This window comes from Pseudomonas laurentiana, assembly GCF_014648275.1.
GTDB lineage: Bacteria > Pseudomonadota > Gammaproteobacteria > Pseudomonadales > Pseudomonadaceae > Aquipseudomonas > Aquipseudomonas laurentiana.
The window spans coordinates 169741-283840 of the sequence record NZ_BMQU01000001.1 but is presented as its reverse complement, the minus strand read 5'-3'; the positions used below and the strand labels follow the sequence as shown (position 1 = coordinate 283840).

The following is a 114100-nucleotide window of genomic DNA, read 5'->3' as shown; positions in this document are numbered from 1 at the left end:
CCCACCGCATCGATCACGCATTCCAGGGTCGCCGCATCAGTGATGCGCATGCCACGGTGGTAATGCGGGGTAAGGCCACGTGCGGCCAGGCGGCTTTCGATCTGTGGGCGCGAACCGTGCACCAGCACCAGGCGCACGCCCAGGCTGTGCAACAGCACCAGGTCGTGGACGATGTTGCCAAAATTAGGGTGTTCAACCCCATCACCGGGAAGCATGACAACAAACGTGCAGTCGCGGTGAGCGTTGATGTAAGGCGAAGCGTGACGCAGCCAGTTGACGTAATCGTGCATAACCAGAGCCTGTATAAAAATTGAACAAATACGAAACAGCACACAGCGCTCGAAGGGTTATCGTCGGAACAGGCTTGGCGTCACGCGCGCTCTCCTTGAAAAATACGGTCAGGCTCAGTGGGCAACAGCCGGGCTGAGGCAATAATGTTCGATCAACTCACGCAATAGACGCACGGTAGGCTGCAAGCGTGACATTTCGAGGTACTCGCCCGGCTGATGCGCACAGGCGATGTCGCCGGGGCCGAGCACCAGGGTCTCGCACCCCAGGCGCTGAAGATAAGGCGCTTCGGTGCCAAAGGCTACTGCTTCAGCGGTATGACCGGTAAGACGTTCGGCCAGACGCACCAGTTCGGCGTCAGCTGCCTGCTCAAACGGCGGCACCTCAGGGAACAACGGCGCATAGTCGATACGCACCTGATGACGCTCGGCCAACGGCTGAAGCTTGCCGCGAATGGCGGCACGCAGCGCTTCCGGGTCCATGCCAGGCAACGGCCGCAGGTCGAACTCCAGCGCACATTGGCCGCAAATACGGTTGGGGTTATCACCACCGTGAATACAGCCAAAGTTCAGGGTTGGCTGAGGAACACTGAACTGCGCGTTGTTGAACTCACGCTGCCATTGCCGACGCAAGCCCATCAATTCACCCATCACTTCGTGCATGGCTTCCAGGGCGCTATGGCCCAGGCGCGGATCCGATGAATGACCACTGCGCCCGAGAATATCGATGCGCTCCATCATCACACCCTTGTGCAGGCGAATGGGTCGCAGCCCGGTGGGCTCACCAATCACCGCCGCACGCCCCAAAGGCCGACCCGCCGCCGCCAACGCCCGAGCCCCGGACATCGAGCTTTCCTCGTCGCAGGTCGCAAGAATCAGCAGGGGTTGCTTGAAGGGTTGGTCTAGCAGGGTGCGCACCGCTTCAATGATCAATGCAAAGAAGCCCTTCATGTCACAGCTGCCCAACCCCACCCAGCGCCCGTCGACCTCGGTCAGCTTCAGCGGGTCGGTCTGCCACAGTTGCGGGTCGAACGGCACGGTGTCGCTGTGCCCGGCCAGCACCAGCCCGCCCGGGCCGCTGCCGTAGCTGGCCAGCAGGTTGAATTTACCGGGGTTGACCTGCTGGATCTCACAGGTAAAACCAAGGTCGCCCAGCCAGCCGGCGAGCAGGTCAATCACCGCACGGTTGGACTGATCCAGCGCGACTTGAGTGCAACTGACCGAGGGTGCGGCAATCAGCGCGGCAAACTGGTCTTTGAGCGGCGGCAACGGCATGCGGATTCTCCTCGGGTCGGACCTCATCATAGGGCCATCGGGCATCTGGAATAAACCGTCTGCGGCTGACTCCTGTACACTGCACGGCCAAGACGCCCCCTGTCATCCGACGCCGGATTGCCCAGCAATGCATAAAGAAACCGAAATCAAACTGCGGGTCAGCCGCGATACACTCGCTGCCCTGCGCGAACACCCATTGCTGAAGAAGCGCAACAAGTCCGGCTGGCAGCAGCGCGAGCTGCTCAACCAGTACTTCGACACGCCTGAGCGCGACCTGGCTGCGGCCAAGGTGGCCCTGCGCTTGCGCCGCGATGGCGAGGTCATCATCCAGACCCTCAAGACCCGTGGTCAAAGCGTTGCCGGTTTGTCCGAGCGCCATGAATACGAATGGCACCTGGAAAAAACCAAGCTGGACCTGAAAAAACTCGACGCGCAGTGCTGGCCAGAGCAACTGGCCGAGGTCGACAAGAAAACCATCAAGCCGCTGTTCAGCACCGACTTCACCCGTGAATACGCGGAAATTGCCTGGGGCCGTGGCAAGACCAAGGTCGTCATCGAAGCAGCCCTGGACCTGGGCAAGGTCATCGTTGGCAAGCAGCACGAAGAGATCTGCGAACTGGAGCTGGAACTGCGTGAAGGCCCAGCCGAAGCCCTGCTGGAACTGGCAGCCGAACTCGCCGCCAGCCTGCCGATGATGCCCTGTGATATCAGCAAGGCCGAGCGCGGCTATCGCCTGCTCGACCCGGCCAGCTATGACCTGAGCCTGCCCGCGGCGGAATTGAACGCCGAAATGCCCCTGGACGACGCCTTCGCCGCGCTGGGCTGGCAGTTGCTGGGCAGCAGCCAGCGACTGGCCGAGCAGTACCGCTTCAATGGCCACTGGCGCCTGCTGCAGGATTGGGTCGAGAACCTGACCGAGCTGCGCGCCCTGGCCAGCAGCCTGGGCCAGGCTGCGCCACGCGCCAGCACCCGCGAGTTGCGCAACAGCCTCGACGCCCTGCTGGAAGACTGGAAGCCACTGGTGCAGGCCGGCATGGAAGACGAAGACGTACGTCGTGCCGCGCCGGAACAGTTCGCTGAAGAGCTGCTGGAAACCCGCTGGGGCCAGTTCTCACTGGACACCTCGCGCTGGCTGCTGGCCCGTGCCTGGACGGTCGAACGCAACAACCGTGGCAACCGTCAGGGCGCCGCGCAACTGGGTAACTGGCTGACCCACCTGCTGGCCGAGGAAGCCCAGGCCCTGCAACTGCCGCGCTACCAGCAGCAGCCTGAAGACCTGGCTGAGCAACTGCCGCGCATCGAGCGCCTGCTGGCCTGGCTACACCATGCCCGCAACGTACTCGAAGTACCAGAAGTCGACCGTCTGTACGGCGAGCTGAACAAGCTGCAACACCTGGCCCATCAGCCCATCAATGACGAAGCACTGGACGCCCGGGTACAACAGGCCATTGCCGTGTTCCAAAGCCGCGCCTGGAAGTACCTGCTGCGCAAGTAAGCCTCAGAGCACCGGCAGACTCGTCGTGGACTTGATTTCAGACAAGGCCACGATCGAGTTGACCTCCTGGATCCCCGGGACCATCGACAGCTTTTCGAAGAAGAACCGTTCGTAGGCTTCGATGTCCGGGGTGACAATGCGCAAGAGAAAATCCACGGCGCCCATCAGCACGTAACACTCCAGCACTTCAGGGAAACCGCGAATCTGCTCGGTAAACTCCGTGAAGTTCGAACGCCCGTGGGCGTTGAGTTTGACCTCGGCAAAAATCTGAGTGTTCAGGCCGATTTTCTTGCGGTCCAGCAGGGTCACCTGCCCGCGAATGATCCCCTCCTCCTTCAGCCGCTGTATGCGTCGCCAGCACGGCGACTGCGACAGCCCCACACGCTCGGCAATCTGTGCACTGGATAGCGAAGCATCCTCCTGCAGCAGGGCCAGGATGCGCCGGTCATAGGCATCCAACTCGCTTTGCATACTATTTTCTCCAAATGCCTAAACAGCGAATAATTCAATTCGATTAGCCGTGATAAACGCAGATCATAGAGAAAAAATACCCGGCCTATCATGCAAAAATCTTCTCCATCAATTCTGGAGAACGCCATGAGTGCACTCGAACGGCTGGACCACCCCGTCACTCCGCTGCGGACCGACGCCTGGGCCGCCAATGCCCCGCACACCCGGGTTCAGTACCGATTGCAGGCAGAAGCCGAGCCGGACAGCCTGTGCCGTATCCTCAATCTGTTCGCATTGCAGTTCCTGGTGCCTCAGCAGGTACACGTGCAGCACGCGGATGAACTGATGCACATCGAGGTACAGATCGGCGGCTTGAGCTGGCATCGCGCTGAACTCATTGGGCAAAAAATGCGCAACCTGATCAGTGTGGTCGAGGTACAGCTCGAACCTTGCCTGCCAACGGCCAGCACCTTTGAACCACGGCTCGCCCGCTAAGCCGCGACATACCTGGAAAACCTTGCGCCACCCCATCGCGCCCGGCCCCGACTAGCCTTGGCAGGCATTAACCAACCTGCAAGGAGGCACCGTGCCAACGCTCACCGAGGATCGCCCGCTCGACCTTGTCACCCTGCTGGATGCACTGATTGCACAAAAAGTGATCAACCCCGACGACGCCAGCCGTGTTGTGCCTGCAGCCGGCGACCCGGCACATCCGCTGGAGGTCATCGCCTGCCGCAAGCTGCCGGACGCGCGAAACCCTGGCCAGGTACTGGAGCTGGAAGGGCTATGCCAATGGCTGGCTGCCGATGCGGGCCAACCCTACCTGTGCCTTGATCCGATGCGCATCGACGTGGCCCATGTCACCGCCCTGATGTCCGCCGCGTTTGCCCAGCGCCACGGCATACTCGCCGTCGCGGTAGATGCCGACAGCGTGACGGTGGCCAGCGCGCAACCCTTTGTACGCGGCTGGGAAAGCGATCTGGCCCAGGTCCTCAAACGGCAGATCAAGCGGGTCGTCGCCAGCCCTGAACGCATTCGTAACCTGAGCCGGGAGTTCTTCAACGTGGCCCGCTCGGTCACCAACGCCTGCCAACTGGAAATCGCCCGGCCTGCCGCCACCAGCATCGAACACCTGCTCGACCTTGGCAGCCTCGATCAGGAGGCCGACGCCAACGACACGCACATTGTGAGCATTGTCGATTGGCTGCTGCAGTACGCCTTCGAGCAACGCGCCAGCGATATCCATATCGAACCTCGCCGCGAGCAGGGTTGCGTGCGCTTTCGTATCGATGGCGTGCTGCACGAGGCCTACCGGTTTCCACCTTGGGTGACCCTGGCGGCTGTAAGCCGGCTGAAAAGCCTGGGACGCATGAATGTCGCAGAAAAACGCCGCCCGCAGGACGGCCGGCTGAAAACCCGTACACCTGCCGGTAGCGAGGTGGAAATACGCCTGTCCACCCTGCCGACCACCTTCGGTGAAAAGCTGGTGCTGCGAATTTTCGATCCTGAGCTGCTGCAACGGGATTTTCAGCAGTTGGGTCTGGTCGGCGATGACCTGGCGTGCTGGCAACGCATGCTGGGACATAACCACGGAATAGTCCTGGTCACCGGGCCAACCGGCTCCGGCAAGACGAGCACCTTGTATGCCAGCCTGAAGCAACTGGCGACACCGGAGGTCAACCTCTGCACCCTCGAAGACCCGATCGAAATGGTCGAGCCAGCGTTCAATCAGATGCAGGTCGACCCGGCCATTGACCTGTGTTTCGCCAATGGCGTGCGCGCATTACTGCGCCAGGACCCGGACATCATCATGATCGGGGAGATACGTGATCTTGAGACCGCACAAATGGCCATCCAGGCGGCCCTGACCGGTCACCTGGTGCTGTCCACCCTGCACACCAACGATGCGTGTGCTGCGATTGGTCGTTTGCTCGAGTTGGGCATTGCGCACTACCTGATCCGCGCAACGCTGATCGGGGTGATGGCCCAACGCTTGATCCGTACGCTCTGCCCCGCATGCAAAGTACCGACAGCCTTGCCGGAACAGGACTGGCACGCCCTGATCCAGCCCCAGCAGTGGCCGTTACCCACTGAGGCCAAGCAGCCAATGGGGTGCCCGGCTTGCCGACACACCGGTTATCGGGGGCGTACCGGCATCCATGAACTGCTGCCATTGAGCGAATCGCTCAAACCCTTGATCTGTGCCGACAGCGACGCCCTGACATTACGTCGTCAGGCACTCAGCGAAGGGATGCGCAGCCTGCGGCTGAACGGGGCGCAAAAGGTCGCCGCCGGTCTTACCACAATGGGGGAAGTGGCCAGGGTCGCACCCTGAGCGCGCGACGTTCATCGGCCCGTTGAAGACCAGGGAACTTGCCGGGGGGTGACAAGATCAAATTGTTAGATCACCCCCAATGTTGGAGTCACCCACCATGCGCTTCAAGCGTGCTGTAGCAACACTTGCATTACTGTCTCTACCCTTCGGCGCAGCCATGGCCGACACCTTCTGGCGCGACGTTATTTCCTCGGGTGCAACCACCGCCTCTACCTACCTGACGTTCAGGGATCATAAGCTGATCGTTGCCGCTCAAGACGACGCGGGCAGCTTCGTCGCCAGCGAAGGCAGCATCCGCGGCCCTTACCTCGAAGCGGCCATTCAGAAAGTGCGGGCCGACAACCCTGGGCTGGACGCCAGCGACATGGACCTGGCCAACGCCATCCTGGCGAAAAACGCCGGCGCTAGCGAGTAACCCGCAGAAAAACCTCGCAGGCAAGCCCGGCTCCCACAAGATGAACAGCAGCCCAGTGGGAGCGGGCTTGCCCGCGATACAAACACCGCGACCTCACTGGCGCCCCAACCTGCCCTTCAGCGGTAATCCTCTACCGGTACGCACGCGCAGAACAGGTTGCGGTCGCCATACACGTTGTCGACCCGGTTCACCGCCGGCCAGTACTTGTGCATACGGGCATGCGCGCTGGGCGTCACCGCTTGAGCGATGCTGTATGGCCGCTCCCATATGCCGATAACATCCGCCAGGGTGTGCGGCGCACCTTTAAGCGGGTTGTCTTCAGCCGGCCAGTTGCCATTCTGTACTTCGGCAATTTCCGCGCGAATGCTCAACATCGCCTCGACAAACCGATCCAGCTCCGCCTTTGACTCACTCTCCGTCGGCTCGACCATCAACGTGCCGGGCACCGGAAAGGACATGGTCGGGGCATGGAAACCGTAATCCATCAGCCGTTTGGCGACATCCTCCTCGGTAATGCCGGTCAACGCCTTCAAGGGCCGCAGGTCAAGAATACACTCGTGCGCCACCCGCTCGTTGCGACCGCGATAGAGCACGGGGAATGCCCCACCCAATTGCTGAGCCAGGTAGTTCGCACAAAGAATCGCCACCTCGCTGGCGTCCGCCAATTGCGGCCCCATCATTGCGATATACATCCAACTGATTGGCAGGATACTGGCGCTCCCCCAGGGCGCGGCGCTGACTGCCGTGTTCTTCGGATCCGGCCCTGGCACCGGTACCACCGGGTGACTGGCGACAAAGGGCGCCAAGTGCGCCCGGACACCAATCGGCCCCATCCCCGGGCCTCCGCCGCCATGGGGTATGCAGAACGTCTTGTGCAGGTTCATGTGCGAAACATCGGCACCGATATCCGCAGGCCGGGCCAGGCCAACCTGGGCATTGAGGTTGGCGCCATCCATGTACACCTGACCACCATGGCTGTGGATAACTTCGCAGATCTCGACGATGCCCTCTTCATACACGCCGTGGGTCGAGGGATACGTTGCCATCAGGCAGGACAGCCGATGACCTGCCGCTTTGGCTTTGGCCTTGAGGTCGGCCAGGTCGACGTTGCCATCCTTGTCACACTCAACGATGACGACCTGCATACCGGCCATTTGTGCCGACGCAGGGTTGGTGCCATGGGCCGAGGCCGGAATCAGACAGATATCACGCTGGCCCTGCTGACGACTGCGGTGGTACTTGGCAATCGCCATCAACCCGGCATATTCACCCTGGGCACCGGAGTTGGGCTGCATGCAGACCGCGTCGAAGCCGGTAATCGCGCAGAGCCAGCCCTCAAGCTCATCGATCATGGCCTTGTAGCCCTGCGCCTGTGCTGCCGGCGCAAAGGGGTGCAGCTGTGCAAAACCCGGCCAGGTAATGGGGATCATCTCGCTGCTGGCATTGAGTTTCATGGTGCAAGAGCCCAGTGGAATCATCGACTGGTTCAGCGCCAGGTCCTTGTTCTCCAGCTGTTTGAGGTAGCGCAACATCTCGGTTTCGCTGTGGTGCAGGTTAAACACCGGGTGCGTCAGGTAGGCTGAGCGACGCACCAGCGCTGCAGGTATCCCCTCGGGCAAGGCATGCGTATCAAGGGTCGCGATGTCCAGGCCATGGTCGGCCCCCAGGAAGATATCGAACAGCCGCAACACTGTGGCTTCGCTGCAGGTTTCATCAAGGCTGACGCCAAGCTGACCGCGCCCCAGAATCCGCAGGTTGATCTGCGCCGCCTCGGCGCTCTGAATGATTGCCGTCTGGCTGCCCCCCACTTCCAGGGTCAGGGTGTCGAAAAAATGCTCATTGAGCCGTTTGATGCCCTTGCTCTCCAGCCCGGCAGCCAGGATAAAGGTCAAACGATGCACCCGCTGGGCAATCCGCTTCAGGCCTTCCGGCCCGTGATAGACCGCATAGAAACCGGCAATATTGGCCAGCAGCACCTGCGCCGTGCAAATGTTCGAGTTAGCCTTCTCCCGGCGAATGTGTTGCTCGCGGGTCTGCAGCGCCATGCGCAGCGCGAGGTTGCCGCGAGCGTCCTTGGACACGCCGATTATTCGCCCCGGCATTGCCCGCTTGAACTCGTCACGGCAAGCGAAATAGGCCGCATGCGGCCCGCCATACCCCATCGGCACGCCAAAGCGCTGGGTAGAGCCCAACACCACATCAGCCCCCAACTCACCCGGCGGCGCCAACAGCACCAGGCTCAGCAGGTCGGCGGCGACACACGCCAGTGCCTGCTGCGCATGCAACTGTTCGATGAACGGCCTCAGGTCGCGCACTTCGCCATGGGTATCGGGGTACTGCAACAAGGCACCGAACACCGAGTACTTGGCGAGGTTATCCACAGCGTCGATGACCAGTTCAAAGCCAAAACCATCGGCGCGGGTCTGCAACACCGAGAGGGTTTGTGGATGGCAGTGTTCATCGGCAAAAAACACATTGCTCTTCGACTTGGCAACGCGTCGGGCCAGGGCCATTGCTTCAGCCGCGGCGGTGGCTTCATCAAGGAGCGAGGCGTTGGCCAGATCCAATCCGCTCAGGTCGATGATCATCTGCTGGAAATTCAGCAACGCCTCGAGTCGTCCCTGGGCGATTTCGGGCTGATACGGCGTATAGGCCGTGTACCAACCAGGATTTTCCAGGACGTTACGCAGGATCACCGTTGGCGTGAGGGTACCGTGGTAGCCCATGCCGATAAGGCTGGTCCAGACCTGGTTCTGCTCAGCGTAGCCACGCAACTTCGCCAGCGCGGCCTCTTCATCGAGGGCGGGCGGCAAGTCGAGGGCACGGTTCAGGCGAATGCCGGGGGGGACCGTCTGTTCGATCAGCTCGATACGGCTGCCCAGGCCAAGGGCTTGGAGCATGGCCTGCTGCTCGCTGAGGTCAGGCCCCAGGTGGCGACGCAGGAATGGATTGGCGTCGTACAGTTGGCTCAGGGACGGCGACTGGGACATAGCGGCTCTCTCTTCCTAGACCAAACCTCGACCAGCCGAGGCATATTGAGTCTAGGAAGAGATTGCCGCTTGTGTCGGAAAACTATTCGCCGATGGCTGCTTTATAGCCCGCCGCGTCGAGCAACTTGTCCAGTTCAGCCGGGTTGCTTGGCTTCAGCTTGAAGATCCAGGCGCCATACGGGTCGCTGTTCAGCGACTCTGGGCTGTCGCTCAGGTCTTCGTTGACCGCGATGACTTCGCCGCTGATCGGGGCGTAGATATCCGAAGCGGCCTTGACCGACTCGACCACACCAGCGGTGTCGCCAGCGGCAAACACCATGCCCACTTCCGTCAACTCAACAAAGACTACATCGCCCAAGGCTTCCTGAGCGTGGTCACTGATGCCGACAGTGACACTACCGTCAGCTTCCAGACGTGCCCACTCATGGCTTTCGGCAAAACGCAGTTCGGCAGGGATATCGCTCATATTGTTGTCCTCGATAAGGTCAGCGGTCGGCCCGCCAGAATAAGTTCAGATCAGAATCTTGCCATGCCGCACAAACGTTGGCTTGACCACCCGTACCGGGTACCAGCGACCACGGATTTCTACTTCAGCACGATCGGCAGTGGCCATGGGCACACGTGCCAGAGCAATCGATTTGCTCAGCGTAGGGGAGAAACTACCACTGGTGATCTCCCCTTCGCCAACTTCGCTGATACGCACGACCTGATGGGCGCGTAATACCCCGCGCTCCTCCAGCACCAACCCGACCAACTTGAGCTGAGGCCCGGCATCACGTTCGGCCTCAAGGGCCGCACGACCGATGAAGTCACGCGTTGCCGGTTCCCAGGCAACGCTCCAGGCAAGGTTCGAGGTCAGCGGAGAATGCGCTTCGTCGATATCCTGGCCATAGAGGTTCATACCGGCTTCAAGACGCAAGGTATCCCGCGCACCCAGCCCGCTCGGGGCAATACCGGCACCGACCAGGTCGTTGAAGAACCCCGGCGCCTGAACGGCAGGGAGCATGATTTCCAGGCCATCCTCACCGGTATAACCGGTACGGGCGATGAACCAGTCGCCGTCGACAAAGCCCTCGAATGGCTTGAGCTCGCGAATCAATGCCGCACGTGACGCAGTCACCAGGTCAGCAACCCTTTCGCGGGCGTGAGGCCCCTGGACCGCCAGGATCGCCAACTCCGGGTGCTCCTGGATACTCACGTCGAAGCCAACCCGGCGCGCTTGCAGCCAGGCCAGGTCCTTGTCGCGGGTCGCGGCGTTGACCACCAGACGATAGCCGTCATCACAGCGGTAGACGATCATGTCGTCGATCACCCCACCCTGCTCGTTGAGCAGCGTGCTGTACAGGGCTTTGCCCGGAGCGCTCAGGCGCTCGATATCGTTGGCCAGCAGATACTGCAGCCACGCCGCTGCCTGAGCGCCGCCGATATCAATCACGGTCATGTGAGATACATCGAACACCCCGCAGTCGCGGCGCACTTGATGGTGCTCCTCGACTTGCGAGCCATAATGCAGGGGCATGTCCCAACCGCCAAAATCGACCATCTTGGCGCCGAGCGCCAAATGCAGGTCATAAAGAGGCGTACGCTGTCCCATGGGTTTCTCCTTCCGCGCGTGGCGAGGCTACGACCGGCAGCCATGCAGCTACCGACGCAACGAATGCCGCGCATTGTAGCTGCAAGGCAGGATGCTTACACCCTCAGTGCGCTTGACCAGGGTGCCGAGCCGACCGGCGAATCAGGGCGATGACCGGCAACAGCCCGACCAGCACCAGGCTCAGTGCCGGCAGTGAAGCGCGTGCCCACTCGCCCTCACTGGTCATTTCAAAGACTCGCACGGCCAGCGTGTCCCAGCCGAAAGGGCGTAGCAGCAGGGTGGCAGGCATTTCCTTGAGCACATCGACAAACACCAACAACGCCGCACTCAACGCACCGGGCACCAGCAAGGGCAGATAGACCTTGAAGAACAGACGCGGGCCCGCCACGCCAAGGCTGCGCGAAGCCTCCGGCAGCGACGGCCGAACCCGGGCAAGACTGCTTTCCAGCGGGCCATAGGCTACCGCGATAAACCGCACCAGATACGCCAGTATCAACGCACTGAGGCTGCCCAGCAGTAACGGCTTGCCAGCACCACCCAGCCAACTGGAGAGTGGGATGACCAGTTGCTTGTCCAGGTAACTGAACGCCAACATGATCGACACAGCCAGTACCGAACCAGGCAAGGCATAACCGAGGTTGGCCAGGCTGACGCCGACCCGGATGCCGCGAGTAGGTGCCTGCCGTCGGGCAAATGCCAGTACCAGCGCCACACAGACGGTGATCAACGCCGCCATCGCGCCCAGGTAAAGGGTATGCATGATCAACCCGGCATAACGTTCGTCGAGGTCGAAGCGACCACGCTGCCAGAACCACACCAGTAACTGCAGTACCGGAATCACAAAGGCACAGGCGAAGACCAACAGGCACCACCCCATCGCCGCAAACGCTTTCACCCCGCGCAGGTGATACAAGGCCTTGCCCCTCGGCCGTTCACTGCCACTGCGTGTTGCACCGCGTGCCCGGCGCTCGCCGTACAGCACCAGCATGACCGCCAGCAACAGCAGGCTGGCCAGTTGCGCTGCACTGGAAAGGCTGAAGAAGCCGTACCAGGTCTTGTAGATGGCGGTGGTGAAGGTATCGAAGTTGAACACCGAGACCGCGCCGAAGTCCGCCAGGGTTTCCATCAATGCCAACGCCACGCCCGCACCGATAGCGGGACGGGCCATGGGCAGGGCAACCCGCCAGAACGCCTGCAACGGCGAATGCCCTAACACCCGCGCCGCCTCCATCAAACCTTTGCCCTGAGCAATGAACGCCGTTCGGGCCAGCAGGTAGACGTAGGGGTAGAACACCAGCACCAGCACCGTGATCACGCCACCGGTTGAGCGCACCCGGGGCAGGCGCATCGGCCCGAACCACTCGCGCAGCAACGTTTGCACCGGCCCGGAAAAATCCAGCAACCCGACAAAGACAAACGCCAGTACATAGGCCGGGATGGCGAAGGGCAACATCAAGGCCCAATCAAGCCAGCGCCGCCCGGGAAACTCACAAAGGCTGGTCAGCCAGGCCAGGCTGACACCCAACAGGGTGACGCCAACGCCAACACCTGCGACCAGCGTAGCGGTATTGCCCAACAGGCGGGGCATTTGGGTTTCGAGCAGGTGCGACCAGATCTGCCGGTCGATCGACTCCCAGGACAGGAGCAAAACACTGATCGGCAACAGCACCAGGGTGACAACGGCGAAAACCAGGGGATACCAGCGGCGTTGGGCAGGGTGGGCCAAAGGGCGATGCTCTAGGTTTTAATGACTGTCGCCGGTAACACCTGCCCCTTGGGCGTTGGCGTTACCGGCGATGAGACCATAAAGGGGCGAACAAGAGTAAAGCCTGAGGCTTAGTTCCAGCCAGCCCGGTCCATCAAGCGAATCGCTTCCGCCTGACGCTTGCCTGCAACTTCCACTGGAAGGGCATCAGCCTTGAAGGTTCCCCAGGCAGCAACTTCCTCGGACGGTGCAACCTTCGGGTTGGCCGGGAATTCCTGGTTGATCGCAGCGAACATCTTCTGCGCATCCGCACCGGTCATCCACTCCACCAGGGCCTTGGCGGCCTCTGGGTGCGGCGCATACTTGGTCAGGCCGATACCCGAAAGGTTGACGTGAACACCGCGATCAGCCTGGTTGGGCCAGAACAGTTTGACCGGCAGTTGCGGGTCCTGCTGGTGCAAACGCCCGTAGTAATAGGTGTTGACGATACCGACATCGCACTGACCGGCCTTGATCGCCAGCAGCAGGGCCGTATCGTCGGAGAAGACATCCGTGGACAGGTTGTTCACCCAGCCCTTGATGATCTGTTCGGTTTTCTCGGCGCCATGAGTCTCGATCAGGGTGGCGGTCAGCGACTGGTTGTAGACCTTTTTCGCAGTGCGCAGGCACAGACGGCCTTCCCATTGCTTGTCGGCCAGCGCCTCGTAGGTGCTCAGCTCTTCCGGCTTGACCCGCTCGGTGGAGTAGACAATGGTTCGCGCGCGCAGGCTCAGGCCCGTCCAGTCGTGGGACGAGGCGCGGTACTGGGACGGGATGTTGGCGTCGATGACGGACGACTTGATCGGCTGCAGGATGCCCATTTGTTCAGCCTGCCAGAGGTTGCCGGCATCGACGGTGAGCAGCAGGTCGGCAGTGGCGTTCTCGCCCTCGGCCTTGATGCGCTGCATCAGCGGAGCTTCCTTGTCGGTGATGAACTTGATCTTCACCCCGGTCTTGGCCGTGTAGGCATCGAACACCGGCTTGATCAGTTCATCGATACGCGAGGAATACACCACCACTTCATCCGCCGCCTGGGCGGTGCCACCAAACAGGGTCAATGCCAGGGCGGCCAGTAAATGCTTGCGTGACAACATGGTAGCGGTCCTCGGAAGGCAAGAAAGGCGAAAATGGTAGTGAATCCCATTTGCCATCTCAACCTAACTCGCAACCGAGCAGTTACCAGATGTTGCAGACGCCTCAGGGCCGCGCCAACTCCGGCAGATCTCCGCTCAAGCCGAGGGCCTGACGCACAAACAGTGCCTTGGCTTCTGGCAATTGCTCGACCCACTTCAGGCCCGTATTGCGCAGCCAGCGCAGCGGCAACGGGTCGGCCTGGAACAACCGCTCAAAACCTTCCATTGCGGCCATCAAGGCCAGGTTGTGCGGCATCCGTCGCCGCTCGAAGCGACTCAGCACCCGCACATCGGCCAGCCGCTCGCCACGGTCCAGAGCGTTTAGCAGCTCCTCGGCCAGCACGGCCGCATCGAGAAAGCCCAGGTTGACGCCCTGCCCGGCCAACGGGTGAATGGTATGCGCGGCATCGCCTATCAACGCCAGGCCCTCGGCCACATAACGCTTGGCATGACGCTGGCGCAGCGGTACACACAGCCGCGGGTCGGCGCTCAGCACCTGGCCCAGACGGCCTTCAAAGGCACGCTCAAGCTCGGCGCAGAACGCTTCATCGGTCAGCGTCATCAAGCGCTCGGCCTGCTCCGGTGTGGTCGACCAGACAATCGAGCACCAGCCCTGCTCGCCGTCGCGCTGCAACGGTAGAAATGCCAGGGGGCCGTCGTCGGTGAAGCGCTGCCAGGCTGTGGCCTGATGGGCTTGGCTGCAGCGCACACTGGTCACAATGGCGTGGTGCAAATAATCCCACTCGCGGGTTTCACACCCCGTCAGGCGGCGCGCGGCCGAGTTCGCCCCGTCAGCCGCGATCACCAATGGAGCACGCAGCGTACGGCCATCGGCCAAGGTCAGCAGCCAGTCGTCACCGGAACGGCGCATCTGCTCCAGGCGCGCATTGGCCAGCAGGCCGATCTCGCTGTCATGCAGGCACTCAAGCAACGCATCCTGAACCACACGGTTCTCGACGATATGCCCCAACACCTCGGCATGCACGCTGGCTGCGGAGAAGTGGATACGACCTGTGCCGCTGCCATCCCAGACCTCCATCTGCCCGTACGGACAGACACGCCGGGCGCAGATGCCGTCCCAGGCGCCGAGCCGCTCAAGGATCCGCTGGCTGGCTACCGACAGGGCGCTGACCCGAGGCTCGAACGCCGCCTCGGCATCAAAGGGCTTGACCGACAGCGGGCTGCCATCGGCCAGCAGAATATTCAGGCCGCTGTGCTGCAGCGCCAACGCCAGGGCGCTGCCGACCATACCGGCACCGACAATCAACAGATCCGCGCGCATGTCCATGCCTTAAGCCTGTTTTGCTTGCGGCCGGAGCCGCAGATAAAGGGAAAGTGGTGTGTGAACCTTGAGCATGCTCAACCCTGCAGGTCCGACCGGGTGCCCAACCCCATTGCTTGTCGGGCAAACCAGCGTTTGGCCGGCGGCAGCAGGTCGAGCCCAAGCAAGCCCAGGTTGCGCCCGGCAGTCACCAGCGGCTGGTTGTTGCCAAACAGCCGGGTGACCCGGTCGGAAAAGCCGATGGTCAAGGTCTGGTCGAGGCGTTGACGCTCACAGTAAGCCTGTAACGTCGCCAGGTCACCGGGGGCTTGCGGCCCGGCGAGCAACGCTTCAGACAAGGCCTGGACGTCGCGCAACGACAGGTTGAAGCCCTGCCCGGCAATCGGGTGCAGGCTGTGCGCCGCATTGCCCAGCACCACCAGGTGTGGCCGCACCTGTTCCTGCGCTTCGACCAATGACAACGGATACAGGTGGCGAGCACCGACTTGGCACAATGCACCCAGCCGGTAGCCAAACACACCCTGCAATTCGTCGAGGAAGCGGCGCTCATCCAGCTCGGCCAAGCGCTTGGCGTCCATCCCCTTCCGGGTCCAGACCAGCGCGCAGCGGTTTTCCGGCAATGGCAGCAGCGCCATTGGCCCCTCATCGGTAAAGCGCTCAAAGGCTTGCCCGCAATGCGCTTCACTTGGCGTGATGTTGGCGATCAGTGCACTCTGGTTGTAAGGCCGAGTCGTGACATGAATCCCCAATTGCTCGCGCAGGCTGGAGCGGCCACCGTCGGCCAGTACCGCCAGGTCGCAGTCAATGCTCGTGTCATCGTTGAGCGACAGACGATAACCGTCTTCCAGCGCCTGCATGGCCGTCACTTCGGCAGGGCAGCGCCAGCTGACGACCTCTGGGTCCAACCCCTTCCACAGGCACTGCCCCAACCAGGCATTTTCCACCACATAACCCAGTGCCGGTACACCCTCTTCCATTGCGCTCAGACGGGCCGCGCCGAAACGCCCCCGATCGGACACCTGGATCTGCAGGATCGGCTCGGCACGGTGACTGATCGCCTGCCACAACCCCAGCCGTTCATAGATCTGTCGGGTACCGAAGGACAACGCCGATGAGCGCGCATCGTAACTGGGCTGATAACTGTCGCCGGGCGCGAACGGCTCGATCAGCAGGATCTTCCAGCCCCGCGCCTTGGCTCCGGCCTGCAGCGCCAGGGCAAGACTGGCCCCCACCAGGCCACCGCCAATGATTGCCAGATTGACCCGGTTCATGCGGCCTGGCTTCGCGCAGCAGCCATCAAGGCTTCGATTTCGGCGACTGTTTTCGGCACACCCGCCGTCAGAACGTCACACCCATGCTTGGTTACCACTACGTCGTCCTCGATGCGTATGCCGATACCGCGCCATTTTTTCGCGACATGCATATTGTCCGCAGAGATGTAGATCCCTGGCTCAACCGTCAGGGTCATGCCCGGCTCAAGTACGCGCCACTGACCACCGACCTTGTAGTCACCGACATCGTGTACGTCCATCCCCAGCCAGTGCCCGGCGCGGTGCATGTAAAAAGCCTTGTACGCCTCGCACTCGATCAATTCTTCTACCTCGCCCGCGAGTAGACCCAACGCCACCAGCCCTTCGGTAATCACCTGCACTGTCGCTTCGTGCGCGTGGTTCCAGTGTTTACCCGGCGCAATTTCCTCGAAAGCCGCCATCTGCGCCTTGAGCACCAACTCGTAGATGGCTTTCTGCTCTGGCGAAAAGGTGCCACTGACCGGAAACGTCCGGGTGATATCGCTGGCGTAGCAATCGATCTCACAACCGGCGTCGATCAACACCAGGTCGCCGTTCTTCAACGGTGCATCGTTTTCCTGATAGTGCAGAATGCAGCTGTTACGCCCAGCCGCGACGATCGAGCCATAAGCCGGCATCTTCGCCCCGCCCTTGCGAAACTCGTAATCCAGTTCGGCTTCAAGGCTGTATTCGTGCAAGCCCGCCCGGCAGGCTTGCATCGCCCGCACATGGGCACGCGCCGAAATGGCCGCGGCTTCGCGCATCACCTTCACTTCCGCTGCCGATTTATACAGACGCATGTCATGCAGCAGATGATCCAGGGCAACGAATTCGTTGGGCGGCTGCGCGCCGAGGCGCGCCTTGGAGCGAATCACGTTGATCCACTCCATCAAATGGCGGTCGAACTCGGCATTGCTGCCCATCGCCGAATAGACCCGGTCGCGGCCCTCGATCAACCCCGGAAGGATCTCGTCGATGTCGGCGATCGGGAAGGCGTCATCGGCGCCGAAATCACGAATGGCGCCCTCCTGCCCGGCCCGCAGGCCATCCCATAGCTCACGCTCGGGATTGCGCTCACGACAAAACAGCACATATTCACCGTGCTCACGCCCAGGAATCAGCGCAATCACGGCCTCCGGCTCAGGAAAGCCGCTCAGGTACTGGAAGTCGCTGTCCTGACGATACACGTGCTCGACATCGCGGTTGCGTATGGCGACCGCAGCCGCGGGCAGAATGGCGATGCTGTTGGGCTCCATCTGCGCCATCAGCGCCTTTCGCCGGCGGGCGTATTCCGACTTGGGGATGTGGGTCATGGGCAGATGGCGTCCTGGCAAAAATCAGTGCAGGGAAGGTTTCGCAGCGGCCGGGGCAGGCTTGGCCAGCTCCGTGTAAAGCAGCAACGGCGCGACGCGCAGGTATTCCATGACTTCCATGTAGTCGCTCTCGCCGTCCTCAGACTCTTCCAGTGCATCCTGGACCTGGGAAATGGCGGCCAGGTCCTGCAGCACTTCCTTGGCTTCAGTGCTCAACGTCAGGCCGCCCGAGTTCAAGCCGAACCCGTCAAGGAAGCCACGGCACCATTGGCCCAGCGCAACGGCACGCTCGGTCAGCGGCGCGTCGTCGCCCGGCAGCAGCAAGACGATGGTGATGTCTTCACCTGTGAGTTCGGCCTTGACCATTTCCTGCAAGCCAATCAGGGCATTGCGAACATTGTCGGCAGGCTCGGCTTCAAGCAGGTGGGCTGCATCGGCCAACCAGCTGTCGGCATCGAAGCCGGCACCTGTGCAGCTACGCCCGAGCAACAGCCCGTGCAGTTCGGCAGGAGAAACTGGATGACCGCCGCTGCTCAGCAGGGCGGCGAATGCGGTGTACGGCGAGTTGGTATTGGGCATGGGCAACTAGGCGCCAGACGGCGCAATGACTAGAATGAAGACCTTGTATCCTAGCACCGGCAGGCGCGCCAAGACCATCGACGCGGCCAACTCGGGGCTGGCAGGGCATAATCGCCGGGAACTCAGGCACACCCAATCGAGTGGCATTTCATGCAAGAGACCGAGCTGCAAGCGCTGATGGGCCGACTCGAACTGTTGATTGAACGGGTCGAGCAACTAAAACGGCAAAACGCACTCTTATTAGCTCAGGAAAAATCCTGGCGTGAGGAACGCGCCCACCTCATCGAAAAAAATGAAATCGCCCGGCGTAAGGTCGAATCGATGATTTTGCGGCTCAAGGCCCTGGAGCAAGACTCATGAGTTCAAGCAATAGCGTCACCGTTCAGATCCTCGACAAAGAGTACTCGATCATCTGTCCACCGGAAGAGCGCAGTAACCTGATCAGTGCCGCACGCTATCTGGATGGCAAAATGCGCGAAATCCGCAGCAGCGGCAAGGTGATCGGCGCCGATCGCATCGCGGTCATGGCAGCCCTCAACATCACCCACGATTTGCTGCACCGGCAGGAGCGCCCTGCCCCTCAAGTCGGTGGAGCCACCCGCGAACAGGTGCGCGACCTGCTGGAACGCGTCGATCAGGCCCTCGCCAACGATGCCGATACACCATCCAATTGAGTTTCAGGTATACTCCCGATCACTCCCTGGAGTGCTTGCCAGTCGGTCATGTCCCTGAGCCGATACGCACAACCACGGGGGTTGCACGCTGGGGCCGGTGTGCATGTCCGCCTGACGGAAAGCCTTAACGCCCCCTGCAATCTCCACCTTGAACTTTCGGGTTCAAGGGCTACACCGACAGCGGTTCGTCGGGGAGCCTGATTATTCCTGCGCCTGCCTGCCTTGGCACGCGCATACGCGCTGCCGCACACAACTGGCAGTTGCCCAAGAGACCGCCCGTGCCATGACCGACACCGCGCTGCTCACCCGCCCCCAGCTACGCCGCCTGCTTCGCGATGCCCGTCGCGCATTGACGCTTGCCGAACAACGCCGGGCGGCCCAAGACCTGTATCGCCAACTGGCACAGCATCCGCTGTTCCGTCGCGCCCGGCATATTGCCCTGTACCTGCCCAACGACAGCGAAATCGACCCGCGCCTGCTACTGCGCGAGGCCCAGCGCCGTGGCAAGCACACCTACCTGCCAGTACTGCACGCCTGGCCGAAGACCAAGATGGCCTTTCAGCGCGTTGAAGCCGGCGAGAAGCTACGCCCCAACCGCTTCCGCATTCCTGAACCCGTGATTAGCCAGGCACGACAACGCCCGGTATGGGCACTGGACCTGGTCCTGCTACCGCTGGTGGGGTTCGATGAAATTGGCGGGCGCCTGGGCATGGGGGGTGGCTTCTACGACCGAAGCCTGGCCTATCTGGCACATCGCAAGACCTGGAAGAAACCACTGCTACTGGGGCTGGCGCATGAGTGTCAGAAGGTTGAGCGACTGGCTCAAGCCAGTTGGGATGTTCCGCTTCAAGGAACCGTCTCGGACAAGGGCTGGTACCTGGCGCACTAAGCGCAGGCACGCCATCGATCAACGCTGTTGCGGGATGACCGACACTTCGTAGTTGGTATCGAGCTTGCGTTCCCAGAGGCTTTCCGCATAACCGGTAGTGACCACACCCAAACCGAACAGAAAAACGAGTACCCAGATCATATCCGGTTTGCGATTCATCGATTGCCCCCCTCAGGCAAACTGATCACGATGGCAGCAACGGTTAGCGAGGTAGGCCGTGCAGCAGCGTCTAGCTTAAAACCCGCGCATTCTCCGACAACCTGAAGCGACACGCAAACGTTGACGTCAACCGGCTGTCGGTTTCGCGCTAGAGGTTGTTTCCAATTTTTTCAGGAGCACTGTCCATGGCCTATTGGCTGATGAAATCCGAGCCCGACGAGCTCTCGATCCAAGACCTGGCCGCACTCGGCGAAACCCGCTGGGACGGTGTGCGCAACTATCAGGCCCGTAATTTCATCCGCTCGATGGCTGTTGGCGATGCGTTCTTTTTCTACCATTCCAGTTGCCCGGAACCGGGTATCGCCGGTATTGCCCGGATCACCTCGACCGCTTACCCGGACCCCACGGCACTCGACCCCGAGAGCCACTACTTCGACGCCAAGGCCAATGCCGAGAAGAACCCGTGGAGCGCAATAGATGTGATTCATGTCGAGACATTCACAAAGGTGCTTGGCCTGGGTTACCTGAAACAACAACTGGCCCTCGCCGAGCTGCCACTGGTACAGAAAGGCAGCCGCCTGTCGGTCATGCCGGTGACCGCTGAACAGTGGAGCGCTGTACTCGCCTTGCGCTGAACAGGTTAGGATTCCTACTCAATTGACGGATATCAACCCGGCTAAATGGGAAACCGTCACACTGACGTCATTGCCGCAGGATGCTTGAACAATGTCGCTTAGCCAACACACACCCAGACTTTTCGCCGGCGCCCTGATTGCGCTGCTCATGGCAGCAGGGGGCCTGGGTTACTGGAAATCACTGCATGATCGCCTGCCCGAAGGCCTGAGCCAGGGCAACGGTCGGCTTGAGGCCACCGAAGTGCAGATCGCCAGCAAGGTTCCCGGACGCCTGGCCGACGTGCTGGTAGATGAAGGCGACACCGTGAAGCAAGGGCAGTTGCTGGCCCGTATCGACACCCGCACCCTTGAGGCACAACGCAGCCAGGCCGAAGCGGAAGTGCTGCGCGCCAAGCAAAACTACGCTGCGGCCCAGGCCAACGTGCAGTTGCGCCAGAGCGAACTGCTGCTTGCCAGCCAGGAACTGCGGCGCAGCCGCGAACTGTTCCAGCGCAAGTACGCCAGCCAGCAACTGCTCGATCAGCAGCAGGCTCGCTTCGACACCAGCAGCTCGGCAGTGGTCGCCGCCCGCGCACAACTGGCGGCCATCAATGCAGCGATTGGTGCAGCACAGGCCCAGGTCGAACAGTTGACCAGCGAGATTGACGACAGCAGCCTGCGCGCGCCCATCGACGGGGTGATCCAGTTACGCCTGGCCGAGCCCGGCGAGGTACTTGCAGCAGGCGGGCGCGTATTGCTGCTGATCGATCCCAACGATCAGTACATGAACCTCTACCTGCCGGCCTCGACCGCAGGCAAGCTGACGATGGGCGATCAGGCGCGGATCGTACTCGATGCCCTTCCCGACAAAGCCCTACCCGCCAAGATCACCTTCGTCGCCGCCAAGGCCCAGTTCACCCCTAAACAAGTGGAAACCCGTGACGAACGCCAGAAACTGGTGTTCCGGGTCAAGCTGCGCCTGACCGACCCGAGCGCACAGCCTCAAGCCAAGCCCGGCATGCCGGGAGCGGGCTATGTGCGCACAGCTCCCGTGGACTGGCCGGCCAACCTGCAATGAGTGCGCTGGCACTGCAGGCCACAGGTATCAACCATCGCTACGGCACCGTAGTGGCTCTGCAGGACATCAGCTTCGAGCTGCCGGCCGGCACCCGTTGCGGGCTGATCGGCCCCGACGGTGCGGGCAAGTCCAGCCTGCTGGGGCTGATTGCCGGAGTAAAGAAGCTGCAGACTGGCGAATTGCAGGTGCTCGACGGTTCGATCGGTGAACGTCGCCATCGCCGCAGCCTGTATTCGCGCATCGCCTTCATGCCGCAAGGACTGGGCAACAACCTCTACCCTGACCTGTCGATACGCGAGAACATCAGCTTCTTCGCCACCCTGTTCGGCCTGCCCCGCGCAGAATGTGAGCGGCGCATGCACGAGTTGCTGCTGGCCACTGACCTGGTGCGTTTCGCTGATCGCCCCGCCGGAAAGCTCTCGGGCGGCATGAAACAGAAGCTCGGGCTGTGTTGCGCGCTGATCCACGATCCCGACTTGCTGATCCTCGACGAACCGACCACCGGCGTAGACCCGTTGTCACGGCGACGCTTCTGGGAGCTGGTGGAGCAGGTGCGCCGCGAGCGCCCTCAACTGACCCTGCTGGTCGCCACCGCCTACATGGAAGAAGCCGAGCAGTTCGAGCATTGCCTGATGCTCGACCGTGGGCGCCTGATCGCCGCCGGGCCCAGCCGGGCACTGGCCGCCGTCACCCCCAGCGACAAACTCGACGACGCCTTCACCCATTTTCAGGGCGACAGCAAACGCAGCGGGCAACCCTTGCACATACCACCAAGGGCCGACGGCAACGCCGAGATCGCCATCGAAGCCCATGAACTGACCCTGCGTTTTGGCGACTTCACCGCAGTCGACAAGGTCAGCTTCGCTATTGGTCGCGGCGAGATCTTCGGTTTTCTTGGCTCCAACGGGTGCGGCAAGACCACCACCATGAAGGTCCTGACCGGCCTGATGCCCGCCAGCGAAGGCAGCGCCAGCCTGCTCGGACGGCCAGTGGATGCCAGCGACCTGGCCACCCGCAAACGGGTCGGCTTCATGTCCCAGAGCTTTTCCCTGTACGGTGAACTGAGTGTGCGGCAAAACCTTGAGCTGCACGCACGCCTGTTCGACCTGCCCAGTGCCGAGAGCCGCCCACGCATCGCCGAACTGATCCAGCGTTTCGATTTGAACAGCGTGGCCGACCAACAGTCCGGCGCACTCCCCCTGGGGATTCGCCAACGGCTTTCGCTTGCCGTGGCAGTGCTGCACCGGCCGGAAGTGCTGATCCTCGACGAACCGACCTCCGGAGTCGATCCAGCCGCCCGCGACGACTTCTGGCGCCTGCTGATCGAGCTGTCACGGGAACAGGGCGTCACCATCTTCCTCTCCACCCACTTCATGAACGAAGCACAACGCTGCGACCGTATCTCGTTGATGCACGCAGGCCAGGTACTGGCCTGTGACACACCGGCCGCGCTGCAGAAACAGTTCGCCGGTGACACCCTGGAAGATGCCTTCGTGCGCTGTCTGGAGCAGGCCCAGGGCCCGGTGGAGACGCCTGTCAGTGACACGCCGCTGAACGCGGTGTCCGCGCCGACATTGCTGCGCCAGCGCCGAGGCTTCAGCCTCAAGCGCCTGTTCGCCCTGGCAAATCGAGAGGGCAAGGAGCTACTGCGGGACAAAGTACGCCTGGCCTTTGCCTTGCTCGGCGCACTGTTCATGATGGTGATCTTTGGTTTCGGGATCTCGCTGGACGTCGAGAACCTCGCCTTTGCGGTGTATGACCAGGACCAAAGCCCGCAAAGTCGCGCCTACCTGGAGGCGTTTCGTGGTTCACGCTATTTCGATGAGCAGGCACCGATAACCGATCTGGACCAAATGCACCGGCGGTTGCAACGTTCCGAAATCAAGCTGGCACTAGAGATACCGCCTGGCTTTGGTCGTGACCTATACGCTGGCCGTCAGCCAACCGTAGCGGCATGGCTCGACGGCGGCATGCCGTTCCGCGCCGAGACCAGCCGAAACTATGTCGAAGCCGTGCATCAGGGCAACCTGGAATTGCTGGCGTCCTTGAGCAGTGCAGCGAGGCCGGCGCAGCCACTGGTCAATCTGGAAACGCGCTTTCGCTACAACCAGGATGTGGTCAGCGTAAACGCCATCGGCCCTGGGGTCATGGCGCTGATTCTGGCCTTCATTCCGGCCATGCTGACCGCACTGGGCATTGTCCGGGAAAAGGAACTGGGCTCGATTACCAACTTCTATGCCACACCGCTGACACGCCTGGAGTTTCTGCTGGGCAAGCAGGTGCCTTACTTGATCGTCAGTCTGATCAACCTGGCGCTGCTGGTGGCGATGAACCGCTGGCTGTTCGGCGTGCCGTTCAAGGGCAGCGCCTTCGCACTGGCGTGCGGTGGCGTGCTCTATCTGTTGGCGACCACCAGCATGGGAATGCTGATCTCGGCCTTCACCCGCACCCAGATTGCCGCAATCCTCGGCACCATGATCATCACCAGCCTGCCGACCATTCAGTTCTCCGGGCTGATCGTGCCACGCTCGTCACTCGATGGCACCGCAGCGCTGATGGGGCAACTGTTCCCTGCCGGTTACTTCCTCGACATCGCCGTCGGCACCTTCACCAAGGCCCTGAGCCTGCGTGAGCTGTGGCCACAATGCCTGGCGCTGCTAGGGTTCTTTCTTGCCTTCACGGGATTGAGCCTGGCCATGTTGAAAAAGCAGGAGGCCTGATGCATCGCCTTGCCCATATTCTGCGTCTGGGGCTGAAAGAGCTGACCAGCCTGCGCCATGACAGCGTACTGCTGCTGTTCCTGTTCTATGCCTTCAGTGTGGCCATCTACATGCCGGCAGCAGGCTCCGTGATAGGCGTGCACAACGCCAGCGTCGCAGTGGTCGATGAAGACCACAGCCTGATTTCACGCAAGCTTACCCAAGCCTTGCAACCTCCCGAGTTCCAGACGGCAACCGCCCTGCCCTATGACCAGATCGACCAGGCGCTGGACAAGGGTCGATACACGTTCGTGATCAACATACCGGCGAGCTTCCAGACTGACCTGCTGGCAGGGCGCTCGCCCGAGCTGCAGATCAATGTGGACGCTACCGCCATGAGCCAGGCGTTCATGGGGGCTGGTTACATCGGGCGGATTTTTGAACGTGAGCTGCTCGACTATGCCAACCCGGGCTCGACCGTTGAGCGGGCGCCGGCCTTGTTGACCAATCGGGCGTTGTTCAACACCAACCTGGAGGGTGGCTGGTTCCTGGCGGTGATCCAGATCGTCAACAACATCACCATTCTGGCGATCATCCTGACCGGCACAGCGCTGCTTCGTGAACGCGAGCACGGCACCCTCGACCACCTGCTGGTACTGCCATTGACCGCGCTGGAAATCATGCTGGCGAAGATTGGCAGCAACGCCCTGGTGGTGGTGCTGTGCACCTGGGTATCGCTGGAGGTGGTGGTCAAAGGTGCGCTGGGCGTACCGCTGGCAGGGTCGCTCGGGCTGTTCCTGGCGGTGACCGCACTCTATCTGTTCGCCAGTACGGCCTTGGGGATCTTCCTCGCCACACTGGCGCGCTCAACCCCGCAGTTCGGCCTGTTGGCGATTCCGGTGATTATCCCGATGCTGTTGCTCTCGGGTGGCAGTACGCCGGTGGACAGCATGCCGCAGTGGCTGCAGTGGGTCATGCAGGGCTCGCCGTCGACCCACTTCGTCAGCCTCGCCGCCGCCATCCTGTTCCGCGATGCCGGCGTCGACGTGGTCTGGCCAGACCTGCTCGCGCTAGGCGCGATCGGCCTGTTGTTCTTCAGCATCGCATTGGCGCGCTTCAGACGAACCCTGACCTCCTGATTACTGCACGATCAGGTTGTTGAACAGCAAGTCTTCGACGATCGGCTTGCCCTCTTCGTCATTGAGCACCTGCTGGACCTGCTTCAGCGCTTCCTGACGCAGTTTTTCCTTGGACTCGACATTGCTCATGCTCTCCAGGTTCTGCTGGGTAAACAGTGCGACGAGCTGGTTGCGAATCAGTGGCTCATGGTGCTTGACCGCTGCGGCGGCGGCCTCACCGGTCACCCGCAGGGCAACATCAGCCTTGTACACGTGCAGCTTCGGCCCACCGTCGAGGGCATAGTTGCCAACAAAGGGCGGCGTCAGGGAGATGTAGGCCACTTTCGGTGCATCTTCCTTGGACTCCTCGGCCATAGCAGCCGCAGGCAGCATCAGCGCCACCAGCATCACGATCCACGCTTTCACGAATTCACTCCTCAAACAGTTGGCGCCAGCATACCCAGCGCTTTTGGCAAACCCAAGCCCGGGCTTATGCCAGCCTATCAAGCCGGGCCATGCTCGTTGACCCCAAACCCGCCCTTCTACACTTATCGGCCAGCACACGCAAAGGAATAGCCCCGATGAAAGCCGCAGTGCCTCCCCCAGACCACTGACCGAACAAATCCTCGCCAACCTCGGGATCTTTCCTTGAAACGCGCCCTCCAATCGCCTGACCCGCGTGTCCTAACTGACAAGGAAGACGACCATGACTCGCCCAAACCCATTGCCTGCCCTTGACCCCAACGACCTGCTCAAACTGCTCATCGCACTGCACAGGGCCATTACTGCCGACGGCTGACGCGCATAAAAAAACGCCGACGCAGTCATCTGCATCGGCGTTTCAGGTTGCTGACGACCCCCGTTTTTAGTGGGAGGTCGTTCCGCCACTCCGTCGGAGCGCTGGGCGTATCAGAACGCTGGCAGCACCGCACCTTGGTATTTCTTCTCGATGAACGCTTTCACTTCAGGGCTGGTCAGGGCTTTGGCCAGCTTCTGGATAGCAGCGCTGTCCTTGTTGTCTGGACGGGCGACCAGGAAGTTCACGTAAGGCGAATCGCTGCCTTCGATGACCAGCGCGTCTTTGGCCGGGTTCAGACCGGCTTCCAGCGCATAGTTGGTGTTGATCATGTCCAGATCGACCTGATCCAGCACGCGCGGCAGCATGGCCGACTCAAGTTCGCGGAACTTGAGTTTCTTCGGGTTCTCGGCAATGTCTTTCGGCGTAGCCAACGCATTCTTCGGATCTTTCAGGGTGATCAAACCCGCCTTCTGCAACAGCAGCAGGGCACGACCGCTGTTGCTACCCTCGTTCGGGATCGCAACGGTGGCACCGTCTTTCAGCTCGGAGAGGCTCTTGACCTTCTTCGAGTAGCCACCGAACGGTTCGACGTGAACGCCGACGACCGTTTCCAGATGAGTCCCTTTACCTTCGTTGAAGTTCTTCAGGTATGGCAGGGTCTGGAAATAGTTGGCATCCAGGCGCTTCTGATCGACCTGGACGTTAGGCTGCACATAGTCGGTGAACACCTTGATCTGCAAGTCCACCCCTTCCTTGGCCAGTGTTGGCTTGATCAGCTCCAGGATCTCGGCGTGGGGTACCGGAGTAGCCGCGACGACCAGTTTTTCGGCGGCTTGGGCAAAGCCGGCTACCGACAGCGCGGTCGCCAGAGCAGTGAACAGCAGAACCTTTTTCATGCACAGTCCTTATTAGAATCATGGCCATCAGGCGACGGCGATAAGAAGGTACCCGTCATTCAAGGCGGGCGTGGGGTGGACAATACCGAGATTTTTTATTCCAGAACAATATCTTTTATTTAGGGGCTTATTCCATTCAGCGTTTTCACCGTTTAACCCCCTGCCTGAGCATCCGCTACAACGAAGGCTGGCAAACTCAGGTGTTCGGGAAGGATTTCGTCACCCGTACTGACCAGCAAGGCAAAGTGGATGACGTTTTCCAGCTCACGGATATTGCCCGGCCAGCAGTGCGCTTCCAAGACACGCTGTGCCGCCTCACTGATCAGCGGAACCGGTACATTCAGACGCAGGCTGTAGATACCGACGAAGTATTCGGCCAAGGGCAGGATATCCCCCACCCGCTCGCGCAAGGCTGGCAGGGTCAAGTGCCCCTCATGCAGGTAGTGGTAGAGCCGCTCATGAAATTTCCCCGCACGCACCGCCAATGCCAGGTCGATGCTTGAGGCGGCGACCAGACGCACATCCACCGGGTTCGGTTGCGGCGCACCAACCCGGGTAACTTCACGCGTTTCAAGTGCGGCCAGCAACTTGACCTGAATCGGCAACGGCAAGTCGGCGATTTCATCCAGGTACAAGGTGCCGCCATTGGCCGAACCGAACCAACCGGCGCGGCTACTGGCGGTACCGCTGTGAGCACCCGCACTGTAGCCAAACAATTCAGCATCGGCGTAGGTTGGGCTGATGGCCGCGCAGTTTACCGACACGAACAACCCGCTGCGGTCACTGGCACGGTGAATCTGCCGCGCCAGCAACTCCTTGCCGGTACCGGTTTCGCCGCGAATCAATACGGGCAGGCCCAACGGCGCAAGCCGCTCCAGCTCCTCACGCAGTTGGCGTGAGCGTGGGTCAACGAACACCAGCGCCTTGGCGCGAATACTCAGCGGGCTCTTGTCCAGCTCAGGAAAGGTCAGCAGTGGCTGGCCATGAGTGTCATGGTGAGGCATGGCGAACTCCCGCCCGGCCACCAGGCGACCGGGCGTTTCAAATAGAAATGAATAACGCTGGAGCGTCAGGCGCGGCGCAAGGCGTCTTGTTCCAGGCGGCTCTGCAGGCGGTACAGGTATGCAAAGCCCTGTTCCCAACGGCGATGCCCGGACTTCACGTTGATGTGACCGGCGCCAGAAAGAATCCCCGCCTCGGCTCCCCAGGCACGGGCCAGTTGCATCACCCGTGGAGCACTGGCCGCCGGATCATTGTCGGAACCGACCACCTGACAAGGGAATGGCAACGCCTGTTGGGCAATGGGCGCAAAATTACGCAAGGCCGGTGCACAGGTAGGGCGCTCGACATCGGCCGGCGCGACCAGCAACGCACCCCGCACGCGGCGCAGCAGATTGGCACTGGCATGCGCCGCCCAATGGGCGACAGTGATGCAGCCCAGGCTGTGGGCAATCAGAATGACCGGCGATGCATCGGCCGCGATGGCCTGCTCCAGTGCCGCCACCCAATCTTCACGCCGTGGCGTCAGCCAATCGGCCTGTTCGACCCGGGCGCTGTTGGGCAGGCTTTGTTGCCAGTAGCTCTGCCAGTGGTCCTCTGGCGACCCCTGCCAACCCGGCACTATCAGGTAACGAATCGACGTGTTGGACATGGGACGCCTCCTGCAGGCTTGCGTGCTTGAGGACCAGTATAGGGCGATGGTTATATTCGTAAAGGAATAAGAAGCTATTTGGTAATAACCAAAGTTAATATTTCGCACCCCCATCCAGACAATACGATGAGCGCTGGACCGAAATAAAAAAGGGGCCGCACCCTGCCAAGGAACGGCCCCTGAAACGCTCGCGTACGGTTAGATGTTCGCGACTTTCTGCCAGACCTTCGGCTTGAAGAACAAGGTCTCGCCACGCACCAGCCCGGTCAGGCTGTCGTGGTCCTTGACCACTTCGGCTTCAATCAACTCGCTTTGCCCCTCGACCTTCAGGGTGACCCGGGTGGTCGCGCCTAACGGACGGATGTCCCGTACCTCAGCGACGTGGTGGCCTTCCATCTCATGGCGCGACAACGACACTTCGTGTGGCCGGAACAGCACGTGATGACCCTCGCTCAGGTGCAGCCGGTTGGAGTCACCGAGGAAGTGGTAAACGAAGTCACTGGCCGGATGCTCGTAGACATCCCCCGGCGAGCCGATCTGCTCGATCACGCCCTTGTTCATCACCACGATACGGTCCGCGACTTCCATGGCCTCTTCCTGGTCATGGGTCACGAACACCGAGGTCAGGTTGATGTCTTCATGCAACCGCGCCAGCCAGCGACGCAGCTCCTTGCGCACCTTGGCATCGAGGGCACCGAAGGGCTCGTCGAGCAGCAACACCTTGGGCTCTACCGCCAAGGCACGGGCCAAGGCAATGCGTTGGCGCTGGCCACCAGAAAGCTGCTCCGGGTAGCGGTCTGCGAGCCAGTCGAGTTGAACCATGTTCAACAGTTCGTGAACTTTTTCGGCGATCTTGCTCTCGCTCGGGCGCTCGGCCTTGGGCTTCATGCGCAGGCCGAAGGCGACGTTGTCGAACACGCTCATGTGGCGGAACAGCGCATAGTGCTGGAACACGAAGCCAACGTTACGGTCGCGCACGTCGTGGCCGGAGACATCCTCGCCATGGAACACGATGCTGCCCTGATCCGGGGTTTCCAGCCCGGCAATAATGCGCAGCAGGGTGGTCTTGCCGCAGCCGGAGGGGCCAAGCAATGCCACCAGCTCGCCGCTGTGGATATCCAGGTTGATGCTGTCCAGAGCCTGGAAAGCGTTGAAGCGCTTGCTGACGTTACGAACTTCGATCGACATGAATTATTCCTCCGCTGCGTTGTGGCGCAGACGGTTAATGCGGGACTCGCTCCACTGCTTGAGCAGCAGGATGAAGAGCGCCAGGATCAGCAACAGGCTGGCCACGCTGAAGGCCGCGACATGGTTGTACTCGTTGTAGAGGATCTCGACATGCAACGGCAGGGTGTTGGTCACCCCGCGAATGTGCCCCGAGACCACCGACACCGCACCGAACTCGCCCATGGCTCGCGCAGTACACAGCACCACACCGTAAATCAGACCCCACTTGATGTTCGGCAAGGTCACGTGCCAGAACATCTGCCAGCCATTGGCGCCCAACAGGCGCGCCGCTTCCTCTTCCTGGGTGCCCTGTTCCTGCATCAGCGGGATCAGCTCACGGGCCACGAAGGGGACGGTGACGAAAATGGTCGCCAGGACAATCCCCGGCAACGCAAAGACGATCTGAATATCGTGCTCCTGCAGCCACGGTCCGAACAGGCCCTGGGCACCGAACATCAACACGTAGACCAGACCAGCGATGACCGGCGACACCGAGAACGGCAGGTCGATCAGCGTCACCAGGATACTTTTGCCACGGAAGGTGTACTTACTGACGCACCAGGCCGCACTGACACCAAACACCAGGTTCAGCGGCACCGAGATGGCCACGGCGATCAGGGTCAGTTTCAACGCCGAGAGGGCATCCGGCTCGAAGATCGCACTGAAGAACGTACCCAGGCCCATTTTCAGGCCTTGAGACACCACGATGAACAACGGCAACAGCAGGAACACGGCGAAGATCAACCAGCCGAAACCGATCAGTACTCGCCGTGAAACCGCACTGCCACGGCGGGCGGCATTGGCCGAAGCGGCCGCACCAAGAGAAGACGTAGACATGGGCAAGGCCTCCTTCACGGGGTTTCGATGCGCCGCTGCAACAAGTTGATCAGCAGCAGCAGAATGAAGGAAACCACCAGCATCAACACGCCGATAGCGGTTGCACCGGTGTAGTCGTACTGGTCCAGTTTGACCATGATCAGCAACGGCAGGATCTCGGTTTTCATCGGCATGTTGCCGGCGATGAAAATCACCGAGCCGTATTCACCGACACCCCGGGCAAAGGCCAGGGCAAAGCCGGTCAACCAGGCAGGCAGCAACGCAGGTGCCAGTACATAACGGAACACCTGCAAAGGCTTGGCACCAAGGCAGGCCGCGGCCTCTTCGACTTCCCGCGGGATGTCGGCCAGCACCGGCTGCACCGTACGCACCACGAACGGCAGGGTCACGAAGGTCAGTGCCAGGGTAATGCCCAACGGCGTGTAGGCAATCTTGAAGCCCAGGTCAGTGGCGAACTGACCGACCAGCCCGGTCGGCGCATACAGCGCGGTCAAGGCAATACCGGCAACGGCGGTCGGCAAGGCAAACGGCAAGTCGATCATTGCGTCAATGATCTTGCGCCCAGGAAAGGTGTAGCGCACCAGTACCCAGGCCAGCAGCGTACCGATCAGACCGTTGATTACGGCCGCGTACAACGCCGTGCCAAAACTGAGTTTGAGCGCTGCAAGCACGCGCGGGGCGCTGACGATGGCCCAGAACTGCTCCCACGTAAGCTGGGAGGCATGAACGAACATCGCCCCCAGCGGTATGAGCACAATCAGGCTGAGGTACACCAAGGTGTAGCCCAGCGTCAGCCCGAAGCCGGGTATGACGGGGGAGATACGACGTGACATAAAGGTCCTTGGTTGAACGCAGTAAGCCCGGAACGAGTCCCGGGCCCATGCTGGCTACTGAACGGCTTTCATCCTGGCGGTGACAACTCACTGCGCCGTGTAGATCTGGTCGAACACCCCGCCGTCGTTAAAGAACTTGGGTTGCGCAGTTTTCCAGCCACCGAAATCTTTGTCGATAGTTACCAGGTCCAGTTTCGGGAACTGCTTGGCATACTCGGCAGCCACTTTCACATCACGCGGACGATAGAAATTCTCCGCAGCGACCTTCTGCCCGGCCGGGCTGTACAGGTACTTGAGATACTCCTGGGCGATGGCCTCGTTGCCTTTTTTCTCGGCATTCTTGTCGACCACGGCCACTGGCGGCTCAGCCAGGATCGACAGGGACGGCACGACGATCTCGAACTTGTCGCTGCCGCCGTCTTCCTTCAGCGCCAGGAACGCCTCGTTCTCCCACGCCAGCAGCACGTCGCCCTGGCCATTGTTGACGAAGGTAATGGTCGAGCCACGAGCACCGGTGTCCAGCACCGGCACGTGCTTGAACAGCTCCTTCACGTATTCCTGTGCCTTGGCTTCGCTACCACCGGCCTTCAGGCCATAGGCCCAGGCGGCAAGAAAGTTCCAACGCGCGCCACCGGAGGTTTTCGGGTTCGGGGTAATCACCGACACGTCTTTCTTGATCAGGTCGCCCCAATCCTTGATGCCTTTGGGGTTGCCCTTGCGCACCAGGAAAACGATGGTCGAGGTGTAAGGGGTGCTGGCGTCAGGCAAGCGGGTCTGCCAATTCTCCGGCAGCCCTTTACCGAGCTTGGCGACTTCATCGATATCGCCAGCCAAGGCCAGGGTGACCACGTCAGCCCGCAGGCCATCGATCACCGCACGCGCCTGCTTGCCGGAACCGCCGTGGGACTGCTGGATCTTCACCTTGTCGTCTGGATGAGCCTGCTGCCAGTGCTTGATGAACTCGGCGTTGTACTGCTGGTACAGCTCACGGGTCGGATCATAGGACACGTTCAGCAGCTCGTAGTCCTTGGCGATGGCGGAACCGGCAAAAACGGCACTGGCGAGAGCGGCCAGAGCATAACGGCGAATGGACATGGTGAAGCTCCTGACGTTGGCTTTTCTTCTAATGTATTGGCAGGTTGCAGCGCGGCTTCAGCTCGGCTTGTTGCTGGCGTTCTGCAACCGGAATTTTTCCTTGCGTTCGATCTGCACAACTTGGGCATTGTGAACAGTGATCTCTACGGCGCCGAATCGCAGGTCGCGTAGTGCGCTCTGGATTTCCCGCAGAATGGTGGCTTCGTCCTGTCCATCAACGCTACGCAACGATGCGCTCATAACCCGTACTCCTGTGGCTAAAGGGTGCCGTGCAGTAGCAGGGGTAGAAGCGACTGCGCTGGCTTGAGGGCAATCTTAGAGAGGGCTGAATATTCTTAAAAATACTATTTAAGAATTTTTATATAACCTTTAGTGCTTATTGCGGGCGCAACTGGCTCCTACGGGTGCTGCAACACGCGCAGGAGCCGGCCTTGCCGGCGATGTATAGGGTTTACCAACGCATTTGCTGCGCCGGAACCGGTCGGCCGTACCAATAGCCCTGCCCCAGGTCGCACTGCTGCTCCAGCAGGCATTGCGCCTGCTCGGCGTGCTCGATACCTTCGGCCTGGATCTCCATACCCATGCTTCGGGCCAGCGCGATGATGACCCGGACAATCGCCATGTCGTCTTCATCGCCCGGCAAACCGGCCACAAAGCCCTGGTCGATCTTCAGCTTCTGCACCGGCAGGCGCTTGAGGCGCAGCAACGAGGAATAGCCCGTACCAAAGTCATCGATGGCCAGGCGCAAGCCCAGCTCACGCAGGCGATGCAGTTGCTCAAGTGCCACCTCCGGTTCTTCCATGACCGCGCTTTCGGTCACTTCAAGCTCCAGAAACGCGGGGGCTAGCTGGGTTTCGTGCAGCACCTGAGCGACATACTGGTAGAGGTCACGGTGCACAAACAAACGACTGGAAACGTTCACTGCAATGAAATCCAGGGTCTTGCCTTCACGCTGCCATTGCACCATCTGCTGGCAGGCCTGACGCATGACCCAGGTGTCGATATCGGAGATCAAACCGGTACGCTCGGCAATCGGAATGAACTCCCCTGGCGGCACCAGACCGCGTTGCGGATGCTGCCAACGCACCAGCGCCTCGACACCCGTCATTCGCCCGCTGCTCAGGTCATGCACCGGCTGGTAGTACACCCGCAGCTCTTCCTGCTCCAGCGCACGACGCAATTCGGCGGCAGTTTCCACCCGCTGCTGGGCATGAGCGGTCAGCTCTTCGGTGTACAGCGCATAACCTGCACGACCATTGCCCTTGGCCTTGAACAAGGCCGAGTCGGCATTGCGCAGCAGTTGCTCGGCGCTCAGGGCATCACTGGGGAACAGGCTGATACCGATACTGACACTGATGAACAGGCGATGGCTATCCAGCTCGAAAGGGTCTTTCATGCCGTCGATGATGCTCTGCGCCGTCACCGCAGCCTGGCCAAGCTGCGAACAGTTCTCCAGCAACACCGCGAACTCATCGCCGCCCAGGCGTGCCAGCGTCACCCCCTCGCCGATCACGCCCTTGAGACGTTCGCCAACGGATTTGAGCAACTGGTCACCAATGTTGTGCCCCAGGCTGTCGTTGATACTCTGGAAATGATCAAGGTCGAGCAACAACAGGGCGCACCCGCGCTTGTTGGCTTGCGCCGCTGCCAACGCCTGGGCGGTACGATCATTGAACAGCAGGCGATTAGGCAGACTGGTCAGCGGGTCGTGATGGGCCAGGTAGGCCAGTTCGCGCTCGGTATGCTTGATTGCACTAATATCGCTGAAAACCGCAACATAGTGGCTTACAAAGCCGCCATCGTCGAGAATCGCACAAATGGTTTGCCACTGCGGGTAAACCTCGCCGCTTTTACGTCGGTTCCAGATTTCGCCGCTCCACTCGCCTTTCTGCGCGAGGGCTGCGAACATCTCCTGATAGAACTGAGAACCGTGTCGACCCGACTTGAACTTGTTCGGCCGATGACCAATCACTTCCTCTTTCTGGTAGCCCGTGATCCGCATGAACGCGCGGTTTACATGCACGATCAGGCCCTGGCGGTTGGTCACCAGCACCCCCTCAAGGGTGCTGTCGAAGACTGCGGCAGCCATTCGCAGGCGCTCTCGGTCTTCGCGGCGCAAACGGGCGCCGACGCCGATGAACTTCAGCAGGCGCACACGCGAATAGAAGATCAGCAGGGTGGTGCAGAACACCCACACGAAAGCATTGACCATCTGCCAGCGCAACAGCAGGGCAGGATCATCGAAAAGACTGCTTAATATTTGGTCAGACAGCCCGAGCCACAGGACTGATAACACCAGGTAGAGCGCAGCCGTGCGCAGGGCATCTCGTGCAGAAACAGACATAGCGTGCCAAGTAAACCCACACAATTTGGAAAGGCATTATAGTGGCAGAAATTTCCAATGAACTCCTATCAAAAAGCACAACTGGTTTTATTTAACTCGCCAGGGATAATGATCCTAGCTTTTTTGCTCTACGAGGGTGCACCCGCCTATGTGGTACAACGGTTTTCTCGATCTGTCCGCCTGGCAACTGCTGGCAGTCACGCTGCTGATGACCCATGTGACCATTGTCAGCGTCACGGTTTATCTGCATCGCTATTCCGCTCACCGCGCGCTGGAACTCAACGCCGGGCTCAAGCACTTCTTCCGTTTCTGGCTTTGGCTGACCACCGCACAGAACACCCGTGAATGGACCGCTGTCCACCGCAAGCACCACGCCAAGTGCGAAACCGTCGACGACCCGCACAGCCCGGTCATAAAGGGCCTGTCCACGGTGATGCGCAAAGGGGCCGAACTCTACCGGGAAGAGGCACGCAATCCGGACACCCTGCGCATCTATGGCAAGAATTGCCCCGAGGACTGGATCGAGCGCAACCTCTACTCGCGCTACAAGCTGGGCGGCATCGCCCTGATGGCCGTCATCGACCTGCTGCTGTTCGGCACTATCGGCATCACCATCTGGGCCGTGCAGATGATGTGGATTCCGTTCTGGGCCGCCGGCGTGGTCAACGGCCTTGGCCATGCCGTCGGCTACCGCAACTTCGAGTGCCGCGACGCTGCAACCAACCTGGTGCCGTGGGGCATCATCATTGGTGGCGAAGAACTGCACAACAACCACCACACCTATCCGAACTCAGCCAAGCTCTCGGTCAAACGCTGGGAGTTCGACATGGGTTGGGCCTGGATCAAGCTGTTCAGCCTGCTGGGGCTGGCCAAGGTGCAACGCGTCGCGCCCATCGCCCACCGGGTTGCGGGCAAGGGCCAGCTGGACATGGACACCGCCATGGCCATCCTCAACAACCGATTCCAGATCATGGCGCAATACCGCAAGCTGGTAATCGGCCCGCTGGTCAAACAGGAACTGGCCCGGGTCGATGGCTCCGTGCGTCATCAGTTCCGCCGTGCCAAGCGCTTGCTGTCACGCGAAACCAGCCTGCTGGACGACCGCCATCACCTGCACATCCAGACCATGCTCGAGCACAGCCAGACGCTGCGCACCATCTACGAAAAGCGCCTGGCACTGCAACAGATCTGGGCGCGCACCAGCGCCAACGGCCACGATATGCTGGCCGCAATCAAGGACTGGGTACATGAAGCCGAAGCCAGCGGCATCCAGTCGCTACGCGATTTCGCTGCCCAGCTGAAAACCTACTCGCTACGCCCCGCCCTGGCCTGACGCCGTTGATCGGCGCGTCCCTCCCAAGGGCGCGCCGACCGGAACTTCAGCACATTTCCTGGCTCTTACAGGCATATCGTCCGCGTGGCGGGCCGGGTCGTGGCCGCACGCCCTTGCCTTTTGAGAAGCTGCGCGCCAATGGTCAAGCATACGCCCTCCTCCATGTCCCAACACCCACCACCAGAGGCTGCGCAGACCCTGCTGGCGCTGATGCATGCCCAAGGTGAAGTCGCGCGCCTGAGCGAACGCGAGCAGTTGTTCAGCGCCCTGCTCGACAGCGTCAATGCCGTGCTTTGGGCCTTCGATTGGGAAAGCCGCAAGGTGCTCTACGTCAGCCCCGCATACGAGCGTATTTTCGGTCGCCCGGCCAGTTTGCTGCTGGCTGACTACAACGAGTGGCGAAGCAGCGTCTACCCGGATGACCTGGAGTACGCCGAACGCAGCCTTGCCGAAGTACTGGTCAAAGGTGCCGTGGAAGACCGCGAGTACCGCATCATGACGGCCGACGGCCAGCTCCGTTGGCTCAGCGACAAATGCTACATCAACCAGCAAACCGACGGCGACCAGGGCGTAATCGTGGTCGGTATCGCCGAAGACATCACGGAGAACAAGCAACTTCAAGGTGAACTGCAACGCCTGGCGACCACTGACGTGCTCACCCAGAGCAGCAATCGTCGGCACTTTTTCGACTGTGCCCGCGGTGCATTTGAAAAGGCCCGACAGGATGGCACCGCCCTGGCCTTCCTGCTCCTGGACATCGATGACTTCAAACAGATAAACGACACCTATGGCCACCCGACCGGCGACCATGTGCTACTGCGCATCGCCGACAGCGGCAAAACCGTGCTGCGCCGCGGTGATTTGTTCGGACGAATTGGTGGCGAAGAGTTCGCGGCGATGTTTCCCGACTGCACACCGGAGATGGCACAACACGTTGCCGAGCGCTTGCAACGCGAAATCCAGCGCCTGAGCTTCAGCCATGACGATCAAACCTTCGGGGTGACCGTCAGCCAAGGGCTGACCGGCATTGTCGATAGCGATGAAACCCTCGACAGCCTGTTCGCCCGCGCCGATGCCGCGATGTACCAGGCCAAGCGCCAAGGCAAGAACCAGATTGTGCTGGGCTGAGCGCTGGCTGGCCAGCGCAACAGATCGCAAGTCGGCGCTTAAGCCTTGTGCAAACGCTTCAACTCACTGGAGCCAACCTTGAGCAGGCGTGCAGCCTTGCTCTCGACTACTGCGTCCAGCGGCGCCTCGGCGGGCAAGTGCACCAGCTGCCCCACCAGGTTCATGACCAAGGCTTCCCGCGAGTAGACGCCACCGCCAAGGTGGTACACCGCTGCAATCAACTCACGCAGCTCCAGTGGCAAGCGCCAGCGTGTGCGCAGTGCCGAGCCATAGGCCGCCGCTGACTGCTCCAGGGCCACCTCGATACTGGTTTCATCCAGCTCACCGCCAGCCTGGCGCCACTCCTGCATGCAACGCAATACCGCCAACTCACCCAGGCAATGGAGCAAACCTGCGCAGTAACAACGTTCTTCATCCAGCTCGAGAACACGCGCCAGGGTACGGGCATACTCAGCCGTATGCAGCGACAGTGCCCAATAACGCTCGGCATAACCAGACAAAAGCGGATCATTGAGCTTGGCACTGCGCTTGAGCGCAAGGCCGAGAATCAGGTTCATGCTTTGGGTGGAACCCAATTTGTTCAGGGCCTGCAGCAGTGACTGTACCTGTCCGTCATGGTGCAGCGCAGCGCTGTTGGCCGCAGCAATCAACACAGCCGTAATCTGAGGGTCGGTACGAACCTCTTCTTCCAACACCTTCAGGTTCAAACCCTGAGCCTTGAGGCTGCGCTTCACCGCCTTTTGAACATCAGCCAACAGCGGGCCACCGTCAGCCGTGGCACGACGGTCTTCAAGAAAACGCGTCAATGTCATGCTGGCTGGCAGCGGCGGCACAGAACAGGCCACGGGCGCACCCGCTGAAAGCAACAACTGCTCCAGGCGCTGACGCAGCGAATCCATGTTCAAGGGTTTGCTCATGTACGCGGTAGGCGCCAACGGCAAGGCCTCACGCACACTGGCACTGTCGCTACGGCTACTCAACAGAATGAACGGCAATGGCGGTTGACGGCGCTTGGCGCGCACTGAACGCAGCAGGTCAAGACCGTCCAGCCCAGGTAGTTCACGGGAAGCGATGATCAGGTCCGGCTGGCTTGCCAGCGCAGACAGCGCCTCATGGCCGTCAGCGCAGACCTGCAGGGAGGCATCACAGCGCACACTCAGCAACACCTGAGTCAGCATGTCTCGCACCCACGGATCGCCCTCGGCGATCAATACACGGGGTTCGCTGGGTGAGTCGGCAACAGTCATACAGTTCTCCTGAAAACCTCTGCATGCAATCCAGTGCACCCTCCAAGATGTCCATTGCTGACTACCTTAGTACGCCGCCCATTCCTTTGGCACAAAAAAAACCCGCCGAAGCGGGTTTTTCTCTAGCGCATCACAGTTTACGCGAGTTCGGCGAAGCACTCTTCAATGATTGCCAAGCCTTTGTCCAGCTGTGCGTCTGGCGCGGTCAGCGGAACCAGGATACGCAGAACGTTGCCGTAGGTGCCGCAGGACAGCAGGATCAGACCCTTGTCGCGTGCCTTGGCTACAACCTGAGCAACGGCAGCAGGGTTTGGCGCGTGGGAGTCCTTACCTTCGAAGACCTCAACAGCGATCATCGAACCCAGGGCACGCACGTCACCAATCACTGGGTACTTGTCCTGAATCTTGCGCAGGCCAGCAACCAGGCGCTCGCCAACAGCGTTGCTGCGCTCCAGCAGTTTCTCTTCTTCGAACACTTCCATCACGGCCAGAGCAGCGGCACACGCGATCGGGCTACCGGCATAGGTGCCGCCCAGGCCGCCTGGAGCGATAGCGTCCATGTATTCAGCCTTGCCGCAAACACCGGCCAGAGGGAAACCACCGGCGATGGACTTGGCGAACGTGGTCAGGTCAGGCGCAACACCCATCTGCTCCATTGCGAAGAAGGTGCCAGTACGGCCAGCGCCGGTCTGTACTTCGTCAGCAATCATCAGAATGCCGTGCTTGTCGCACAGTTCGCGCAGGCGCTTCATGAACGCTTTAGGCGCAACGTAGAAACCACCTTCGCCCTGAACTGGCTCGATGATGATCGCGGCGATGTCTTTTGGCTCAGCGTCATTCTTGAAGATACGCTCGATGCTGGCGATCGAATCATCGATGCTCACACCGTGCAGCTCGCAAGGGTACAGCGCGCGGAAGATGCCGCCTGGCATCAGGCCCATGCCGGCCGAGTAAGGTACAACCTTACCGGTCAGGCCCAAGGTCATCATGGTACGACCGTGGTAAGCGCCGGTGAACGCGATCACGCCAGCACGGCCAGTGGCAGCACGGGCGATCTTCACGGCGTTCTCAACCGCTTCGGAACCGGTGGTGACCAGCAGGGTTTTCTTGGCGAAGTCGCCTGGAACCTTGGCGTTGATCTTCTCGCACACTTCAACGTACGGCTCGTAGGCCAGTACCTGGAAGCAGGTGTGAGTCAGCTTGTGCAGTTGTTTTTCAACAGCAGCGATTACTTTCGGGTGTACGTGACCGGTGTTCAGTACTGCGATACCGCCAGCGAAGTCGATGAACTCACGACCTTCAACGTCGGTAACGGTGGCGTTCTTCGCGCTGTCAGCGAAGATTGGGTGGATCTGGCCAACACCGCGCGGAACGGCGGCTACACGGCGTTGCATCAAGGATTCGTTGGTCTTGTTGCTCATGAACATGTCCTCATTCGCCACTCAGTGGCGTAGTTTCAAGGCTTGGGCGACCGGGGTTCGACTGCCGCAGCATGCGCTGATCGACTGCTACAGGATCCGGGGCGCCAGGTATCGGCTTGTGTCTAAAAAAGCCAGCGAGGCGTCACTCTCGCACCTCGCTGGCAGAGGTAAAGCGTTAACCGGCGATCAAACGCTGATGCACAGGTATTTGATTTCCAGGTAGTCCTCAATGCCGTACTTGGAACCTTCGCGGCCCAGGCCCGAGGCCTTGATGCCGCCGAACGGTGCGACTTCGTTGGAGATCAAACCGGTGTTGATACCGACCATGCCGTACTCCAGCGCCTCAGCGACACGGAACACACGGCTCATGTCACGGGCATAGAAGTACGATGCCAGGCCGAACTCGGTATCGTTGGACATGGCGATGACTTCGGCCTCGTCCTTGAAACGGAACAGTGGCGCCAGCGGGCCAAAGGTCTCTTCCTTGGCGACAGCAGCGGTCTTCGGTACGTCGACCAGTACGGTCGGCTCGAAGAAGTTGCCCTCGATCAGGTTGCCACCGGTCAGTACCTTGGCGCCTTTGCTGACGGCGTCAGCAATGTGCTCTTGAACCTTGGCGACCGCTTTGTGGTCGATCAGCGGGCCAGTGGTGGTGCCTTCTTCCAGACCGTTACCGATCTTCAGTTTGGCGACCGCTGCACGCAGCTTCTCGGCGAAGGCATCATAGACGCCGTCCTGCACATAGATACGGTTGGCGCAGACGCAGGTCTGACCGTTGTTGCGGTACTTGGAAATGATCGCGCCTTCAACGGCCTTATCCAGGTCCGCGTCGTCAAACACGATGAACGGTGCGTTACCGCCCAGTTCCAGGGAAACCTTCTTGATGTCCTTGGCGCACTCGGCCATCAGCTGGCGACCAATTTCGGTCGAGCCGGTGAACGACAGCTTGCGCACGATCGGGTTGCCGGTCAGCTCGCTGCCGATATCGCCAGCGCTGCCAGTTACCACGCTCAGCACGCCTTGCGGGATGCCAGCACGGTGAGCCAGCTCAACCAGGGCCAGAGCCGAGTAAGGGGTTTGCGAAGCAGGCTTGAGCACCATGGTGCAGCCAGCGGCCAGGGCCGGGCCGGCTTTACGGGTGATCATCGCAGCCGGGAAGTTCCACGGGGTGATCGCCGCAGTCACACCGATTGGCTGCTTGATAACGATCAGGCGCTTGTCTGGCTGGTGACCCGGGATGGTGTCGCCGTAAACACGCTTGGCTTCTTCAGCGAACCACTCGATAAAGGAAGCGGCATAGGCGATTTCGCCCTTGGCTTCGGCCAGAGGCTTGCCCTGCTCGGTGGTCATCAGGCGTGCCAGGTCGTCCTGGTGCTCGATCATCAATTCGAACCAACGACGCAGCTTGCCAGCGCGCTCTTTGGCGGTCAGTGCACGCCAGGCTGGCAGCGCCTTGTCGGCGGCCTCAATGGCACGGCGGGTCTCGGCGGCGCCCATCTTCGGCACGGTGCCGATGATTTCGCCCGTCGCCGGGTTGTTCACCTTGATCGTCTGACCGTTGTCCGCATCCAGCCAGGTACCATCGATATAGGCCTGCTGGCGGAACAACTGGGCGTCTTTAAGCTGCATGTCGGCTTCCTTAACAGCACCGTGCATACACGGAGCGAATTGTTGATTGTAAAAAAGGAGCCCTCAGGGGGCTGCCGTCAGGAATTCACACACCTGGCCGGGCCACGAAACCACGGTCGCAGGATCAGGCACCACACAAGAGCGTTTGAAATCTCAAACGAATCCTAGGATTAAAGGGGTTAAAGGACAATAGGTTGTTCGAAAAAAAGAACAAAAAGCCGCCCAACGCGACTTTTTTCAGATCAACGTCACTTATAGACCCTTCAGTGTGCGAAATCGACTACAGATTCTGGCGATGGACGCCGACAGGCGAGATGGGTATCATGGCGCCCGCGTTGCACTCGTAGCTCAGCTGGATAGAGTACTGCCCTCCGAAGGCAGGGGTCGTGGGTTCGAATCCCGCCGAGTGCGCCATATAGATGAAAGGCTCAGGTGAAAACCTGGGCCTTTTTTATTGCCGGTCAAATGTTAGATTTTGATTCGAAACGGCAAAATGGCCGGCTGATCTTAGATCCCAGGAAAAACCCTACGCAGTCTGTCTATGCGTGATGACTTGTCCCTGGCAACCCGGCCCTCTAGGCTGGCTCCGTCGCTGAACGCACAGCGCTCGGGGGTGGTAACCCGAGCGGTCGTAGACATCCACAGACCCTGCTTTATGGCAGCTGTGCGCGGGAGGCCTCAGGGTCTGCCGGATGTTCCTGTGCCCCGGTTTACCACCCCGCGTACAGCTGCCACCCGCTCGGGTGGTAACGAGTGAACGCAGCTTCATCCTCACAGAAGCACTCGTCATGAAAAGGCCCAGGTGAAAACCTGGGCCTTTTTTATTGCCAGTCAAATGTTAGATTTTGATTCGAAACGGCAAAATGGCTAGCCGATCTTAGGTCCTAGGAAATGCCCTACGCAGTCTGTCTATGCGTGATGACTTGTCCCTGGAAACCCGGCCCTCTAGGCTGGCTCCGTCGCTGAACATACAGCGGACCCTGCTTTATGGCAGCTGTGCGCGGGAGGCCTCAGGGCCTGCCGGATGTCCCTACGTCCACCGGTTTACCACCCCGCGTACAGCTGCCACCCTCTTCGGCAGCTGCCGCTGGCCAAAGGTCTGGTGGGCGCGCTGCGCTGCAGGCGCTTCACCGACACCCTCGCCGGCAAGCCTGCCCCCCGGAGGCCAGCGCCTACACCGTAGCTTTCTGGGGAGCAGCGCCTTGCGTCAGGTAGGACAGCAGTTCATCGATCGGGAGCGGACGACTGATCAGGTAGCCCTGTGCTTGATCGCAGTCGAAGCTGCGCAGCAACGCCATCTGCTCCTCGGTCTCCACCCCTTCGGCCACCACTTCCAGCTTCAGGTTGTGGGCCAGGTTGATCATGGCGTGGACCAATTGGCGGTTCTCTTCGCGCTGCTCCATGCCGCCGACAAAGCTGCGGTCCACCTTGAGCAAGGTAATCGGCAGGCTGTTGAGGTGCACGAACGATGAGAAGCCGGTACCGAAGTCATCCAGCGAGAATCGCACGCCCAACCGCCCGAGCGCATCCATGGTCTGCTTGACCAGGTCGCTACGGCGCATCACGGCAGTCTCTGTCAGCTCAAACTCCAGCCAACGGGCATCGACGCCATGCTGGATGATCAGCCGGCTCAAGGTCGCCAGCAGTTGGCTGTCCTGGAACTGCCGGAACGACAGGTTCACCGCCATATGCAAGGGGGCAACCCCCTGCTCACGCAGTACCTGCATGTCGCGCAGGGCACGGGAAATCACCCAATACCCCAGCGGCACGATCAGCCCGCTCTGCTCGGCGAGTGGGACGAACTCACTCGGTGGCAGCAGGCCTCGCTCGGCATGCCGCCAGCGCACCAGCGCTTCAAGCCCGACAATCTGGCCACTCTTAAGGTCAAACCGAGGCTGGTAGTGCAGCTCCAGTTCGTCACGGCGCAAGGCCCGGCGCAGCTCGCTTTCCAGGTCGGCCAGGCTGCGCGCATGGCGGTTGATGCGCTCGTTGAACACATGGAAGGTGCACCCTTGGGTGCCCTTGGCCTGCTGCATGGCAATATGTGCATGCCACATCAGTGGATCGGCGCCGCCCTCGGCACGGGCATGGGCCACGCCCAGGCTGCAGCCGAGCAGAAGGCTTTCACCATCGATCCAGTACGGTTCGGCCAGCGCTTCGACGATACGCTCAGCCATCCATTCGGCACGCTGCGGCTCGCGGCGGGTGTCGATCAACAGGGCAAATTCATCACTGCCCAGGCGCGCCACCTGATCACCGGCTTCCAGCTGGCTTTTGAGACGGCCGACCACTTGCAGGATCAGGCGGTCGCCAGCCTGATGGCCAAGGGCATCGTTGGCGTGTCGAAAGTTGTCCAGGTCAAGGTGGCCAAGGGCGACACCGCGCCCCTCGTTCTCCGCCAGCCGTGCGGTGAGCAAGGTCTGGAAACCCTGGCGATTGGCAATGCCGGTCAGGGGGTCCTGCTCGGCCAAGCGTTGCAAGGTGGCCTCCAGGACGCCGCGTTCGCGCACATGGCGCAGGCAACGCCGCAGGGTATCGGTGCTCAGCGTTGCACGCACCAACCAGTCGCTGATGCCCAGCGGGGCGTGCGCAGGTTCTTCTTCCAGCAACAGCAGCATGGGCAGGTCGCAACGCCCCGGTGCCGGTTGCAGCGACGGCGTCGCCAGTACCAGCGCATTGCGGTCACTGACGAACAGGCTGTCGACCGACTCCCAGTTCGGTGCGCTGATCAGCACGGCACTGCCGGCCAGAGGCTGCAAACAGTGTTGCAACGCCGTAGCCCAGCTCGGCTCATCGGCCAGCAGGAGCAAACGCAAAGGTTCGACAGGCGTAGACAAGCAGGCTCCTTAGCACGTTGACGCAGTCTAAATGACGATGAGTAGCTGGGATGCCCTATCCTAAATCATTGGTGGTAATGATTTTCACTTAAACACATGCCATTCCTTTGCCGACATCCACATACTTCGCAGCGCATCCTGCGGGAAAGTAACAGAACCAGCAAATTTAGATCGCGTGCTACGTCACACTGTCAGACGGTCGCGGCACAATCGCTTCGCGCCTGCTAAAATGCCCGGCTATTTTTCAAGCGACCCAGGTTCCCCATGTCCCGACTCAACCCCCGGCAACAGGAAGCCGTGAGCTACGTCGGCGGCCCTCTTTTGGTGCTCGCCGGTGCCGGCTCCGGCAAGACCAGCGTGATCACCCGCAAGATTGCCCACCTGATCCAGAACTGCGGCATCCGCGCCCAGTACATCGTGGCCATGACCTTTACCAACAAGGCCGCTCGGGAGATGAAGGAGCGGGTCGGCACCCTGCTGCGCGGGGGCGAAGGACGCGGCCTGACCGTTTCGACCTTCCACAACCTGGGCCTGAACATTATCCGCAAGGAGCATCAGCGGCTGGGGTACAAGCCGGGCTTCTCGATCTTCGATGAAGCTGACGTCAAGGCATTGATGACCGACATCATGCAGAAGGAGTACTCGGGGGACGACGGCGTCGACGAGATCAAGAACATGATCGGCGCCTGGAAGAACGACCTGGTTCTGCCTCCGGAAGCCCTGGAAAAAGCACGCAACCCCAAGGAGCAGACAGCCGCCGTCGTCTATGCCCATTACCAGCGTACGCTCAAGGCGTTCAACGCAGTGGACTTCGACGACCTGATCCTGCTGCCGGTGAAGCTGTTCCAGGAACACGCTGACATCCTGGAAAAATGGCAGAACCGTGTGCGCTACCTGCTGGTGGACGAATACCAGGACACCAACGCCAGCCAGTACTTGCTGGTGAAGATGCTGATCGGTACGCGCAACCAGTTCACCGTGGTCGGCGACGATGACCAGTCGATCTACGCCTGGCGCGGTGCCCGTCCGGAAAACCTGATGCTGCTCAAGGACGACTACCCTTCGCTGAAGGTGGTCATGCTTGAACAGAACTACCGTTCTACCAGCCGCATCCTGCGCTGCGCCAACGTGCTGATCTCGAACAACCCGCACGCCTTCGAGAAACAACTGTGGAGCGAGATGGGCCATGGCGATGAGATCCGGGTGATCCGCTGCCGCAACGAGGAAGCCGAGGCTGAGCGCGTGGCCATGGAAATCCTCAGCCTGCACCTGCGTACCGACCGCCCTTACAGCGACTTCGCAATCCTGTACCGGGGCAACTACCAGGCCAAGCTCATTGAGCTGAAACTGCAGCACCACCAGATTCCTTACCGGCTTTCGGGCGGCAACAGCTTCTTTGGCCGGCAGGAGGTCAAGGACCTGATGGCCTACTTCCGCCTGCTGGTGAACCCGGACGACGACAACGCCTACCTGCGGGTGATCAACGTACCGCGCCGGGAAATCGGTTCGACCACCCTGGAAAAGCTGGGCAACTACGCCACCGAGCGAAAGGTCTCCATGTACGCCGCCAGTGAAGAACTCGGCCTTGGCGAACACCTGGACAGCCGCTTCACCGACCGCCTCCAGCGCTTCAAACGCTGGATGGACGGCGTACGCCAGCAGGTCGCGCAGAATGATCCGATCGCGGCCCTGCGCAGCATGGTCATGGACATCGACTACGAAAACTGGATTCGCCAGAACAGTTCAAGCGACAAGGCTGCGGACTTTCGCATGGGCAACGTCTGGTTCCTGATCGAGGCCTTGAAGAACACCCTCGAGAAGGACGAAGACGGTGGCATGACCATCGAGGAAGCCATCGGCAAGCTGGTGTTGCGCGACATGCTCGAACGCCAGCAGGAAGAGGAAGACGGTGCCGAAGGTGTGCAGATGATGACCCTGCATGCCTCCAAGGGGCTGGAATTTCCCTACGTGTTCATCATGGGCATGGAGGAAGAGATTCTGCCGCACCGCTCCAGCATCGAAGCCGACACCATCGAGGAAGAGCGCCGCCTGGCCTATGTCGGGATCACCCGGGCCCGCCAGACCCTGGCGTTCACCTTCGCCGCCAAGCGCAAGCAATACGGCGAGATCATTGACTGCGCACCAAGCCGTTTTCTCGACGAGCTACCCGACGACGACCTCGTCTGGGAAGGCCTCGACGATGCCCCTACCGAGGTCAAGGCTGCGCGAGGCAATAACGCATTGGCGGATATCCGCGCCATGCTCAAACGTTAGATAATCCACCTTTGCCCTGGCGCGCTGCCGGGGCCTTTTTGTTACATCGAGGAATTTACCGCCGTGGAAGCACTGCACCAGAAGATTCGCGAAGAAGGCATCGTGCTTTCCGATCAGGTCCTGAAAGTCGATGCGTTTCTCAACCATCAGATCGACCCTGCGCTGATGCAACTGATCGGTGACGAGTTCGCCCGTCTGTTCGCCGACTCGGGCGTAACCAAGATCGTCACCATCGAAGCCTCCGGCATTGCTCCAGCGGTCATGACCGGCCTGAAGCTTGGCGTTCCGGTGATCTTCGCCCGCAAGCACCAGTCGCTCACCCTGACTGAGAACCTGCTGACGGCTTCGGTGTACTCCTTCACCAAACAGACCGAAAACACCGTCGCGATCAGCCCGCGTCACCTGAACAGCAGCGACCGCGTGCTGGTGATCGACGACTTCCTGGCCAACGGCAAAGCTTCCCAGGCCCTGATCTCGATCGTCAAACAGGCCGGCGCCAGCGTGGCAGGCCTGGGTATCGTCATCGAGAAGTCGTTCCAGGGCGGTCGCGCCGAACTGGACAGCCAAGGCTACCGCGTCGAGTCGCTGGCACGGGTCAAGTCGCTGGAAGGCGGCGTCGTTACCTTCCTGTAAAACCCTCCCTGCGGGCACCTGCAGGGAAAGCAGTACCTCGCAAAAACGACAAAGCCCGCACGCGGCGGGCTTTGTCGGGGGAAGCGTGTGGCTTAAAGGCCAGACATCTTCTTGATGGCGCCTTTCAGGTCGTCATCCGAGCAGTCGGCACAGGTGCCTTTGGGTGGCATCGAGTTGATACCGGTGATGGCCTTGGCCAGGATACCGTCCAAACCGCCCTGATGGTCGGCACGGTCTTTCCAGGCCGCGGTATCACCGATTTTCGGCGCGCCCAGCAGGCCGGTGCCATGACAGGCATTACAGTGCTTGGCGATAATCTCGTCAGGCGTCTTGGAACCGCCGCCGCCAGCAGAGGCAGCCACTTCCATACCTTTACATTCCTGGCCTTGGACGCAGACCTGACCAACAGGCTCCAGTCGCTTGGCAATATCGTCATTGGTCGCAGCTTGAGCGCTGACTGCCCAAAGGGCCAATACGGCAGCTGGTACGGCCAGCATTTTCTTGATTAGATTCACACGTACACCCTCATGGTGGCTAGTCACGCCCGCGGCCACGGTTTCGCAGGCGGTCGCAAGTATAACGAGAACCCTGCCGCACTGAAACAACCCTAAAGACCCAAGGGGATTAGACGCGACAATAAGCCGCGCCTGGCTGATCAGAAGTTGGCGGGGGTCGCAGCACTGATCAACCGCGCCGGCTCATCGAATGGATTGCGGAAACGGTGCGGCTTGGTGCTTTCAAAATAGTAGCTGTCGCCGGCCTCAAGGATGAATGTTTCCAAACCCACGACCAGTTCAAGACGACCTTCCAGAAGAATGCCGGTCTCTTCGCCATCGTGCGTGAGCATCTCTTCCCCGGTGTCTGCACCCGGCGGATAGACCTCATTGAGGAAGGCAATGGCACGGCTCGGGTGCGACTTGCCGACCAGCTTCATGGTCACCGCGCCATCGGAGATGTCGATGAGCTCGTTGGCCTTGTAAACGATCTGAGTGGGGTTTTCTGGCTGTAGCTCTTCGGAGAAGAACTCGACCATGGACATGGGGATGCCCCCCAGCACCTTGCGCAGCGAGCTGATTGAAGGGCTCACGCTGTTTTTCTCGATCATCGAGATCGTGCTGTTGGTGACACCCGCACGTTTCGCGAGTTCACGCTGAGACAGGCCCTTGAGCTTGCGTATGGCCTGCAGTCGTTCACCGACATCCAAGGCTTAAGCCCTCCTAAACGAACAAATGGGGTCGAAATTGAACGTCATCATCGCAACAGCGTTCAGTATTTACAACACTTCGACCCACTGCCAGTCCGTCCAGTTGCCTCAATCGCCGGAGTAGACCAACGGTACGCGGCGCAGGTTGCAGAAGATCTGGTAGGGAATGGTCCCGGCCTGAATCGCCACATCGCTGGCCAGAACGTTCTTGCCCCACAGCTCGACCGGGCTGCCAAGGCCGGCTTCCGGCACATCGGTCAGGTCAATGCACAGCATGTCCATGGACACACGGCCAATCAATTGGCTGCGCTTTCCAGCGACCATCACCGGGGTGCCGGTCGGGGCAAGACGCGGGTAGCCGTCGGCGTAGCCCATCGCGACCACGCCCACGCGGGTCGGCCGCTGGCTGATGAATCGGGCGCCATAGCCCACCGGTTCACCGGCAGGCAGTTCACGCACGCTGATCACTTTCGATTCCAGCGTCATGACCGGCTGAAGGCGCTGAGCCTCGGCTTGCGGCACTTCAAACGGCGTCGAACCGTAGAGCATGATGCCTGGGCGCACCCAGTCGCTGGGGATCTGTGGCCAGCCAAGTACCGCCGGCGAGTTACGCAGGCTGATCTCGGCGCTCAGGCCTTGGCGCGCAGCCTGGAATACCGCGACCTGATCATTGCTGGCGTTGCTGTCGAGTTCATCGGCACGGGCGAAGTGGCTCATCAGGACAATGCGGGCCACCTTGCCGGTTGCCTGCAGACGCTGATAAGCAGACGGGTAATCCTTTGGGTGCAAGCCAACGCGGTGCATGCCCGAGTCGAGCTTGAGCCAGACGGTGATCTGTTTGCTCAGGCTGGCCTTTTCAATGGCGTCCAATTGCCACAGCGAATGCACCACGCACCAGAGGTCGTGCTGGACGATCAACGCCAGTTCGCTGGCCTCGAAGAAACCTTCAAGCAGCAGGATCGGCGCGCGAATACCCGCTTCGCGCAACGCCAGAGCCTCTTCGATACAGGCCACGGCAAAACCATCGGCTTCGGCCTGCAGTGCCTGGGCGCAGCGCACTGCACCATGGCCATAGGCATCGGCCTTGATCACTGCCAGGGCCTTGGCCCCGGAGAGTTCACGGGCGAGTTGATAGTTGTGACGCAGCGCTTGAAGATCGATCAGGGCACGGGCGGGACGCATGGCGGCAGCCTTCTGGGCAGTCTGGTTAGAAGTAAAAAACCCGGTGCACGCACATGGCTATGACCACAAGGGCACCGGGTGAGGGATGGGTTACGGCAGTGCGGCCACTACCGATAGCTCAACAAGAATTTCAGGCTCGCACAGCTTGGCTTCGACCGTGGCACGGGCCGGGGCAACGCCTTTTGGCAGCCACTTGTCCCAGACCTGATTCATCCCCTGAAAGTCAGCATCGATGTCTTTCAGGTAGATGGTCACCGACAGCAGACGCGTCTTGTCGGTGCCCGCCAGGTCCAGCAGACGCTCGATGTTGGCCAGGGTTTCGCGGGTTTGTTGCTCGATACCCGCGCTCATGTCGTCACCCACCTGACCCGCCAGGTAGACGGTGCCGTTGTGGGTAACGATCTGGCTCATGCGCTCATTGGTGAGCTGGCGCTGGATTGCCATGTTTTGCAATCTCCTGGTTGTTGCCATAACGGGAAATATCGAGGCCTTCCGCGCTGATTTGCGGTTTTTTGCGGGCCATCAGGTCTGCAAGCAGGCGACCGGAACCGCACGCCATGGTCCAACCGAGGGTACCGTGGCCTGTGTTGAGGAACAGGTTGCGGAACGGTGTAGCACCGACGATCGGCGTACCGTCCGGCGTGGTCGGACGCAAGCCGGTCCAGAAGCTGGCCTGGCTCAGATCACCGCCACGAGGATAAAGATCGTTGACGATCATCTCCAGTGTTTCGCGTCGACGCGGGTTGAGCGACAGGTCAAAACCGGCGATTTCAGCCATGCCACCCACACGAATGCGGTTGTCGAAACGGGTAATCGCAACCTTGTAGGTCTCGTCGAGAATGGTCGAAGTCGGGGCCATGGCCGGGTCGGTGATCGGTACGGTCAGCGAGTAGCCTTTGAGCGGGTAGACCGGGGCCTTGATGCCCAGCGGCTTGAGCAGTTGCGGCGAGTAGCTGCCCAGCGCCAGCACGTAGCGGTCGGCGGTTTCCAGCTTGCCGTCGATCCATACGCCGTTAACGCGGTCACCGGCATAGTCCAGACGCTCGATGTTCTGCCCGAAACGGAACTCGACACCCAGGTTGACCGCCATTTCCGCCAGGCGGGTGGTGAACAGTTGGCAGTCACCGGTCTGGTCATTAGGCAGACGCAGGGCGCCAGCGAGGATATTGGTGACGCCGGCCAGGGCTGGCTCGACGCGGGCAATGCCCTCGCGGTCAAGCAGCTCGTAAGGCACACCGGACTGTTCGAGCACCGCGATGTCCTTGGCGGCGTTGTCCAGTTGCGCCTGGGTCCGGAACAGCTGGGTGGTGCCCAGGGTACGGCCTTCATAGGCAATGCCGGTTTCGGCGCGCAGCTCGTCGAGGCAGTCACGGCTGTACTCGGACAGACGGACCATGCGCTCCTTGTTCACGGCATAGCGGCTGGCCGTGCAGTTGCGCAGCATCTGGGCCATCCACAGGTATTGATCAATGTCTGCGGTGGCCTTGATCGCCAGCGGCGCATGGCGCTCCAGCAACCATTTGATAGCCTTGAGAGGAACACCCGGTGCAGCCCACGGCGAGGCGTAACCTGGCGAGACCTGCCCGGCGTTGGCAAAACTGGTTTCCATGGCCACCGCCGGCTGACGATCGACCACGACCACTTCGAAACCTTGCCGGGCCAGATAGTAGGCACTGGCGGTTCCGATTACACCGCTACCAAGTACCAGAACTCGCATGTTTGTATCCCTCGACGCGGCGCACCGCAGACATTTGTTGTTAATGGCGTAGATGGGCGCAGTATAGGAAGGTATGGGCAGTGCTTTTCACTATATAAAAGCCTATATTTGGCGAGAATTCTCGGCAGAGTCAGCTTTTACGGAGGGGCATCCCCTATGAGAACCCAGCATCAAAGTAAACGTGAACTGGACAAGATCGACCGCAATATCCTGCGCATCCTGCAAACAGACGGGCGCATTTCCTTCACTGAGCTGGGCGAGAAGGTCGGCCTGTCGACCACGCCGTGCACCGAGCGGGTTCGCCGCCTGGAGCGTGAAGGGATCATCATGGGTTACAACGCCCGGCTGAACCCACAACACCTGAAGGGCAGCCTGTTGGTGTTCGTTGAAATCAGCCTGGACTACAAGTCTGGCGATACCTTTGAGGAATTTCGACGTGCGGTGCTTAAACTGCCCCACGTATTGGAATGCCACCTGGTGTCAGGTGATTTCGACTACCTGGTGAAAGCGCGGATTTCGGAGATGGCTTCCTACCGCAAGCTGCTCGGCGACATCCTGCTCAAGCTGCCACATGTGCGTGAGTCGAAGAGCTACATCGTCATGGAAGAAGTGAAGGAAAGCCTGAACCTGCCGATTCCGGACTGAGGCTCAGACCAACACCTGGCGGGTGGTGGCGATGTACTGGTGGATCAGTTGCTCGGCTCCGGGGTCAATCGACTCCTCGGGGCCGCGGCCACGTGGGCACGGCAAGCGTGGCGTAGTGCCGAACAAGCGGCAGATCAACGGCCGCTCTTCATACACCGTGCAACCGTTCGGCCCCAAGTGTACGCAGTTGAGTTCGGCCAGCGCGGCGTCCTGCTCCGCCTCGGTCTTGCGCGGCAGCCGGGCCATTTCTTCCGTCGACGTGGTGACCGGCCCGCAACAGTCATGGCAACCCGGCACGCACTCAAACGACGGGATCTGCTCACGCAGGAAGCGGATCTTGTGGCTGTTGCAACTCATGGCGGCCTGCGCAATATCAGTGTGAGCGTCGATTTTGCCTGACGGTTGCCTCTGCGTGAAAGCGCGGCTTATGCTCCGTCAAGTTTTTCAAACACAATAATCAGGATAACGCACATGAACGTCCGCGTTCAGCAGCCCGCTTCCAGCGCCCTGCATACCGCCTCCTACTACGCTGCCAGCAGTGCCGCACAGCCTGACTATCCGGCACTGCAGGGCGAATCGAGCTGCGATGTCTGCGTGGTCGGCGGTGGCTTTTCGGGCCTCAATACAGCCATCGAGCTGGCTGAGCGCGGCATACGCGTTGTCCTGTTGGAAGCACACAAGATCGGCTGGGGTGCCAGTGGGCGTAACGGCGGGCAATTGATTCGCGGTGTCGGTCATGGCCTGGATCAGTTCACGCCGGTGATCGGCAGCGACGGTGTACGCCAGCTCAAGCTGATGGGCCTGGAGGCTGTGGATATCGTCCGCCAACGCATTGAGCAGCATGCCATCGACTGCGACCTGACCTGGGGCTACTGCGACCTGGCCAACAAGCCCCGCGATCTGGAGGGCTTCGCCGCCGATGCCGAGGAACTGCGCGGGCTCGGTTACCGCCATGAGCTGCGCCTGCTGCAACCCCACGAGATGCATAGCGTCGTCGGTTCCGACCGTTATGTCGGCGGCTTGATCGACAGGGGCTCCGGCCACCTGCACCCGCTGAATCTGGCACTGGGCGAAGCCCGCGTTGCCGAAAGCCTGGGCGTACGCCTGTTCGAGCAATCAACCGTGACCCGTATCGACTATGGCAGTCAGGTGCGCGTGCACACCGCACAAGGCTCGGTCCGTGCCAGCACCTTGGTGCTGGGCTGCAATGCCTACCTCAATGGCCTGAACACTGAACTCAGCGGCAAGGTGCTGCCCGCGGGCAGCTACATCATCGCCACCGAACCATTGAGCGAGGCCATGGCCCGGCAGTTGCTGCCGCAGAACATGGCGGTCTGCGATCAGCGTGTCGCGCTGGACTACTACCGTCTGTCCGCCGACCGCCGCCTGCTGTTCGGCGGTGCCTGCCACTATTCCGGGCGCGACCCCAAGGACATCGCCGCCTACATGAGGCCCAAGATGCTCAAGGTTTTCCCGCAGCTGGCCGACGTGCGCATCGACTACCACTGGGGCGGCATGATCGGCATCGGTGCCAACCGTCTACCGCAGATCGGTCGCCTGCACGATCAGCCCAACGTGTATTACGCACAGGCCTATTCCGGTCACGGCCTCAACGCCACACACTTGGCCGGCAAGCTCCTTGCCGAGGCCATCAGCGGCCAGCACAGCGGCCGCTTCGACCTGTTTGCCCAGGTGCCACACATCACCTTCCCCGGCGGTAAACACCTGCGCTCGCCACTGCTGGCCCTGGGCATGCTCTGGCACCGCCTCAAAGAGCTGATCTAAGGACGCCAGAAGGGTTTCAGCCCCTCATGCAGGGCCTGCTCGCGGGTCAGTCCGACGTCGCGCAACTGCTCAGCGTCCAGTGTCAGCAGGTCACGACGTGAGCGCCAGCGGTGCACCATCAGCGCCCAACGGCCCATGCCACACCCTACGCCAGATACGTCGGGGGCTTGCTGCGCCTGCAACTCACCGCTGTAGACCTTCAGCCGCACATCGCTTAAGCCGTTCATCACGCCTGCCTCCTGAGTAGTTCCGACTGTGGAGCCATGATGCAGGCCGGATAGAAAGCATTACAGATTCAAAACCAACCTATTAACGCCATACAGCATTGGCAAATCTGCCGCTGAATGCTGTATTTTCGTTGCATCTGTATGGGTCAATCGCCGAGTCTTTCTCAAGGAGAGCGCCATGACGCTTTACGTCAATCTCGCCGAACTGCTCGGCGCACGTATTGAGCAGGGGTTCTACCGGCCTGGCGATCGCCTGCCCTCGGTACGCGCCTTGAGTGTCGAGCACGGTGTCAGCCTCAGTACGGTCCAGCAGGCCTACCGGGTGCTGGAAGACAATGGCCTGGCGGCACCGCGCCCCAAATCGGGCTACTTCGTGCCCAGCACCCGTTCCCTCCCCGCCCTGCCCGCGGTCAGTCGCCCGGCACAGCGCCCGGTGGACATCTCCCAGTGGGACCAGGTCGTCGAACTGATGCGCAGCGTGCCGCGCAAGGACGTGGTGCAACTGGGCCGGGGTATGCCCGATGTCGATAGCCCAACCCTCAAGCCCTTGCTGCGCAGCCTCGCCCAACTCAGCCGGCGTCAGGACATGCCCGGTCTGTATTACGACACCATCTACGGCACTCAAGCGCTGCGTGAGCAGATCGCCCGGTTGATGCTCGACTCCGGCTGCCACCTCAGTGCGGCGGACCTGGTCGTTACCACGGGTTGCCATGAGGCGTTGTCCGCCAGCATTCGGGCGGTCTGCGAACCGGGCGACATTGTCGCCGTCGACTCGCCCAGCTTTCACGGCGCCATGCAGACGCTCAAGGGCCTGGGCATGAAAGCCCTGGAAATCCCTACCGACCCGCTCACCGGCATCAGCCTCGAAGCACTGGAACTGGCACTGGAGCAATGGCCGATCAAGCTGATTCAGCTCACGCCGAGCTGCAACAACCCGCTGGGCTACAGCATGCCCGAAGCCCGCAAGCGGGCCTTGTTGACCTTGGCGCAGCGCTTCGACGTGGCGATACTCGAAGACGATGTGTACGGCGACCTGGCCTACACCTACCCTCGCCCACGCACCATCAAGTCCTTCGACGATGACGGTCGCGTGCTGCTGTGCAGTTCGTTCTCGAAGACGCTCGCCCCAGGCCTGCGAATCGGCTGGGTCGCACCCGGGCGTTATCTGGAGCGGGTGCTGCACATGAAGTACATCAGCACCGGCTGCACAGCCACACAACCGCAACTGGCGATTGCCGACTTCATAGAGGGCGGCTACTACCAACCGCACCTGCGACGGATGCGCAGCCAGTACCAGCGCAGCCGTGACCTGATGATCGACTGGGTCACCCGCTACTTCCCGGCAGGCACCCGGGCCAGCCGACCGCAGGGCGGCTTCATGCTCTGGGTCGAATTACCGGAAAGTTTCGATACGCTGCGGCTGAATCGGGCTTTACTGGAGCAGGGCGTACAAATTGCCGTGGGCTGTATTTTTTCGGCCTCAGGCAAGTACCGCAATTGCCTGCGCATGAACTTCGCAGCCCGTCCCAGTGCCGAGATCGAAGCCGCAGTACGCAAAGTGGGGGAAACCGCCATTCGTCTACTGGCCGAGGATGAAGGCTGAGGGTAACGTTGCGCCGCCCTTGCGGCCCCTGTTCATCTCCCTGAGCGGTTAAGGAAACGCCCTTTGAACCACCCTCGGCTCCTGCCTCTAGTGCTATGGCTGGTGTTTGCCCTGGCAGGCTGCGCCAGTGTCGACAGCCCCCGTGAGGTCAGCCAAGCGCTGCCCGCCAGCGACTCGGCGTTCGGCCGTTCGGTCCAACGCCAGGCCCAGGCCTATGATGGTCGCTCAGGCTTCCGCCTGCTGCCCAATAGCAGCGAAGCATTCCGCGCCCGGGCCGAGCTGATCCGCAACGCCCAAAGCAGTATCGACCTGCAGTACTACATCGTCCGCGACGGCTTGAGCACCCGCGCGCTGGTCAGCGAGCTGCTGCAAGCCGCTGACCGCGGCGTGCGGGTGCGTATCCTGCTCGACGACACCACCAGCGATGGCCTGGACAACCTGATCGGCACCCTCACCGCCCACCCGAACATCCAGCTGCGGGTCTTCAATCCGCTACACCTGGGCCGCAGCACCGGTGTCACGCGGACCCTCGGGCGGCTGTTCAACCTGTCGCGGCAACACCGGCGCATGCACAACAAGTTGTGGCTGGTGGATAACAGCATGGCCATCGTCGGCGGGCGCAACCTGGGTGATGAGTACTTCGACGCCGAACCCAACCTGAATTTCACCGACATCGACCTGCTTGGCGTCGGCCCGGTGGCGGAACAGCTAGGGCACAGTTTTGACCAATACTGGAACAGCGCCCTGAGCCGCCCGATCAACGACTTTTTCCTGCGCCAACCAGATGCCGACGACCTGCGCCGCACTCGCCAGAGCCTGGACAGAGCCTTGCAGGAGGCCAGCACCCAGCGCAAGGCCCTCTACGACCGGCTGATGGCCTATCGCACACAGCCGCGCCTGGATATCTGGCGAAACGAGTTGATCTGGGCCCATAACCAGGCGCTGTGGGATGCACCCAGCAAGGTACTGGCCCCGGAAGAGCCCGACCCACAGTTGCTGATGACCCCGCAACTGGCGCCCGATCTGAACGCAGTGGCCCACGAACTGATCCTGATCTCGGCCTACTTCGTACCGCGCGACACCGGCATGCTTTACCTCACCAGCCGGGCCGACGCCGGTGTTTCGGTCAATTTGTTGACCAACTCGCTGGAGGCAACCGATGTGCCGGCGGTCCACGGCGGCTACGCCCCCTACCGCAAGGCCTTGCTTGAACATGGCGTGCACCTGTTCGAATTGCGCCGCCAACCCGGCGCACCTCATCGCCATCCGCTTTACCGTCTGCACGGCAGCTCAGACTCAAGCCTGCACAGCAAAGCCATTGTCATTGACCGCAAGAAAACCTTTATCGGCTCGTTCAACTTCGATCCGCGCTCGGTGTTGTGGAACACCGAAGTCGGGGTGATGGTCGACAGCCCGGAGCTGGCCGAGTACACCCGCGACCTGGCCGCCCAGGGCATGGCCCCCGCCCGGAGTTACCAGCCCAAGTTGGAAAACGGCCGTGTAGTCTGGGTCACTCAGGACAACAATCAATTGCACACCCTGACAACCGAGCCAGGCGGCCTATGGCGCCGCTTCAATGCCTGGATCAGCAAGGCGGTCGGCCTGGAGCGCATGCTTTAAGCGACCATTTTTACCTCAAAGGCATTCGGTCGGCGGGCCAGCAACACCAGGCCAAATGCACCTGCAGCCATCAGCAGAGGCAAGGCATGCCCGCTGATCCACTGACTGCCGGCACCGGCCACCAGAGGTCCGATCAGACAACCAATGCCCCACAGTTGAGCCACGTGGGCATTGGCACGCACCAGTGCATCATCCCGGTAACGCTCGCCAATAAGGATCAACGACAAGGTGAACAAGCCACCGGCACTGGCACCGAACAGTACCCACAGCGGCCAGATCAGCGAGGTGTGAAGCAGCAGCGGAATCATCAGGCTGGAGATCAACAGCACCAGTGCACAACCCGAGAACAACGTGCGCCGCGACATGCGGTCGGCCAGCGCACCAATCGGCAACTGCAGCAACGCATCACCGATCACCACGGTACTGACCATGAACAACGCCATTTCAGTGCCAAAGCCCTGCTGTAGGCAGTAGACCGGCAACAAGGTCAGTATCATTGCCTCGAACGCGGCAAACAGGGCAATGGCCCAGGCGATAACCGGAAGGTTGCGGCAAAACCAGACCAGATCCCCCAAGGTCACCGAACAGGCTTCAGTCGTGGGCGCACCGCTGCGTCCGATCAACAACAAGGGTGCCAGCAGTAACAAGCCTGCGCCGGCCCAAAAGCCGAAGTCATCCTCTGAACCCAAAAAGCCCAGGACCAGCGGCCCAGCCAACTGGCTCAGCGCATAGCTGCTGCCATACAGCGCAACCAGACGCCCACGCCACGCCTCGACCACCAACTGGTTGATCCAGCTTTCGCCAAGAATAAAGACGATGGTCAGTACCATGCCTATCAACAGGCGCAGCACCAACCACACGGGGTAACTGGGCAACAACGCCAACAACCCGATCGACAGCGCACCACCCCACAGGCACAAGCGCATCAACCCCGGGGTGCCGAAATAGGCGGCCAGGCGACTGGCCAGGCTTGCCCCGAACAACACGCCGATTGCCGGCATCGCCGCCATCACTCCGATGGCAAAGCCACCATAGCCCCAACTTTCCAGCCGCAACGAAACCAGCGGCATGCTTACGCCAAGTGCCAACCCGACACTGAGCACTGCCGCCAGTACCGCAAAGTAGGTACCCCAGCGCATTACAGCCCCCTTTTTGTTGTTTTAAGCAGGCACAAACAACACAGCCGGGCTTGCAGCAATGCAAGGCCCGGCCGTATCACTGAACACGCGCGGCACTCAGCCGCACAAGGCTTACAGCTTGATCCAGGTCGCCTTGAGTTCGGTGTACTTGTCCAGTGCATGCAGCGACTTGTCGCGGCCGTTACCCGACTGTTTGAAGCCACCGAACGGCGCGGTCATGTCGCCACCATCGTATTGGTTGACCCAGACACTACCGGCACGCAAGGCCTTGGCCGTCTTGTGCGCCTTGGAGAGGTCAGCCGTCCATACGCCCGCCGCCAGCCCATAGGGGGTGTCGTTGGCGATGTTGATGGCCTCTTCAACGCTGTCGAAGGTGATCACCGACAGCACCGGCCCAAAGATCTCTTCCTGCGCGATCTTCATGGCATTGCTGACGCCGTCGAAAATGGTCGGTTCGACATAAGTGCCGCCGGTTTCTTCGAGAATGCGCTTGCCACCCACCAGCAGCTTGGCGCCGTCGCTGTGACCGGCGTCGATGTACGACAATACGTTGTTCATTTGCTGGGTATCGACCAGCGCACCCACTGTAGTTGCAGGGTCGAGCGGGTTGCCCGGTTTCCAGGCCTTCAACGCCTCAAGCACCAGCGGCAGGAAGGTGTCCTTGATTGAACGCTCAACCAGCAGACGGGAACCTGCCGTGCAGACTTCGCCCTGGTTGAAGGCAATCGCACTTGCCGCTGCTTGTGCGGCAGCGTTCAGGTCAGGGGCATCCGCAAATACGATGTTCGGGCTCTTGCCACCAGCTTCCAGCCAGACACGTTTCATGTTCGATTCGCCGGCATAGATCATCAGTTGCTTGGCGATCTTGGTCGAACCGGTGAACACCAGGGTGTCCACATCCATGTGCAGGGCCAGGGCCTTGCCGACGGTATGGCCATAGCCTGGCAGCACGTTCAGCACGCCCGCAGGAATGCCGGCTTCGATAGCCAGCTGGGCGATACGAATGGCCGTCAGTGGCGATTTTTCCGAAGGCTTGAGGATCACCGAGTTACCGGTGGCCAGCGCCGGGCCGAGCTTCCAGCACGACATCAGCAGCGGGAAGTTCCACGGCACGATGGCCGCGACCACCCCCACCGGCTCACGAGTGACCAGGCCAAGCTGGTCATCCGGTGTGGCAGCGACTTCATCGTAAACCTTGTCGATGGCCTCACCGTTCCAGCTCAGCGCGTTGGCTGCACCCGGCACGTCAATGCTCAGCGAGTCGCTGATCGGCTTGCCCATGTCCAGGGTTTCCAGCAGGGCCAGCTCTTCGACGTTCTGCTTGAGCAGACCGGCAAAGCGGATCAGGGTCGCCTTGCGCTTGGCCGGGGCCATGCGCGACCAGACACCGGAATTGAAGGTGGCGCGGGCGTTTTCAACGGCGCGCTGTGCATCGGCTTCATCACAGCTGGCGATGTGCGCCAGAAGGCGTCCGTCGACCGGGCTGATGCACTCGAACGTCGCATTCGATGCGGCGGCGGTGTATTCACCATTGATGAAAGCACGGCCTTCGATCTTCAGTTGCTGGGCACGCTGTTCCCAGTCCGCACGAGTCAGGGTGGTCATACGAAACTCCTCCTCTTATTGAAGTGCAGCACCGCACGAGGGCTCACGGGTGCTGTCGGAAATTTTGCCGGAGCGATACGGTGCTCGACGGCATCAGACACCCTAAACCAGCGGCACCCAAATTATCAATATATTTGACACAAATAGGCAAAAAGCCTACTCATGTGCAGTTTATTAAACACAATAAGGGAGACCCGCCCATGAAGATTCAGCAGATCGTCGATTTCAGCCAAGCCATGACGGAGGCGGAACGTTACCGCCCAGCGGCAGAAAAAATCCTCAAGGGCGACCCTGAGCAGGCGGTCTACAATCACTACGCCAGCCCCTGCGGACAATTTGCCGCCGGCGTATGGGAAGGCGCTGTAGGCCAATGGACAGTGAACTATACCGAACACGAATACTGCGAGATCGTTCAAGGTGTCTCGGTATTGCGTGACAGCGACGGGCAGGCAAAAACCCTGCGGGTGGGTGACCGTTTTGTCATCCCCGCCGGTTTCAAGGGCACCTGGGAGGTGCTTGAGCCGTGCCGAAAAATCTATGTGATGTTTGAGCAGAAGGCCTAAGCCCCGACGCTCAAAGAACGCAGCAACAAAAAACCCGGCACGAAGGCCGGGTTTTTTGTGTGCCAGCACCCTGAAAGGCTGCCGGCGAGAAACCAATCAATTACTTGATTTTGGCTTCTTTGTAAGCAACGTGCTTGCGAACCACAGGATCGTACTTCTTGATTTCGATCTTGTCGGGGGTGGTGCGCTTGTTTTTGTCAGTGGTGTAGAAGTGGCCAGTACCAGCGCTCGACACCAGACGGATCAATTCACGCATGATTCTCTCCCTTAAACCTTGGCGCCGTTGCGGCGGATGTCAACCAGAACGGCATCAATGCCGCGCTTGTCGATGATACGCATGCCTTTAGCGGATACGCGCAGACGCACGAAACGCTTTTCAGACTCGACCCAGAAGCGATGATGCTGCAGGTTCGGCAGGAAACGACGACGGGTTTTGTTGTTTGCGTGGGAAATGTTGTTCCCGGTTACCGGACCCTTACCGGTAACTTGACAGACTCTCGACATGCCTCAGCCCTCTAAAACCACATGCCCAACCCGGCATGGGTTGGCCGCTTAATCTCTCAGTCTATGGCGCCAGGCGCCGTGTTTCTTCAGGGTCTTATCGGTTATACGCATAGACGCGACAAACCGGGCCCCTAGAAAAGAGCGCTGCTTTATACCAGAAAGACCTGAGTACAACAACAGCAGATACGAATTGCCGTGCAACGAATCATACGCGAACAGCACGGCCGTGGGCCTGGAGCACCCTTGACCACTCGTCGCAAGATTCGCCAAAAAGGATATAGCCATTTAGTCCGGCGCGCACTAGGGTAGGACACTTCCAGACTGCACCGGCAGATGGGCCATCGATCAGCCAAGGAGTCCCCATGCGTCCTGCCGCTCTACCGTTACTGTTCGCCGCTGTGTTTGCGCCTGCGCTGGCTCAGGCGGCGGCATTGAGCGTTTGCACCGAAGCCAGCCCTGAAGGCTTCGACGTGGTTCAGTACAATTCACTGACCACCACCAACGCCTCGGCCGATGTACTGATGAACCGGCTGGTCGAATTTGACGCGGCTCAAGGCCAGGTCGTGCCGAGCCTGGCCGAACACTGGACGGTTTCCAGCGATGGCCTGACCTACGAATTCAAACTGCGTCCCGAGGTGAAGTTCCACAGCACCGCCTATTTCAAACCCAGCCGCACGCTGAACGCCGACGACGTGCTGTTCAGCTTCCAGCGCATGCTCTACCCCGCCCATCCTTGGCACAAAATTGCACAAAGCGGCTTCCCCCATGCGCAATCGCTGCAACTGCCTGAGCTGATCAAGCAGATCGAAGCACCAGACCCACTCACGGTGCGCTTCACCCTTGACCACCCGGACGCGACCTTCCTGGCCACGCTGAGCATGGGCTTCGCCTCGATCTATTCCGCCGAGTACGCCGATCAGTTGTTCAAGGCCGGCACCCCGGAAAAGCTCAACAGCCAGCCCATCGGCAACGGGCCATTCGTCTTTGGCCGCTTCCAGAAGGACGCCAACATCCGCTACCGGGCCAACCCGGATTACTTCGCCGGCAAGCCAGCCGTCGATCCGCTGATTTTCACCATTACCCCCGATGCCAACGTGCGCCTGCAGAAACTGCGGCGCAACGAATGCCAGATCGCCCTGTCGCCCAAGCCACTGGACATCGCCGAAGCCGCCAAGGACGACACCCTGAAGGCCGAAAAAACCGACGCCTTCATGACCGCCTTCGTTGCCATCAATAGCCAGCACCCGCCGCTGGATAAAGTGGAAGTCCGCCAGGCCATCAACCTGGCATTCGATAAAGCCAGCTACCTGAAAGCCGTTTTTGAAGACACCGCCGTCGCCGCTGACGGCCCCTACCCGCCCAACACCTGGAGTTACGCCAAAGACCTGACCGGCTACCCCACCAACGTGGATAAAGCCCGTGCCTTGCTGGCCAAGGTTGGCTTGGCGAAGGGCTTCAGCACCACGATCTGGACTCGCCCTTCAGGCAGCGTGCTCAACCCCAACCCAAGCCTTGGCGCACAGCTACTGCAAGCCGACCTCGGCAAGATCGGCATTCAGGCCGAGATTCGCGTCATCGAATGGGGCGAACTGATCCGCCGGGCCAAGGCGGGCGAGCATGACTTGCTGTTCATGGGCTGGGCCGGCGACAACGGCGACCCCGACAACTTCCTCAGCCCACAATTTTCCTGTGCAGCCGTGAAGTCCGGAACCAACTTCGCCCGTTATTGCGACCCGCGCCTGGATCAATTGATCAGCGCCGGCAAAACCACCAACGACCAGAGCGTGCGCAGTCGCCTGTACCAGCAGGCACAGACGCAGATCCAGCAGCAGGCCCTCTGGCTACCACTGGCGCACCCAACGGCGGCCGCCCTCACCCGCAAAGGTGTGGAGGGCTATCAGGTAAGCCCGTTTGGCCGGCAGGACTTCTCGAAAGTGAATGTGGTCCGCTAGAACCAGCCGTACTCGACCATCGACAAGGGTTCGCCATCGCCGATGATGAAGTGATCCAGCACCCGGACATCCACCAGCTCAAGCGCCGTCTTGAGCCGCCGGGTGAGGATCACGTCCGACTGGCTGGGCTCCGAGACCCCCGACGGGTGGTTATGGCACAGGATCAAGGCGGCCGCATTGTGCGCAAGCGAGCGCTTGATCACTTGCCGCGGGTAGACACTGGCGCTGTCGATAGACCCGCGAAACAGCACTTCAAACGCAAGCACCCGGTGCTTGCTGTCCAGGAACAGGCAGCCGAACACCTCGTGCGGCTCATGACGCAACTCGGCCTTGAGGTAGTCCTTGACGGCCTGCGGGCTCTCCAGGGCCGAGTCCCGGCGCAAACGCTCGGCCAGATGGCGCCGGGCCATCTCCATGACCGCCTGCAACTGCGCGAACTTGGCAGGCCCCAGCCCTGGCTCGGTGCTGAACCGCCTGAGGTCTGCTTCCAATAGCGCTCGCAAGCTGCCGAATTGCTGTAACAGGTAACGTGCCAGGTCGACGGCACTGCGCCCACGCACCCCGGTTCGTAGAAAAATGGCCAGCAATTCGGCGTCCGAAAGGCTGGCAGCCCCTCGCGACAACAACTTCTCCCGCGGCCGCTCCGTGACCGGCCAATCCTTGATGCTCATGCTACCTCCCTGCCCACTGGGTACTGCTGTCCGGCTTGAGTGCTGTGCTATCTTAGCCCCTCTTTTTCTTCGCCGATTTCGCTTCCTACAAGCCTGATCGGCACGTGCAAACCCTGATTTGACAAGGCAAGCCTATGCAGCGGCTGTATCGGAAACGCATTGTTCTCGGCGTCGGCGGCGGCATCGCCGCCTACAAGAGTGCCGAACTGGTTCGCCGACTTCTGGAGCACGGCGCGCAAGTCCGTGTCGTCATGACCCGTGGCGGCGCCGAATTCATTACCCCCCTGACGATGCAGGCCCTGTCCGGACACCCGGTTCATCTGGACCTGCTCGACCCGGCGGCCGAAGCCGCCATGGGCCATATCGAGCTGGCAAAGTGGGCCGATCTCGTGCTGATCGCACCCGCCACCGCCGACCTGATCGCGCGCCTGGCCCAAGGTGTCGCCAATGACCTGCTGACCACGCTGGTGCTGGCTACAGACGCCACGGTTGCCGTAGCCCCGGCCATGAACCAGGCCATGTGGCGCGACCCGGCCACCCAAGCCAACCTTGAGCTGCTGCAAAGCCGCCAGATCCAGGTGTTCGGCCCGGCGTCCGGTAGCCAGGCCTGTGGCGACGTGGGCTTGGGCCGCATGCTCGAAGCCAACGACCTGGCGTGGCATGCCGCAGAATGCTTCAAGCGCGAGTCGCTGACCGGCAAGCATGTGCTGATTACTGCCGGCCCGACCCAGGAAAACATCGACCCGGTGCGCTACATCACTAACCACAGCTCCGGCAAAATGGGCTTTGCCCTGGCCGAAGCCGCGGTTGAAGCAGGTGCCAAGGTCACCCTGGTCACCGGCCCTGTACACCTGCCGACCCCCGACCGGGTGACCCGCATCGATGTGGTCAGCGCTCGCGACATGCTCGCCGCCTGTGAGGCCGCGATTCCCTGCGACCTGTTTATCGCCTCGGCAGCGGTTGCGGACTACCGCCCAGAGGTCGTCGCCCCACAGAAGCTCAAGAAAGACCCGACCACCGGTGACGGCCTGCTGCTGCAGATGGTGCGCAACCCCGATATCCTTGCCACCATCGCCACCCGTCCGGACCGCCCGTTCAGTGTCGGCTTTGCCGCCGAAACCGAACACCTGCTCGATTACGCCGCACGCAAGCTCAAGGACAAGAACCTTGACCTGATCGTCGCCAACGATGTCGCCAACCCCAGCATTGGCTTCAACAGCGAAGAGAACGCCTGCAGCGTGATCGACCGGCAACTGCAAGAAACTCTTTTCGCCCAGACCAGCAAAGGCAAGATCGCCCGTCAGCTGATCGCCTTCATCGCTGAACGTCTTAACCAGGTTTAATCACGCATGCACGCTCTACAAGCCAAGATCCTCGACCCTCGTATCGGCAACGAATTCCCGCTGCCACAGTACGCCACCCCAGGCTCCGCCGGCCTGGACCTGCGTGCCATGCTCAAGGAAGACACCGTCCTGGAGCCAGGCCAGACCCTGCTGATCCCGACCGGCCTGTCGGTGTACATCGGTGACCCTGGCCTGGCAGCTCTGATCCTGCCGCGCTCGGGCCTTGGCCATAAGCACGGTATCGTGCTGGGCAACCTGGTCGGCCTGATCGACTCTGACTACCAGGGCGAACTGATGGTGTCTTGCTGGAACCGCGGCCAGACCGCCTTCACCATCGCTGTCGGCGAACGTATCGCACAGTTGGTGCTGGTACCGGTGGTACAAGCCCATTTCGACATCGTCGAAACCTTTGATGAAAGCCAACGCGGCGCAGGTGGCTTCGGCCACTCAGGCAGCCACTGACCAACCGGGCAGCCCTGGCTGCCCCGCTTACCCCACGGATTGGCGAACTCTCTGGCAGAAACACCGTCAAAGCGTTCAATTTGAGCCTGCACCGCACGCCCTTGAGATTGGAGCTCCCCAGTGATGAACGACATGGCACAGCTGGTACCCACACTCCCTGAAAGCATCTTTCGCGCCTACGACATTCGAGGCGTGGTTGGCGACAGCCTGACCGCCGAGACCGCCTATTGGATTGGCCGCGCTATCGGTGCCCAGAGCCTGGCTCAGGGCGAGCCACAGGTGTCGGTAGGCCGTGACGGGCGCCTGTCCGGCCCGATGCTGGTCGAGCAACTGATCAAGGGCCTCGCCGAGGCAGGCTGTCAGGTCAGCGACGTCGGCCTGGTGCCGACGCCTGCCCTGTACTATGCCGCCAACATCCTCGCTGGCAAATCCGGCGTGATGCTCACCGGCAGCCATAACCCACCGAACTACAACGGGTTCAAGATCGTCATCGCTGGCGACACCCTCGCCAACGAGCAGATTCAAGCCCTGCTGACGCGTCTGAAGACCAACGACCTGAGCCAAGGCCAAGGCCGGGTCGAGCGCGTCGAGATTCTTGAGCGCTACTTCCAGCAGATCACCGGCGACATCAAGTTGGCGAAAAAGCTCAAGGTCGTTGTGGACTGCGGCAACGGCGCGGCCGGCGTCATTGCACCACAGCTGATCGAGGCACTCGGCTGCGAAATGATCCCGCTGTTCTGCGAAGTGGACGGCAACTTCCCGAACCATCACCCAGACCCGGGCAAACCCGAGAATCTGGTCGACCTGATCGCCAAGGTCAAAGAGACCGGCGCGGACCTGGGCCTGGCCTTCGACGGCGATGGCGACCGCGTCGGTGTCGTGACCAATACCGGCAACATCGTCTACCCGGACCGCTTGCTGATGCTGTTTGCCAAGGATGTGCTGGCCCGCAACCCCGGTGCCGAGATCATCTTCGACGTCAAATGCACCCGCCGCCTGAGCCCACTGATCGAGCAATATGGTGGTCGTCCACTGATGTGGAAAACCGGTCATTCGCTGATCAAAAAGAAAATGAAGCAGAGCGGTGCCCTGCTGGCCGGCGAGATGAGCGGACACATCTTCATCAAGGAGCGCTGGTTCGGCTTCGACGATGGTATCTACAGCGCCGCCCGGCTGCTGGAGATCCTCAGCAAGGCATCGGTTGACGCCGAAACCCTGTTTGCCGCCTTCCCGAATGATATTTCCACGCCGGAAATCAACATTGAAGTGACCGACGAAGGTAAATTCAGCATCATTGATGCACTGCAGCGTGATGCGCAGTGGGGCGATGCCAGCCTGACCACCATCGACGGTGTTCGAGTCGATTACCCCCACGGCTGGGGCTTGGTGCGCGCCTCCAATACCACCCCGGTACTGGTGCTGCGTTTCGAAGCTGAAACCGACGCCGAACTGCAACGCATCAAGGATGTTTTCCACGCACAACTGAAGCGTGTTGAACCCAACCTGCAACTACCGTTCTGACCGACTACTGTTCTGACCGACTACTGTTCCACTGGAGCTTTGCATGACCCTCGATCGTGATGCCGCCACCCATGTCGCCCAGGTATTGTCCGAAGCGCTGCCTTACATCCGCCGCTTTGTCGGCAAGACCCTGGTGATCAAGTACGGCGGCAACGCGATGGAGAGCGAAGAGCTCAAAACCGGTTTCGCCCGTGACGTGGTCCTGATGAAAGCCGTGGGTATCAACCCTGTGGTCGTACATGGCGGCGGCCCGCAGATCGGTGATCTGCTCAAGCGCCTGTCGATCGAAAGCCACTTCATCGATGGCATGCGCGTCACCGACGCACAAACCATGGACGTGGTCGAGATGGTGCTCGGCGGCCAGGTGAACAAGGACATCGTCAACCTGATCAACCGTCATGGCGGCAGCGCCATCGGCCTGACCGGTAAAGACGCCGAGCTGATTCGCGCGAAGAAGCTCAAGGTCACCCGCCAGACCCCGGAAATGACCTCGCCTGAAATCATCGACATCGGTCATGTAGGCGAAGTGGTTGGGGTAAACACCGACCTGCTGAACATGCTGGTCAAGGGCGACTTCATCCCGGTGATCGCACCGATTGGCGTTGGCGCCAACGGCGAGTCCTACAACATCAACGCCGACCTGGTCGCTGGCAAGGTCGCCGAGGCCCTGAAGGCCGAGAAACTGATCCTGCTGACCAACATTGCCGGCCTGATGGACAAGCAAGGCAACGTATTGACCGGCCTGACCACCGAGCAGGTCAATGACCTGATCGCCGACGGCACGATCTACGGCGGCATGCTGCCGAAGATTCGCTGCGCACTCGAGGCCGTCCAGGGCGGCGTCAACAGCTCGCACATCATCGACGGTCGGGTACCGAATGCGGTCCTGCTGGAAATCTTCACCGACAGCGGTGTCGGCACCCTGATTACCAATCAGAAGCCGGAGTAACAACCGCACCCCACCCCGGGCAACTCGGGGTGGGGCCTCACGCCCTCCACGTCTCCTCGCGCACCACTCCGGAAACTTCCCTCAAGCAAGCGGGAAATCTCCTACACCATCCAGATCTTCTTCCGCGCTACGCTGATGCCTCTTCACAACGGAGGTTCATCCATGACAGACAAGGATTACGTGCCCTACGGCAGTGACGTCTCGGCAGGTCGCTACGCGTGCGTCGACTGTGGTCATCACTACTCGAACCAAAGCAAGAAGTCGCTCCCTCCCTGCCCGCACTACGCAGCAGGCACCCACCCGAAGAAGGGCTGGAAAATACTCAGCGGCCAAGGCGATGCGGTGGACGATCCCTATCCGAACTGATGGCACACGAGGCAGAGAAGCAAAAAGGCCCTGCAATGCAGGGCCTTTTTGATGCGCATGGGTTTCAGATACCGTACTGAGCGCGGTACGCCTCTACCGCAGGCAGATGCTGCTTGAGCGCCGGATCGTCAGCAAGGAACTCCAGTACCTGGGTCAGCGAAACAATGCTGACCACCGGGATACCGAAGTCACGCTCCACTTCCTGGATCGCCGACAACTCACCATTGCCGCGCTCCTGACGGTTCAGTGCGATCAGCACGCCAGCGGCCTTGGCCTGCTGCCCCTGGATGATCTGCATGACCTCACGGATCGCCGTGCCAGCCGTGATCACGTCGTCGATGATGAGCACGTCGCCGGTCAGCGGTGCACCCACCAGGCTGCCGCCTTCACCATGGCTCTTGGCTTCCTTGCGGTTGAAGCACCATGGCACGTCGAGCTGGTGATGCTCAGCCAGCGCCACAGCGGTCGCCGCTGCCAGCGGGATACCTTTGTAGGCCGGGCCGAACAGCACATCGAACGGAATCTTGCTGTCGACGATCGCCGCCGCATAGAAACGTCCAAGCTGAGCCAGGGCCGCGCCACTGTTGAACAGGCCGGCATTGAAGAAATACGGGCTGGTGCGCCCCGACTTGAGGGTGAACTCACCGAAGCGCAGAACCCCACGATCGATGGCAAAACGAATAAAGTCGCGCTGATACGGCTGCATGTAGAGTCCCGGATACCACGGATTTAGCTAATTGAGTACAGCTCGGGTATCATACACGCACGAGATTTTTGGGGCCATTTATGCGGATCATCAGTGTGAACGTAAATGGCATTCAGGCTGCAGTCGAGCGTGGTTTGCTCAGCTGGCTGCAAGCCCAGAATGCCGACGTCATCTGCCTTCAGGATACCCGCGCCTCGGCCTTTGAACTCGACGACCCAGCTTTCCAGCTCGATGGCTACTTCCTTTATGCCTGCGACGCAGAAGTCCCCGCCCAAGGCGGCGTGGCACTTTACTCGCGCTTGCAGCCCAAGGCAGTCATCAGCGGCCTGGGCTTCGAGACAGCCGACCGCTACGGACGTTACCTGCAGGCAGACTTCGACAAAGTCAGTATTGCCACCTTGCTGCTGCCTTCCGGGCAGAATGGCGACGAAGACTTGAACCAGAAGTTCAAGTTGATGGACGACTTCGCCAAGTACCTGGACAAGCAACGCCGCAAGCGCCGCGAATATATCTACTGCGGTTCGCTGTATGTCGCGCAGCAGAAGCTCGACATCAAGAACTGGCGCGACAGCCAGCAGTCTCCGGGCTTCCTGGCGCCGGAACGGGCCTGGATGGACACCATCGTCGGCGACATGGGCTATGTCGATGCCCTGCGCGAAGTCAGCCGCGAAGGCGAGCAGTACAGCTGGTGGCCGGACAACGAACAGGCCGAGATGCTCAACCTGGGCTATCGCTTCGACTACCAGTTGCTGACACCTGGCCTGCGCCGTTTCGTGCGTAGCGCACGCCTGCCACGCCAGCCACGCTTCTCCCAGCATGCGCCACTGATCGTGGACTATGACTGGACGCTGACCATTTAAACGGTCACGCACAAAAAAGCCGACATCACGTCGGCTTTTTTGTGTCAGCTGTCGGTCAGCCCAAAACCTGCCGCTACTGAATCACCCGCCAGGTAAAGGGGTAGCGATACGCCTGCCCCTCGTTGACCTTGACCGAAGCGATGATCATCAGGATCGCCGCGGCCACTACCAGCAGGCCGAGCAACGCAAAGCCAATCAAGATGATGAACAGAGCGATGCAGATCACGTAGGCAATGGTCACGGTAATCTGGAAGTTCAGCGATTCCTTACCCTGGGCATCGATGAACGGGTCCAGCTCACGCTTCCACTGCCAGATGATCAACGGCCCCAGCAGGTTGCCGAAGGGGAACAACAACCCGCAGAACGCCGCGAGGTGGCAGAACATCGCCCACTGGCGCACATCGGCACTCGGGGTGGGTACGTTCAACGGTTGTTCGCCCATCGGGCCACCCTCACTCAGTCGGCCAGCGAAGCGCTCTGCAGCTCGAAGAGATCGCTCATGCCTTTCTGCGCCAATACCAACATGGCATTGAGCTCTTCAGGCTGGAACGGTGCACCTTCTGCAGTGCCCTGAACCTCGATGAAGCCACCTGCGCTGGTCATGACCACGTTCAGGTCGGTCTCGGCAGCGGAGTCTTCCAGGTAGTCCAGGTCGAGCACGGGAACGCCTTGGTACATACCCACCGAAACCGCAGCAATCATGTGCTTGAGCGGGTCACCGCCCTTGAGACCGCCACGCTTCTTGACGACACGCAGGGCGTCGACCAGCGCGACCATGGCGCCGGTAATCGATGCAGTGCGGGTACCGCCATCAGCCTGGATCACGTCACAGTCGACGTAGAGGGTGATGTCGCCAAGCTTGCTCATGTCGAGCGCAGCACGCAGCGAGCGGCCGATCAAACGCTGGATTTCCAGGGTGCGGCCACCCTGTTTGCCACGGCTGGCTTCGCGCTGGTTACGCTCGCCAGTGGAGCGTGGCAGCATGCCGTACTCTGCTGTCAGCCAGCCTTGGCCCTGACCTTTGAGGAACCGTGGAACGCCATTTTCGACGCTGACCGTGCAGACGACTTTGGTGTCGCCGAACTCGACCAGTACCGACCCTTCGGCGTGCTTGGTGTAGTTGCGGGTGATGCGGATCGAGCGGAGCTGATCGGCAACGCGACCACTTGGACGTTTCATAGGGGATACCTGTACTGGACTTGAATCTGCCCAGCATTATAGAGCGCCCGGGCTCCGCTGGACATGCCTTGGACAGAAACAGCCATTTCAGCACCGGCAGAACCACGCCAGCCGCGGGCCAGAGACGTTGGTCGGTTTTTTCCGGAATCCCGGAGAGTGTTTGTAACATCAGTGGATTGGGAGCACACCTCGCACTGCGCTACAATCCTGCGCCTTTGCAGCCTGTCGGCTTCCCATCATCCCACTGCGAGGTACTTCCCATGGTGCATAGCATGACCGCCTTTGCCCGCGCCGAACGCGCCGGCACCCAAGGTACCCTCATCTGGGAATTGCGCTCAGTCAACCACCGCTACCTGGAACCCCACCTGCGCCTGCCTGACGCCTTCCGTGACCTTGAAGGCGCGGTACGTGAAGCACTGCGCCAGGGCGTGTCGCGCGGCAAGGTCGAATGCACGCTGCGCTTCAATGAAGAAAGCACCGGCAAGCCCTTGCAAGTCAATCGCGAACGCGCCGCACAACTGGTTGCCGCCGCCGAGACCGTCGCCAGCCTGATCAAGCAGCCTGCAGCACTCAATCCCCTGGAGGTGCTGGCCTGGCCGGGTGTACTGGTAGCAGACGCCGCCGACCCGCAAGCATTGAACAACGAGGCCATGAGCCTGTTTGAAGAGGCCCTGAACGAACTGCGCAACGGCCGCAACCGCGAGGGCACCGAACTGGCCAGGCTGATCAACGAACGCCTGGACAGCATGGCCACCGAGGTCACGACCTTGCGTGCACTGGTGCCGCAGATGCTGGCTGTTCAGCGCCAGAAGGTTCTTGATCGCTTCACCGACATGAAAGCCGAACTTGATCCACAGCGCCTGGAGCAGGAAATGGTGCTGCTGGCCCAGAAAAGTGACGTCGCCGAAGAACTGGACCGCCTGAGCACACACGTGACCGAGGTACGCCGTGTACTCAAGTCCGGGGGCGCCGCAGGCCGACGCCTCGACTTCCTGATGCAGGAACTGAACCGCGAAGCGAATACCCTTGGCTCCAAAGCCTTCGACCCACGTAGCACCCAAGCAGCGGTCAACCTCAAGGTCCTGATCGAGCAGATGCGTGAACAAGTACAGAACATTGAGTAAGGCCACCCCAACCATGAACCACAGCAGCGGCATCCTCTACATCATTTCGGCCCCTTCCGGTGCCGGCAAGACCAGCCTGGTCAAAGCCCTCATCGACGCCGAGCCCAGCATTCGCGTTTCGGTCTCGCATACCACCCGCGCCATGCGTCCGGGCGAAGAGAACGGGGTGAACTACCACTTCGTCGATCGCGCCGAGTTCATCCGCATGACCGAGCACGGTGACTTCCTGGAGCAGGCTGAAGTCTTCGGCAACCTCTACGGCACCTCGCAGAGCACACTGCAGCAGACCCTGGACGAAGGCCACGACCTGATTCTGGAAATCGACTGGCAAGGCGCCGAGCAAGTACGCAAGCAGATGCCACAGGCACGCTCGATCTTCATCCTGCCGCCCAGCCAGCAGGCCCTGCGCCAGCGCCTGACCAACCGTGGCCAGGACAGCGATGAGATCATTGAGGGGCGGATGCGTGAAGCGGTCAGCGAGATGAGCCACTACGACGAGTACGACTTCGTCATCATCAACGATGACTTCGCCGTGGCCCTTGAAGACCTCAAGGCGATCTTCAGGGCCAACCGTTTGCAACAAGGAAGCCAACAGCAGCGCCACAGCGAGCTACTCAAGCAGTTGCTCGCCTGATCAGCGCCGTTCTAGCGTCGGCAGGGCAGCGTTGCCTGCCGATGCAAGGTCATCCCCAGGAAGAACGCCGGTGCACGCATGCGCGACAGCATCATCAGGAAGATACCCAGCAACAGAATGATCATCGCGATCACGAACACCAGGCCCAGTCCTGCGACATGCGAGCCACTGCCGAACGACGGTGACGCACTGTCGATGGCCGTCTGAACGAAGATCACCGAGAGAATCCCCCCGCCCACAAAGGGGCACAGGCCACGCATCATGAAGTGACGCAGGCTGTCGAACAGGCTGTCGCGGAAGTACCACACGCACGCGAACGCCGTCAGCGAGTAGTAGAAACAGATCATCATCCCCAGCGCAGTGATGGTGTCGGCCAGTACGTTTTCGCTCAGGGTGCGCATGGTGACGTAGAACAGGCCAGCAGCAACACCGGCACAGATGGTCGCATAGCGTGGCGTTTGCGAGCGCGGGCAGATGCTGGCAAAACGCTCAGGCACAGCACCGTAGTAGCCCATGGCCAATAGCGTGCGCGCTGGCGAGACGAAGGTCGACTGCAGGGACGCCGCCGTACTGGCCAGTACGGCAATGGACATCAAGATAGCCAGCGGCCCCATCACCGGGCCGGCCAGGTGCGCAAAGACGTTTTCCTGGATACGCGGATTGCCCAGGCCCAGGCCAATGTCGCCAATACCGGCAAACTGCAAGGTGGCAATACCGGTCACCAGGTACAGGCCAAGAATCAACAACACAGTCCAGGTAGCCGCCTTGCCGGGTACTTCTTCGCTGCCCACCGACTCTTCGCTTACGGTCAGGCAGACATCCCACCCCCAGAAAATGAAGATCGACAGCGACAGTCCGGCAGCAAACGAGGAGAACGACTCAACACCAAACGGGTTGAACCAGTCTGACTCGAACTGCAGTGGCGGGAGGGTCGACGACCCACCAAATGCGGCCATGGAGAAACCGATCAGCACCACCAGTTGCAACGCCACAAGACCGTACTGCACGGTCATGGTGGTACCCATGCCACGGCAGCAGATCCATACGGCCATGGCAATAAAGACACAGCAGGTGGTGACATTGACCAACAGGTTGTCGCTCAGGGCAGACACCTCGTGGCTACCGCTAAGCTGCCCAAGGAACAGGTAGAAAAAGTCCACCGCCACACCCGCGAGGTTGGACAAGACGATAGTCGTCGCCGTGACCAGCCCCCAACCCCCAATCCAGCCAATCATCGGGCCGAAGGCACGGGCAGACCAGGTGAACGACGTGCCGCTGTCCGGCTCGGCCGCGTTCAACTCACGGTAGCCCAGCGCAACCAGCAGCATGGGTAGGAAGCCTACAAGGAACACGGCCGGCAGATGTGCACCGACTTCACGCACGGTAGGCCCGAGCGCGCCGGTCAGGGTGTAAACCGGCGCAATGGTGGAGATGCCAAGCACAATGCTGGCAAGCAGCCCGAGCCGGCCCTTGGCCAGCCCTTTGCTGCGATGGGTGGAAGCGCCTGAGTTGGCCTGCGCCGACTCCGCCGAGCCCGGGGGCCGACTCGCTTCTGTGTATTCACTCATGAGTATTTGCCGTCGCTATTGGTATTGTTCTAGGTGGGCGTCTTGCAAGGCACCCGCTTTCACTCATGGAAAGCTCACTGCTTGATTCATGACATCCGGGGGCGCCGGACGGCCTTAAATGGCCGCCACCTCGACACGCTTTCCCGCCGCATGGGCGATACAAGCCTCGCGGAACGCCTGAAACAGGCGCAACGAGACAGGGTTGTCGGTAAAACGCCATTCCGGATGCCACTGAACGCCAAGAACAAACCCTGGTGCGTTCTCCAGCGTGACCGCCTCGATCAATCCATCCGGCGCAACGGCTTCGACCCGCAGGCCACTGGCCAGGCGATCGATACCCTGGCCGTGCAACGAGTTGACCTCGAAAACCGTGGGCAACCCCAAGCGCTCGAAAAGCCCTCCCGGCTGCACGCTCACCGAGTGCTGCGGCGCGTATTGCACCTCCAGCGCTACGTCTTTCGGCTCGCGGTGGTCCAGGTAGCCAGGCAACTCATGAACCCGCTGATGCAGGCTGCCACCGAGGCTCACATTCAGTTCCTGGAAGCCACGACAGATGCAAAACACCGGCACGCCAGCCGCAATGGCCGCACGCAACAACGGCAGGGTCAGGCGATCACGGTACACATCGTGCCGGGTCCCCTCCGCACTGGGGCTGCCATTGTAATGATGCGGCTCCACATTTGAAGGCGAGCCCGTAAAAAGAATGCCATCCAACCGCTCTAGCACGAGCTCTTCAGCCACAGGCTCGGCACGCGCAGGCAATATCAGGGGAATCCCGGCGAAGCCTGCGGCCTCGACATATTTGTCGCCCACGGTGTGCGAGGAATTCCTTTCCAGTTGCTGGCGGCAGGCAGTGACGCCAATCAGTGGGGTAACCTGCTTCATCTGTCAGCCCTCGTTTACAACTTGATCCAGGTCGCCTTGAGTTCGGTGTACTTGTCGAACGCATGCAGTGACTTGTCACGCCCGTTACCGGACTGCTTGAAACCGCCGAACGGCGCAGTCATGTCACCGCCGTCGTACTGGTTGACCCAGACACTGCCGGCACGCAGGGCCTTGGCCGTACGGTGCGCCTTGGACAGGTCACTGCTCCAGACCGCTGCGGCCAGGCCGAACGGTGAGTCGTTGGCAATGCTGATGGCTTCTTCGGCGGTATCGAAGGCAATCACCGACAGCACCGGGCCGAAGATCTCTTCACGGGCAATACGCATGGCGTTGTCCACACCGTCAAAGATCGTCGGTTCCACATACACGCCGCCGGTTTCCTCCAGCACACGCTTGCCACCGGCGACCAAGGTCGCACCCTCGGCGGCACCGGCCTGGACATAGCCAAGCACGGTGTCCAGCTGGGTACCGTCCACCAAGGCGCCAACCCGGGTAGTCGGGTCCAGCGAATGGCCGGGCTTCCAGGCCTTGAGCGCCTCGATGACCATCGGCAGAAAGCGATCCTTGATACTGCGCTCGACCAGCAGACGCGAGCCCGCCACACAGACCTCGCCCTGGTTGAAGGCAATGGCGCAAGCGGCGGCATCAGCGGCTGCCTGCAGGTCCGGGGCGTCGGCAAAGACGATGTTCGGGCTCTTGCCACCGGCTTCCAGCCAGACACGCTTCATGTTCGATTCGCCGGCATAGATCATCAGTTGCTTGGCGATCCTGGTCGACCCGGTGAACACCAGGGTGTCCACGTCCATATGCAGGGCCAGGGCCTTGCCGACGGTGTGGCCATAGCCTGGCAGCACGTTCAGCACGCCCGCCGGAATGCCGGCTTCGATAGCCAGTTGGGCAATACGAATAGCCGTCAGTGGCGATTTTTCCGAAGGTTTGAGGATCACCGAGTTACCGGTGGCCAGCGCCGGGCCGAGTTTCCAGCACGCCATCATCAACGGGAAGTTCCACGGCACGATCGCTGCGACCACACCGACGGCTTCGCGGGTTACCAAACCCAACTGGTCAGCGGGGGTTGGCGCTACTTCGTCGTAGACCTTGTCGATGGCCTCGGCGCTCCAGCGGATTGCATTGGCGGCGCCTGGCACGTCGATGCTGAGCGAGTCACTGATCGGCTTGCCCATGTCCAGGGTTTCCAACAGCGCCAGCTCTTCGGCATTGCCTTGCAGCAAGTCAGCGAAAGCAATCAGCACACGCTTGCGCTCGGCGGGTGCCAGGCCCGACCAGGCGCCGCTTTCAAAACTGCGACGGGCTGCCAGGACGGCGCGCTCGGCATCGGCGGCATCACAACTGGCAACATTGGCCAGGTGCCGACCATCGACCGGGCTGAGACTTTCGGAGGTTTCGGCCGAGACGGCAGTGCAGTACTGACCATCGATGAAAGCACGCCCTTCGATGGTCAGGTTCTGGAAAAGGGATTCCCATTGTTCGCGGGACAAGGTGGTCATGTTCGTGTGCTCCCGGCCTTACACCGTATGCAGGTACCAGTTGTATTCAAGATCCGAGATCGATACTTCAAACTCTGAAAGCTCACTTTCCTTGCAGGCGACAAAGACATCGATGTAGTCCGGGCTGATGTACTTGTTCAACACCTCGCTGTCATCCAGCTCGCGCAGTGCATCGCGCAAGTTGTTTGGCAGGCTCTGCTCCAGCTGTTCGTAGGAGTTGCCTTCAACAGGCGCACCCGGCTCGATCTGATTGGTCAGGCCGTGGTGAATACCGGAAAGGATTGCCGCCATCATCAAGTACGGGTTGGCATCGGCACCGGCAACACGGTGCTCGATGCGCACCGCGTCAGCACTGCCGGTTGGCACACGCAGGGCTACGGTGCGATTGTCCAGGCCCCAGCTCGGCGCGTTCGGCACATAGAACTGGGCGCCGAAACGCCGGTACGAGTTGACGTTCGGGCAAAGAAAAGCCATCGATGCAGGCAGGGTTTCCAGCACCCCACCAATGGCGTGGCGCAGCGCGTCGTTCTGCTCGGGCTCGTCACTGGTGAAGATGTTCTTGCCGGTTTTCTTGTCCAGCAACGAGATATGCACATGCAGACCGTTACCCGCCTGGCCAGGGTACGGCTTGGCCATGAAGGTAGAGTCCATTTCATGGTCATAGGCAATGTTCTTGATCAGGCGCTTGAGCAGAACCGCGTAGTCACAGGCCTTGATCGCATCTTCAACGTGATGCAGGTTGACCTCGAACTGGGCCGGGGCACTTTCCTTGACGATGGCGTCAGCCGGGATGTCCTGCTCTTTGGCCGCTTCGAGCATGTCCTGCAGGCAATCGACGTACTCGTCCAGATCATCGATCAGGTAGACCTGAGTCGACTGTGGACGCTTGCCCGAGATCGGCGAACGGGGCGGCTGTGGGCGGCCATTCACGTTGTCCTGATCGATCAGGTAGAACTCCAGCTCGAAGGCGGCGCAGATGGTCAGGCCCAGCGCATCGAACTTCTCGACTACGCTGCGCAGCACTTCCCGTGGGTCGGCGAAGAATGGTGTGCCATCCAGCTCATGCATGGTCATCAGCAGTTGCGCAGTCGGACGCTTCTGCCAAGGCTCATAGCTCAGTGTGCCGGGAATCGGAAAACAAATACGGTCGGCATCACCGATGTCCAGGCCCAAACCGGTGCTTTCCACGGTCGAGCCGTTGATATCCAGCGCAAACAGCGACGCTGGCAGGTTGATACCTTTTTCGTAAACCTTGTGCAGGCTCGCACGCTCGATACGTTTTCCGCGAACGACACCGTTCATGTCGGAAATGAGCAGGTCCACAAACTGGACTTCAGGATAAGCCTGGAGAAACTCGCTCATCTCGCTGGAAGGGCTGGCGCACGGGGAGACCGACGTCATGGCTATGCATCCTTTGATTTTTATCGGGCGACAATATGAAGGGGTGTGTTGCAGGCGCCCTGTGGGCGTCGATGGTTGATTTCTTTTTTTAATATTCCCATCGTGGGAAACAGCCGAATGAACATCCTTATGCGCTGCACTCGGCATGTTGGCCGGTGGCGAAGTTGATTCGCGGCTGCTGCTTCACTATAGAATGGCCTCAACGCAACAGACATTGGCATTTCGGCAAGCTAAGAGTGCACTCATGCAATATCAGGTCAGCCATACCGATCTCACCCTGGTACTCGCCCTGGTCCGCGGACGATCCCTGGCAAAAGCTGCCGAGCTGCTAAGGGTGGACGTGTCGACGGTCTTCCGCTCGATCCGCAGGCTTGAGGCCTCACTCGGCAAGGCGCTGTTCGATAAAAGCCGTAAAGGCTATGTCCCCACCGGCACAGCCCAAGCACTGGCAGAGCAGGCCGAACGCGCCGAACAGGCGCTGGATGCCGCCCAGGTGGCGGTGGAACACGGCGATCAGGTGGTCAGCGGCACGGTGCGCCTGACCTGCACCGAAGCCGTATTGCACAGCCTGCTGCTACCGGCTCTGGCCCATTTCATGCCGACCTACCCGGCCCTGTCGCTGGAACTGGCAACCTCCAACTCCTTCGCCAACCTCAGCCGACGCGATGCCGATGTCGCCCTGCGCCTGACCAACGCCCCCCCCGAGCATCTGGTCGGCCGCTGCCTGGGCAGCGCCTCCTACCTGATCTATGGACACGCCGATTATCGCCAGCGCCTGGTGGAAGCCCCGGCATCACTGCCCTGGATCGCGCTGGACGACTCGATGTCCGACCATGCCTCGGTGGTCTGGCGCGAGCAACACCTGCCGGGCGTGGTACCACGCTACCGCTGCAGCAGCATGGCCGCCGTTGCCCAACTGGTGGGTGCGGGGCTGGGTGTCGCGGCGCTGGCGGACTATATGGCTGACAGTCTTCCCAGGGTAGAGCGGCTAAGCGATGCCCTGCCCGGCTGCGATACCGAACTCTGGCTGCTGACTCGTCCCGACTGCCGCGCACTGCGCTCGGTACAAACACTGTTCGACGAGCTGACTCCGCGGCTGCGTGCGGCACTGGGTGAGTAGCGCACGAGGGAGTTGTGCTAACCCCACGCAAATGGTTATCGTCTGCTCTAACGGTAGAAGCACACTGCTAAAGCGTACCGCCTGAGCGAGAACTGAAATCAGCGCTTCCCTAATGGCTGGTGATTTTTTAAACTACCGAGTCCGCTCGCCCATCCGGGCTGCTTGCCTATTGCATTTGCTACGAGGAATACCATGGCCCGCGTGACCGTTGAAGATTGCCTGGACAACGTCGATAACCGTTTCGAGCTGGTCATGCTCGCCACCAAGCGTTCCCGCCAGCTGGCAACCGGTGGCAAGGAACCCAAAGTGGCCTGGGAAAACGACAAGCCGACCGTAGTAGCCCTGCGTGAAATCGCTGCCGGCCTGGTCGACAACGAGTTCGTCGCTCAAGAAGATGTAGTCGTCGAAGAACCTATCTTTGCCGCATTTGAAGACGAGGCCAACGAGGCCGTCTAAGTTCATGCCTGGTCGACATCGCACGGCGCAAGGCACCAGCCATCGGCAGGAGGTAGTACGTTGCCGAGCATAGATGCCCTTGCCGATCGCCTGTCGACCTACCTCGGCGCAGACCAGGTCAACCTGGTGCGCCGAGCGTATTTCTACGCCGAACAAGCCCACGATGGCCAACGCCGTCGCAGCGGCGAACCTTACGTTACCCATCCCCTTGCGGTAGCGAGCATTCTTGCCGACATGCACATGGACCATCAGAGCCTGATGGCAGCCATGCTGCACGACGTGATTGAAGACACCGGCATCGCCAAAGAAGCGCTTTCAGCGCAATTTGGGGAAACCGTCGCCGAACTGGTCGACGGGGTCAGCAAGCTGACCCAGATGAACTTCGAAACCAAGGCCGAGGCCCAAGCGGAAAACTTCCAGAAAATGGCCATGGCCATGGCCCGGGACATCCGCGTGATCCTGGTCAAGCTGGCCGACCGCCTGCACAACATGCGCACCCTGGAAGTGCTGTCTGGCGAGAAACGCCGGCGCATTGCCAAGGAAACCCTGGAAATCTACGCACCCATCGCCAACCGCCTGGGCATGCACGCCGTGCGCGTAGAATTCGAAGACCTGGGCTTCAAGGCCATGTACCCGATGCGCTCCGCGCGCATCCATCAGGCCGTGAAACGCGCCCGAGGCAACCGCAAGGAACTGGTCAACAAGATCGAAGAGTCGCTCAGCCACTGCCTGGCGGTCGACGGCATCGAAGGCGAGGTCAGCGGTCGCCAGAAACACCTCTATGGCATCTACAAGAAGATGCGCGGCAAACGCCGGGCCTTCAACGAGATCATGGATGTCTACGCGTTCCGCATCGTCGTCGACAAGGTCGACACCTGCTACCGCGTACTCGGTGCCGTTCACAACCTGTACAAGCCACTGCCGGGTCGCTTCAAGGACTACATTGCGATCCCCAAGGCCAACGGCTACCAGTCGCTGCACACCACGCTGTTCGGCATGCATGGGGTCCCCATCGAAATCCAGATCCGCACCCGCGAAATGGAAGAGATGGCCAACAACGGCATCGCCGCCCACTGGCTGTACAAATCCAGCGACGACGAACAGCCCAAGAGCACCCATGCCCGCGCCCGACAGTGGGTCAAGGGCGTGCTGGAGTTGCAGCAACGCGCAGGCAACTCCCTTGAATTCATCGAGAGCGTGAAGATCGACCTGTTCCCGGACGAGGTCTACGTGTTCACGCCCAAAGGCCGCATCATGGAGCTGCCAAAAGGCTCCACAGCGGTCGACTTTGCCTACGCCGTGCACACTGACGTCGGCAACAGTTGCATTGCCTGCCGTATCAACCGCCGCCTGGCACCGCTGTCCGAACCCCTGCAAAGCGGTTCGACCGTCGAGATCGTCAGCGCGCCAGGCGCTCGGCCAAACCCGGCCTGGCTCAACTTCGTGGTCACCGGCAAAGCCCGTACGCATATCCGCCACGCGCTCAAGCTGCAACGCCGCTCCGAATCGATCAGCCTTGGCGAACGCCTGCTGAACAAAGTGCTCCACGGCTTCGACAGCGCCCTTGAGAAGATTCCTCAGGAGCGCATCCAGGCCATGCTCAGTGAATACCGTCTGGAGCTGATCGAAGACCTGCTCGAAGATATCGGCCTGGGCAATCGCATGGCCTATGTCGTGGCGCGCCGCCTGCTGTCCAGCGAAGGCGAGCAACTGCCAAACCCTGAAGGCCCGCTGGCTATCCGTGGCACCGAAGGCCTGGTGCTGAGCTATGCCAAATGCTGCACACCGATTCCGGGCGACCCCATCGTCGGCCACCTGTCGGCCGGCAAAGGCATGGTCGTGCACCTGGAAAACTGTCGCAACATCAGCGAAATCCGCCATAACCCGGAAAAGTGTATCCAGCTGTCCTGGGCCAAGGACGTCACCGGCGAATTCAATGTGGAATTGCGCGTCGAGCTGGAACACCAGCGTGGCCTGATTGCCCTGCTAGCCAGCAGCGTCAACGCCGCCGACGGCAACATCGAGAAAATCAGCATGGACGAACGCGATGGTCGCATCAGCGTGGTCCAACTGGTGGTCAGCGTACACGACCGCGTACACCTGGCCCGCGTGATCAAGAAACTGCGTGCGCTCACTGGCGTGATCCGTATCACCCGCATGCGCACGTAGCCCGACAACAGCAAGGAGTCATCCATGACCAAGACCGTCATCACCAGTGACAAGGCCCCAGCGGCCATCGGCACCTACTCTCAGGCGATCAAGGCCGGCAACACCGTTTACATGTCCGGGCAGATCCCGCTCGACCCAAAAACCATGGAACTGGTTGAAGGCTTCGAAGCCCAGACCGTTCAGGTGTTCGAGAACCTGAAAGCTGTCGCCGAAGCGGCGGGTGGTTCGTTCAAGGACATCGTCAAGCTGAACATCTTCCTGACCGACCTGAGCCACTTCGCCAAGGTCAACGAAGTCATGGGTCGCTATTTCGAGCAGCCTTACCCAGCTCGCGCCGCCATTGGCGTTGCTGCCCTGCCGCGCGGTTCGCAAGTAGAAATGGACGCCATCCTGGTCCTCGAGTAACACCTCCGATGGCGAACCTTGCAGGGTTCGCCATCGCTTTTCCCTGAAAGGACCCCGCCATGCGCTACGCGCTCGTCCTGTCGTTTGTTGCCGCCCTGCTCGGTGGCTGCGCCAGTCATAAACCCGAAGATTTCAATGGCATCTGGATCAACCAGAACGCCATCAACGCGGCCGCCAAAGGCGGCAACCTGCGTCAAGCCCTGCAGAGCAACGGCCCGAACCTGGAGTGGCGCATCAATACCGCCGCCAACCAAGCCCTGGTTACCAGTGGCTTTGAGCTCAGCGAGGCTAAACTGCAAGCCGCCGACAAGGGCTGGAATGCGGTGTTTTACCCCAACTACAGCATTGGCCTGACCCTGGATGGCGACGAGCTGGTCCAAGCGGCTAGCGAAAACGATCCAGAGCAGCGTTTCCATAAAGCCGACAAGCCATTGCTCGACGCACCGCCACGCACGACCTTCGAACTGGCCCTTTATGAGGCCTACCTCAAGGGTGACTGGGCAATCGTCGAAGGCCCAGGCCAGGGCGCGACCATGCAGTTCCGCCCCAACGGCAGCCTCGAAGGCATGCCGAACCTGGACCGCTACGCCCTGTGCCTGGACGGCGACTGCGCCACCATGACCGGCGAGTACGACAGCCTGTGGCTGGAGAAGAACCAGCAGGGCAATCCGTGGATCTTCAAGCGTGATGGCAAGACTCTGGAAATCTTCCAGGCCATCAACCAGGCCCGCGACGACGAAATGCCTGAACTGCGTCCAGGTGCACGCCGCTGGCTGCTACAGCGCAAGTAAGCCAAGGGCGCGTCAATCGCGCCCTGCCAGTATCGCCGCATAGCCTTCCTGGTAACTCGGGTAACGCGGAACCCAACCCAGCGAGCGTGCTCGCGCGTTACGGCAGCGCTTGCTGCCCGTGCGCCGCACGCGCTCCTGCTCCGACCATTGGGTGACCCCCAGGTACTCCCGCAACCAGGCCACTACCTCAAACAACGGCGCCGGCGCATCGTCCACACCGATGTAGCAATCCTCCAACACCCTTCCCTCGCGGTCCGCCTGCAACAGGTACGCCAGCAACCCGGCGGCATCCTCGGCGTGAATGCGATTGCCATACAACGGCGGCGTCTCTGTCACGCGGTAACCTTGGCGCACCTGAGTCAGCAACCATTCACGCCCCGGGCCATAGATTCCGGTCAGGCGCACAATGCTGGCCGGCACAGCGCTATTCAGCGCCACCTGTTCAGCCTCCAGCATCAGCCGCCCGGAATAACCTTCAGGTTCGGTGGGTGAGGTTTCATCGACCCACTCCCCATCCTTCTGCGCGTAGACACTGCTACTGGACACGAACAGCAACCGTCGTGGCTGCTGCCCCTTTTCGCCAAGCCAACCCAGCACATGCCGCAAGCCATCGACATACGCCGCCCGATAGCCCGCCTCATCGTGCTGGCTGGCCGCCACGCAATAGACCAGATAGTCCGGCGCAACCGTCGGCCAGGCAGACGGGCAGGCTGCATTACTCAAGTCAGCAGCAATACCGGCGACACCAGCAGGCAACTGCGCGACGTTTCTGCGCAGGCCACTCACCTGCCAGTTCGCAGCCTGCAGTTGGGCCGCCAGACGACCGCCGACATCGCCACAACCGACAATCAAAACAGAAGGCGCAGACATCTCGAAACTCCGGTTATCAAAGCCACAGCCTATCCGTGAAAATCGATAGGCAGCTAGAGAATATGGAAGAAAGTTACTTTATTACTTTTGCTAACAAGAATTACTTGCAATAATGGCGGCCTATTTTGTTCTCGGCCCGCCTCGAGGCCTGGAGAGCATCCACCTCTTTCTTTGTTCATCAGGTCGGGCCAGCATGACACGTATCCCTTCTTCCGCTTTGCCAACCCCGTCGCGCGCCTGGCGCGCTGTAGCCGCGCTGATGTTCAGCCTGGTGCTGACGCCTGTGGCCATGGCTGATGAGCCAGCTGCGCATAACGCCACGCCAGCGGCAGCCGTTGCCCCTGCGGCACCCGCCACCCCTGGCAGCGAAACGACGGCCGAATCTGCCGTGCCTGCCGTAGCATCAGTCGAAGGCCAAGCCAGCGAAGGTGCAGCCGCCGTCGCCGAAGACACCCGCCTGGGCATGGCCCACGATCTGTCGCCCTGGGGCATGTACAAAAACGCCGACGTGGTGGTCAAGGCGGTCATGATCGGCCTGGCTATCGCTTCGATCATCACCTGGACCATCTGGATTGCCAAAGGCCTTGAACTGATGGGCGCCAAGCGTCGCCTGCGGGGTGACATCGTCCTGCTGAAGAAATCCACCAGCCTCAAGGAGGCCAGCGGCGTTGCCAATACCGAAGGCACCCTGGCCCACCTGCTGGTACATGACGCTCTGGAAGAAATGCGCCTTTCGACCAATACCCGCGAGAAAGAAGGCATCAAGGAGCGTGTCAGCTTCCGTCTGGAGCGCCTGGTCGCCGCCAGCGGCCGCAACATGAGCAGCGGTACCGGCGTGCTGGCAACGATCGGCTCCACTGCACCGTTCGTCGGTCTGTTCGGTACAGTATGGGGCATCATGAACAGCTTCATCGGCATCGCCAAGACCCAGACCACCAACCTGGCCGTGGTCGCCCCCGGTATCGCCGAAGCCCTGCTGGCAACGGCCCTGGGTCTGGTCGCAGCGATTCCCGCGGTTGTGATCTACAACGTCTTCGCCCGCTCCATCGCCGGCTACAAGGCACAGGTCTCCGATGCTTCGGCCCAGGTACTGCTGCTGGTCAGCCGCGATCTGGACCAGCAGCCAGGCGAGCGCATCGCTCAGCCACACATGGTGAAAGTGGGGTAAGCCATGGGCCTGCATCTTAACGAGGGCGGCGACGATCTCGCCGAAAACCACGAAATCAACGTCACGCCGTTCATCGACGTGATGTTGGTCCTGCTGATTATCTTCATGGTCGCCGCCCCCCTGGCCACCGTCGATATCAAGGTCGACCTGCCAGCCTCGACGGCCAAACCGGCACCACGGCCAGAGAAGCCCGTCTTCCTCAGCGTGAAGGCTGATCAAAACCTGTATGTGGGCGAAGAGCAGGTTCAACGTGAACAGCTCGGCGCTGTACTCGACGCCAAGACCAAAGGCGACAAGGACACCACCATCTTCTTCCAGGCCGACAAAGGCGTCGACTATGGAGACCTGATGGAGGTGATGAACGCCCTGCGGGCGGCCGGCTACCTGAAGGTCGGCCTGGTCGGACTTGAGACGGCAGCCAAGAAATGATCAAGACGCGGCATAAACTGACGCGTTACGGCGGTAGCCTGGCGATTGTGCTGGCGGTGCATGCCGTTGCCGTCCTGCTGATGCTCAACTGGTCGGTGCCTCAGGCAATCGAGCTACCACCGGCAGCAATGATGGTTGCAATGGCCCCAATGCCTGAGCCGGCACCACCGCCACCACCCAAGACGGTGACACCACCACAGCCACCGGCGCCGGTCGAAGCCCCGCCAATGCCGAAACTGGCCGAGGCGCCAAAGCCGAAGATCGCGGTGCCCAAACCGGACAAACCGAAGGCGAAGCCGCAACCGCCCAAGCCTGAGAAAAAACCAGAGCCTGTGGAGGAAAAGCCGGCAGAGGAAAAAGCCGTCGATACGCCCCCAAGCACCGCGCCTGCACAGCAATCGGCTGCGCCGAAGCCAAGCGTCGCCAGTAACAGCAACGCCCTGCCTACCTGGCAAAGCGACCTGCTGCGCCATCTGGGCAAGTACAAGCGCTACCCGGAAGACGCTCGTCGACGTGGGCTGCAAGGCATCAACCGACTGCGTTTCGTGGTCGATGGCGAAGGGCGGATCTTGTCCTACTCCCTGGCCGCTGGCTCGGGCAGTGCGGCACTGGACCGTGCAACCCTGGACATGATCCGCAAGGCTCAACCGGTACCCGCGCCGCCAAAAGAACTCCTCAACAACGGCAGCATCGAAGTGGTGGCCCCCTTCGTTTACTCGTTGGACAAACGCTGAACGGGTAATCCTGTCATAAACAGGCAAGTCTGATAACGTGCGTCTATCGATTGCAGCCGCTATGCTGGGGCCGCAACTTCTTGGACGCACGTTATGACCCTTACAGAATTACGCTACATCGTCACCCTCGCTCAGGAGCAGCACTTCGGCCACGCCGCCGAGCGCTGCCATGTCAGCCAACCCACCTTGTCGGTTGGCGTGAAAAAGCTGGAGGACGAGCTTGGCGTACTGATTTTCGAGCGCAGCAAGAGCGCCGTCCGCCTCACGCCGGTCGGCGAGAGCATCGTCGCGCAGGCGCAGAAAGTACTGGAGCAGGCTCAAGGCATCCGCGAGCTGGCCCAGGCCGGCAAGAATCAGCTGACTGCACCGCTGAAGGTCGGCGCCATCTACACCGTCGGCCCCTACCTGTTCCCGCACCTGATTCCGCAACTGCACCGGGTCGCCCCGCAGATGCCGTTGTACATTGAAGAAAACTTCACCCACGTCCTGCGCGACAAACTGCGCAACGGCGAACTGGATGCAGTGATCGTAGCCCTGCCGTTCAATGAAGCGGATGTGTTGACCCTGCCGCTGTATGACGAGCCGTTCTACGTGCTGATGCCCAGCGAGCATCCCTGGACGCAGAAACAAACCATTGATGCCAGCCTGCTCAACGACAAGAGCCTGCTACTGCTCGGTGAAGGCCACTGTTTCCGTGACCAGGTGCTGGAGGCCTGCCCAACCCTTAACAAAGGCGGTGACGCGGCCAAGCACACCACGGTCGAGTCCAGCTCGCTGGAGACTATCCGCCACATGGTTGCCTCCGGCCTCGGTGTTTCGGTGCTACCGCTTTCGGCGGTCCACAGCCACCACTATGCGCCCGGCATCATCGAAGTCCGCCCACTGAGCCCTCCGGCACCGTTCCGCACCGTGGCCATTGCCTGGCGCGCGAGCTTCCCGCGACCAAAGGCTATCGAGATCCTTGCCGACTCGATCCGCCTGTGCTCGGTGGCCAAGCCACCGGTCAGTCAGTAAGCAGCCATGACCGAGTTGTCCAAGGTATCGGTCACGGCGCTGAAGGGCGTTGGCGAAGCCATGGCGGAGAAGCTCGCCAAGGTCGGCCTGGAAAACCTTCAAGATGTGCTCTTCCACCTGCCCCTGCGCTACCAGGATCGTACCCGGGTCGTCCCGATCGGGGCCTTGCGTCCTGGCCAGGACGCCGTAATCGAGGGGGTGGTCAGCGGCGCCGATGTGGTGATGGGCAAGCGCCGTAGCCTGCTGGTTCGCCTCGGCGATGGCAGCGGCGTGCTGAGCCTGCGTTTCTACCATTTCAGCAATGCACAGAAGGAAGGCCTCAAGCGCGGTACGCACCTGCGTTGCTACGGTGAGGCCCGTCCCGGAGCGTCAGGGCTGGAGATCTATCACCCGGAATACCGCGCCCTCACAGGTGATGAGCCGGCACCGGTGGAACAGACCCTGACACCGATCTACCCGACCACTGAAGGCCTGACCCAGCAGCGCCTGCGCCAGCTCTGCCAGCAAAGCCTGGCAATGCTTGGCCCGCGCAGCCTGCCTGACTGGCTGCCGGAGGAACTGGCCCGCGACTACCAACTGGCGCCGCTGGACGATGCAATCCGCTATTTGCATCATCCTCCCGCCGATGCCGACGTCGATGAACTCGCCCTGGGCCAACACTGGGCCCAGCACCGCCTGGCCTTCGAGGAGCTGTTGACCCATCAGCTATCCCAGCAACGCCTGCGCGAAAGCCTTCGGGCCCAGCGGGCTCCGGCACTGCCCAAGGCCAGCCGGCTGCCACAGCAATACCTGGCGAACCTGGGCTTTGCTCCCACCGGCGCCCAACAACGGGTCGGCAACGAAATTGCCTACGACCTGAGCCAGCCCGAGCCCATGCTGCGGCTTGTCCAGGGCGATGTCGGCGCGGGCAAGACCGTCGTCGCTGCGCTCGCCGCCTTGCAGGCCCTGGAGGCTGGCTACCAAGTGGCGCTAATGGCCCCGACCGAGATTCTGGCCGAGCAGCACTTCATCACCTTCAAGCGCTGGCTGGAACCGCTGGGCATCGAAGTCGCCTGGCTGGCGGGCAAGCTCAAGGGCAAGGCACGTGTTTCGGCCCTGGAGCAGATTGCCAGCGGCGCGCCAATGGTGGTCGGCACACACGCGTTGTTCCAGGACGAAGTGAAATTCCACAATCTGGCGCTGGTGATCATCGACGAACAGCACCGCTTCGGTGTCCAGCAGCGTCTGGCGTTGCGCCAGAAAGGCGTGGGTGGCCGACTCTGTCCACACCAGTTGATCATGACCGCAACCCCTATTCCTCGCACCCTGGCCATGAGCGCCTATGCCGACCTGGACACCTCGATCCTCGACGAGCTGCCGCCTGGGCGAACCCCGGTCAACACCGTACTGGTGGTCGACAGCCGCCGCTTTGAAGTGGTCGAGCGCGTGCGTGCCGCCTGCGCCGAAGGCCGCCAGGCCTACTGGGTCTGTACCCTGATCGAAGAGTCTGAAGAGCTGACCTGCCAGGCCGCCGAAACCACCTTTGAAGAACTCAGCAGCGCCTTGGGCGAATTGCGCGTCGGCCTGATCCACGGGCGCATGAAGCCTGCGGAGAAAGCCGCCGTCATGGCCGAGTTCAAGGAAGGCCGCCTGCAACTGCTGGTGGCGACGACCGTCATCGAAGTCGGCGTAGACGTCCCCAACGCCAGCCTGATGATCATCGAGAACCCCGAGCGCCTCGGCTTGGCCCAATTGCACCAGTTACGCGGACGCGTTGGCCGTGGCAGTGCCGTCAGCCACTGCGTGTTGCTCTATCATCCACCATTGTCGCAAATCGGCCGTGAACGCCTGGGAATCATGCGAGAAACCAATGACGGTTTTGTCATCGCCGAGAAAGACCTTGAGCTGCGCGGTCCTGGCGAGATGCTGGGTACCCGTCAGACCGGCCTGCTGCAGTTCAAGGTCGCCGACCTGATGCGTGACGCCGACCTGCTGCCCGCCGTGCGCGATGCGGCGCAGGCGCTATTGGCACGTTGGCCAGCACATGTCAGCCCGTTGCTTGAACGCTGGCTGCGCCATGGCCAGCAATATGGTCAGGTGTAATCCACCTGACGGAATCGATCCAGCTCACAGCGCAAGCTGGTTATACTCTCGCGACAGTAAAGAATTTGGATACAGACCATGACTGAAGTTGCACTGGACGCCGCAACCCCCCAAGCCCCGTCTGTTATCCGGTTGCTGCTCGACAAGCTGGATATCACCTACCGTGAAGTGACCGAACACCCAGAACTGCCGCCCGAGTCCCGGGTGCAGGCGGTCCTGCTCGACGATTCGGTCGGGGCCCTGATGGTGCTGTTCCCGCAGAGTCAGCTACTGGACCTCAAACGCCTTGCCGAACTGACCGGGCGCGATCTTGCCGCCGTACCGCTGAAGCGACTGGAGCAAATGCTGGCCAAGCACGGCCTGAAAATCCTGCCAGGCATTCCAGCGCTTACCAGCTCGCCTTGCCTGTACGACGACAGCTTGCTGGACGTACCGACCCTGCTCATTCACTCAGGTGAAGCCGGCGTGCTGCTGGAAATTGACCGCGATACATTCAAGCGAATGCTCAACAAGGCCAGTGCCGGGCATTTCGGCGAACTGCTGAGCAGTATTCAGCCGAACCTCGACCGCCCGGATGATGACCGCGAGGAAATCACCCAGGCTGTCCACGCCTTCACCGCCCGGCGCATCCAGCAACGCCTGGAATCGACCATCGAGATTCCGCCGCTGGCAGAAACCGCGCAAAAGATCATCAAACTGCGGGTCGACCCCAACGCCACCATCGATGACATCACCGGCGTGGTAGAAACCGACCCGGCATTGGCCGCACAGGTGGTCAGCTGGGCAGCATCACCGTACTACGCCTCACCGGGCAAGATTCGCTCGGTAGAAGACGCCATCGTCCGCGTACTGGGCTTTGACCTGGTGATCAACCTGGCACTCGGTCTGGCCCTGGGCAAAACCCTCAGCCTGCCGAAAGACCACCCACAGCAAACCACCCCGTACTGGCAGCAATCGATCTACACCGCAGCGGTGATCGAAGGCCTGACCCGAGCCATGCCTCGCGCCGAGCGACCAGAGGCTGGGCTGACCTACCTCGCCGGGCTACTGCACAATTTTGGCTATTTGCTGCTGGCGCATGTATTCCCGCCGCATTTCTCGCTGATCTGTCGACATCTGGAGGTCAACCCACACCTGTGTCACAGCTATGTCGAGCAGCATCTGCTGGGCATCAGCCGCGAACAGATCGGGGCTTGGCTGATGCGCTTCTGGGACATGCCGGACGAACTGGCCACAGCCTTGCGCTTCCAGCATGACCCGCATTACGACGGTGACCACGCCGCATTCCCCAACCTGGTCTGCCTGGCCGTTCGCCTGCTGCGCGCTCGTGGTATTGGCTCGGGCCCGGAAGAGAGCATCCCGGATGAGTTGCTCGAACGCCTGAGCCTGAGCCGCAGCAAAGCCGAGGATGTGGTCAACAAGGTCCTTGAAGCCGAGTCCCTGTTGCGCGAGCTGGCCTCGCAGTTCAACCAGAACTGATCGACTGGCCTGGCCCTCGGCGGTCAGGCCTTGTTTTTCGGTTTCAGGAACTTGGTCAGGCCTTGAAACCAGACCACGAGTGCCGGGTTACCCTTGATCTGGATGCTCTTGTCCTGAATCCCCTGCATGAACGCCAACTGCTTGTTCTTGGCCTGCAAGGTGGCAAAGCCGTAAGCAGCATCCTTGAAGGCAATCGCAAACGCTGGCTGCGGATGGGTACCGGCCTTGCTGCTGACGCGCAGGTCCTTGACGATGAAATGCCGAGCGACCTTGCCGTCCAGGGTCTGCAACTGAAACACCAGGTTCTTGTCGGTCAGTTGCTGCTGGAACGCCGGGTTGCTGCGGCTGGCCTTGGCCATGAGCAATCCCAGAGCCCAGAGAAGAAAGCGAAACTTCATGTGCACGCCTCGGCTAAAAAGTGACTGGCGGAGCAGTTTATAGTCTCGCTACGAAAACGCCATACGCCTTGCAGCTTTTCACAAAGATGCCCTGCATTTGTCCTGAAAGCCGTCGAAACCGGGCCCTTCAATAGCACGCAGCCCCTGGTACGGCGCCTTGGTCCCTGAGGCGCTGCACGCTGTCGACATAACCCTCGACGCCCTTTTCCCGAGCCAGTTGGTAACACGCCAAGGCACGCGACAGGTCGCGTCCTTGCAAGTCGCCCTGTTCATAATGGCTGGCGAGCATGGGCAACGTCTCCCATCCGCCCATTTTTACCGACTTGATTAACATCGCCTCGGCCCGGGCAGGGTCCAGGCACGGCCCGTCACGGGTATCGTCAGTACCGTTGCAGTAGAACCGTGCCAGCAACGCGGCGGCCACCGGCAGGGTTTCCGCCGCACGAGTCAGCAGTTTCTCGTTGAGCTCCGCGCTCAGGGCCGGCGCCATGCCGGAAAAGCCGAGGCTGACGGCCTCCAGGCTGGCCTGTGGGTTGCCTGAGGCCGCTGCGCAGAGTTTGTTCTGCAGTGCGGCTTCAAAGAACTCGGTGGTCGGTGGATAACGCTCAACACCACCCAGGCCCTGAAAAATCCCGCTCTTGAGGTAGCAGATCTCTTCGGCACGGCTCATATCCGGCCTTCCACTGAGCGTCAAACGGCGCTCATCTACTGACCAATCCTCCATTGCCACCAGTGTCCAGCACTCAGCGTACTCAAACAAATAGGCCTTGATCGCCTCGTTGCCTGCACGCTTGTCGTCTACCCGGACATGTCGAGGGTCGATACGTTGCACCTCCACACCCGTCATTCCGCTATCGGCAATGGCCGGCATCATCGGCAGTGCCAGCTCATCGCCATGCAGCACGCGGACGCGGGGTTGCGCCGAGTCTCCGGCGACCTCGACCGTGGTACTGAAAACGCGCCCGGTGCTGGCTTGGCGCTGCACGTCAAGCGATTGCGAAAATGCCTGAAGAAACGCAGTGAAATCAGTGGCCACACACGCTCTGGGGGCGGCCAGGGCATTGATGGGAAATGCACATAGCCACAGTATGGCCAGGAGCGACGCAGTGATGGGGGTGTAGGGCTTCATGGGGCTGAATCGTCCTGATTGATTAGCGCGTATTGCCGCGGCTGCGCTCCAGGGCGCGTGCGGGAATCAGCCGCTCCTTGCCTGCAACCTGCATCGCGGCGATGTAACGGCTGTAGTAACCCGCCGCCTGGCTTGGCTTGTACAACCCCCACAGGGCATCGGCGATGTTCAGCTTCAACACCACACGCTCGGGTACTACTTGCTCCACCTTGCTGAACAGCTCATACGCCGACGCCTGCCAACTCGCCTCCTGCAGGGCGTAACCGAGATCGTTGTACAGCGGCGCATTGCTCACCGTCAGGGGTTCATCACGCAGTAATTGCTCGACCCTGAAGCTCAGGTAACTACTGACCGCTTCAGTGTCCTTGGCCTTCAAGCGCTCAAGGACAATCCTATGCGCCAGCTTCAACGAGTCCCGTTCACGGCCTTGCTGCAGTTCTTTGAGCTTCTGCATTGCCAACGGCCGGCTGATGTACCAGTGATAGTGGGTCCAGTAGATGGCCATATTGCCCTCATAACCGGACAACACCTGGGACGCAGTCTCGTCCCTGATCAGTGCATCCGCTACCCAGGTGTACGCGAAAGCACGGTACTCCCAGCCCTTGATTGCGTAGGTGTCAAAGCCTGAATGATCTACCGGCCACCGGCAAAGAACCACCAGGTAGGGCTGGGCGCTGTCGACGGTATAGGCGTCGACAACTTCTGGGCTGCCTTGCTCGGGCAGGCACTTGTCCGGCAGCGTTTCAACAAACCCTTCGGGGCCTTGCAACTGGCCTTGCCAACCCGTGCCCTCATCGCGCGCCAGGCGCTCGAACTGCACCTGGGTAGCACCCTTGAAGCTGGGTTCCAGGGGAAACTGACGCGTCTCGGCCTGTGCCAGAAACGGCAACAGGATCCATAGCAGGCTCAGACCAATAGACCTCACGTATTCACCTGCCCTGCCACATCGATATTTTGCCGGGCAGCCGATGACCGAGGACGGGCAAACAGCTGCTCCAGGCCTATCGCCAGCAAGGTCACCCCGCCGGCCAGGCAACTGAAAAAACCAGCCCGCACCGGATGCTCCGGCAACAGCCAGTACAGAATCAGTGCGACCATCGCGGCATTGAGTAACACCTTGATTTTCCAGCGGGGCAGCAAGGCGATCACCGTGCTGAACACGATCAGCGTATAGAACACCAACCAGACAATGCTGCCCGACACCACCCCTCTGGCGGTGAAGCCGCCATAGCGCTGCTTGTACAGCGTGACGCCATAATCGTTGAGCAGCAGGAACAGAAAACAGGCCAGACCATAGATGAGCACGACCTTTAGCCAGCGAATCATCTAGGCCACCCGAGTGTTCATGTAGTAGGTGCCAACAACGTGCAGCGCCACCACGGTCGCCAGGCAACCAAGGATCAGCACCCGTAGCCAAGCCATGTGCCACAAGCGCGGGTTCAGGCCACACAGCAGGCCGATCAGGCAGGCAATCGCCAGCGAACCGAACAGGTCGCTATCGGCCAACCCAGCCAGGTAGCCTTTGAAGTGGTCGTCATCAACGTACATCCGCGCAATGCTCCATGGGCCAAGGCCAGGGGAAAAAGTCAGCGCGGAACAGGGGATCACAGGCAGGCCTGCGGCAAGCAGCGACCCTATAGGCGTGCCGACTTGCGGGGACATGACGCAGAGGCATATGCCGCTTCTTCCCTGAAACGCGTTGCGGCCAATACACCCTATCGGCCGAGGCGACGTATGCTAGTCAGAAGCCAGGGAGCAGGCAAATAAAAACGGGCGCCGCCTGGGCACCCGTTTCTCATGGCATCAGTTGCCAGGAAGCATCATGGGTTGACGCTGTCCTTGAGGAACTTGCCAGGTTTGAACGCGACGGTATTGCTGGCCTTGATCTTCACCGGCTCACCGGTTTGCGGGTTCTTGCCCGTGCGGGCACCACGGTGGCGTTGCAGGAAGGTGCCGAAACCCACCAGGGTTACACTGTCTTTGCGGTGCAGGGCGCTGGTGATCTCTTCCAGTACGGCATTGAGCACGCGATTGGCCTGCTCTTTGGTAAGGTCAGCCTTTTCAGCAATAGCTGCGGCGAGTTCTGGTTTACGCATAGTGAAGCCTCTTTGACGGTTTTTTTGTTGTTATGCCGTGCTGCTCCCAGGGAGCAGCGCCCAAGGGGCCGCAGGCTCTAAACTGCGGCAGACGGGTGTGAGAATGGCACGGCGCCCAAAGCCGCGCCAGTCTCTGAGCGACCTTTGTGTTGGCAAAAGAGGGGTAAATCCGACAGAACGCCCGGTATTTACGCCATCAGCGCGGGCAGCTGGCGGTTCAACGCCAGTTTTTCCATCACAGCAGTACCGGTCAGGACGTAGCCCAACAGCTTGCCATCGGCGTCATGGCACAGCACCTTGAGGTCGGCGCCCTCGCCTTCGACTTGCCATTGACCCTCGTAGCCACGTGGCGGCGGTGAAACCACCAGAGGGCATGCCGGTGTTTTCACGGTAATCGGCATTGGTCCATAACTCACCGTTGTCGGATTGCCGGCCAAGGTCTGGGCCAAGGCCCGCGCGCAGCTCATCAATGGCATGACATACAGCAGGTTGAGCCCATCGACTTCAGCACAGTCGCCCAGCGCGTAGATGTTCGCATGCGACGTACTCAATGTACGGTCAACCACCACCCCACGGTTCACCGCCAGGCCAGCCGCCGCGGCCAGGTCGATGCGTGGGCGCAGCCCGACCGCCGACACCACCAGGTCACAGGCAATCACGCTGCCATCGGACAGGTGGGCTTCCAGGCCATCTGTTACGCGCTGCAGACGCGTCAGCACCGGGCCAAGGTGAAAGCGCACACCCAGCCCTTCCAGGCCAGTCTGCACGGCGAGGGCCGCCGCCGGGTGCAACAGGGTGGGCATGACCTGCTCACACGGTGCCACCAGATCGACCTGATAACCGCCACTGCTCAGGTCGTTAGCGAACTCACAACCAATCAGGCCGGCCCCCAGTATCAGTACCCGCTGCTTGCCTGTGGCAGCAGCACGAAAGCGCGCATAGTCTTCCAGATCGTTGATCGGGAAAATCGCCTCACCCGCATCACCGTCCACCGGCACCCGCACGGTTTCGGCACCCCAGGCCAGGATCAGGTCGCGATAGGCCACCGCTTCCTCGCCGATCCACACGCGTTTGTGGCCTGGATCGATACCACTGATACGGGTATGGGTGCGCACTTCGGCCTTCAGCTGTTCAGCCATGGCGCCAGGCTCGGCCATGCTCAGACCATCGGCATCCTTCTGCTTGGCAAAGCCGGTGGACAGCATGGGCTTGGAATAGGAGCGACCGTCATCGGCGGTGATCAGCAGCAACGGCGTCTCGCCATCGAGCTTGCGAAACTCACGGGCGAGGTTATATCCCGCAAGACCCGTACCGATAATCACCACTGGAGCCGTCATAAAGTGCTTCCTTGAACGCTAAAAATCGATCAGCCGATGGCGATCATTTCGAAATCGGTCTTGCCCACGCCACAATCCGGGCACAACCAGTCTTCCGGCACATCCTCCCAGCGAGTACCCGGCTCGATGCCGTCATCCGGCCAGCCTTCAGCCTCGTCATAAATCAGGCCACACACCACACATTGCCACTTTTTCATTGCTCAGGTTCCTACTCAGGCGTGACGCGGTCGCTCTACACCCTGCGGCGTCGACCGTCAGGAAGGCTTTGTACTGGAGGCTGGCGCCACGATGCAAGCCGGAACGGGCAATCATGCTAAGCTCGGCACCTCACTGGCCTGTAACCGCATACCTACCGTGCCGTACGAAACTTCGCTAGCGCCTTCTCCGTACTGGCAGCCACAGCCGCTGCCAACCGCCTCTGTCGACGCATCGACCCTCGATTGGTTGTTCGACGAAGGCTCCCTGACCCGCCGCCTGACTCAATTATCCGCCGATCAGTTCTGCGTGACACCCCTTCGCGAAGGCTGGCAAATACTCCGCGACGACGAGTGCCAGGCGCTCGGGCTGGCACTCGGCAGCGAGGGCTGGATACGCGAAGTGTACTTGCGTGGGCACGACCAACCTTGGGTGTTTGCCCGTAGTGTGGCAGCCCGCAGTGCGCTGGAAGAGGATGGGCTGGACCTGGAAACGCTGGGTAGCCGGTCCCTTGGCGAGCTGCTGTTCTGTGATCGCGGATTTACCCGCCAGGCCATTGAAGTCTGCCGCTACCCCGCCGCCTGGTTGCCCCCGGAAACGGCCTGTGATCAGCTATGGGCCAGGCGCTCGCGCTTCGACCGTGGCGCCTTGAGCGTATTGGTCGCCGAGACCTTTCTACCGGCGCTGTGGCAAGCCGCAAACATCCATCAGGAGAACCACTGATGTACCTGAGCCTGCTCAAGTCCCTCAATCACCTGCACCCCCGTGCCTGGGACTTCATCCAACTGAGCCGGATGGACAAGCCGATCGGCATCTATCTGCTGCTCTGGCCGACCTTGTCTGCCATATGGATCGCCGGCAAGGGCTCACCGTCGCTGGCCAACGTACTGATTTTCACCCTTGGGGTCATCCTGATGCGCGCGGCAGGCTGCGCGATCAACGACTTCGCCGACCGCAAGGTCGACGGCCACGTCAAACGCACCGCCGAGCGCCCATTGGCCAGCGGCAAGATCAGCGGCCGCGAAGCACTGATGTTGTTCGCCCTGCTGGTCGGCGTGAGCTTCGCCCTGGTGCTGTGCACCAACGCCACCACCGTGTGGCTGTCGTTCGGCGCAGTGGCGCTGGCCTCCTGTTACCCGTTCATGAAACGCTACACCTACTACCCGCAGGTAGTACTCGGCGCGGCCTACTCATGGGGCATTCCCATGGCGTTCACTGCCGAAACAGGCGAACTGCCGGCCATCGCCTGGCTTCTGTACATTGCCAACCTGCTCTGGACCGTGGGCTACGACACCTACTACGCGATGGTTGACCGGGACGACGACCTGAAAATCGGGGTCAAATCCACAGCCATCCTGTTCGGCGAGGCCGACCGGTTGATCATCGTGATTCTGCAGGGGTTGTCGCTGGGCTGCCTGTTGATGGCGGGCAATCGTTTCGACCTGGGCGGCTGGTTCCACCTCGGGCTGGTGGCCGCAGCACTGTGCTTTGCCTGGGAGTACTGGTCGACCCGCAAACTGGATCGCGAGTCATGCTTCAAGGCCTTCCTGCACAACCACTGGGCCGGCCTGCTGGTATTTATCGGTATCGTCCTCGACTACGCACTCCGCTGACCGCCCTTGGGGCGGTCAGCGCTTGGCCGGACCTCAGGGTTTGGCCACGTGCCAGACGTCCTTCATGCCATCGCCGGTCATATCGCCGGCTTTCTTGTCCTTGATGAAGGTGTACAACGGTTTGCCGTCATAGGCCCACTGCATCGTTCCGTCGTCCCGCTTGATCTGCGTCCATTCGCCCTCGGCTTTTTCACCTGCCTTGACCATCAACGGCGGCCAGTTCTTGGCACACTCACCACTGCACATCGACTTGCCACCCATATCCTTGTCAAAGGTATAGAGGGTCATGCCTTGGGCATCGACAAGCATGCCATCCTTTTCCATGGCATATTCGGCCAAGGCCACCCCCGGCAAGGCCAGTGCCGCTGCCGTGAAAAGCGCTATCCAGTTCAGCGTATGTCGAGTCATTGGATCCACCTTCTGTTCTCGGGTGTGGGAACTTTAAGCCTAGCCCAGTAACAGAATGTTGCTGCAAGCGCCCACGACCTGTCACACGACTGCAATAATTCCGTTATCTAATGCGGGCCAAGACACCTGAATGGCAAGAGGTTACAGCATGGTTGGCAGAAACATTCTAATCGTCGACGACGAAGCGCCGATTCGCGAGATGATCGCCGTTGCATTGGAAATGGCCGGCTATGACTGCCTGGAAGCAGAAAATTCGCAGCAGGCGCATGCCATCATCGTCGACCGCAAGCCAGACCTGATCCTGCTCGACTGGATGCTGCCCGGCACCTCTGGCATCGAACTGGCACGGCGTCTCAAGCGCGACGAGCTGACGGGTGACATCCCGATCATCATGCTCACCGCCAAGGGTGAGGAAGACAACAAGATCCAGGGGCTGGAAGTCGGCGCTGACGACTACATCACCAAACCTTTTTCTCCACGGGAACTGGTGGCCCGCCTGAAAGCCGTGTTGCGCCGTGCTGGCCCAAGTGACGGCGAAGCCCCCATCGAAGTCGGCGGGCTGCTGCTCGACCCGATCAGCCACCGTGTCACCATTGACGGCAAACCTGCTGAAATGGGCCCAACCGAATACCGTTTGCTGCAGTTCTTCATGACCCACCAGGAACGCGCCTATACCCGAGGCCAGTTGCTTGATCAGGTCTGGGGCGGAAACGTCTATGTCGAAGAACGCACCGTCGACGTACATATCCGACGCCTGCGCAAAGCACTGGGTGAAGCCTACGAGAATCTGGTACAAACCGTCCGTGGCACCGGCTACCGTTTTTCGACTAAAAGCTGAAGCGTCTGACGCGCGTAAGCTTGCAGCTCGCAGCTGCCTCTGGAAAGGATGTTCCGCTAATTGAACCAGAACTGGCATGGCACACTGATTCGCCACATGCTGTTGCTGACCACGATCTGCCTGCTGGCCGGCCTGATCAGCGGCTACTATGGCTGGAGCCTGGCGCTGGGCCTGGGGCTCTACCTGGGCTGGACCCTGAAACAGCTCCTGCGCCTGCACGAATGGTTACGGCTGCACCAGGTCGACGAAGCTCCGCCCGATGGCTACGGCCTTTGGGGCGAGGTCTTCGATAGCATCTACCACCTGCAACGCCGCGACCAGCGCGTTCGTGGTCGCCTGCAAGCGGTGATCGACCGTGTTCAGGAGTCGACCGCCGCGCTCAAGGATGCGGTGATCATGCTCGACAGCGACGGTAACCTGGAGTGGTGGAACCGCGCCGCGGAAACTCTGCTGGGCCTGAAGACCCCACAGGACAGTGGCCAGCCGGTCACCAACCTGGTACGTCACCCTCGCTTCAAGGAGTACTTCGAACAGGAGAACTACCTTGAACCCTTGGAAATTCCGTCGCCGATCAATGACCGTCTGCGCGTGCAACTGCACATCACCCGGTACGGCAACAACGAACATTTGATGCTGGTGCGCGATGTCACCCGCATTCACCAGCTCGAACAGATGCGCAAGGACTTCGTCGCCAACGTCTCCCACGAGCTACGCACGCCGCTGACGGTGATCGCTGGTTATCTGGAAACCCTGCTGGACAACGTCGAGGACGTCAACCCACGCTGGGTACGTGCACTGCAGCAGATGCAGCAGCAAGGCGGACGGATGCAGACCCTGCTCAACGACCTGCTGTTGCTGGCCAAGCTGGAAGCTACCGACTACCCGTCGGATAACCAGCCGGTGTCGATCAACACCCTGCTGCAGTCGATCAAAAGTGATGCCAAGGCCCTCTCCGGGCAACGCAACCAGAACATCACGCTGGAAACCGAGGGCGATGTCTACCTCAAAGGCAGCGAAGCGGAGCTGCGCAGTGCCTTTTCCAATCTGATCTTCAACGCGGTGAAGTACACCCAGGATGGCGGCCAAATCCGCATCCGCTGGTGGAGCGACGCCCAGGGGGCACACCTGAGCGTGCAGGACTCCGGTATCGGTATCGACCCCAAGCACCTGCCGCGCCTGACGGAACGGTTCTACCGGGTCGACTCCAGCCGCGCCTCCAATACCGGTGGCACCGGCCTGGGCCTGGCAATCGTCAAGCATGTCCTGCTGCGTCATCGCGGTCGCCTGGAGATCAGCAGCGTACTGGGCCACGGCAGTACCTTTACCTGCCATTTCGCGAGCACGCAACTCGCCCTGCGCAACGCCTCCTGAACGCGCGCCACTAGGCATTTGCGCCTCCAGCCGCTACATTGGCCCACTTGTGCCGACAGAAGTCGGCGCAGCACCTCTCTACTTTTCAGAAGACGGACCCCTTAAAAATCCATCATGGACCCTTCCGCTGGTTTTAGCCTCGCTTCACTTTTCGCCGATTTCGGCATGATTCTCTTCGCGCTGCTGCTGGTTCTGCTCAACGGATTCTTCGTTGCGGCCGAGTTCGCCATGGTCAAGCTGCGCTCGACCCGGGTCGAGGCCATCGCCGATAAAAACGGCTGGCGCGGACATATCCTGCGTACCGTACACAGCCAGCTGGACGCCTACCTGTCGGCCTGCCAGCTAGGCATCACCCTCGCCTCGCTGGGCCTGGGCTGGGTCGGTGAGCCGGCTTTCGCTCACCTGCTCGAACCACTGCTGGGCGCCGTTGGCGTGCAGTCGCCGGAAGTGATCAAGGCCGTATCGTTCTTCAGCGCCTTCTTCGTCATTTCCTACCTGCACATTGTGGTCGGCGAGCTGGCGCCCAAATCCTGGGCCATCCGCAAACCCGAGTTGCTGTCGCTGTGGACGGCCGTGCCGCTGTACCTGTTCTACTGGACGATGTACCCGGCAATCTACTTGCTCAACGCCAGTGCCAACGCCATTTTGCGAATCGCTGGCCAAGGCGAGCCTGGACCGCACCATGAGCACCACTACAGCCGCGAAGAACTGAAGCTAATCCTGCACTCCAGCCGTGGCCAGGACCCGAGCGACCAAGGCATGCGTGTACTGGCCTCGGCGGTGGAAATGGGCGAACTGGAAGTCGTCGACTGGGCAAACTCCCGGGAAGACATGGTCAGCCTGGAAGCCAATGCCCCCCTCAAGGACATCCTGGCGATGTTCCGTCGGCACAAGTTCAGCCGCTACCCGGTCTATGACGCAGAACGTGGCGAATTCATCGGCCTGCTGCATATCAAGGATCTGCTGCTGGAACTGGCCGACCTCGATCATATTCCCGAGTCCTTCAACCTGGCCGAGCTGACCCGGCCATTGGAGCGCGTTTCCCGGCATATGCCACTCTCGCAGTTGCTGGAACAGTTCCGCCAAGGTGGCGCGCACTTCGCCCTGGTCGAGGAAGCCGACGGCAAAGTCATCGGCTACCTGACCATGGAAGACGTGCTGGAAGTACTGGTCGGTGATATTCAGGACGAGCACCGCAAGGCCGAGCGCGGCATTCTCGCCTACCAGCCAGGCAAACTGCTGGTACGAGGCGACACACCATTGTTCAAGGTCGAGCGCCTGCTCGGCGTAGACCTGGATCACATCGAGGCCGAAACGCTCGCCGGACTGGTCTATGAGACCCTCAAGCGGGTACCGGAAGAGGAAGAAGTGCTGGAAGTCGAAGGGCTGCGCATCATCATCAAGAAGATGAAGGGGCCAAAGATCGTTCTGGCCAAGGTCCTCAAACTCGATTGACCGCGCTACGGGTTGCCGGCGGTAAAGTTCGGCAACCCGTCGATAGGCTGGTTGAACTGGTAGGGAATCGACTCCAGGGCCAGCCCGACATTGCGCTGCACCACAAAATGCAGGTGTGGCCCGCTGCTGTTGCCGGTGTTGCCTGAACGCGCCAGCGCATCGCCCAGTGCCACCCGCTGGCCTTCTCTGACCACCACCGAACCCTGCATCAAATGCAGATAGACGCCCATGGTCCCGTCTGCATGCAGAATCCGCACAAAATTGCCGGCCGGCTCGGTACCCCGGCCATGCTGATTGTTCTCGATTTTCACGACCACACCGGCGCGTGCAGCTATGATCGGCGTCCCTTCAGGCATAGCGATATCCATGGCATAACGCCCTTTGGGCCCGAAATGGCTGAAGCGTCCGTTGGCCCCCTGAGTCAACCGAAAGGGCCCTCCACGCCAGGGCAATGGATAGCGGTATGCTTGCGGACGCCGGGCTGGATCACCCAGTGAGTGCAGAAAGGTCTCACTGTAGCCGATGGGCAGATCGACCTGCAGCGCGTTCAGCACGGTGATCGGCAACGTGGCACGCGCAGGAAGCACGCGCCGCACAATCAGTGGCGGATCCCCTTGTACATTGCTCAAGCGCGCCAGACGCAGCTCCACCTCAACAGGGGCGTACAACCTATTGCGTGCAAAAAAGCGCACACCGCCAGTGAAGGGCTTGGCGATGAGCTGAATCTGCTCCTCCAGATGCTCGACCATAGGCTCACGAATGACGAACGCGTAGGCACCAGGACTGGGGCGGTCCGAATACGACACCACACCGTTGGCATCGGTGTTTTTGTAGAACGTCGTAGCCAGCGTCGAACCGGTGGCCACGAACAGGGCACAGAACAGCAGCAGGCGTATGGGCATGGGTCATGGCTTTCTGACAGGTGTGCTCTGTCGAAGCCTAGCAGCTCAAATCGCCAATGACGGGATGACCGTTGCCCGTCGTGTGTAGCGGTACTCGCTGATTCCTGTACGACGCTTGCAGCAGCCCTATAGGAACCAGCAAAGAAGGTCAGGCACCCGGCGTGAAGTGCTTCTGCGCCGTGCCGCGGGCGATCAGCCGCGAAACGTAGTCGAGCTTTTGCGCATCTTGGTCAACAAAGCGGAAGGTAATCTGCAACCAGTCGCTATCCGGCTTCGGCTCCAAGGCCGCCACCGCATGCAGGTAACCGTTCAAGCGTGCGGTTTCAGCGCTTTCACCCTGTTCCAGATCGAGCACCGCGCCTTCCAGCACTTGCGGCAGTACCTCACTGCGGCGCACCACAATCAGGGCTTCCTTGAGGCTCAGAGCCTTGATCACACAAGGCTGAATGCCACTCGGCAAACGCAGCTGGCCTTGGCCACGACCGGCCGGAGCGGCTGCCTTGGGCTGTGGCGTAGGTGCATTGAGCAGCGGCTTGGCTGGGGCAACAGCAGCAGCCGTCGGCTTGACGGTTTCGGCCTTGCCGCCGGTCAGGGCACTCAACGAATCATTGGCAAACGCCGAGTTGGCTCGGGTCGGTGCGCTGGACAGCAGTGCGTCGAGCTTGCCAACCCTGGACAAGGCTTTCTTGACCTTGGTCAGCAGCTGTTCGTTGGTAAATGGCTTACCGATAAAGTCCGAGACGCCGGCCTGGATAGCCTGGACAACGTTTTCCTTGTCGCCACGGCTGGTCACCATGATGAACGGCAACGCTTTCATCGACTCTTGCTGGCGACACCAGGTCAGCAGCTCAATACCCGACATTTCTGGCATTTCCCAGTCGCATAGCACCAGGTCAAAGGCCTCACGGGACAAGATTGCCTGAGCCTTGCGACCGTTGACCGCATCTTCGGTCACGATGCCGGGAAAGGCATTACGCAGGCATTTTTTTACCAGATCGCGGATGAAGGGCGCATCATCCACCACCAAAACACTGACTTTACTCATCGCCACTCCTTTTCAATCCCGGCTAGCATAACGCTGACTGATGGCAATCTGCCAAAAACGGGTCACGCCGGGACTCTCTTGCGTTCGCGGGGTGCCACCTCACTTGCTCGACCGCAAACGAAAACGCCCGGCCAAGGCCGGGCGTTCATTCTCGGGGCAGTCTTACTTATCGTCCGATTTGTCGGGAACATTAGCCCTTTCGGCGCCGCCCTGAACCTCTTCTTTCATCCGTGCCAGGCCCAGATGGCGAACATCAGTGCCGCGCACCAGGTAAATCACCAGTTCGGCAATATTGCGAGCGTGGTCGCCGATACGCTCCAGCGAGCGCAAAGCCCAGATCACGCTCAGTACCCGCGAAATCGAACGCGGGTCTTCCATCATGTAGGTCACCAGTTCACGCAATGCCGTCTTGTACTCGCGGTCGATGGTCTTGTCGTACTGAGCCACCGACAGCGCCAGGTCTGCGTCGAAACGGGCGAAAGCGTCCAGCGCATCGCGAACCATGTTGCGGACCTGATCGCCAATGTGGCGCACTTCGACATAACCGCGCGGCGACTCACCCTCTTCGCAGAGCTGGATAGCCCGACGGGCGATCTTGGTCGATTCGTCACCAATGCGCTCCAGGTCGATCACCGACTTGGAGATGCTGATGATCAAGCGCAGGTCAGAGGCAGCCGGCTGTCGACGGGCCAGAATGCGTACGCACTCTTCGTCGATGTTGCGTTCCATCTGGTTGATCTGCTCGTCGACCTCACGCACCTGCTGGGCCAGGCCCGAGTCGGCCTCGATCAGCGCAGTCACCGCGTCGTTGACCTGCTTCTCAACCAGGCCACCCATCGCCAGGAGGTGGCTGCGCACTTCTTCGAGCTCGGCGTTGAACTGCTGGGAGATGTGATGGGTAAGGCTGTCTTTATCGATCATGGAGAATCCTTGGGGCATCCGGTGAGTACGGTCAGGCGGCGTTCAGGCGCTGAGTCCTAGCCGTAGCGACCGGTAATGTAGTCTTCAGTCTGTTTCTTCGCCGGGTTGGTGAACAGGGTGTCGGTATCACCGAACTCGACCAGTTTGCCCATGTACATGAACGCGGTGTAGTCCGATACCCGTGCCGCCTGTTGCATGTTGTGGGTAACGATCACGATGGTGTACTTGGATTTCAGTTCGTAGATCAGCTCTTCGACCTTCAGTGTGGAGATCGGGTCAAGTGCCGAGCACGGTTCATCGAGCAGCAAGACTTCCGGCTCCACGGCGATGGTGCGGGCAATCACCAGACGCTGCTGCTGACCACCGGACAGGCCCAATGCCGACTCATGCAGGCGATCCTTGACCTCATCCCACAGCGCCGCACCCTTGAGTGCCCACTCAACGGCTTCGTCGAGCACACGCTTCTTGTTGATACCCTGAATGCGCAGGCCGTAGACCACGTTTTCATAGATGGTCTTGGGGAATGGGTTCGGCTTCTGGAACACCATGCCGACGCGCCGACGCAGCTCGGCGACATCTTCGCCCTTGCGGTAGATGTTGTTGCCATACAGGTTGATCGCGCCGTCCACACGGCAACCGTCGACCAGATCGTTCATCCGGTTGAAGGTGCGCAGCAGGGTCGACTTACCGCAGCCGGACGGGCCGATGAAGGCCGTGACACGCTGCTTGGGAATGTTCATGCTGACGTCAAACAGTGCCTGCTTTTCGCCGTAGTACAGGCTCAAGCTCGGCACTTCGATGGCCACGGTTTCTTCAGCCAGGCGCAGGCTCTGCTTGTCGCGGCCCAAGGCCGACATATCGATGCCGTGGGCGTGGGATTCATGCTGCATGGTTAGACTCCATACGCTATCAATGTCGTTTCATCGAACCGCCCGGCGACCGGGCGGCACTTGCAATTCAGGGACGGCCTATCAGCTGTCCAGCGCCTTGTACTTCTCGCGCAGGTGGTTACGGATCGCCACGGCCGACAGGTTCAGCAGGGCAATGACCAGCACCAGCAACAGCGCCGTGGCGTAGACCAGCGGTCGTGCGGCTTCGACGTTCGGGCTCTGGAAGCCCACGTCATAAATATGGAAGCCCAGGTGCATGATCTTCTGGTCCAGGTGCAGGTACGGGTAGTTACCGTCCACTGGCAGCGACGGTGCCAGTTTCACCACACCGACCAGCATCAGCGGAGCCACTTCACCGGCCGCACGTGCAACAGCCAGGATCATGCCGGTCATCATCGCCGGGCTGGCCATCGGCAGGACGATTTTCCACAGCGTCTCGGCCTTGGTCGCACCCAGTGCCAGAGAACCTTCACGCACCGTCCGCGGAATCCGTGCCAGACCTTCTTCAGTAGCGACGATCACCACCGGTACGGCCAGCAGCGCCAGTGTCAACGAAGCCCAGAGCAGGCCTGGTGTACCCAGGGTAGGCGCTGGCAGCGCTTCGGGGAAAAACAGCCGGTCAAGCGAGCCACCCAGCACGTAGACGAAGAAGCCCAGGCCAAACACACCGTATACGATGGCCGGAACACCGGCGAGGTTGTTCACCGCGATTCGGATCAGACGTGTGACCGGTCCCTGGCGCGCATATTCACGCAGGTAGACCGCCGCCAGTACGCCGAACGGCGTGACAATAACGGCCATGATCAGGGTCATCATCACGGTACCGAAGATCGCCGGGAAGATCCCGCCTTCGGTGTTCGCTTCGCGAGGATCGTCGCTGAGGAACTCCCAGACCTTGCTGAAGTAAACGCCCAGCTTGGTCAGGGTACCCATGCTGTTTGGCTGATAAGCGTGAACCACCTTGCTCAGGTTGATCTCCACTTCCCGGCCATTCGAATCGCGGGCCACCAGGCTGTCGCGGGCGAACGCCTGGTGCAGGCTGCCGAGACGGTCCTCAACGGCCTTGTAGCGATTGTTCAGCTCGGCGCGCTCACTCTCGATGTCCGCTTGCGCAGCGGCATCGAGCTTGCCGTTGAGCTCCAGCTTGCGGCCATGCAGGCGAAGGCGCTCAAGACCATGGTTGATCGCACCAATGTCCTTTTTCTCCAGCGACTGCAGCTCGCCAGCCAACTGATCGGCGCGCTTGAGGCGTGCCTGCAGTTCATTCCAGGCGGCCTGGCCTTCGGCGACGACCTTGCCGTCCTCCTTGACGCTGACCAGGTGGCCGTAGAAGTTGCCCCACTCGCGACGCTCTAGGGCAATCAGATCCGCTGGCGTGGTTTGCTCGGTCAACCACTCGCCCACAACCCAGGTAAAGTCCGTGCCGTTGAGGTCGCGGTTACCGACCTTGATCAGCTCGCGGGTCATGAACTCCGGGCCTTCGTCAGGCACCGGCAAACCGGCACCCTTCAAGCGTGCACGGGGTACTTCTTCCTTCTGCACCACTTCGCCGACAACGATGTGGCTGGCCTGACCCGGCACGTTATAGGTGGTCTGGATCAAATCAGCAGGCCAGAAGTGACCCAGGCCACGCACGGCGATCACCGACAGCAGGCCGATCGTCATGATTACCGCGATGGACACGGCGCCACCGCTGATCCAGACGCCAGGGGCGCCGCTCTTGAACCAGCTTTTGAGGGAATCCTTTTTCACGGATCTCTACCTTCCTATCAAAGCGACGAGTATTTCTTGCGCAGACGCTGGCGAATCAGCTCGGCCAAGGTGTTCATCACGAAGGTGAACATCAGCAGTACCAGCGCGGCGAGGAACAGCACGCGGTAATGGCTGCCACCGACTTCCGATTCCGGCATCTCCACCGCGACGTTGGCCGCCAGGGTGCGCATACCTTCAAACAGGTTCAGCTCCATGACCGGTGTGTTACCCGTGGCCATCAGCACGATCATGGTTTCACCGACCGCACGGCCCATACCGATCATCAGCGCCGAGAAGATCCCAGGGCTGGCGGTCAGGATGACCACACGGGTCAGGGTTTGCCACGGCGTGGCGCCCAGCGCCAGGGAGCCCAGGGTCAGGCTGCGTGGCACGCTGAATACGGCGTCTTCGGCAATCGAGTAGATGTTCGGGATAACCGCAAAGCCCATGGCCAAGCCGACTACCAGAGCGTTGCGCTGGTCGTAGGTGATGCCCAGGTCATGGGTGATCCACAGGCGCATGTCGCCACCGAAGAACCAGGTTTCAAGGAACGGGCTCATGTACAGGGCAAACCAGGCGGTCAGCAGGATCACCGGGATCAGGATCGCGCTTTCCCAGCCATCCGGTACCCGCAGACGGATCGACTCAGGCAGGCGACTCCAGGTGAAGCCGGCAACCAGAATGCCGATGGGTGTCAGCAGCAAGAGGCTGAACACGCCCGGTAGGTGACCTTCCAGATAAGGCGCGAGGAACAGACCCGCGAAGAAACCGAGGATCACCGTCGGCATCGCTTCCATCAGCTCGATCACCGGCTTGACCTTGCGACGCATGCCGGGTGCCATGAAGTAAGCGGTATAGACCGCAGCAGCAATCGCCAGCGGCGCTGCCAGGATCATGGCGTAGAACGCTGCCTTCAAGGTACCGAAGGTCAGTGGCGACAGGCTCAGCTTGGGCTCGAAGTCGGTGTTGGACGCAGTGGACTGCCAGACGTACTTCGGCTCGTCATAGTTCTCGTACCAGACCTTGCTCCACAGCGCACTCCAGGACACTTCCGGGTGCGGATTGCGCAGGCTCACCGGCAGCAATTTGCCGCCTTCTTCGATGATGATCCGGTTGGCACGTGGCGACAGTGCCAAGATGCCCGCGCCTTCGGCGACTGGCTCGATCAACAGGGTACGGTGGGCGGTGCTGTGGAAGACACCCAGCTTGCCGCTGGCATCCAAGGCGACAAAGCCCTTGCGGCGCTCTTCAGCGTCGATCTGTACCACCGGGTCGGTGCCCATCTTGAAGTCACGAATGCGTTTGAAACGCTGCTCGCCATCAGGGTCGCGGGCCATGAACCACTGGCTCAGGCCGCCTTTGGAATCACCGATGATCAGCGAGATACCGCCCACCAACTGAGTGCTGGCGGTGACTTCGGCATTGCCGTCGTCGAGCAGTTTGTAGCGGCCGTTGAGGCTTTTTTCACGCAGGCTGAACACGTCCGCCTGAGCGCGACCGTTCAGTACATACAGCCACTGCTGGCGTGGGTCGATGAAAATGGCCTTCACTGGCTCGGTCATCTGCGGCAGATCGATACGGCTCTGCTCACTGGTGACCTCACCGGTCATCATGTTTTCTTCGCGGGCCAGCGACAGCACTTGCAGGTGCGAACCGGTCGAACCTGCAACCACCAGCGTGTCGCCATTGACGTTCAGGCTCACGTGCTCAAGCGGACGCCCTTCGTCATCGAGGGTGAACGGTGCCTGCCCATAGGGGTAGTCGATGGCTGGGCTGATGGTTTTCTTGTTGTCCGGGTAGGTGATCTTGTAGCTGTGGCTGAACGCCAGCGCCTGGCCATTGGAGAGACCCAGTACCACTAGCGGGTTACCTGGCTGATCGACACCAATCGAGGTGACCTGGGTATCGGCGGGCAACGGCAGGTCGACGTGTTGCAGTTCGGCACCGGTCTTGGTGTCGAAGAACAGCACTCGGCCTTTGTCGGAAACACGCATCCCCACCAGGTTCTGTTCTTCCAGGGAGATCATCAGCGGTTTGCCGGCATCCTGTTGCAGCCAGGCTGGAGTCAGCGCCTTCTTGCTGGTCAGTTCAGCACCTTGGAACAGTGGCATGACCACGTACGCAAGGTAGAAGAAGATCAAGGTAATCGCAGCCAGCACGGCCAGCCCGCCCACCAGTACGTACCAGCGGGTCAGGCGATCCTTGAGCGCGCGCAGACGGCGCTTGCGTTGCAATTCGGGCGTATTGAAGTCAATCCGCACGGGGGGAGAATTTTGGGTCATTGTGGAGTTGGCCAGATCATTCATGCGCACACCCTAGCGGTCCCGTATGACAGAAACATGACAATGCAGTGACGCAAAAAAGCCCGCCGCTCAGGTGTCCTGGCAGCGGACTCGCAATTTGCAGCAGGATTCGGCCAAGACCGAACCCCGCCAGGTTCACACTCAGTTCTGCGCGACGCCTTTGGCGCCTTGGCTCAGGCCGAGGTCGGCCAGGGCTTTCTCAGCCACTTTGGCTGGCAGTGGGATGTAACCGTCTTTCACCACGACTTGCTGACCGGCCTGCGACAGGACCAGCTTGACGAACTCGGCTTCCAGCGGGGCCAGAGGCTTGTTCGGTGCCTTGTTGACGTAAACGTAGAGGAAGCGCGACAGCGGGTAGGTGCCGTTCAGCGCGTTGGTTTCGTTGTCTTCAACGAAAGCGCCGCCTTCCTTCTTGGCCAGTGCCACGGTTTTCACGCTGGCGGTTTTGTAACCGATGCCCGAGTAACCGATGCCGTTCAGCGAGCTGCTGATCGACTGAACGACCGAAGCCGAGCCTGGCTGCTCGTTGACGTTAGGCTTGAAGTCGCCTTTGCACAGGGCTTCTTCCTTGAAGTAGCCGTAGGTGCCAGACACCGAGTTACGGCCGAACAGCTGAACCGGCTTGTTGGCCAGGTCGCCGGTCACACCCAGGTCACCCCAGGTTTTGACGTCGTTCTTGCCACCGCACAGGCGGGTCGACGAGAAAATCGCATCGACTTGAGCCATGGTCAGGCCCTTGATCGGGTTGTCCTTGTGCACGAAGACAGCCAAGGCATCAACAGCAACCGGGATTGCGGTTGGCTTGTAGCCATACTTCTGCTCGAACGCCTGCAGCTCGACGTCCTTCATCTTGCGGCTCATCGGGCCCAGGTTGGCAGTGCCTTCAGTCAGAGCCGGTGGCGCTGTGGAGGAACCCGCGGCCTGAATCTGAATGTTCACGTTCGGGTATTCTTTTTTGTAGGCTTCAGCCCACAAGGTCATCAGGTTGGCCAGGGTATCGGAACCGACGCTGGAGAGGTTGCCCGAAACGCCCGTGGTTTTGACGTAATTCGGAATAGCAGGGTCAACAGCGGCAACCGCATTAGCGGTTGCAACGCCAGCGGCGGCAAACGTCAGGGCCGCCATCAAACGCTTCAGTTTCATGCCTTGCTCCTAGCAGGAATTGGGGTTGAGATGAATCGGGCCCCAGTATCTGCAGGGCGTATGACCACTCTATGAAGTGAATATGACAATTAGATGAAAGGCCTTCACCGCTCAGGCGGGAAGGCCTTTCAAATTGTAACCACAGCGGGTCTAGAGCAGTGTCAGCGCTTCGTCGCCAGCAAATAGCAGCCCACCAGCAGACCAATGGTGCAGATACCGGCCACGTAATAGGACGGGCCCATGGGGCTGAGCTTGAGCAAATACGTCACGACCATCGGCGTCAGGCCACCAAAAATGGCATAGGCCAGGTTGTAGGAGAATGACAGGCCACTGAACCGCACCACCGGTGGAAACGCCCGTACCATCACGTAAGGCACCGCACCGACGATGCCAACGCACAACCCGGTCAACGCATACATCGGAAACAGCCACTCCGGATGGGTCGACAGGCTGTGATAAAACACCCATGAACTGGTCAACAGGCACAGGCTACCGGCCACGAACACCCGTCCGGCACCAAAGCGATCGGCGAGCATGCCTGCGGCGACACAGCCAACGCTGAGCAGCACAATGGCCAGGCTATTGGCCTGCAGTGCAACGGTCAGCGGGAAGCCGTAGACCGTCTGCAACACGGTCGGGGTCATCAGGATCACCACGATGATGCCCGCCGACAACAGCCAGGTCAGCAGCATCGACAGAATGATTGCACTCCGATGGTCACGCAGCACCGCTCGCAGCGGTACTTCTTCGGCCAGCGCCTGGCGCGCCTTCATCTCGGCGAACACCGGGGTTTCGTGCAGCCAACGACGCAAATAGACCGAAAACAGACCAAACACTCCACCGAGCAGGAACGGAATCCGCCAAGCGTAGTCAGACAGTTCCTGCTCACTGTAGAGACTGCCAATCAGAGTGGCCACCAGCGAGCCGAGCAGAATGCCGGAGGTCAGCCCCGCTGTGAGGGTACCGCAGGCATAACCGGTATTGCGTGCCGGGACATGCTCAGAGACGAACACCCAGGCGCCCGGGACCTCGCCACCGATGGCCGCGCCCTGGATCACCCGCATCAACAACAGCAGGATCGGCGCCCACATGCCAATCTGCGCGTAGGTAGGAAGCAAGCCCATGATCAGCGTCGGCACCGCCATCATGAAGATACTCAGGGTGAACATCTTCTTGCGCCCCAACAGGTCGCCGAAGTGCGCCATGACGATACCGCCCAGTGGGCGTGCCAGGTAGCCGGCAGCAAAGATGCCGAAGGTTTGCATCAGGCGCAGCCATTCGGGCATGTCGGCAGGGAAAAACAAGTGGCCGACTACTTTGGCAAAGAATACGAAGATAATGAAGTCGTAGAACTCCAGCGCACCACCCAGGGCGGAAAGCGACAAGGTCTTGTAGTCACTGCGAGTCAGCGGCCGCGAGGGCTGCGCGATACTGGTGGGCACGGAGGTCATCGACGCATCTCTTTATTAATGGTTGAAGCGGCAACAGCGCTGGTTGCAGCCAGGGAAAAATGTTGGATCCGAGGCAATTTGCTTGAAAACGTACAGGATGTACACATTCACGACAGATAATGGTGACCGTATGGTCGTCGCTGCACGCGGGGCTCTATATACTGGCCTCATGCAGGAAAAGGCTACGCCTTATGGAGGATGTTGTGCGAAAGCGCCGCTGAATATACTTAGTCGGTTTCGCAGAGTTTCCTTTCGCCGCCTGGCTAAAGCGAACGCAGCGTAGCGTGCGTATGCTGATTCGTTTGTCGAGGCGTCCACACTGCGCTAACCAATGAAGCGTCACGGGTCAGAGGCTACCCCGGCATGATTGAACTCGAACAAGAAGATCCTATCCCGCAAGGCGACCTGGCCCTGCAAATCACCGCATTGCCGCGTGAAACCAATGGTTTCGGCGATATCTATGGTGGCTGGCTGGTCGCCCAGATGGACCTCGCCGGCACTGCCATGGCCAGCCGTGTAGCAGGTGGCCGTGTTGCTACCGTCGCGATTGATCGCATGGCCTTCCTGGTGCCTGTCGCCGTTGGCGCGCAGCTGTCCTTCTATACCCAGACCCTGGAAATCGGCCGCAGCTCGATCCAGATGATGGTCGAAGTGTGGAGCGATGACCCGCTGTCCAGCGAATGGCGCAAGGTTACTGAAGCCGTGTTCGTCTTCGTTGCCATCGACGGCAGCGGTCGCACCCGTTCGGTACCACCTCGTCGCTGAGCGGCTGGCGCGGTAAACTCGACGGTAGGCGAGAGGTCAACGACCTTACGGCAATCGAACGAGATCACGCGCATGTCCACACCCAAGGTAGAGTCGGAAAAACACGGCGAGCTTAACTGCTGGCGCATTACCAGCGACAGCGCTGAGCTACTGATTGCCCAACAGGGCGCTCAGGTGCTGAGCTACCAGCGGGTTGGCGAGCCGCCATTGCTGTGGTTGAGCGACCAGGCCATCTTCAAGCAAGGCAAGTCGGTACGCGCAGGTGTACCGGTGTGCTGGCCCTGGTTTGGCAACCTGGCGCGCAACCCGCAAGGCGTGCAGGCCATGTACCAGGCCAGTGAGGCACCAGCCCACGGATTGGCGCGCGGACGCGACTGGCTGTTGCAGGGCATCGACAGCAGCAGCGCGGAACTGCGCATCGACTTCACCCTGCCTGAGGCCTTGGGCGAACTGCCCGGCTGGCCGCACACGGTCGAATTGAAGCTGAGCATTACGTTGGGCGACCAGCTCAGCCTGACCCTGAGCAGCGAAAACCTGGGCAGTCATCCGGTCACCATCAGCCAGGCGCTGCACAGCTACTTCGCCGTCAGTGATGTACGCCAGGTTCGGGTCGAAGGCGTGGCCGGGCTGGATTACATCGAAACGCTGGCCAACTGGGAGCAACGCAACCAACAGGGCGACCTGGGTTTTGCCGGAGAAACCGACAGAATTTACCTGCAAGCGCCTGAGCACCTGAGCATTGTCGACCCGGCCTGGAACCGTCGCATCCAGTTGCGCAGCAGCGGCTCGCGCTCGGCGGTCATCTGGAACCCCTGGATCGACCGCGCCGCCGAATTGGCCGACATGGCCAAC

At 60.7% G+C, this 114100-nt stretch carries 110 protein-coding genes, 1 tRNA gene, 1 other RNA gene and 1 pseudogene (2 of these 113 running past the window's edge); 49 read left to right on the top strand and 64 right to left on the bottom strand.

All coding sequences use genetic code 11. The features are described 5' to 3' along the window. Together argA and argE are read right to left on the bottom strand one after the other, a co-directional pair. Window positions 1-290, bottom strand: the beginning of a protein-coding gene (gene argA / locus IE038_RS01390) for an amino-acid N-acetyltransferase (protein WP_163933602.1). 1009 nt of this gene lie to the left of the window's left edge; only the first 290 of its 1299 coding nucleotides appear in the window; the start codon lies at window positions 288-290; the stop codon falls past the left edge of the window. Between the two features lie 114 nt (window positions 291-404). Next, entirely contained in the window at window positions 405-1562 is a 1158-nt protein-coding gene (gene argE, locus IE038_RS01385; protein WP_163933605.1) for an acetylornithine deacetylase, read from the bottom strand. 127 nt (window positions 1563-1689) lie between these two features. Here argE and IE038_RS01380 point away from each other — a divergent pair, with 127 nt between their 5' ends. Beyond that, entirely contained in the window at window positions 1690-3057 is a 1368-nt protein-coding gene (locus IE038_RS01380; protein WP_189394990.1) for a CYTH domain-containing protein, read from the top strand. Window positions 3058-3060: 3 nt separating this feature from the next. Here IE038_RS01380 and IE038_RS01375 read toward each other — a convergent pair whose 3' ends face one another. Next, window positions 3061-3528, bottom strand: a complete 468-nt coding sequence (locus IE038_RS01375; protein ID WP_163932003.1) for an Lrp/AsnC family transcriptional regulator — start codon at window positions 3526-3528, stop codon at window positions 3061-3063. Window positions 3529-3654: 126 nt separating this feature from the next. Between IE038_RS01375 and IE038_RS01370 the strand changes: the two genes are divergently transcribed. From IE038_RS01370 to IE038_RS01360, 3 genes are all read left to right on the top strand, one after another. Then, window positions 3655-4002, top strand: a complete 348-nt coding sequence (locus IE038_RS01370) for an ACT-like domain-containing protein (RefSeq protein ID WP_163932006.1) — start codon at window positions 3655-3657, stop codon at window positions 4000-4002. A gap of 91 nt (window positions 4003-4093) precedes the next feature. Beyond that, the gene (gene tfpB, locus IE038_RS01365) at window positions 4094-5842 is read left to right on the top strand and encodes a type IV pilus assembly ATPase TfpB (RefSeq protein ID WP_189394989.1); all 1749 of its coding nucleotides are present in this window, start codon (window positions 4094-4096) and stop codon (window positions 5840-5842) included. Window positions 5843-5939: 97 nt separating this feature from the next. Continuing rightward, window positions 5940-6257 (top strand): DUF2388 domain-containing protein, encoded by a 318-nt coding sequence (locus IE038_RS01360; protein ID WP_189394988.1) that lies wholly within the window; start codon window positions 5940-5942, stop codon window positions 6255-6257. A gap of 116 nt (window positions 6258-6373) precedes the next feature. On the opposite strand, the gene gcvP is transcribed toward IE038_RS01360, so the two are convergent. From gcvP to IE038_RS01315, 9 genes are all read right to left on the bottom strand, one after another. Beyond that, window positions 6374-9247 (bottom strand): aminomethyl-transferring glycine dehydrogenase, encoded by a 2874-nt coding sequence (gene gcvP, locus IE038_RS01355; protein WP_189394987.1) that lies wholly within the window; start codon window positions 9245-9247, stop codon window positions 6374-6376. Between the two features lie 82 nt (window positions 9248-9329). Then, complete coding sequence (gene gcvH / locus IE038_RS01350; protein ID WP_163932012.1) at window positions 9330-9713, bottom strand: glycine cleavage system protein GcvH; 384 nt, start codon at window positions 9711-9713, stop codon at window positions 9330-9332. A gap of 45 nt (window positions 9714-9758) precedes the next feature. Continuing rightward, entirely contained in the window at window positions 9759-10841 is a 1083-nt protein-coding gene (gene gcvT, locus IE038_RS01345) for a glycine cleavage system aminomethyltransferase GcvT (RefSeq protein ID WP_163932015.1), read from the bottom strand. A gap of 103 nt (window positions 10842-10944) precedes the next feature. Then, entirely contained in the window at window positions 10945-12567 is a 1623-nt protein-coding gene (locus tag IE038_RS01340) for an ABC transporter permease (RefSeq protein ID WP_189394986.1), read from the bottom strand. A 110-nt stretch (window positions 12568-12677) separates the two neighbouring features. Further along, window positions 12678-13679, bottom strand: coding sequence for an extracellular solute-binding protein (locus IE038_RS01335; protein ID WP_163932018.1), 1002 nt, complete (start codon window positions 13677-13679; stop codon window positions 12678-12680). A 103-nt stretch (window positions 13680-13782) separates the two neighbouring features. After that, window positions 13783-15000 (bottom strand): 2-octaprenyl-3-methyl-6-methoxy-1,4-benzoquinol hydroxylase, encoded by a 1218-nt coding sequence (locus IE038_RS01330; RefSeq protein ID WP_163932077.1) that lies wholly within the window; start codon window positions 14998-15000, stop codon window positions 13783-13785. A 77-nt stretch (window positions 15001-15077) separates the two neighbouring features. After that, window positions 15078-16271: a 2-octaprenyl-6-methoxyphenyl hydroxylase gene (ubiH, locus tag IE038_RS01325; protein ID WP_189394985.1), complete on the bottom strand. Its 1194-nt coding sequence runs from the start codon at window positions 16269-16271 to the stop codon at window positions 15078-15080. Then, the gene (pepP, locus tag IE038_RS01320; RefSeq protein ID WP_189394984.1) at window positions 16268-17602 is read right to left on the bottom strand and encodes a Xaa-Pro aminopeptidase; all 1335 of its coding nucleotides are present in this window, start codon (window positions 17600-17602) and stop codon (window positions 16268-16270) included. Before pepP ends, ubiH begins: the two co-directional genes overlap by 4 nt. 24 nt (window positions 17603-17626) lie before the next feature. Further along, the gene (locus IE038_RS01315) at window positions 17627-18181 is read right to left on the bottom strand and encodes a YecA/YgfB family protein (RefSeq protein ID WP_163932021.1); all 555 of its coding nucleotides are present in this window, start codon (window positions 18179-18181) and stop codon (window positions 17627-17629) included. 150 nt (window positions 18182-18331) lie between these two features. Between IE038_RS01315 and IE038_RS01310 the strand changes: the two genes are divergently transcribed. From IE038_RS01310 to IE038_RS01295, 4 genes are all read left to right on the top strand, one after another. Further along, a complete protein-coding gene (locus IE038_RS01310; protein ID WP_065760050.1) occupies window positions 18332-18541 on the top strand; it encodes a TIGR02449 family protein in 210 nt (69 codons plus the stop codon). Next, window positions 18538-18855, top strand: coding sequence for a cell division protein ZapA (locus IE038_RS01305; RefSeq protein ID WP_065760049.1), 318 nt, complete (start codon window positions 18538-18540; stop codon window positions 18853-18855). The genes IE038_RS01310 and IE038_RS01305 overlap by 4 nt, the downstream gene beginning before the upstream one ends. A gap of 20 nt (window positions 18856-18875) precedes the next feature. After that, window positions 18876-19054: non-coding RNA, 6S RNA (ssrS, locus tag IE038_RS01300), on the top strand. A gap of 84 nt (window positions 19055-19138) precedes the next feature. After that, window positions 19139-19744 carry a 5-formyltetrahydrofolate cyclo-ligase gene (locus IE038_RS01295; RefSeq protein ID WP_189394983.1) on the top strand — a complete coding sequence of 202 codons (606 nt, stop codon included), beginning with the start codon at window positions 19139-19141 and terminating at the stop codon, window positions 19742-19744. Between the two features lie 18 nt (window positions 19745-19762). On the opposite strand, the gene IE038_RS01290 is transcribed toward IE038_RS01295, so the two are convergent. Continuing rightward, the gene (locus IE038_RS01290) at window positions 19763-19903 is read right to left on the bottom strand and encodes a hypothetical protein (RefSeq protein WP_167523945.1); all 141 of its coding nucleotides are present in this window, start codon (window positions 19901-19903) and stop codon (window positions 19763-19765) included. Window positions 19904-20088: 185 nt separating this feature from the next. On the opposite strand from IE038_RS01290, the gene IE038_RS01285 reads away from it, so the two are divergent. The 4 genes from IE038_RS01285 (at window position 20089) to IE038_RS01270 (ending at window position 25433) form a co-directional block, all read left to right on the top strand. Then, the gene (locus tag IE038_RS01285) at window positions 20089-20538 is read left to right on the top strand and encodes an EVE domain-containing protein (RefSeq protein ID WP_163932037.1); all 450 of its coding nucleotides are present in this window, start codon (window positions 20089-20091) and stop codon (window positions 20536-20538) included. 91 nt (window positions 20539-20629) lie between these two features. After that, the gene (locus IE038_RS01280; RefSeq protein ID WP_163932040.1) at window positions 20630-21595 is read left to right on the top strand and encodes an HlyD family secretion protein; all 966 of its coding nucleotides are present in this window, start codon (window positions 20630-20632) and stop codon (window positions 21593-21595) included. Next, the gene (rbbA, locus tag IE038_RS01275) at window positions 21592-24315 is read left to right on the top strand and encodes a ribosome-associated ATPase/putative transporter RbbA (protein WP_189394982.1); all 2724 of its coding nucleotides are present in this window, start codon (window positions 21592-21594) and stop codon (window positions 24313-24315) included. Before IE038_RS01280 ends, rbbA begins: the two co-directional genes overlap by 4 nt. Next, on the top strand, window positions 24315-25433 hold the full coding sequence (locus tag IE038_RS01270) for an ABC transporter permease (RefSeq protein WP_163932043.1): 1119 nt from the start codon (window positions 24315-24317) through the stop codon (window positions 25431-25433). The genes rbbA and IE038_RS01270 overlap by 1 nt, the downstream gene beginning before the upstream one ends. On the opposite strand, the gene IE038_RS01265 is transcribed toward IE038_RS01270, so the two are convergent. From IE038_RS01265 to dibA, 10 genes are all read right to left on the bottom strand, one after another. Continuing rightward, window positions 25434-25838, bottom strand: a complete 405-nt coding sequence (locus IE038_RS01265) for a flagellar basal body-associated protein FliL (RefSeq protein ID WP_065760044.1) — start codon at window positions 25836-25838, stop codon at window positions 25434-25436. Window positions 25839-26321: 483 nt separating this feature from the next. Next, on the bottom strand, window positions 26322-27107 hold the full coding sequence (locus IE038_RS01260) for a MetQ/NlpA family ABC transporter substrate-binding protein (RefSeq protein WP_163932046.1): 786 nt from the start codon (window positions 27105-27107) through the stop codon (window positions 26322-26324). A 152-nt stretch (window positions 27108-27259) separates the two neighbouring features. Beyond that, a complete protein-coding gene (locus tag IE038_RS01255; protein WP_163932049.1) occupies window positions 27260-28111 on the bottom strand; it encodes a sigma 54-interacting transcriptional regulator in 852 nt (283 codons plus the stop codon). Between the two features lie 65 nt (window positions 28112-28176). Beyond that, window positions 28177-28758: an alpha/beta hydrolase gene (locus IE038_RS01250; protein ID WP_163932052.1), complete on the bottom strand. Its 582-nt coding sequence runs from the start codon at window positions 28756-28758 to the stop codon at window positions 28177-28179. Window positions 28759-28956: 198 nt separating this feature from the next. Next, window positions 28957-29946, bottom strand: coding sequence for a sulfate/molybdate ABC transporter ATP-binding protein (locus tag IE038_RS01245; protein ID WP_065761645.1), 990 nt, complete (start codon window positions 29944-29946; stop codon window positions 28957-28959). A 3-nt stretch (window positions 29947-29949) separates the two neighbouring features. Then, window positions 29950-30822 carry a sulfate ABC transporter permease subunit CysW gene (cysW, locus tag IE038_RS01240; protein WP_099776276.1) on the bottom strand — a complete coding sequence of 291 codons (873 nt, stop codon included), beginning with the start codon at window positions 30820-30822 and terminating at the stop codon, window positions 29950-29952. 14 nt (window positions 30823-30836) lie between these two features. After that, on the bottom strand, window positions 30837-31655 hold the full coding sequence (cysT, locus tag IE038_RS01235; RefSeq protein ID WP_065761643.1) for a sulfate ABC transporter permease subunit CysT: 819 nt from the start codon (window positions 31653-31655) through the stop codon (window positions 30837-30839). Between the two features lie 87 nt (window positions 31656-31742). Further along, on the bottom strand, window positions 31743-32750 hold the full coding sequence (locus tag IE038_RS01230) for a sulfate ABC transporter substrate-binding protein (protein ID WP_163932055.1): 1008 nt from the start codon (window positions 32748-32750) through the stop codon (window positions 31743-31745). Window positions 32751-32807: 57 nt separating this feature from the next. Continuing rightward, on the bottom strand, window positions 32808-32990 hold the full coding sequence (gene oscA, locus IE038_RS01225; protein ID WP_163932058.1) for a sulfur starvation response protein OscA: 183 nt from the start codon (window positions 32988-32990) through the stop codon (window positions 32808-32810). Window positions 32991-33201: 211 nt separating this feature from the next. After that, on the bottom strand, window positions 33202-35094 hold the full coding sequence (gene dibA / locus IE038_RS01220) for a phosphodiesterase DibA (protein WP_189394981.1): 1893 nt from the start codon (window positions 35092-35094) through the stop codon (window positions 33202-33204). Between the two features lie 148 nt (window positions 35095-35242). Here dibA and desA point away from each other — a divergent pair, with 148 nt between their 5' ends. Continuing rightward, the gene (gene desA, locus IE038_RS01215; RefSeq protein ID WP_189394980.1) at window positions 35243-36427 is read left to right on the top strand and encodes a delta-9 fatty acid desaturase DesA; all 1185 of its coding nucleotides are present in this window, start codon (window positions 35243-35245) and stop codon (window positions 36425-36427) included. A gap of 138 nt (window positions 36428-36565) precedes the next feature. Further along, window positions 36566-37555: a GGDEF domain-containing protein gene (locus IE038_RS01210; protein WP_163932061.1), complete on the top strand. Its 990-nt coding sequence runs from the start codon at window positions 36566-36568 to the stop codon at window positions 37553-37555. 38 nt (window positions 37556-37593) lie between these two features. Here IE038_RS01210 and IE038_RS01205 read toward each other — a convergent pair whose 3' ends face one another. The 3 genes from IE038_RS01205 to gabD form a co-directional block, all read right to left on the bottom strand. Beyond that, window positions 37594-38802, bottom strand: coding sequence for a response regulator (locus IE038_RS01205; RefSeq protein ID WP_163932063.1), 1209 nt, complete (start codon window positions 38800-38802; stop codon window positions 37594-37596). 137 nt (window positions 38803-38939) lie between these two features. Beyond that, window positions 38940-40223, bottom strand: a complete 1284-nt coding sequence (gene gabT, locus IE038_RS01200; RefSeq protein ID WP_163932066.1) for a 4-aminobutyrate--2-oxoglutarate transaminase — start codon at window positions 40221-40223, stop codon at window positions 38940-38942. Window positions 40224-40409: 186 nt separating this feature from the next. Further along, window positions 40410-41852: an NADP-dependent succinate-semialdehyde dehydrogenase gene (gene gabD, locus IE038_RS01195; protein ID WP_163932070.1), complete on the bottom strand. Its 1443-nt coding sequence runs from the start codon at window positions 41850-41852 to the stop codon at window positions 40410-40412. 337 nt (window positions 41853-42189) lie between these two features. On the opposite strand from gabD, the gene IE038_RS01190 reads away from it, so the two are divergent. Next, a tRNA-Arg gene (locus tag IE038_RS01190) sits at window positions 42190-42266 on the top strand. Between the two features lie 758 nt (window positions 42267-43024). Here IE038_RS01190 and IE038_RS01185 read toward each other — a convergent pair. After that, window positions 43025-44689: a putative bifunctional diguanylate cyclase/phosphodiesterase gene (locus IE038_RS01185; protein ID WP_189394979.1), complete on the bottom strand. Its 1665-nt coding sequence runs from the start codon at window positions 44687-44689 to the stop codon at window positions 43025-43027. A 264-nt stretch (window positions 44690-44953) separates the two neighbouring features. Here IE038_RS01185 and rep point away from each other — a divergent pair, with 264 nt between their 5' ends. Both rep and xpt read left to right on the top strand, forming a co-directional pair. Beyond that, on the top strand, window positions 44954-46963 hold the full coding sequence (gene rep, locus IE038_RS01180; RefSeq protein WP_189394978.1) for a DNA helicase Rep: 2010 nt from the start codon (window positions 44954-44956) through the stop codon (window positions 46961-46963). A gap of 63 nt (window positions 46964-47026) precedes the next feature. Beyond that, window positions 47027-47596 (top strand): xanthine phosphoribosyltransferase, encoded by a 570-nt coding sequence (gene xpt / locus IE038_RS01175; RefSeq protein ID WP_065759762.1) that lies wholly within the window; start codon window positions 47027-47029, stop codon window positions 47594-47596. Window positions 47597-47688: 92 nt separating this feature from the next. On the opposite strand, the gene IE038_RS01170 is transcribed toward xpt, so the two are convergent. The 5 genes from IE038_RS01170 to dadA form a co-directional block, all read right to left on the bottom strand. Further along, the gene (locus IE038_RS01170) at window positions 47689-48111 is read right to left on the bottom strand and encodes a c-type cytochrome (RefSeq protein ID WP_189394977.1); all 423 of its coding nucleotides are present in this window, start codon (window positions 48109-48111) and stop codon (window positions 47689-47691) included. Window positions 48112-48251: 140 nt separating this feature from the next. Continuing rightward, window positions 48252-48800: a cupin domain-containing protein gene (locus tag IE038_RS01165; protein ID WP_065759764.1), complete on the bottom strand. Its 549-nt coding sequence runs from the start codon at window positions 48798-48800 to the stop codon at window positions 48252-48254. 108 nt (window positions 48801-48908) lie between these two features. Beyond that, window positions 48909-49982 (bottom strand): alanine racemase, encoded by a 1074-nt coding sequence (alr, locus tag IE038_RS01160; RefSeq protein ID WP_163937983.1) that lies wholly within the window; start codon window positions 49980-49982, stop codon window positions 48909-48911. Between the two features lie 90 nt (window positions 49983-50072). Beyond that, a complete protein-coding gene (locus IE038_RS01155; protein WP_163937980.1) occupies window positions 50073-50426 on the bottom strand; it encodes a RidA family protein in 354 nt (117 codons plus the stop codon). Then, complete coding sequence (gene dadA, locus IE038_RS01150) at window positions 50398-51699, bottom strand: D-amino acid dehydrogenase (RefSeq protein WP_163937978.1); 1302 nt, start codon at window positions 51697-51699, stop codon at window positions 50398-50400. Before dadA ends, IE038_RS01155 begins: the two co-directional genes overlap by 29 nt. Before the next feature lie 156 nt (window positions 51700-51855). On the opposite strand from dadA, the gene dadR reads away from it, so the two are divergent. After that, window positions 51856-52344, top strand: a complete 489-nt coding sequence (gene dadR / locus IE038_RS01145; RefSeq protein WP_042121505.1) for a transcriptional regulator DadR — start codon at window positions 51856-51858, stop codon at window positions 52342-52344. Window positions 52345-52347: 3 nt separating this feature from the next. Here dadR and IE038_RS01140 read toward each other — a convergent pair whose 3' ends face one another. Then, entirely contained in the window at window positions 52348-52701 is a 354-nt protein-coding gene (locus IE038_RS01140; RefSeq protein WP_163937975.1) for a YkgJ family cysteine cluster protein, read from the bottom strand. A gap of 114 nt (window positions 52702-52815) precedes the next feature. On the opposite strand from IE038_RS01140, the gene IE038_RS01135 reads away from it, so the two are divergent. Continuing rightward, on the top strand, window positions 52816-54129 hold the full coding sequence (locus IE038_RS01135; protein ID WP_189394976.1) for an NAD(P)/FAD-dependent oxidoreductase: 1314 nt from the start codon (window positions 52816-52818) through the stop codon (window positions 54127-54129). On the opposite strand, the gene IE038_RS01130 is transcribed toward IE038_RS01135, so the two are convergent. Further along, window positions 54126-54356 (bottom strand): DUF1127 domain-containing protein, encoded by a 231-nt coding sequence (locus tag IE038_RS01130; RefSeq protein WP_163937972.1) that lies wholly within the window; start codon window positions 54354-54356, stop codon window positions 54126-54128. The two genes, IE038_RS01135 and IE038_RS01130, sit on opposite strands and share 4 nt — an antisense overlap. A 178-nt stretch (window positions 54357-54534) precedes the next feature. On the opposite strand from IE038_RS01130, the gene IE038_RS01125 reads away from it, so the two are divergent. After that, the gene (locus tag IE038_RS01125) at window positions 54535-55959 is read left to right on the top strand and encodes an aminotransferase-like domain-containing protein (protein ID WP_189394975.1); all 1425 of its coding nucleotides are present in this window, start codon (window positions 54535-54537) and stop codon (window positions 55957-55959) included. Window positions 55960-56022: 63 nt separating this feature from the next. Further along, entirely contained in the window at window positions 56023-57579 is a 1557-nt protein-coding gene (locus IE038_RS01120) for a phospholipase D family protein (protein WP_163939389.1), read from the top strand. On the opposite strand, the gene IE038_RS01115 is transcribed toward IE038_RS01120, so the two are convergent. Together IE038_RS01115 and IE038_RS01110 are read right to left on the bottom strand one after the other, a co-directional pair. Then, the gene (locus IE038_RS01115) at window positions 57576-58718 is read right to left on the bottom strand and encodes an MFS transporter (RefSeq protein ID WP_163939387.1); all 1143 of its coding nucleotides are present in this window, start codon (window positions 58716-58718) and stop codon (window positions 57576-57578) included. The two genes, IE038_RS01120 and IE038_RS01115, sit on opposite strands and share 4 nt — an antisense overlap. Window positions 58719-58829: 111 nt before the next feature. Next, complete coding sequence (locus IE038_RS01110; protein ID WP_189394974.1) at window positions 58830-60323, bottom strand: aldehyde dehydrogenase; 1494 nt, start codon at window positions 60321-60323, stop codon at window positions 58830-58832. A 200-nt stretch (window positions 60324-60523) separates the two neighbouring features. Here IE038_RS01110 and IE038_RS01105 point away from each other — a divergent pair, with 200 nt between their 5' ends. Continuing rightward, entirely contained in the window at window positions 60524-60886 is a 363-nt protein-coding gene (locus tag IE038_RS01105; RefSeq protein WP_163939385.1) for a cupin domain-containing protein, read from the top strand. A gap of 100 nt (window positions 60887-60986) precedes the next feature. Here IE038_RS01105 and rpmG read toward each other — a convergent pair whose 3' ends face one another. Together rpmG and rpmB are read right to left on the bottom strand one after the other, a co-directional pair. After that, window positions 60987-61142, bottom strand: coding sequence for a 50S ribosomal protein L33 (gene rpmG, locus IE038_RS01100; RefSeq protein WP_013793373.1), 156 nt, complete (start codon window positions 61140-61142; stop codon window positions 60987-60989). 11 nt (window positions 61143-61153) lie between these two features. Next, window positions 61154-61390 (bottom strand): 50S ribosomal protein L28, encoded by a 237-nt coding sequence (rpmB, locus tag IE038_RS01095; protein ID WP_010225868.1) that lies wholly within the window; start codon window positions 61388-61390, stop codon window positions 61154-61156. Between the two features lie 362 nt (window positions 61391-61752). On the opposite strand from rpmB, the gene IE038_RS01090 reads away from it, so the two are divergent. Beyond that, window positions 61753-63342 carry an ABC transporter substrate-binding protein gene (locus IE038_RS01090; protein ID WP_163939383.1) on the top strand — a complete coding sequence of 530 codons (1590 nt, stop codon included), beginning with the start codon at window positions 61753-61755 and terminating at the stop codon, window positions 63340-63342. Here IE038_RS01090 and radC read toward each other — a convergent pair. Then, window positions 63339-64013 carry a RadC family protein gene (gene radC / locus IE038_RS01085; protein WP_163939381.1) on the bottom strand — a complete coding sequence of 225 codons (675 nt, stop codon included), beginning with the start codon at window positions 64011-64013 and terminating at the stop codon, window positions 63339-63341. The genes IE038_RS01090 and radC overlap by 4 nt on opposite strands. 134 nt (window positions 64014-64147) lie before the next feature. Here radC and coaBC point away from each other — a divergent pair, with 134 nt between their 5' ends. From coaBC to IE038_RS01060, 5 genes and pseudogenes are all read left to right on the top strand, one after another. After that, a complete protein-coding gene (coaBC, locus tag IE038_RS01080) occupies window positions 64148-65356 on the top strand; it encodes a bifunctional phosphopantothenoylcysteine decarboxylase/phosphopantothenate--cysteine ligase CoaBC (protein ID WP_099776335.1) in 1209 nt (402 codons plus the stop codon). A gap of 6 nt (window positions 65357-65362) precedes the next feature. Next, the gene (dut, locus tag IE038_RS01075) at window positions 65363-65818 is read left to right on the top strand and encodes a dUTP diphosphatase (RefSeq protein ID WP_065758157.1); all 456 of its coding nucleotides are present in this window, start codon (window positions 65363-65365) and stop codon (window positions 65816-65818) included. A 144-nt stretch (window positions 65819-65962) separates the two neighbouring features. Next, window positions 65963-67339 (top strand): annotated as a pseudogene (locus IE038_RS01070) (phosphomannomutase/phosphoglucomutase); the annotation flags it as partial. Window positions 67340-67382: 43 nt separating this feature from the next. Continuing rightward, on the top strand, window positions 67383-68288 hold the full coding sequence (gene argB, locus IE038_RS01065) for an acetylglutamate kinase (protein WP_163939379.1): 906 nt from the start codon (window positions 67383-67385) through the stop codon (window positions 68286-68288). A gap of 162 nt (window positions 68289-68450) precedes the next feature. Further along, window positions 68451-68654, top strand: a complete 204-nt coding sequence (locus IE038_RS01060) for a hypothetical protein (RefSeq protein WP_163939377.1) — start codon at window positions 68451-68453, stop codon at window positions 68652-68654. A gap of 64 nt (window positions 68655-68718) precedes the next feature. On the opposite strand, the gene pyrE is transcribed toward IE038_RS01060, so the two are convergent. Continuing rightward, window positions 68719-69360 carry an orotate phosphoribosyltransferase gene (gene pyrE / locus IE038_RS01055; RefSeq protein ID WP_065758154.1) on the bottom strand — a complete coding sequence of 214 codons (642 nt, stop codon included), beginning with the start codon at window positions 69358-69360 and terminating at the stop codon, window positions 68719-68721. Window positions 69361-69440: 80 nt separating this feature from the next. On the opposite strand from pyrE, the gene crc reads away from it, so the two are divergent. Next, complete coding sequence (gene crc, locus IE038_RS01050) at window positions 69441-70220, top strand: catabolite repression control protein Crc (RefSeq protein WP_065758153.1); 780 nt, start codon at window positions 69441-69443, stop codon at window positions 70218-70220. 73 nt (window positions 70221-70293) lie between these two features. Here crc and IE038_RS01045 read toward each other — a convergent pair whose 3' ends face one another. Beyond that, the gene (locus IE038_RS01045) at window positions 70294-70662 is read right to left on the bottom strand and encodes a DUF4870 domain-containing protein (RefSeq protein WP_163939375.1); all 369 of its coding nucleotides are present in this window, start codon (window positions 70660-70662) and stop codon (window positions 70294-70296) included. A 14-nt stretch (window positions 70663-70676) separates the two neighbouring features. Then, the gene (gene rph / locus IE038_RS01040) at window positions 70677-71399 is read right to left on the bottom strand and encodes a ribonuclease PH (RefSeq protein ID WP_163939373.1); all 723 of its coding nucleotides are present in this window, start codon (window positions 71397-71399) and stop codon (window positions 70677-70679) included. Window positions 71400-71659: 260 nt separating this feature from the next. On the opposite strand from rph, the gene IE038_RS01035 reads away from it, so the two are divergent. Together IE038_RS01035 and gmk are read left to right on the top strand one after the other, a co-directional pair. After that, window positions 71660-72523 carry a YicC/YloC family endoribonuclease gene (locus IE038_RS01035; RefSeq protein WP_163939371.1) on the top strand — a complete coding sequence of 288 codons (864 nt, stop codon included), beginning with the start codon at window positions 71660-71662 and terminating at the stop codon, window positions 72521-72523. A gap of 13 nt (window positions 72524-72536) precedes the next feature. After that, window positions 72537-73157: a guanylate kinase gene (gmk, locus tag IE038_RS01030; RefSeq protein ID WP_163939369.1), complete on the top strand. Its 621-nt coding sequence runs from the start codon at window positions 72537-72539 to the stop codon at window positions 73155-73157. 11 nt (window positions 73158-73168) lie between these two features. Here the strand turns inward: gmk and IE038_RS01025 are convergent, their stop codons facing one another. The 4 genes from IE038_RS01025 to IE038_RS01010 form a co-directional block, all read right to left on the bottom strand. Next, window positions 73169-74725, bottom strand: coding sequence for an APC family permease (locus IE038_RS01025; protein ID WP_189394972.1), 1557 nt, complete (start codon window positions 74723-74725; stop codon window positions 73169-73171). Between the two features lie 114 nt (window positions 74726-74839). After that, window positions 74840-75610, bottom strand: coding sequence for a gamma-glutamyl-gamma-aminobutyrate hydrolase family protein (locus tag IE038_RS01020; RefSeq protein WP_163939367.1), 771 nt, complete (start codon window positions 75608-75610; stop codon window positions 74840-74842). Window positions 75611-75624: 14 nt separating this feature from the next. Further along, complete coding sequence (locus tag IE038_RS01015) at window positions 75625-77118, bottom strand: aldehyde dehydrogenase (protein ID WP_189394971.1); 1494 nt, start codon at window positions 77116-77118, stop codon at window positions 75625-75627. Window positions 77119-77136: 18 nt separating this feature from the next. Continuing rightward, a complete protein-coding gene (locus IE038_RS01010; protein WP_189394970.1) occupies window positions 77137-78519 on the bottom strand; it encodes a glutamine synthetase family protein in 1383 nt (460 codons plus the stop codon). Window positions 78520-78763: 244 nt separating this feature from the next. On the opposite strand from IE038_RS01010, the gene IE038_RS01005 reads away from it, so the two are divergent. From IE038_RS01005 to IE038_RS00985, 5 genes are all read left to right on the top strand, one after another. Beyond that, window positions 78764-79639, top strand: coding sequence for a LysR family transcriptional regulator (locus IE038_RS01005; protein ID WP_189394969.1), 876 nt, complete (start codon window positions 78764-78766; stop codon window positions 79637-79639). Window positions 79640-79831: 192 nt separating this feature from the next. Next, window positions 79832-80095, top strand: a complete 264-nt coding sequence (gene rpoZ, locus IE038_RS01000) for a DNA-directed RNA polymerase subunit omega (RefSeq protein ID WP_065758143.1) — start codon at window positions 79832-79834, stop codon at window positions 80093-80095. Window positions 80096-80155: 60 nt separating this feature from the next. Beyond that, window positions 80156-82264 carry a bifunctional GTP diphosphokinase/guanosine-3',5'-bis pyrophosphate 3'-pyrophosphohydrolase gene (gene spoT, locus IE038_RS00995; RefSeq protein ID WP_189394968.1) on the top strand — a complete coding sequence of 703 codons (2109 nt, stop codon included), beginning with the start codon at window positions 80156-80158 and terminating at the stop codon, window positions 82262-82264. A 24-nt stretch (window positions 82265-82288) separates the two neighbouring features. Continuing rightward, window positions 82289-82669, top strand: coding sequence for a RidA family protein (locus IE038_RS00990; RefSeq protein WP_043861567.1), 381 nt, complete (start codon window positions 82289-82291; stop codon window positions 82667-82669). A 59-nt stretch (window positions 82670-82728) separates the two neighbouring features. Further along, window positions 82729-83460: a hypothetical protein gene (locus IE038_RS00985; RefSeq protein ID WP_189394967.1), complete on the top strand. Its 732-nt coding sequence runs from the start codon at window positions 82729-82731 to the stop codon at window positions 83458-83460. Window positions 83461-83472: 12 nt separating this feature from the next. Here the strand turns inward: IE038_RS00985 and IE038_RS00980 are convergent, their stop codons facing one another. Next, a complete protein-coding gene (locus IE038_RS00980) occupies window positions 83473-84330 on the bottom strand; it encodes an SDR family oxidoreductase (protein WP_163939365.1) in 858 nt (285 codons plus the stop codon). A gap of 193 nt (window positions 84331-84523) precedes the next feature. On the opposite strand from IE038_RS00980, the gene exbB reads away from it, so the two are divergent. The 6 genes from exbB to IE038_RS00950 all read left to right on the top strand — a co-directional run bounded on the left by exbB (window position 84524) and on the right by IE038_RS00950 (window position 91236). Continuing rightward, window positions 84524-85498, top strand: a complete 975-nt coding sequence (exbB, locus tag IE038_RS00975) for a tonB-system energizer ExbB (RefSeq protein ID WP_189394966.1) — start codon at window positions 84524-84526, stop codon at window positions 85496-85498. A gap of 3 nt (window positions 85499-85501) precedes the next feature. Then, the gene (exbD, locus tag IE038_RS00970; RefSeq protein ID WP_163939359.1) at window positions 85502-85927 is read left to right on the top strand and encodes a TonB system transport protein ExbD; all 426 of its coding nucleotides are present in this window, start codon (window positions 85502-85504) and stop codon (window positions 85925-85927) included. Next, window positions 85924-86661, top strand: a complete 738-nt coding sequence (locus tag IE038_RS00965) for an energy transducer TonB (RefSeq protein WP_163939357.1) — start codon at window positions 85924-85926, stop codon at window positions 86659-86661. Before exbD ends, IE038_RS00965 begins: the two co-directional genes overlap by 4 nt. Before the next feature lie 93 nt (window positions 86662-86754). Then, window positions 86755-87675, top strand: a complete 921-nt coding sequence (locus IE038_RS00960) for a hydrogen peroxide-inducible genes activator (RefSeq protein WP_163939355.1) — start codon at window positions 86755-86757, stop codon at window positions 87673-87675. A 6-nt stretch (window positions 87676-87681) separates the two neighbouring features. Beyond that, complete coding sequence (gene recG, locus IE038_RS00955; protein ID WP_189394965.1) at window positions 87682-89757, top strand: ATP-dependent DNA helicase RecG; 2076 nt, start codon at window positions 87682-87684, stop codon at window positions 89755-89757. A 78-nt stretch (window positions 89758-89835) separates the two neighbouring features. Further along, on the top strand, window positions 89836-91236 hold the full coding sequence (locus IE038_RS00950) for an aminoacyl-tRNA deacylase and HDOD domain-containing protein (RefSeq protein WP_189394964.1): 1401 nt from the start codon (window positions 89836-89838) through the stop codon (window positions 91234-91236). 23 nt (window positions 91237-91259) lie between these two features. Here IE038_RS00950 and IE038_RS00945 read toward each other — a convergent pair whose 3' ends face one another. The 8 genes from IE038_RS00945 to IE038_RS00910 form a co-directional block, all read right to left on the bottom strand. Beyond that, window positions 91260-91634, bottom strand: a complete 375-nt coding sequence (locus IE038_RS00945) for a helicase (protein WP_189394963.1) — start codon at window positions 91632-91634, stop codon at window positions 91260-91262. A 127-nt stretch (window positions 91635-91761) separates the two neighbouring features. After that, window positions 91762-92763: an SEL1-like repeat protein gene (locus IE038_RS00940; RefSeq protein ID WP_163931736.1), complete on the bottom strand. Its 1002-nt coding sequence runs from the start codon at window positions 92761-92763 to the stop codon at window positions 91762-91764. Between the two features lie 22 nt (window positions 92764-92785). Next, the gene (locus IE038_RS00935; RefSeq protein WP_163931733.1) at window positions 92786-93688 is read right to left on the bottom strand and encodes a hypothetical protein; all 903 of its coding nucleotides are present in this window, start codon (window positions 93686-93688) and stop codon (window positions 92786-92788) included. Next, on the bottom strand, window positions 93685-94089 hold the full coding sequence (locus IE038_RS00930; protein WP_163931729.1) for a hypothetical protein: 405 nt from the start codon (window positions 94087-94089) through the stop codon (window positions 93685-93687). Before IE038_RS00930 ends, IE038_RS00935 begins: the two co-directional genes overlap by 4 nt. Continuing rightward, entirely contained in the window at window positions 94090-94425 is a 336-nt protein-coding gene (locus tag IE038_RS00925; protein ID WP_229775576.1) for a hypothetical protein, read from the bottom strand. A gap of 158 nt (window positions 94426-94583) precedes the next feature. Continuing rightward, window positions 94584-94859, bottom strand: a complete 276-nt coding sequence (locus tag IE038_RS00920) for an HU family DNA-binding protein (protein ID WP_065758133.1) — start codon at window positions 94857-94859, stop codon at window positions 94584-94586. Between the two features lie 188 nt (window positions 94860-95047). Further along, the gene (locus IE038_RS00915) at window positions 95048-96196 is read right to left on the bottom strand and encodes an NAD(P)/FAD-dependent oxidoreductase (RefSeq protein WP_189394962.1); all 1149 of its coding nucleotides are present in this window, start codon (window positions 96194-96196) and stop codon (window positions 95048-95050) included. A 29-nt stretch (window positions 96197-96225) separates the two neighbouring features. Next, complete coding sequence (locus IE038_RS00910; protein ID WP_163931724.1) at window positions 96226-96393, bottom strand: rubredoxin; 168 nt, start codon at window positions 96391-96393, stop codon at window positions 96226-96228. A gap of 157 nt (window positions 96394-96550) precedes the next feature. On the opposite strand from IE038_RS00910, the gene IE038_RS00905 reads away from it, so the two are divergent. Continuing rightward, window positions 96551-97114, top strand: a complete 564-nt coding sequence (locus IE038_RS00905; RefSeq protein ID WP_438810740.1) for a chorismate--pyruvate lyase family protein — start codon at window positions 96551-96553, stop codon at window positions 97112-97114. Further along, window positions 97114-98004, top strand: coding sequence for a 4-hydroxybenzoate octaprenyltransferase (ubiA, locus tag IE038_RS00900; RefSeq protein ID WP_189394961.1), 891 nt, complete (start codon window positions 97114-97116; stop codon window positions 98002-98004). Before IE038_RS00905 ends, ubiA begins: the two co-directional genes overlap by 1 nt. 33 nt (window positions 98005-98037) lie before the next feature. Here ubiA and IE038_RS00895 read toward each other — a convergent pair whose 3' ends face one another. Then, complete coding sequence (locus tag IE038_RS00895; RefSeq protein ID WP_189394960.1) at window positions 98038-98412, bottom strand: COG4315 family predicted lipoprotein; 375 nt, start codon at window positions 98410-98412, stop codon at window positions 98038-98040. A gap of 148 nt (window positions 98413-98560) precedes the next feature. On the opposite strand from IE038_RS00895, the gene phoB reads away from it, so the two are divergent. From phoB to IE038_RS00880, 3 genes are all read left to right on the top strand, one after another. Beyond that, window positions 98561-99250 (top strand): phosphate regulon transcriptional regulator PhoB, encoded by a 690-nt coding sequence (gene phoB / locus IE038_RS00890; protein ID WP_028942483.1) that lies wholly within the window; start codon window positions 98561-98563, stop codon window positions 99248-99250. Between the two features lie 96 nt (window positions 99251-99346). Further along, entirely contained in the window at window positions 99347-100621 is a 1275-nt protein-coding gene (phoR, locus tag IE038_RS00885) for a phosphate regulon sensor histidine kinase PhoR (RefSeq protein ID WP_229775579.1), read from the top strand. A gap of 114 nt (window positions 100622-100735) precedes the next feature. Continuing rightward, complete coding sequence (locus IE038_RS00880) at window positions 100736-102076, top strand: hemolysin family protein (RefSeq protein WP_102052731.1); 1341 nt, start codon at window positions 100736-100738, stop codon at window positions 102074-102076. Window positions 102077-102081: 5 nt separating this feature from the next. Here the strand turns inward: IE038_RS00880 and IE038_RS00875 are convergent, their stop codons facing one another. From IE038_RS00875 to IE038_RS00840, 8 genes are all read right to left on the bottom strand, one after another. Further along, on the bottom strand, window positions 102082-102978 hold the full coding sequence (locus IE038_RS00875; RefSeq protein WP_163931715.1) for a peptidoglycan DD-metalloendopeptidase family protein: 897 nt from the start codon (window positions 102976-102978) through the stop codon (window positions 102082-102084). A gap of 148 nt (window positions 102979-103126) precedes the next feature. Beyond that, on the bottom strand, window positions 103127-104023 hold the full coding sequence (locus IE038_RS00870) for a response regulator (protein ID WP_163931712.1): 897 nt from the start codon (window positions 104021-104023) through the stop codon (window positions 103127-103129). A 162-nt stretch (window positions 104024-104185) separates the two neighbouring features. Beyond that, the gene (phoU, locus tag IE038_RS00865) at window positions 104186-104944 is read right to left on the bottom strand and encodes a phosphate signaling complex protein PhoU (RefSeq protein ID WP_163931709.1); all 759 of its coding nucleotides are present in this window, start codon (window positions 104942-104944) and stop codon (window positions 104186-104188) included. Between the two features lie 56 nt (window positions 104945-105000). Continuing rightward, a complete protein-coding gene (gene pstB / locus IE038_RS00860; protein WP_163931706.1) occupies window positions 105001-105834 on the bottom strand; it encodes a phosphate ABC transporter ATP-binding protein PstB in 834 nt (277 codons plus the stop codon). A gap of 81 nt (window positions 105835-105915) precedes the next feature. After that, window positions 105916-107586, bottom strand: coding sequence for a phosphate ABC transporter permease PstA (pstA, locus tag IE038_RS00855; RefSeq protein WP_163931703.1), 1671 nt, complete (start codon window positions 107584-107586; stop codon window positions 105916-105918). Between the two features lie 17 nt (window positions 107587-107603). Next, window positions 107604-109892: an ABC transporter permease family protein gene (locus tag IE038_RS00850; RefSeq protein ID WP_163931700.1), complete on the bottom strand. Its 2289-nt coding sequence runs from the start codon at window positions 109890-109892 to the stop codon at window positions 107604-107606. 138 nt (window positions 109893-110030) lie between these two features. After that, a complete protein-coding gene (locus tag IE038_RS00845; protein WP_189394959.1) occupies window positions 110031-111032 on the bottom strand; it encodes a phosphate ABC transporter substrate-binding protein PstS in 1002 nt (333 codons plus the stop codon). A 161-nt stretch (window positions 111033-111193) separates the two neighbouring features. Continuing rightward, complete coding sequence (locus IE038_RS00840) at window positions 111194-112483, bottom strand: MFS transporter (protein ID WP_189394958.1); 1290 nt, start codon at window positions 112481-112483, stop codon at window positions 111194-111196. Between the two features lie 363 nt (window positions 112484-112846). On the opposite strand from IE038_RS00840, the gene IE038_RS00835 reads away from it, so the two are divergent. Next, window positions 112847-113248: an acyl-CoA thioesterase gene (locus IE038_RS00835; protein WP_065758118.1), complete on the top strand. Its 402-nt coding sequence runs from the start codon at window positions 112847-112849 to the stop codon at window positions 113246-113248. Between the two features lie 72 nt (window positions 113249-113320). Further along, window positions 113321-114100, top strand: partial view of a D-hexose-6-phosphate mutarotase gene (locus IE038_RS00830; RefSeq protein ID WP_189394957.1) — the 5' portion only. The gene runs 117 nt beyond the window's last position; only the first 780 of its 897 coding nucleotides appear in the window; the start codon lies at window positions 113321-113323; the stop codon falls past the right edge of the window.

Excerpts from the sequence above, each read along its gene's own strand:
- IE038_RS01135 (WP_189394976.1), top strand. The coding sequence starts at position 52,816 with ATGAACGTCCGCGTTCAGCAGCCCGCTTCCAGCGCCCTGCATACCGCC.
- gcvT (WP_163932015.1), bottom strand. The coding sequence starts at position 10,841 with ATGGGACAGCGTACGCCTCTTTATGACCTGCATTTGGCGCTCGGCGCC.
- IE038_RS01005 (WP_189394969.1), top strand. The coding sequence starts at position 78,764 with ATGCAATATCAGGTCAGCCATACCGATCTCACCCTGGTACTCGCCCTG.
- gmk (WP_163939369.1), top strand. The coding sequence starts at position 72,537 with ATGAACCACAGCAGCGGCATCCTCTACATCATTTCGGCCCCTTCCGGT.
- IE038_RS01245 (WP_065761645.1), bottom strand. The coding sequence starts at position 29,946 with ATGTCGATCGAAGTTCGTAACGTCAGCAAGCGCTTCAACGCTTTCCAG.
- dibA (WP_189394981.1), bottom strand. The coding sequence starts at position 35,094 with ATGTCTGTTTCTGCACGAGATGCCCTGCGCACGGCTGCGCTCTACCTG.
- pepP (WP_189394984.1), bottom strand. The coding sequence starts at position 17,602 with ATGACCCACATCCCCAAGTCGGAATACGCCCGCCGGCGAAAGGCGCTG.
- dadA (WP_163937978.1), bottom strand. The coding sequence starts at position 51,699 with ATGCGAGTTCTGGTACTTGGTAGCGGTGTAATCGGAACCGCCAGTGCC.
- IE038_RS00985 (WP_189394967.1), top strand. The coding sequence starts at position 82,729 with ATGCGCTACGCGCTCGTCCTGTCGTTTGTTGCCGCCCTGCTCGGTGGC.
- gcvP (WP_189394987.1), bottom strand. The coding sequence starts at position 9,247 with ATGTCCCAGTCGCCGTCCCTGAGCCAACTGTACGACGCCAATCCATTC.
- gabD (WP_163932070.1), bottom strand. The coding sequence starts at position 41,852 with ATGCAGCTTAAAGACGCCCAGTTGTTCCGCCAGCAGGCCTATATCGAT.
- cysW (WP_099776276.1), bottom strand. The coding sequence starts at position 30,822 with ATGTCTACGTCTTCTCTTGGTGCGGCCGCTTCGGCCAATGCCGCCCGC.
- IE038_RS01045 (WP_163939375.1), bottom strand. The coding sequence starts at position 70,662 with ATGGGCGAACAACCGTTGAACGTACCCACCCCGAGTGCCGATGTGCGC.
- IE038_RS01295 (WP_189394983.1), top strand. The coding sequence starts at position 19,139 with ATGACCGACACCGCGCTGCTCACCCGCCCCCAGCTACGCCGCCTGCTT.
- IE038_RS01020 (WP_163939367.1), bottom strand. The coding sequence starts at position 75,610 with ATGAAGCAGGTTACCCCACTGATTGGCGTCACTGCCTGCCGCCAGCAA.
- IE038_RS01090 (WP_163939383.1), top strand. The coding sequence starts at position 61,753 with ATGCGTCCTGCCGCTCTACCGTTACTGTTCGCCGCTGTGTTTGCGCCT.
- IE038_RS00835 (WP_065758118.1), top strand. The coding sequence starts at position 112,847 with ATGATTGAACTCGAACAAGAAGATCCTATCCCGCAAGGCGACCTGGCC.
- IE038_RS01105 (WP_163939385.1), top strand. The coding sequence starts at position 60,524 with ATGAAGATTCAGCAGATCGTCGATTTCAGCCAAGCCATGACGGAGGCG.
- IE038_RS00930 (WP_163931729.1), bottom strand. The coding sequence starts at position 94,089 with ATGATTCGCTGGCTAAAGGTCGTGCTCATCTATGGTCTGGCCTGTTTT.
- IE038_RS00945 (WP_189394963.1), bottom strand. The coding sequence starts at position 91,634 with ATGAAGTTTCGCTTTCTTCTCTGGGCTCTGGGATTGCTCATGGCCAAG.
- IE038_RS00980 (WP_163939365.1), bottom strand. The coding sequence starts at position 84,330 with ATGTCTGCGCCTTCTGTTTTGATTGTCGGTTGTGGCGATGTCGGCGGT.
- IE038_RS01255 (WP_163932049.1), bottom strand. The coding sequence starts at position 28,111 with ATGCCTCACCATGACACTCATGGCCAGCCACTGCTGACCTTTCCTGAG.
- phoB (WP_028942483.1), top strand. The coding sequence starts at position 98,561 with ATGGTTGGCAGAAACATTCTAATCGTCGACGACGAAGCGCCGATTCGC.
- IE038_RS01330 (WP_163932077.1), bottom strand. The coding sequence starts at position 15,000 with ATGCGCGCGGATCTGTTGATTGTCGGTGCCGGTATGGTCGGCAGCGCC.
- IE038_RS01230 (WP_163932055.1), bottom strand. The coding sequence starts at position 32,750 with ATGTCCATTCGCCGTTATGCTCTGGCCGCTCTCGCCAGTGCCGTTTTT.
- IE038_RS00915 (WP_189394962.1), bottom strand. The coding sequence starts at position 96,196 with ATGACGGCTCCAGTGGTGATTATCGGTACGGGTCTTGCGGGATATAAC.
- rpmG (WP_013793373.1), bottom strand. The coding sequence starts at position 61,142 with ATGCGTGAATTGATCCGTCTGGTGTCGAGCGCTGGTACTGGCCACTTC.
- rpmB (WP_010225868.1), bottom strand. The coding sequence starts at position 61,390 with ATGTCGAGAGTCTGTCAAGTTACCGGTAAGGGTCCGGTAACCGGGAAC.
- IE038_RS01310 (WP_065760050.1), top strand. The coding sequence starts at position 18,332 with ATGCAAGAGACCGAGCTGCAAGCGCTGATGGGCCGACTCGAACTGTTG.
- IE038_RS01370 (WP_163932006.1), top strand. The coding sequence starts at position 3,655 with ATGAGTGCACTCGAACGGCTGGACCACCCCGTCACTCCGCTGCGGACC.
- IE038_RS01140 (WP_163937975.1), bottom strand. The coding sequence starts at position 52,701 with ATGAGTTGCAACAGCCACAAGATCCGCTTCCTGCGTGAGCAGATCCCG.
- IE038_RS00960 (WP_163939355.1), top strand. The coding sequence starts at position 86,755 with ATGACCCTTACAGAATTACGCTACATCGTCACCCTCGCTCAGGAGCAG.
- argE (WP_163933605.1), bottom strand. The coding sequence starts at position 1,562 with ATGCCGTTGCCGCCGCTCAAAGACCAGTTTGCCGCGCTGATTGCCGCA.
- IE038_RS00875 (WP_163931715.1), bottom strand. The coding sequence starts at position 102,978 with ATGCCCATACGCCTGCTGCTGTTCTGTGCCCTGTTCGTGGCCACCGGT.
- IE038_RS00965 (WP_163939357.1), top strand. The coding sequence starts at position 85,924 with ATGATCAAGACGCGGCATAAACTGACGCGTTACGGCGGTAGCCTGGCG.
- rph (WP_163939373.1), bottom strand. The coding sequence starts at position 71,399 with ATGAAACGTCCAAGTGGTCGCGTTGCCGATCAGCTCCGCTCGATCCGC.
- IE038_RS00950 (WP_189394964.1), top strand. The coding sequence starts at position 89,836 with ATGACTGAAGTTGCACTGGACGCCGCAACCCCCCAAGCCCCGTCTGTT.
- IE038_RS01010 (WP_189394970.1), bottom strand. The coding sequence starts at position 78,519 with ATGACGTCGGTCTCCCCGTGCGCCAGCCCTTCCAGCGAGATGAGCGAG.
- pstB (WP_163931706.1), bottom strand. The coding sequence starts at position 105,834 with ATGCAGCATGAATCCCACGCCCACGGCATCGATATGTCGGCCTTGGGC.
- pyrE (WP_065758154.1), bottom strand. The coding sequence starts at position 69,360 with ATGCAGCCGTATCAGCGCGACTTTATTCGTTTTGCCATCGATCGTGGG.
- IE038_RS01025 (WP_189394972.1), bottom strand. The coding sequence starts at position 74,725 with ATGAGTGAATACACAGAAGCGAGTCGGCCCCCGGGCTCGGCGGAGTCG.
- IE038_RS01210 (WP_163932061.1), top strand. The coding sequence starts at position 36,566 with ATGGTCAAGCATACGCCCTCCTCCATGTCCCAACACCCACCACCAGAG.
- IE038_RS01250 (WP_163932052.1), bottom strand. The coding sequence starts at position 28,758 with ATGTCCAACACGTCGATTCGTTACCTGATAGTGCCGGGTTGGCAGGGG.
- dut (WP_065758157.1), top strand. The coding sequence starts at position 65,363 with ATGCACGCTCTACAAGCCAAGATCCTCGACCCTCGTATCGGCAACGAA.
- rbbA (WP_189394982.1), top strand. The coding sequence starts at position 21,592 with ATGAGTGCGCTGGCACTGCAGGCCACAGGTATCAACCATCGCTACGGC.
- IE038_RS00910 (WP_163931724.1), bottom strand. The coding sequence starts at position 96,393 with ATGAAAAAGTGGCAATGTGTGGTGTGTGGCCTGATTTATGACGAGGCT.
- gabT (WP_163932066.1), bottom strand. The coding sequence starts at position 40,223 with ATGAGCAACAAGACCAACGAATCCTTGATGCAACGCCGTGTAGCCGCC.
- IE038_RS01290 (WP_167523945.1), bottom strand. The coding sequence starts at position 19,903 with ATGAATCGCAAACCGGATATGATCTGGGTACTCGTTTTTCTGTTCGGT.
- IE038_RS01035 (WP_163939371.1), top strand. The coding sequence starts at position 71,660 with ATGGTGCATAGCATGACCGCCTTTGCCCGCGCCGAACGCGCCGGCACC.
- IE038_RS01375 (WP_163932003.1), bottom strand. The coding sequence starts at position 3,528 with ATGCAAAGCGAGTTGGATGCCTATGACCGGCGCATCCTGGCCCTGCTG.
- IE038_RS01380 (WP_189394990.1), top strand. The coding sequence starts at position 1,690 with ATGCATAAAGAAACCGAAATCAAACTGCGGGTCAGCCGCGATACACTC.
- IE038_RS00925 (WP_229775576.1), bottom strand. The coding sequence starts at position 94,425 with ATGTCCCCGCAAGTCGGCACGCCTATAGGGTCGCTGCTTGCCGCAGGC.
- dadR (WP_042121505.1), top strand. The coding sequence starts at position 51,856 with ATGAGAACCCAGCATCAAAGTAAACGTGAACTGGACAAGATCGACCGC.
- alr (WP_163937983.1), bottom strand. The coding sequence starts at position 49,982 with ATGCGTCCCGCCCGTGCCCTGATCGATCTTCAAGCGCTGCGTCACAAC.
- IE038_RS01115 (WP_163939387.1), bottom strand. The coding sequence starts at position 58,718 with ATGCGCTGGGGTACCTACTTTGCGGTACTGGCGGCAGTGCTCAGTGTC.
- IE038_RS01335 (WP_163932018.1), bottom strand. The coding sequence starts at position 13,679 with ATGTTGTCACGCAAGCATTTACTGGCCGCCCTGGCATTGACCCTGTTT.
- IE038_RS01270 (WP_163932043.1), top strand. The coding sequence starts at position 24,315 with ATGCATCGCCTTGCCCATATTCTGCGTCTGGGGCTGAAAGAGCTGACC.
- IE038_RS00880 (WP_102052731.1), top strand. The coding sequence starts at position 100,736 with ATGGACCCTTCCGCTGGTTTTAGCCTCGCTTCACTTTTCGCCGATTTC.
- rep (WP_189394978.1), top strand. The coding sequence starts at position 44,954 with ATGTCCCGACTCAACCCCCGGCAACAGGAAGCCGTGAGCTACGTCGGC.
- oscA (WP_163932058.1), bottom strand. The coding sequence starts at position 32,990 with ATGAGCGCATCGTTGCGTAGCGTTGATGGACAGGACGAAGCCACCATT.
- IE038_RS00850 (WP_163931700.1), bottom strand. The coding sequence starts at position 109,892 with ATGAATGATCTGGCCAACTCCACAATGACCCAAAATTCTCCCCCCGTG.
- IE038_RS00845 (WP_189394959.1), bottom strand. The coding sequence starts at position 111,032 with ATGAAACTGAAGCGTTTGATGGCGGCCCTGACGTTTGCCGCCGCTGGC.
- IE038_RS01285 (WP_163932037.1), top strand. The coding sequence starts at position 20,089 with ATGGCCTATTGGCTGATGAAATCCGAGCCCGACGAGCTCTCGATCCAA.
- coaBC (WP_099776335.1), top strand. The coding sequence starts at position 64,148 with ATGCAGCGGCTGTATCGGAAACGCATTGTTCTCGGCGTCGGCGGCGGC.
- IE038_RS00920 (WP_065758133.1), bottom strand. The coding sequence starts at position 94,859 with ATGCGTAAACCAGAACTCGCCGCAGCTATTGCTGAAAAGGCTGACCTT.
- argB (WP_163939379.1), top strand. The coding sequence starts at position 67,383 with ATGACCCTCGATCGTGATGCCGCCACCCATGTCGCCCAGGTATTGTCC.
- IE038_RS01130 (WP_163937972.1), bottom strand. The coding sequence starts at position 54,356 with ATGAACGGCTTAAGCGATGTGCGGCTGAAGGTCTACAGCGGTGAGTTG.
- IE038_RS01205 (WP_163932063.1), bottom strand. The coding sequence starts at position 38,802 with ATGACTGTTGCCGACTCACCCAGCGAACCCCGTGTATTGATCGCCGAG.
- exbB (WP_189394966.1), top strand. The coding sequence starts at position 84,524 with ATGACACGTATCCCTTCTTCCGCTTTGCCAACCCCGTCGCGCGCCTGG.
- crc (WP_065758153.1), top strand. The coding sequence starts at position 69,441 with ATGCGGATCATCAGTGTGAACGTAAATGGCATTCAGGCTGCAGTCGAG.
- IE038_RS00895 (WP_189394960.1), bottom strand. The coding sequence starts at position 98,412 with ATGACTCGACATACGCTGAACTGGATAGCGCTTTTCACGGCAGCGGCA.
- radC (WP_163939381.1), bottom strand. The coding sequence starts at position 64,013 with ATGAGCATCAAGGATTGGCCGGTCACGGAGCGGCCGCGGGAGAAGTTG.
- ubiA (WP_189394961.1), top strand. The coding sequence starts at position 97,114 with ATGTACCTGAGCCTGCTCAAGTCCCTCAATCACCTGCACCCCCGTGCC.
- IE038_RS01060 (WP_163939377.1), top strand. The coding sequence starts at position 68,451 with ATGACAGACAAGGATTACGTGCCCTACGGCAGTGACGTCTCGGCAGGT.
- gcvH (WP_163932012.1), bottom strand. The coding sequence starts at position 9,713 with ATGAGCGATATCCCTGCCGAACTGCGTTTTGCCGAAAGCCATGAGTGG.
- IE038_RS01260 (WP_163932046.1), bottom strand. The coding sequence starts at position 27,107 with ATGAAAAAGGTTCTGCTGTTCACTGCTCTGGCGACCGCGCTGTCGGTA.
- ubiH (WP_189394985.1), bottom strand. The coding sequence starts at position 16,271 with ATGAACCGGGTCAATCTGGCAATCATTGGCGGTGGCCTGGTGGGGGCC.
- phoU (WP_163931709.1), bottom strand. The coding sequence starts at position 104,944 with ATGATCGATAAAGACAGCCTTACCCATCACATCTCCCAGCAGTTCAAC.
- IE038_RS01155 (WP_163937980.1), bottom strand. The coding sequence starts at position 50,426 with ATGGCAATCCAGCGCCAGCTCACCAATGAGCGCATGAGCCAGATCGTT.
- IE038_RS01015 (WP_189394971.1), bottom strand. The coding sequence starts at position 77,118 with ATGACCACCTTGTCCCGCGAACAATGGGAATCCCTTTTCCAGAACCTG.
- IE038_RS00840 (WP_189394958.1), bottom strand. The coding sequence starts at position 112,483 with ATGACCTCCGTGCCCACCAGTATCGCGCAGCCCTCGCGGCCGCTGACT.
- recG (WP_189394965.1), top strand. The coding sequence starts at position 87,682 with ATGACCGAGTTGTCCAAGGTATCGGTCACGGCGCTGAAGGGCGTTGGC.
- IE038_RS00940 (WP_163931736.1), bottom strand. The coding sequence starts at position 92,763 with ATGAAGCCCTACACCCCCATCACTGCGTCGCTCCTGGCCATACTGTGG.
- phoR (WP_229775579.1), top strand. The coding sequence starts at position 99,347 with ATGCTGTTGCTGACCACGATCTGCCTGCTGGCCGGCCTGATCAGCGGC.
- IE038_RS01360 (WP_189394988.1), top strand. The coding sequence starts at position 5,940 with ATGCGCTTCAAGCGTGCTGTAGCAACACTTGCATTACTGTCTCTACCC.
- IE038_RS01110 (WP_189394974.1), bottom strand. The coding sequence starts at position 60,323 with ATGACCACCCTGACTCGTGCGGACTGGGAACAGCGTGCCCAGCAACTG.
- exbD (WP_163939359.1), top strand. The coding sequence starts at position 85,502 with ATGGGCCTGCATCTTAACGAGGGCGGCGACGATCTCGCCGAAAACCAC.
- IE038_RS00870 (WP_163931712.1), bottom strand. The coding sequence starts at position 104,023 with ATGAGTAAAGTCAGTGTTTTGGTGGTGGATGATGCGCCCTTCATCCGC.
- IE038_RS01280 (WP_163932040.1), top strand. The coding sequence starts at position 20,630 with ATGTCGCTTAGCCAACACACACCCAGACTTTTCGCCGGCGCCCTGATT.
- cysT (WP_065761643.1), bottom strand. The coding sequence starts at position 31,655 with ATGTCACGTCGTATCTCCCCCGTCATACCCGGCTTCGGGCTGACGCTG.
- IE038_RS01125 (WP_189394975.1), top strand. The coding sequence starts at position 54,535 with ATGACGCTTTACGTCAATCTCGCCGAACTGCTCGGCGCACGTATTGAG.
- desA (WP_189394980.1), top strand. The coding sequence starts at position 35,243 with ATGTGGTACAACGGTTTTCTCGATCTGTCCGCCTGGCAACTGCTGGCA.
- IE038_RS00990 (WP_043861567.1), top strand. The coding sequence starts at position 82,289 with ATGACCAAGACCGTCATCACCAGTGACAAGGCCCCAGCGGCCATCGGC.
- rpoZ (WP_065758143.1), top strand. The coding sequence starts at position 79,832 with ATGGCCCGCGTGACCGTTGAAGATTGCCTGGACAACGTCGATAACCGT.
- IE038_RS01305 (WP_065760049.1), top strand. The coding sequence starts at position 18,538 with ATGAGTTCAAGCAATAGCGTCACCGTTCAGATCCTCGACAAAGAGTAC.
- IE038_RS01315 (WP_163932021.1), bottom strand. The coding sequence starts at position 18,181 with ATGCCCAATACCAACTCGCCGTACACCGCATTCGCCGCCCTGCTGAGC.